This is a genomic window from Nesterenkonia sp. PF2B19 (assembly GCF_001758425.2).
Taxonomy (GTDB): Bacteria; Actinomycetota; Actinomycetes; order Actinomycetales; family Micrococcaceae; genus Nesterenkonia; species Nesterenkonia aethiopica.
In genome coordinates, this window is the sequence record NZ_MDSS02000001.1 from 57,672 (window position 1) to 140,499 (window position 82,828).

General features: G+C 69.1%; 67 protein-coding genes, 1 tRNA gene, 1 other RNA gene and 8 pseudogenes (1 of these 77 running past the window's edge). 35 read left to right on the forward strand and 42 right to left on the reverse strand.

What is annotated here, in order from left to right:
• A protein-coding gene (locus tag BCY76_RS00270) for a DNA gyrase/topoisomerase IV subunit B (RefSeq protein WP_070159909.1) crosses the window boundary here: on the reverse strand, positions 1 to 1,781 show its 5' portion. Its footprint begins 301 nt before the window's first position; 1,781 of the gene's 2,082 nt are visible here — the first part of the coding sequence; its start codon is at positions 1,779 to 1,781; its stop codon lies beyond the left edge, outside the window.
• Between the two features lie 249 nt (positions 1,782 to 2,030).
• On the opposite strand from BCY76_RS00270, the gene BCY76_RS00275 reads away from it, so the two are divergent.
• Positions 2,031 to 2,252, forward strand: a complete 222-nt coding sequence (locus BCY76_RS00275; RefSeq protein ID WP_070159911.1) for a DUF7455 domain-containing protein — start codon at positions 2,031 to 2,033, stop codon at positions 2,250 to 2,252.
• Between the two features lie 340 nt (positions 2,253 to 2,592).
• On the opposite strand, the gene BCY76_RS00280 is transcribed toward BCY76_RS00275, so the two are convergent.
• The 5 genes from BCY76_RS00280 to BCY76_RS00295 form a co-directional block, all read right to left on the reverse strand.
• A complete protein-coding gene (locus BCY76_RS00280; RefSeq protein WP_070159912.1) occupies positions 2,593 to 4,026 on the reverse strand; it encodes an RNA polymerase sigma factor in 1,434 nt (477 codons plus the stop codon).
• A 394-nt stretch (positions 4,027 to 4,420) separates the two neighbouring features.
• Positions 4,421 to 4,591 (reverse strand): hypothetical protein, encoded by a 171-nt coding sequence (locus tag BCY76_RS18770; RefSeq protein WP_237089874.1) that lies wholly within the window; start codon positions 4,589 to 4,591, stop codon positions 4,421 to 4,423.
• Positions 4,588 to 5,259: a hypothetical protein gene (locus tag BCY76_RS00285; protein WP_083277467.1), complete on the reverse strand. Its 672-nt coding sequence runs from the start codon at positions 5,257 to 5,259 to the stop codon at positions 4,588 to 4,590. The genes BCY76_RS18770 and BCY76_RS00285 overlap by 4 nt, the downstream gene beginning before the upstream one ends.
• Entirely contained in the window at positions 5,226 to 5,894 is a 669-nt protein-coding gene (locus BCY76_RS00290; RefSeq protein WP_083277468.1) for a DUF4192 family protein, read from the reverse strand. The genes BCY76_RS00285 and BCY76_RS00290 overlap by 34 nt, the downstream gene beginning before the upstream one ends.
• A gap of 158 nt (positions 5,895 to 6,052) precedes the next feature.
• Positions 6,053 to 7,219, reverse strand: a complete 1,167-nt coding sequence (locus BCY76_RS00295) for a PAC2 family protein (RefSeq protein ID WP_070159916.1) — start codon at positions 7,217 to 7,219, stop codon at positions 6,053 to 6,055.
• Positions 7,220 to 7,566: 347 nt separating this feature from the next.
• Between BCY76_RS00295 and BCY76_RS00300 the strand changes: the two genes are divergently transcribed.
• The 3 genes from BCY76_RS00300 to sucB all read left to right on the forward strand — a co-directional run bounded on the left by BCY76_RS00300 (position 7,567) and on the right by sucB (position 12,638).
• Complete coding sequence (locus BCY76_RS00300; RefSeq protein ID WP_070159918.1) at positions 7,567 to 9,156, forward strand: leucyl aminopeptidase; 1,590 nt, start codon at positions 7,567 to 7,569, stop codon at positions 9,154 to 9,156.
• A 238-nt stretch (positions 9,157 to 9,394) separates the two neighbouring features.
• Positions 9,395 to 10,774 (forward strand): dihydrolipoyl dehydrogenase, encoded by a 1,380-nt coding sequence (gene lpdA / locus BCY76_RS00305; protein ID WP_070159920.1) that lies wholly within the window; start codon positions 9,395 to 9,397, stop codon positions 10,772 to 10,774.
• Between the two features lie 94 nt (positions 10,775 to 10,868).
• Entirely contained in the window at positions 10,869 to 12,638 is a 1,770-nt protein-coding gene (sucB, locus tag BCY76_RS00310; protein ID WP_070159922.1) for a 2-oxoglutarate dehydrogenase, E2 component, dihydrolipoamide succinyltransferase, read from the forward strand.
• 85 nt (positions 12,639 to 12,723) lie between these two features.
• Here sucB and BCY76_RS00315 read toward each other — a convergent pair whose 3' ends face one another.
• Positions 12,724 to 14,508, reverse strand: a complete 1,785-nt coding sequence (locus tag BCY76_RS00315) for a serine/threonine protein kinase (protein ID WP_070159924.1) — start codon at positions 14,506 to 14,508, stop codon at positions 12,724 to 12,726.
• A gap of 92 nt (positions 14,509 to 14,600) precedes the next feature.
• On the opposite strand from BCY76_RS00315, the gene lipB reads away from it, so the two are divergent.
• The 7 genes and pseudogenes from lipB (at position 14,601) to BCY76_RS00350 (ending at position 22,600) form a co-directional block, all read left to right on the forward strand.
• Complete coding sequence (gene lipB / locus BCY76_RS00320; protein ID WP_085437028.1) at positions 14,601 to 15,284, forward strand: lipoyl(octanoyl) transferase LipB; 684 nt, start codon at positions 14,601 to 14,603, stop codon at positions 15,282 to 15,284.
• Entirely contained in the window at positions 15,281 to 16,288 is a 1,008-nt protein-coding gene (gene lipA, locus BCY76_RS00325) for a lipoyl synthase (RefSeq protein WP_070159927.1), read from the forward strand. The genes lipB and lipA overlap by 4 nt, the downstream gene beginning before the upstream one ends.
• Positions 16,289 to 16,444: 156 nt before the next feature.
• Positions 16,445 to 17,245: a DUF4191 domain-containing protein gene (locus tag BCY76_RS00330; RefSeq protein ID WP_083277471.1), complete on the forward strand. Its 801-nt coding sequence runs from the start codon at positions 16,445 to 16,447 to the stop codon at positions 17,243 to 17,245.
• A gap of 374 nt (positions 17,246 to 17,619) precedes the next feature.
• Entirely contained in the window at positions 17,620 to 18,249 is a 630-nt protein-coding gene (rpsD, locus tag BCY76_RS00335; RefSeq protein ID WP_070159929.1) for a 30S ribosomal protein S4, read from the forward strand.
• 200 nt (positions 18,250 to 18,449) lie between these two features.
• A pseudogene (gene alaS / locus BCY76_RS00340) lies at positions 18,450 to 21,159 on the forward strand (alanine--tRNA ligase).
• On the forward strand, positions 21,152 to 21,721 hold the full coding sequence (gene ruvX / locus BCY76_RS00345; RefSeq protein WP_237089875.1) for a Holliday junction resolvase RuvX: 570 nt from the start codon (positions 21,152 to 21,154) through the stop codon (positions 21,719 to 21,721). Before alaS ends, ruvX begins: the two are co-directional and overlap by 8 nt.
• Before the next feature lie 108 nt (positions 21,722 to 21,829).
• Positions 21,830 to 22,600: a hypothetical protein gene (locus BCY76_RS00350; RefSeq protein ID WP_070159932.1), complete on the forward strand. Its 771-nt coding sequence runs from the start codon at positions 21,830 to 21,832 to the stop codon at positions 22,598 to 22,600.
• Here the strand turns inward: BCY76_RS00350 and BCY76_RS00355 are convergent.
• The 8 genes and pseudogenes from BCY76_RS00355 to BCY76_RS00390 form a co-directional block, all read right to left on the reverse strand.
• Positions 22,564 to 24,930, reverse strand: coding sequence for a RelA/SpoT family protein (locus tag BCY76_RS00355; protein ID WP_070159934.1), 2,367 nt, complete (start codon positions 24,928 to 24,930; stop codon positions 22,564 to 22,566). The genes BCY76_RS00350 and BCY76_RS00355 overlap by 37 nt on opposite strands.
• 87 nt (positions 24,931 to 25,017) lie before the next feature.
• Entirely contained in the window at positions 25,018 to 26,178 is a 1,161-nt protein-coding gene (gene secF / locus BCY76_RS00360) for a protein translocase subunit SecF (protein WP_070159936.1), read from the reverse strand.
• 145 nt (positions 26,179 to 26,323) lie between these two features.
• Entirely contained in the window at positions 26,324 to 28,324 is a 2,001-nt protein-coding gene (gene secD, locus BCY76_RS00365) for a protein translocase subunit SecD (protein WP_085437029.1), read from the reverse strand.
• Positions 28,325 to 28,448: 124 nt separating this feature from the next.
• Complete coding sequence (locus BCY76_RS00370; protein ID WP_070159940.1) at positions 28,449 to 28,769, reverse strand: preprotein translocase subunit YajC; 321 nt, start codon at positions 28,767 to 28,769, stop codon at positions 28,449 to 28,451.
• A 159-nt stretch (positions 28,770 to 28,928) separates the two neighbouring features.
• The gene (gene ruvB, locus BCY76_RS00375) at positions 28,929 to 30,002 is read right to left on the reverse strand and encodes a Holliday junction branch migration DNA helicase RuvB (protein WP_070159942.1); all 1,074 of its coding nucleotides are present in this window, start codon (positions 30,000 to 30,002) and stop codon (positions 28,929 to 28,931) included.
• Positions 29,999 to 30,621 (reverse strand): annotated as a pseudogene (gene ruvA, locus BCY76_RS00380) (Holliday junction branch migration protein RuvA). Before ruvA ends, ruvB begins: the two are co-directional and overlap by 4 nt.
• Positions 30,622 to 30,783: 162 nt before the next feature.
• Positions 30,784 to 31,383 carry a crossover junction endodeoxyribonuclease RuvC gene (gene ruvC / locus BCY76_RS00385; protein ID WP_237089876.1) on the reverse strand — a complete coding sequence of 200 codons (600 nt, stop codon included), beginning with the start codon at positions 31,381 to 31,383 and terminating at the stop codon, positions 30,784 to 30,786.
• Between the two features lie 28 nt (positions 31,384 to 31,411).
• On the reverse strand, positions 31,412 to 32,170 hold the full coding sequence (locus BCY76_RS00390; RefSeq protein ID WP_070159944.1) for a YebC/PmpR family DNA-binding transcriptional regulator: 759 nt from the start codon (positions 32,168 to 32,170) through the stop codon (positions 31,412 to 31,414).
• A 411-nt stretch (positions 32,171 to 32,581) separates the two neighbouring features.
• On the opposite strand from BCY76_RS00390, the gene BCY76_RS00400 reads away from it, so the two are divergent.
• A complete protein-coding gene (locus BCY76_RS00400) occupies positions 32,582 to 33,397 on the forward strand; it encodes a M3 family metallopeptidase (protein WP_139827540.1) in 816 nt (271 codons plus the stop codon).
• Positions 33,315 to 34,418: a M3 family metallopeptidase gene (locus tag BCY76_RS00405; protein ID WP_272896798.1), complete on the forward strand. Its 1,104-nt coding sequence runs from the start codon at positions 33,315 to 33,317 to the stop codon at positions 34,416 to 34,418. The genes BCY76_RS00400 and BCY76_RS00405 overlap by 83 nt, the downstream gene beginning before the upstream one ends.
• A gap of 40 nt (positions 34,419 to 34,458) precedes the next feature.
• On the opposite strand, the gene pgsA is transcribed toward BCY76_RS00405, so the two are convergent.
• From pgsA to BCY76_RS00430, 5 genes are all read right to left on the reverse strand, one after another.
• Complete coding sequence (pgsA, locus tag BCY76_RS00410; protein ID WP_070159951.1) at positions 34,459 to 35,073, reverse strand: phosphatidylinositol phosphate synthase; 615 nt, start codon at positions 35,071 to 35,073, stop codon at positions 34,459 to 34,461.
• Positions 35,073 to 35,717 (reverse strand): HIT family protein, encoded by a 645-nt coding sequence (locus BCY76_RS00415; protein WP_237089881.1) that lies wholly within the window; start codon positions 35,715 to 35,717, stop codon positions 35,073 to 35,075. The genes pgsA and BCY76_RS00415 overlap by 1 nt, the downstream gene beginning before the upstream one ends.
• A 10-nt stretch (positions 35,718 to 35,727) precedes the next feature.
• Positions 35,728 to 37,743 carry a threonine--tRNA ligase gene (gene thrS / locus BCY76_RS00420; RefSeq protein WP_396954328.1) on the reverse strand — a complete coding sequence of 672 codons (2,016 nt, stop codon included), beginning with the start codon at positions 37,741 to 37,743 and terminating at the stop codon, positions 35,728 to 35,730.
• A gap of 174 nt (positions 37,744 to 37,917) precedes the next feature.
• Positions 37,918 to 38,838 (reverse strand): Fpg/Nei family DNA glycosylase, encoded by a 921-nt coding sequence (locus tag BCY76_RS00425; RefSeq protein WP_070159954.1) that lies wholly within the window; start codon positions 38,836 to 38,838, stop codon positions 37,918 to 37,920.
• A gap of 22 nt (positions 38,839 to 38,860) precedes the next feature.
• Entirely contained in the window at positions 38,861 to 39,334 is a 474-nt protein-coding gene (locus BCY76_RS00430) for a ribose-5-phosphate isomerase (protein WP_070159956.1), read from the reverse strand.
• A gap of 183 nt (positions 39,335 to 39,517) precedes the next feature.
• On the opposite strand from BCY76_RS00430, the pseudogene BCY76_RS18405 reads away from it, so the two are divergent.
• Positions 39,518 to 39,982: pseudogene (locus BCY76_RS18405) on the forward strand (OsmC family protein); the annotation flags it as partial.
• Between the two features lie 354 nt (positions 39,983 to 40,336).
• Complete coding sequence (locus BCY76_RS18410) at positions 40,337 to 40,732, forward strand: globin (RefSeq protein WP_070159986.1); 396 nt, start codon at positions 40,337 to 40,339, stop codon at positions 40,730 to 40,732.
• Between the two features lie 30 nt (positions 40,733 to 40,762).
• On the opposite strand, the gene BCY76_RS00440 is transcribed toward BCY76_RS18410, so the two are convergent.
• Both BCY76_RS00440 and BCY76_RS00445 read right to left on the reverse strand, forming a co-directional pair.
• Positions 40,763 to 41,206: a hypothetical protein gene (locus BCY76_RS00440; RefSeq protein WP_070159958.1), complete on the reverse strand. Its 444-nt coding sequence runs from the start codon at positions 41,204 to 41,206 to the stop codon at positions 40,763 to 40,765.
• Positions 41,203 to 41,589: a hypothetical protein gene (locus BCY76_RS00445; protein ID WP_139827541.1), complete on the reverse strand. Its 387-nt coding sequence runs from the start codon at positions 41,587 to 41,589 to the stop codon at positions 41,203 to 41,205. The genes BCY76_RS00440 and BCY76_RS00445 overlap by 4 nt, the downstream gene beginning before the upstream one ends.
• A gap of 238 nt (positions 41,590 to 41,827) precedes the next feature.
• Here BCY76_RS00445 and BCY76_RS00450 point away from each other — a divergent pair, with 238 nt between their 5' ends.
• Entirely contained in the window at positions 41,828 to 42,853 is a 1,026-nt protein-coding gene (locus tag BCY76_RS00450) for an acyl-CoA thioesterase (protein WP_070159962.1), read from the forward strand.
• Positions 42,854 to 42,901: 48 nt separating this feature from the next.
• Here BCY76_RS00450 and BCY76_RS00455 read toward each other — a convergent pair whose 3' ends face one another.
• From BCY76_RS00455 to BCY76_RS00465, 4 genes are all read right to left on the reverse strand, one after another.
• Positions 42,902 to 44,152, reverse strand: a complete 1,251-nt coding sequence (locus BCY76_RS00455) for a glycosyltransferase (RefSeq protein ID WP_170922532.1) — start codon at positions 44,150 to 44,152, stop codon at positions 42,902 to 42,904.
• 200 nt (positions 44,153 to 44,352) lie between these two features.
• Positions 44,353 to 45,024, reverse strand: coding sequence for a DUF2079 domain-containing protein (locus tag BCY76_RS19770; protein WP_272896799.1), 672 nt, complete (start codon positions 45,022 to 45,024; stop codon positions 44,353 to 44,355).
• A 2-nt stretch (positions 45,025 to 45,026) separates the two neighbouring features.
• The gene (locus BCY76_RS19775) at positions 45,027 to 45,809 is read right to left on the reverse strand and encodes a DUF2079 domain-containing protein (RefSeq protein WP_272896800.1); all 783 of its coding nucleotides are present in this window, start codon (positions 45,807 to 45,809) and stop codon (positions 45,027 to 45,029) included.
• Position 45,810: 1 nt separating this feature from the next.
• Positions 45,811 to 45,883 (reverse strand) — tRNA-Arg (locus BCY76_RS00465).
• A 299-nt stretch (positions 45,884 to 46,182) separates the two neighbouring features.
• Between BCY76_RS00465 and ssb the strand changes: the two genes are divergently transcribed.
• Together ssb and ettA are read left to right on the forward strand one after the other, a co-directional pair.
• A complete protein-coding gene (gene ssb, locus BCY76_RS00470) occupies positions 46,183 to 46,713 on the forward strand; it encodes a single-stranded DNA-binding protein (protein WP_070159964.1) in 531 nt (176 codons plus the stop codon).
• 55 nt (positions 46,714 to 46,768) lie between these two features.
• The gene (ettA, locus tag BCY76_RS00475) at positions 46,769 to 48,451 is read left to right on the forward strand and encodes an energy-dependent translational throttle protein EttA (protein ID WP_085437043.1); all 1,683 of its coding nucleotides are present in this window, start codon (positions 46,769 to 46,771) and stop codon (positions 48,449 to 48,451) included.
• Between the two features lie 175 nt (positions 48,452 to 48,626).
• Here the strand turns inward: ettA and BCY76_RS00480 are convergent, their stop codons facing one another.
• The 5 genes and pseudogenes from BCY76_RS00480 to BCY76_RS18775 form a co-directional block, all read right to left on the reverse strand.
• The gene (locus tag BCY76_RS00480; RefSeq protein WP_083277475.1) at positions 48,627 to 50,093 is read right to left on the reverse strand and encodes a glyceraldehyde-3-phosphate dehydrogenase; all 1,467 of its coding nucleotides are present in this window, start codon (positions 50,091 to 50,093) and stop codon (positions 48,627 to 48,629) included.
• Between the two features lie 200 nt (positions 50,094 to 50,293).
• An RNA gene (gene rnpB / locus BCY76_RS00485) (RNase P RNA component class A) lies at positions 50,294 to 50,706 on the reverse strand.
• A 464-nt stretch (positions 50,707 to 51,170) separates the two neighbouring features.
• The gene (locus BCY76_RS00495; RefSeq protein WP_070159968.1) at positions 51,171 to 51,377 is read right to left on the reverse strand and encodes a hypothetical protein; all 207 of its coding nucleotides are present in this window, start codon (positions 51,375 to 51,377) and stop codon (positions 51,171 to 51,173) included.
• Between the two features lie 16 nt (positions 51,378 to 51,393).
• Positions 51,394 to 51,867, reverse strand: coding sequence for a flotillin domain-containing protein (locus tag BCY76_RS18415; RefSeq protein ID WP_237089877.1), 474 nt, complete (start codon positions 51,865 to 51,867; stop codon positions 51,394 to 51,396).
• Positions 51,868 to 52,235: 368 nt separating this feature from the next.
• A pseudogene (locus tag BCY76_RS18775) lies at positions 52,236 to 52,880 on the reverse strand (flotillin family protein); the annotation flags it as partial.
• A gap of 248 nt (positions 52,881 to 53,128) precedes the next feature.
• Between BCY76_RS18775 and BCY76_RS00505 the strand changes: the two are divergent.
• The 5 genes from BCY76_RS00505 to BCY76_RS00520 all read left to right on the forward strand — a co-directional run bounded on the left by BCY76_RS00505 (position 53,129) and on the right by BCY76_RS00520 (position 56,845).
• Entirely contained in the window at positions 53,129 to 54,052 is a 924-nt protein-coding gene (locus BCY76_RS00505; protein ID WP_201791051.1) for an ATP-binding protein, read from the forward strand.
• Positions 54,049 to 55,455: a hypothetical protein gene (locus tag BCY76_RS17890; RefSeq protein WP_170922533.1), complete on the forward strand. Its 1,407-nt coding sequence runs from the start codon at positions 54,049 to 54,051 to the stop codon at positions 55,453 to 55,455. Before BCY76_RS00505 ends, BCY76_RS17890 begins: the two co-directional genes overlap by 4 nt.
• Positions 55,456 to 55,501: 46 nt before the next feature.
• Positions 55,502 to 55,990: a VWA domain-containing protein gene (locus BCY76_RS17895; RefSeq protein ID WP_170922534.1), complete on the forward strand. Its 489-nt coding sequence runs from the start codon at positions 55,502 to 55,504 to the stop codon at positions 55,988 to 55,990.
• 73 nt (positions 55,991 to 56,063) lie between these two features.
• The gene (locus BCY76_RS17900; protein ID WP_170922535.1) at positions 56,064 to 56,201 is read left to right on the forward strand and encodes a hypothetical protein; all 138 of its coding nucleotides are present in this window, start codon (positions 56,064 to 56,066) and stop codon (positions 56,199 to 56,201) included.
• Positions 56,198 to 56,845 carry a YaaA family protein gene (locus tag BCY76_RS00520; protein ID WP_170922536.1) on the forward strand — a complete coding sequence of 216 codons (648 nt, stop codon included), beginning with the start codon at positions 56,198 to 56,200 and terminating at the stop codon, positions 56,843 to 56,845. The genes BCY76_RS17900 and BCY76_RS00520 overlap by 4 nt, the downstream gene beginning before the upstream one ends.
• Positions 56,846 to 56,930: 85 nt before the next feature.
• Here the strand turns inward: BCY76_RS00520 and BCY76_RS00525 are convergent, their stop codons facing one another.
• Together BCY76_RS00525 and BCY76_RS00530 are read right to left on the reverse strand one after the other, a co-directional pair.
• A complete protein-coding gene (locus BCY76_RS00525) occupies positions 56,931 to 57,383 on the reverse strand; it encodes a reverse transcriptase-like protein (protein ID WP_170922537.1) in 453 nt (150 codons plus the stop codon).
• Positions 57,384 to 57,463: 80 nt separating this feature from the next.
• The gene (locus tag BCY76_RS00530) at positions 57,464 to 58,387 is read right to left on the reverse strand and encodes a Nif3-like dinuclear metal center hexameric protein (protein ID WP_083277806.1); all 924 of its coding nucleotides are present in this window, start codon (positions 58,385 to 58,387) and stop codon (positions 57,464 to 57,466) included.
• A gap of 111 nt (positions 58,388 to 58,498) precedes the next feature.
• Here BCY76_RS00530 and msrA point away from each other — a divergent pair, with 111 nt between their 5' ends.
• From msrA to epsC, 3 genes and pseudogenes are all read left to right on the forward strand, one after another.
• Positions 58,499 to 59,119, forward strand: coding sequence for a peptide-methionine (S)-S-oxide reductase MsrA (msrA, locus tag BCY76_RS00535; protein ID WP_083277805.1), 621 nt, complete (start codon positions 58,499 to 58,501; stop codon positions 59,117 to 59,119).
• 103 nt (positions 59,120 to 59,222) lie between these two features.
• Positions 59,223 to 60,158 (forward strand): cysteine synthase A, encoded by a 936-nt coding sequence (cysK, locus tag BCY76_RS00540; protein ID WP_070162601.1) that lies wholly within the window; start codon positions 59,223 to 59,225, stop codon positions 60,156 to 60,158.
• Between the two features lie 155 nt (positions 60,159 to 60,313).
• Positions 60,314 to 60,899: pseudogene (gene epsC, locus BCY76_RS00545) on the forward strand (serine O-acetyltransferase EpsC).
• A gap of 123 nt (positions 60,900 to 61,022) precedes the next feature.
• On the opposite strand, the gene BCY76_RS00550 reads toward epsC, so the two are convergent.
• The 4 genes from BCY76_RS00550 to zapE all read right to left on the reverse strand — a co-directional run bounded on the left by BCY76_RS00550 (position 61,023) and on the right by zapE (position 66,504).
• Positions 61,023 to 62,258, reverse strand: a complete 1,236-nt coding sequence (locus BCY76_RS00550; RefSeq protein ID WP_083277804.1) for a M14 family zinc carboxypeptidase — start codon at positions 62,256 to 62,258, stop codon at positions 61,023 to 61,025.
• A 229-nt stretch (positions 62,259 to 62,487) separates the two neighbouring features.
• Positions 62,488 to 63,930: an NADP-dependent phosphogluconate dehydrogenase gene (gene gndA / locus BCY76_RS00555; RefSeq protein WP_070162599.1), complete on the reverse strand. Its 1,443-nt coding sequence runs from the start codon at positions 63,928 to 63,930 to the stop codon at positions 62,488 to 62,490.
• A 272-nt stretch (positions 63,931 to 64,202) separates the two neighbouring features.
• Entirely contained in the window at positions 64,203 to 65,141 is a 939-nt protein-coding gene (ppk2, locus tag BCY76_RS00560; protein WP_085437035.1) for a polyphosphate kinase 2, read from the reverse strand.
• 277 nt (positions 65,142 to 65,418) lie between these two features.
• A complete protein-coding gene (gene zapE / locus BCY76_RS00565) occupies positions 65,419 to 66,504 on the reverse strand; it encodes a cell division protein ZapE (protein WP_070162597.1) in 1,086 nt (361 codons plus the stop codon).
• 129 nt (positions 66,505 to 66,633) lie between these two features.
• On the opposite strand from zapE, the gene BCY76_RS00570 reads away from it, so the two are divergent.
• Both BCY76_RS00570 and BCY76_RS00575 read left to right on the forward strand, forming a co-directional pair.
• Entirely contained in the window at positions 66,634 to 67,521 is an 888-nt protein-coding gene (locus BCY76_RS00570) for a sulfurtransferase (RefSeq protein WP_070162595.1), read from the forward strand.
• 60 nt (positions 67,522 to 67,581) lie between these two features.
• Complete coding sequence (locus BCY76_RS00575) at positions 67,582 to 68,040, forward strand: SufE family protein (protein WP_344682991.1); 459 nt, start codon at positions 67,582 to 67,584, stop codon at positions 68,038 to 68,040.
• Here the strand turns inward: BCY76_RS00575 and BCY76_RS00580 are convergent.
• Positions 68,012 to 69,403, reverse strand: coding sequence for an alpha/beta hydrolase family protein (locus tag BCY76_RS00580; RefSeq protein WP_085437036.1), 1,392 nt, complete (start codon positions 69,401 to 69,403; stop codon positions 68,012 to 68,014). The two genes, BCY76_RS00575 and BCY76_RS00580, sit on opposite strands and share 29 nt — an antisense overlap.
• A 287-nt stretch (positions 69,404 to 69,690) precedes the next feature.
• Between BCY76_RS00580 and msrB the strand changes: the two genes are divergently transcribed.
• From msrB to BCY76_RS20580, 7 genes and pseudogenes are all read left to right on the forward strand, one after another.
• On the forward strand, positions 69,691 to 70,143 hold the full coding sequence (msrB, locus tag BCY76_RS00585) for a peptide-methionine (R)-S-oxide reductase MsrB (protein WP_085437037.1): 453 nt from the start codon (positions 69,691 to 69,693) through the stop codon (positions 70,141 to 70,143).
• Positions 70,140 to 71,270, forward strand: a complete 1,131-nt coding sequence (locus BCY76_RS00590) for a threonine aldolase family protein (RefSeq protein ID WP_237089878.1) — start codon at positions 70,140 to 70,142, stop codon at positions 71,268 to 71,270. Before msrB ends, BCY76_RS00590 begins: the two co-directional genes overlap by 4 nt.
• A 21-nt stretch (positions 71,271 to 71,291) precedes the next feature.
• Positions 71,292 to 71,975, forward strand: a complete 684-nt coding sequence (locus tag BCY76_RS00595) for a DUF3000 domain-containing protein (RefSeq protein ID WP_083277812.1) — start codon at positions 71,292 to 71,294, stop codon at positions 71,973 to 71,975.
• 7 nt (positions 71,976 to 71,982) lie between these two features.
• The gene (locus BCY76_RS00600; RefSeq protein ID WP_139827543.1) at positions 71,983 to 73,212 is read left to right on the forward strand and encodes a ribonuclease D; all 1,230 of its coding nucleotides are present in this window, start codon (positions 71,983 to 71,985) and stop codon (positions 73,210 to 73,212) included.
• 173 nt (positions 73,213 to 73,385) lie between these two features.
• The gene (locus BCY76_RS00605) at positions 73,386 to 75,551 is read left to right on the forward strand and encodes a 3-hydroxyacyl-CoA dehydrogenase NAD-binding domain-containing protein (RefSeq protein ID WP_085437045.1); all 2,166 of its coding nucleotides are present in this window, start codon (positions 73,386 to 73,388) and stop codon (positions 75,549 to 75,551) included.
• A gap of 62 nt (positions 75,552 to 75,613) precedes the next feature.
• A pseudogene (locus tag BCY76_RS20575) lies at positions 75,614 to 75,850 on the forward strand (hypothetical protein); the annotation flags it as partial.
• Positions 75,851 to 75,951: 101 nt separating this feature from the next.
• Entirely contained in the window at positions 75,952 to 76,056 is a 105-nt protein-coding gene (locus BCY76_RS20580; protein WP_442935335.1) for a hypothetical protein, read from the forward strand.
• A 152-nt stretch (positions 76,057 to 76,208) separates the two neighbouring features.
• On the opposite strand, the gene BCY76_RS00615 is transcribed toward BCY76_RS20580, so the two are convergent.
• The 4 genes and pseudogenes from BCY76_RS00615 to BCY76_RS00630 form a co-directional block, all read right to left on the reverse strand.
• A complete protein-coding gene (locus BCY76_RS00615) occupies positions 76,209 to 76,601 on the reverse strand; it encodes a hypothetical protein (protein ID WP_085437040.1) in 393 nt (130 codons plus the stop codon).
• Between the two features lie 93 nt (positions 76,602 to 76,694).
• Positions 76,695 to 78,686 carry a 1-deoxy-D-xylulose-5-phosphate synthase gene (gene dxs, locus BCY76_RS00620; protein WP_237089883.1) on the reverse strand — a complete coding sequence of 664 codons (1,992 nt, stop codon included), beginning with the start codon at positions 78,684 to 78,686 and terminating at the stop codon, positions 76,695 to 76,697.
• Positions 78,687 to 78,878: 192 nt separating this feature from the next.
• Positions 78,879 to 81,699: pseudogene (locus BCY76_RS00625) on the reverse strand (aconitate hydratase).
• Between the two features lie 409 nt (positions 81,700 to 82,108).
• A pseudogene (locus BCY76_RS00630) lies at positions 82,109 to 82,828 on the reverse strand (class I SAM-dependent RNA methyltransferase); the annotation flags it as partial.

Below are 82,828 nucleotides of genomic sequence, written 5' to 3' on the forward strand. Positions count from 1 at the left end.
TTGGACCTGCGCCCCGCGTGGATGACCTCCACCCGGTGCAGCGGGGGCACGGCGGCGAACACCCGCCCTGCCTCGATCATGGGACGCATGTAGCGGAAGAACAGCGTCAGCAGCAGGGTGCGGATGTGCGCGCCGTCGACGTCGGCATCGGTCATCAGCACCACCTTGCCATAACGGGCGGCGTCCAGATCGAAGGTCCGGCCCGAGCCAGCACCGATGACCTGCAGCAGCGCCGCGCATTCGGTGTTGGAGAGCATGTCCGAGACCGAGGCCTTCTGGACGTTGAGGATCTTTCCTCGGATCGGCAGCAGCGCCTGATAGTCGGAGGAGCGCGCGAGCTTCGCGGTGCCGAGGGCGGAGTCTCCCTCCACGATGAACAGCTCGGTGTTCTCCACGCCCTTCGACCGGCATTCCACCAGCTTGGCCGGCATCGAGGAGTTCTCCAGGGCGTTCTTCCGGCGCTGGGTCTCCTTGTGCATCCGCGCGGAGATGCGCGACTTCATCTCCGAGACGACCTTCTCCAGCACGGCAGTGGACTGCTGCTTGTCACCCCGCTTCGTGGAGTTCAGCCGCTGTGCGAGCTGCTTCTCCACCACCTTGGAGACGATCTGGCGCGCCGCCGAGGTGCCGAGGATCTCCTTGGTCTGCCCCTCGAACTGCGGCTCGGCGATCCGCACGGTGACGACGGCGGTCAGTCCGGCCAGGACATCGTCCTTCTCGAGCTTGTCGTTCCCCGCCTTGAGGCGACGCGCGTTGGCCTCCACCGTCTTGCGGAAGGTCTTCAGCAGCGCCTGCTCGAAACCGGTCAGATGCGTCCCGCCCTTGGGGGTGGCGATGATGTTGACGAAGCTGCGCACCGTGGAGTCGTAGCCGATGCCCCAGCGCAGGGCGATGTCGACCTCGCAGTCCCGTTCCACGTCCTCCATGTGACTGCGGCCGTCCTCGCCGATCACCGGCACTCTCTCGGTGAAGCTGCCGTGGCCCTGGATCCGCCAGATGTCGGTCACTGCCGAGTCTGTGGAGAGGAAGTCCACGAACTCGCTGATGCCGCCGTCGTACTGGAAGACCTCTTCAGAAGGGGTCTCGCCGCGAAGGTCGCGCACCGTCAGCCGCAGACCGGGGATCAGGAAGGCGGTCTGTCGAGCGCGGTTGCTCAGCTCCTCATCGTCGAACCGCGCATCCGGGGTGAAGATGTGGCGATCGGCCCAATAGCGGATGGTCGTGCCGGTGGCTCCCCGCTTGGCCTTGCCGACGACCTCCACCGGGGACCCTTCTGCGGCAGGGCTGAACTCGGCATCCGGGTTCGCCGTCGATCCGGCGAATGTGCCGGGCTCGCCGCGCCGGAAGGACATCTGATGGACCTTGCCCCCGCGGGTGACTCGCGCATCGAGGCGCGCCGACAGCGCGTTGACCACCGAGGCCCCGACTCCGTGAAGGCCCCCGACGGCGTTGTAGGAGCCGCCTCCGAACTTTCCTCCGGCATGAAGCTTGGTGAAGACCACTTCGAGGCCCGAGAGGCCGGTGCGCGGCTCGACGTCGACAGGAATGCCTCGGCCGTCGTCGGTGACCTCCACGGAGTCGTCCGGATGGAGCGTGACGGTGATGGTGGAGGCGTACCCTGCCAGCGCCTCATCCACAGAGTTGTCGATGATCTCCCACAGACAGTGCATGAGGCCGCGCGAATCCGTGGAGCCGATGTACATGCCGGGGCGCTTGCGGACCGCCTCCAGGCCCTCGAGCACCGACAGGTGTCGAGCGTCGTACTCGGATCTCTTCGCCACGGATCTCCTCCTGGTGGACTCTGATGGGACGCCGTCAGGGCGTCCCGTTCGGGCACAGTCAAAGCCACCGTATCGGGCTTGAGCGTGCAACTTCGGCAGAACCGCCGCAGACCCTGGGATCCGCGGAAACACAGCGAATCACGCGTACGCGGTGAGCGAAAGATCGCCGAAACGGGCGCCGAGGGCGAATGAATCGGCCCTCGACGTGGTTGTATGGGTACCTACAATTCACGTGAGGAGGCGAAGAGCATGACCGGCACGACTGGGACACTCGAAGCACACACGAACACTCTGACTGCCCTCGACCGCTGTGACCGCTGTGGAGCACAGGCCTACGTGCGCGCGGTCCTGACCTCCGGCGCCGGTGATCTGCTCTTCTGCGTGCACCATGCTCGACAGGTTCAGGACAGCCTGCGGCCGAAGACCTCCGAGTGGGTCGACGAGTCGGAGCGACTCGCCCAGGCTCGATGAGACGCCGAGCGACGAGCTGACGGCAGGCGTCGCACGGCATCATCCGTGGACGCCATGAGTCGACTTCAGACGAAGGGCCCGGGGGATCTCCCTCCGGGCCCTTCGTCATGCTCGCGTCGGGCGGTGTCCGGTGTTGGGGTGGGCGACACATGCCCGCAACGTCACAGGGCTGGAAGACATGTGCTCGAACGACATATGGCCGGTGGGCGACGGAGCAGTCCGTCGTCCACCGGCCATATGCGTGACGTCGAGTCGAGCTCGACGCTGACGGGCCTGTCAAGCCGGAGGTCCGGGAGCCGTGGCTTCCCGGACCTCCACGGTCAGGCGGCGTCGCCGGTGCTCAGTCGAGGTAGTCGCGGAGCACCTGCGAACGACTCGGGTGGCGCAGCTTCGACATCGTCTTGGACTCGATCTGTCGGATGCGCTCCCGGGTGACGCCGTAGACCTTGCCGATCTCGTCTAAAGTCTTCGGCTGTCCGTCGGTGAGGCCGAACCGCATCGCGACGACCCCGGCCTCCCGCTCGGCGAGGGTGTCCAGCACCGAGTGGAGCTGCTCCTGCAGCAGGGTGAAGCTGACCGCGTCGGAGGGCACGACCGCTTCGGAGTCCTCGATGAGGTCGCCGAACTCCGAATCGCCGTCCTCACCCAGGGGCGTGTGCAGCGAGATGGGTTCGCGACCGTACTTCTGGACCTCGACGACCTTCTCCGGCGTCATGTCCAGCTCCTGGGCAAGCTCCTCGGGGGTCGGCTCCCGCCCGAGGTCCTGCAGCATCTGACGCTGCACCCGGGCGAGCTTGTTGATGACCTCCACCATGTGCACCGGAATCCGGATGGTGCGCGCCTGGTCCGCCATGGCGCGGGTGATGGCCTGACGGATCCACCACGTGGCGTAGGTGGAGAACTTGAAGCCCTTGGTGTAGTCGAACTTCTCCACAGCGCGGATGAGTCCGAGGTTCCCCTCCTGGATGAGGTCCAGGAACAGCATGCCGCGGCCCGTGTAACGCTTGGCCAGAGAGACGACGAGGCGCAGGTTGGCCTCGAGGAGGTGATTCTTGGCGCGCCGGCCGTCGGCGACGATGAGTTCCAGGTCTCGCCGCAGGCGGCGGTCGGAGATCTCCTCGGTGGCGAGCTTGTGCTCGGCGAAGAGGCCCGCCTCGATGCGCAGCGCGAGGTCGACCTCCTGCTCCGCGTTGAGCAGCGCGACCTTGCCGATCTGCTTGAGGTAGTCCTTGACCGGGTCCGCCGTGGCGCCGGCGGAGACCACCTGGACCGCGGGGGCGTCGTCGTCGTCCGCGTTGGAGATGACGAATCCGCGGCCCTTGGTCTCCTCCTCCTCGGCCTCTTCACCCTTGGCTGCCTTCTTGGCGTTCTCGACGATCGCCTCGGCGTTGTCGGAGTCGCCGGCCGCGGCCGCGACCTTCTTGGCAACCTCCTCCTCGTCTCCGTCCTCCAGGGCTTTGGCCACGGCCTGCTCGAGCACCGCTGTCGGAGCCTCCTGCTCCTGGGCGGCCTCGGCCAACACCTCGTCGACCGGGTCGGCCGCCTTCTTCCGGCCTCCGGTCTTCCTGCCGGAGCCCTTGGCGGTGGACTTCTTCGCGGCGGTGCTGGACGTTGAGGCGGCGGACCGCTTCGACGTGGAGCTGGACTTCTGGGCCGCGGCGCTTCCCCCTGGCGCTGAAGTGCGCGAGGACGAGCTACTGGTGGCAGCGGACGACTGTTCCGCCTCTGCCGCGGCTGCGTTCTCTTCTGTGGACTGGGACGCAGTAGTGGGCACGATGACCTTCCGACTAGGACGTGTGAAGGCGGTGGCCGACCCGTGGTCAACACACCTATGACCCTGTCAAGTCCGTCGTCCGTCTCACACCTGCTGTCCGGGCGGCCGCCGAGGCACACCTGACGGTGTGCATACGACGCCGGTCTCCCGGTGCGTGATGAGCGACCTGACGATGGTTGCAGGGTCTCAGCAGTTCACAACATACCCCTTGCCAGGATCATTCCCGCGTGGGGGAAAAAGTTTGCCAGGAGTTCGTCGGGCCGTCCTGAGCCCGGGTTCCGTGACCGGCCACGCGAGGTCGCAGCACTGACGGCATGATCCTGGCATCCGGAGAAGTCCTGGAACCCGGAGAAGTCCTGGGATCCGGCGGCGATCCCGCCTCAGCGCCGGTCCGTCATGACCAGGAATGGGCCTTGACCATCGCCCAGGGGCAGATGATCGGCTCCTTCTGGCCGACGGCGAGACGCCGGGCCAGCGGATGATCGGCGACCAGCCGCAAGGATCGGTCCAGGAAGGCGCCGCTGACCGTCCCCCTCCCCCGGGTCCACTCGATCCAGGCCATCATGGCCAGCGACGTCGACGTCGCCTGCACGCCCAAGAACGGCTGCAGCGATGAAGGACCGAGGCGAGAGCGTCGATGGACGCCCATCGCGGGCGAGTGCCGGTGGCGCCGGCCAGTACCTGCTGATATCGCCGGAGATGGAGTCGCAGCAGGTTCTCGACCTCCGCCTCGTCTCCTTCGAACGGCTGGTCGGGCACGCGATCGCTCGCGGGCGCAGGCGCCACGAGCGCTTCGGCGCAGGGCGGACCCCCGTGATCCATCAGGTGATCTGTCCACAGTCGAGCCAGGGACCTCCACATGCCGTGGGCGTCTTCGGGCTCCGGGCCGTTCCAGAGCCCCTCCCGCTCCGCGAGACCGAGTGCCTCGACAGCGACCGCCACAGACTCCGGTCCGTCAGCGGCAAGCGCCAGCACGGCCTCGGCGAGATCCGGCGACTCCAGAACGGCCACGAGCGGGACCAGACGGTCGCAGTACCGTTCGGTCCAGGATGTGCCCGACGGAACGGCCCCCTCGGCCGCGCCGTCGTCTGTGAGGTGGGCCATGTCCGTCACTGCACCCTCGAGCGCCTGCTCCTGGATCACCTCGTCCCAGGTGAGGAGCGCCTGTGCGACGGCCGGCACGTCGGCGAGGCTCAGGCTCATGTCCATCGCCTCGAGGTCGACCTCGGCCACGTGGTCTCCCTCGGGAGGCGCTCCAGGCTCCAGGAAGTCCTCGACGAGCTGCGAGGGCTGACGCGGCACCCTGCCGCGCACGGCCATGTGGGCTGCGACGACGCTGCTCTCCGCCCGCTCGAGACGGATTCCGGGGAAGGGACAGCACCGCGGGTCGAGGCAGTCATAGTCCCGGACCCAGCCGCCGCCGATCCACCACGTCTGGACGATCTGGAGACAGTGGTCCTGGCGCAGAGCCGAGCAGAGGGAGGCATGCAGCGCGGCCCAGGGGCGCAGAGCCGGATCCTCCAGGTGGGAGGCGCCGGCTCCTCATCCGTGAACAGGAAGATGACGGCGCCGTCGGGCGCCGGCGTCACCTCGGAGCCCAGCAGATGCCTGCCGACCCAGTGGGCGAGCCTGTCAGGGTGGTCCACACCGGCGCTGAGGTCGATCCGCAGATGGGCGCCGGTCCGTCCTGCGTGCAGTCCCATGACCACCAGGGAGTCCTCCGGCAGGAACCCTAAGGTGTGGTGGACCAGAGCGACGGCGTCCTCGGGACCCGAGACGGTGATGACCTGCTGCTCTGCCCCATCCGTCGGAAGGGGGTGCGTGTCGGACGGTGTGTGATCGTCCTGGGGGATGCGTGGAGTGCTCATGGCCCCAGTCTCGAAGGACGTGCGCGTGCCGGACAGGCCCCCGCCGGAGCTTGTGGACGGCCCCGCGTGTCGGGTTCGGACAGCGGGACCTGTGGAGGAGCGAACGCCATGAGGCCCGGCCCGGTGCACTCACTGCTGTGCACTCAGCCACGGGCGAATCAGAACAGCGTCGACGGAGGGTCGTCCTGCTGATCGTCCGACCGCTCGTCTGTCGCCTGAACATCTGGCTGGCCCTCTGACGGGCCCACTGACGGTTCGCCGGATTCAGCGGGTCGGACGGCGTCGACTCCTCGGTCAGCCGCCGGTGACTGCGTGCGCAGGAAGGCCTCCACCGCGGCTCCCAGCTCCTCCGCGTCCGGGACGACGTCGTCCTCCTTGACCAGCAACGACCGCTGCTCCGTGGTGGCGTGCTGGTCGAACGTGCTCTCCAGGCGCTCCACCAGCGTCTGGATGTCGCTGTTGGCACTCACCTGACGCGAGATGTCCTGATCCACCATGCGCGCGGACTCTCGGAGCTCGTCCGTGGGCAGCATCAGCTCCATGGCGGCTCCGACGTACTCCAGTGCGGAGACCGCGACCTGGGGATACCGTCCGCCGGCCAGATAATGGGGCACATGCAGCGTGTAGCCGACCGTGTCATGCTCGTCGGCCTCGAGTCGCATCTCGAGGAATTGGCTCAGACCGGCCTCGATCTGGGCCGTGGGGCTCCATGTCGAGATTCCGGCCACGAGGTCCTGGCGGCTGCCGTGCGCCGTGACGCCGAGGGGGCGGGTGTGCGGCACCGGAAGCCCCAGCGCGTCGACGAGGACCACGAGAGTGACGTCGAGGCGCTTCACCAGCGTCAGCACGGCGTCGGCCACCCCCTGCCACTGGAAGTCCGGCTCGTCTCCGGTCAGCAGGAGGAACGGTCGGCCGGAGGCATCGCGAACCTCATAGAGATCGAGCTCAGGACCTTCATAGTCGGCGAACCGGCTGTCCACGAAAGTCACCTTCGGGCGACGGGAACGGTAGTCGAAGAGCTCGTCGACGTCGAAGCTGGCCAGCAGCCGGTGCGGCAGCGCGCTGAGCAGCGCCTCCGCCAGTTGGCCGCTCAGGTCGCCGGCATCGGTATGACCGGCCAGAGAGACGAGCAGCCGAAGGCCGCCCGAGGGCCTGTCGCCCAGCGGGTCGCGCAGCACCAGGTCTCCGCCGACCGGACGGACCGTCGAGTCGGTCATGGGGACAGTGGGTCCGGTCCCGGCGAGACCGCTGTCCCCTTCTCCGTCAGGCTCGGCGGCGTCGGGGTCTGCTGGGTACACGTGGAGCAGGTCCAGGGGGTCCTTCATCGAGCTGAGACTCCTCTCCATGCCGTAGAACGTGCGTCACCGGGCTGGACGCGTCGGTCTGCGTGAGACGCGCGCCGTCAGGCGCTGCGGTGACCATAGAGGTAACGACCGCAACGGCTGGAGAAATTCCCGGCGCACCGCACAGAGCTTGACCGCACAGCGCCTGGCCGCCGGCGGCATGCGCGGAGGCTTCACATCGATGGCCCCGGGCACGCGGCGCGCTGGTCAGGATCTCGGATAGGATCGAGTCCTGAGGCCGCCGAGGGCTTCCACACGCGGCAGCGCGTCGGCGGATGCACACACATTCGATGCGACGATCCCCGGACCGGGGATCAGACGGGATTGACGTGATCAACGACTTCCAGCCCACCCTCTCCGCTGTCAGCACGGCCGTCGAGAAGACCCCCACCGACGCTCTCGTGCTGGGTGTCGCGAAGGGCCCCGAGGGGCCCATCCTCCTGCCGAACCCGCTGGCCGACGAAGCCGCTCGCGGCGTCGCCGACTCGCTCCAGGCCCTGGGAGCCACGGGGGCGGCTGACCAGCTCCTGCGCCTGCCCGGCGTGGACGGCTTCCGCAGCGAGACCCTCGTGCTGGTCGGCGTCGGCGAGCTCACCGGGGAGCCCACCGGCGGCGTCTCCCTCGAATCCCTCCGCCGCGCCGCGGGCTCGGCGGTCCGCCAGCTCAGCTCGCTCGACTCGGTCGCCCTCGCCCTGCCGGCCTCGAGCCCTGAAGAGGTCGCCGCCGTCGCCGAGGGTGCCGCGATCGGCGCCTACTCCTTCACCGCGTTCCGCAGCTCCCAGGAGGCGCGCGAGAAGCGTCCGGTCGAGGAGATCCTCATCCTGACCGACCTCAAGGACCGGCACACCCGACCGGTCCTGGACCGGGCCGCCGTCGTCGGCGCTGCGGTGCGTGCCACCCGCGACCTGGTGAACACTCCCCCGAGCCACCTGTACCCGGAGACGTTCGCGGAGATCGCCGCGGACCTCGCGGGCCGCACCAAGGCACCGGCTCAGGGAGGTTCGACCTCGAAGGCTCCCAAGCTCTCGGTGAAGGTCTGGGACGTCAAGGACCTGGAGAAGGAGGGCTTCGGCGGTCTCCTCGGCGTCGGCGGAGGCTCCTCCCGCGGCCCCCGCATGGTCAGGATCGAGCACGCTCCTTCGAAGCCCGCAGCGCATATCGCGCTGGTCGGCAAGGGCATCACCTTCGACTCCGGCGGCCTCTCACTGAAGCCTGCCGCCTCGATGACCACGATGAAGCTGGACATGGGCGGCGCTGCGACGGTCCTCGCCGTGGTGCGCGCCGCGGCCGACCTCAACCTGCCGATCAAGGTGACCGGCTGGCTGTGTCTGGCCGAGAACATGCCCTCGGCCACGGCCCAGCGTCCTGAGGACGTCATCACGATCCGCGGCGGCAAGACGGTGGAGGTCCTCAACACCGACGCTGAGGGACGCCTCGTCATGGCCGACGGGCTCGTCGCCGCCTCGGAGGAGAACCCCGACGCACTGATCGACGTGGCCACGCTGACCGGTGCGCAGATGATCGCGCTGGGCCTGCGGACCACGGGCGTCATGGGAGAGGAGCAGCTCCGCTCTGCCCTCGTGGACGCCGCTGAAGACTCAGGGGAGAAGCTCTGGCCGATGCCGATCCCGGAGGAGGCACGCTCCGGCTTCGACTCGGAGGTCGCCGACCTGACGAACCTGGGTGACCGCAACGGCGGCATGCTGGGAGCCGCGGCGTTCCTGCGCGAGTTCGTGGGCGAGCGGGAGGGGGCCGACAGCGGCGCTCTCGACCCGGAGGCACGCAGGATCCCGTGGGCGCATCTCGACATCGCCGGCCCGGCGTTCAACGAGAAGTCGCCCTACGGCTACACCCCGAAGGCGGGGACCGGAGTGATGGTCCGCACGCTGGTCACCTACCTCGAAGGACTCTCACGCTGACCTGCGGACACCCCGTCGGCCCCGGAGCGCACGGATGGCGCTCCGGGGCCGACGCCGTCACAGTCCGGGTCCTCGGATGCGGCAGTGGAAGCCGTGCGCGCTCAAGCGATAGGCTGACACCCGTGCACACGGGCGGCGTCCCGGACACTGGCACAGAGCTGTGCCCCGTCAGTCTTCTGACCGCCCGCCGACACCTTCACACCTTCACAGACTCACGCGACCCAAGGGAGCAACGACCGTGGCCGACCAGCCCCAGGCACAGGAATTCGACGTACTCGTCCTCGGCGGAGGCAGCGCCGGCTACGCCGCGGCGCTGCGCTCGGTGCAGCACGGACTCACGGTCGGCCTGATCGAGAGGTCGAAGCTCGGCGGCACCTGCCTGCACACCGGATGCATCCCCACCAAGGCTTACCTGCACGCCGCGGAGCTGGCCGATGAGGCCCGCTCGAGCGAGAAGTACGGCGTGAAGACGACCTTCGAAGGCATCGACATGGCCAAGGTCCGCGAGTACAAGGACGGCATCGTCGCCGGCAAGCACAAGGGCCTCTCCGGGCTGCTGAAGATGCGCAAGGTCACTGTCATCGAGGGCGAAGGACGACTGGTCTCGCAGAACGAGATCGAGGTCGACGGCACTCGGTACAGCGGCCGCAACATCGTGCTGGCCACCGGATCCACATCCAAGACTATGGGCCTGCCGATCGGTGAGCGCATCATCACCTCGACTGAGGCGCTGGAGCTCGACCACACCCCCGCGTCGGCCATCGTGCTCGGCGGCGGCGTCATCGGCTGCGAGTTCGCCTCCGCCTGGACCTCCTACGGCACGGACGTGACGATCATCGAGGGCCTGCCGTCGCTCGTCCCCAACGAGGACCCGTCGATCATCAAGAACCTTGAGCGTTCCTTCAAGAAGCGCGGCATCACGTTCAACACCGGGACGTTCTTCAAGGACGTCGAGGACACCGGTGACGGCGTCAAGGTGACCCTCGAGGACGGCAAGACGTTCGAAGCCGAGATCTGCCTGGTCGCGGTCGGACGTGGGCCCGTCACCGAGGGCTTCGGCTTCGAGGATCAGGGCATCACCCTGGACCGCGGGTTCGTGATCACCGACGAGCGGCTCCACACCGGTGTGGGGAACATCTACGCCGTCGGCGACATCGTCCCGGGCCTGCAGCTGGCGCACCGGGGCTACCAGCAGGGCATCTTCGTGGCCGAGGAGATCGTCGGCAACAACCCTGTCGTGGTCGAGGACATCAACATCCCCAAGGTCACCTTCTGCGAGCCCGAGATCATGTCGGTCGGCTACACCCAGCCCAAGGCTGAGGAGGAGTTCGGCAAGGAGAACGTCGAGATCACCGAGTACAATCTCGCCGGCAACGGCAAGTCCTCGATCCTCGGCACCGGCGGCATCATCAAGATGGTCGGCGTCAAGGGCGGTCCGATCGTGGGAGTCCACGGCATCGGCACCCGCATCGGCGAACAGATCGGCGAGGCGCAGCTGATCGTGAACTGGGAGGCCTACCCGGAGGACGTGGCCACGCTGGTGCACGCCCACCCCACACAGAACGAGGCGCTCGGAGAGGCCGCGATGGCGCTCTTCGGCCACCCGCTCCACGGCTGAGAGCCGCATCCAGACCACCCAGAGAATTCAACACACCTGTGAACTCGCACCGCACTGCCCGGTGCGACGCATTCAAGAGTAGGAGCCGGACATCATGTCTGAGACCGTGAACCTTCCAGCCCTCGGTGAATCAGTCACCGAAGGCACTGTCACCCGATGGCTCGTGGAAGTCGGGGAGGAGGTCGAGGTCGACCAGCCGATCGTGGAGGTCTCCACCGACAAGGTCGACACCGAGGTCCCCTCCCCCGCCGCCGGCGTGATCGAGGAGCTCCTCGTGGACGAGGACGAGACCGTCGAGGTCGGCGCTCCTCTGGTGAAGATCGGAGACGGCTCCGGGGCCGGCACGGACTCCGGCGATGACTCGAGCACCGAGGAGCAGGCCGAGGCGGAGGACTCCGCCGACGACCAGGCTCCCCAGGAGACGCAGCCCGCGGCCGAGGCCGAGGGCGCCGAGGAGACCCCGGAAGAGGCCCCTGCCGAGGACTCCGGCGCCGCCGGCGCCGAGTCCCAGGAGGTGACGCTCCCCGCTCTGGGCGAGTCCGTGACCGAGGGCACGGTGACCCGCTGGCTCGTCGAGGTCGGGGACGACGTCGAGGTCGACCAGCCGCTGCTGGAGGTCTCCACCGACAAGGTCGACACTGAGGTCCCCTCCCCTGTGGCCGGAACCGTCCAGGAGATCAAGGTCTCCGAAGATGAGACTGTCGAGGTTGGGGCCGTGTTGGCCCTGGTGGGTTCGGGCTCCTCGTCGCCGTCGGGGGCTGCTGAGGAGGCCGCATCGTCTGAGGACTCCGCTGCACAGGAGCCCGAGGAGGCCACCGCGGAGCCGACCGACGAGACTCCGAAGCCGGCAGAGAAGGCTCCTGAGGAGCCCGCCCCCGCGGCTGCGGAGTCGACTCAGGAGGCAGCTGGAGGTGCCGAGGGCTATGTGACGCCTCTTGTGCGTCGGCTGGCCAAGAAGGAAGGCATAGATCTCTCGACCGTCAAGGGCACCGGCGTCGGTGGGCGCATCCGCAAGCAGGACGTCCTCGACGCCGTGGAGTCCAAGAAGGCCGCGACCGAGAAATCTGCGCCGGCACAGGCGGGGGCCCAGGCGCCCACCGCGGCTCCGGCGTCCGCGCCCGCCGTGGAAGTGGACACCACGCTCCGAGGGACCACCGAGAAGGCCCCGCGCATCCGCCAGGTGATCGCTCAGCGGATGAACGAGTCTCTCGAGATCGGGGCTCAGCTGACCCAGGTCCACGAAGTCGACATGACGCGGATCGTCAACCTCCGCGCGAAGACCAAGGCTTCCTTCAAGCAGACCAACGGGGTCAACCTCACGTACCTGGCGTTCATCGCCGCCGCCGTCACCGAGGCCCTCAAGCAGCACCCCAAGCTCAACGCCGAGTACGACGAGAAGCAGCGGCAGATCACGTACCACGATGCCGAGCACCTCTCCTTCGCCGTCGACACCGAGAAGGGCCTGATGGTCCCGGTGATCTCGGATGCGGGCGACCTGAGCCTCGCCGGCATGGCCAAGAAGATCGCCGACGTGGCGGCCCGGACCCGCAGCAACAAGATCGCTCCGGACGAGCTCTCGGGCGGCACCTTCACCATCACCAACCTGGGCTCCTTCGGGGCGCTGTTCGACACGCCGATCATCAACCAGCCCCAGGTGGCGATCCTGGGCCCCGGTGCGATCGTCAAGCGGCCCATGGTGGTCACCGATGCCGACGGCAACGAGAGCATCGCGATCCGTCACATGATGTACCTGTCGCTCACCTACGACCACCGTCTGGTCGACGGCGCCGACGCCGGCCGTTTCCTGCAGACGCTCAAGGCCCGCCTCGAGGAAGGCGCCTTCGAGTCGCAGCTGGGACTCTGACCCTCATCGGCGTCGGTCGGCCGCTCTGACGGTCGCTCGATGCCCGCGAGGCCTCGACGCTCCCCGGGCGGGGTGATCCCCGTGATCATCCCGCCCGGGGAGCGTCGTCGTCTGGGCGGATGTCCTCCCCTCCGCCGGCATCGTCGTGCCGGCCGGACGTGTTCGGGGTGCCGACGTCCTGGACCGTATGCAGCCGCCATCCCACCTCGGTGCGGTGCAGCACGAGCCGTACGGTCTGCTCCCGACCTGCTCCGTCGTCGAGGCCGTCGATCCGGATCTCAGCCGTGATGTGGGCAGTCTCCCCCTGCGCCGCCGATGCGCCCGGATCCGGCGCGTACTCCGCCTCGCCGACCGGGAGGATCTCCATCCTCGCGCTGTCATGGGCCTGCCCCCGGGAGTGCATCTGCTCCATGAGATGCTTCTCGGAGGCTTCAGCCGGTGAACCGGCGACCACGTAGCGCTGGACGTCAGGCTCCCCGGGGTTCTGCAGGGCAGACGTCCGCAGCATGGCCAGGCCGTCCAAGGCCATCAGCGGATCATCCTGCCGCAGCAGCCGCTCGGCCTCCGCGCCGGAGGGCTGCCCGCTCTCGGCCGCAGGGTCCGTTCTGCCGTCACCCGTTCTGCCGTCACTGGGCTCGCTGTCACCCGGTTCGCCGTCACCCGGCTCGCTGGTGTCATCCGGCACACGCTCGCCGAGGCCCGCTCCGAAGACATCCTCGTCATCGGGTGACAGACCGTCCTGGCGCGGTTCGCTCAGCGTTGCGGCGCCCAGTCCCAGCAGCAGGACCGCGGCGCTGATCCCTGCCACCAGACGTTGCCGACGTCGGCGCGTCACACCCCGTTCTCGGGCGCCCGGCCGGACCGTGGGAAGCTCGGGCAGCACATCGTCGTCGACATACGCCGCCAGGTCGAGCGGTTCCGGCGCGGCGCACCGATGCAGCTCCGCGGCGAAGGCCCGGGCATCGGGCCGTTCGTCCGCAGCTTCGGACAGAGCCTCTTCCAGCAGCCGGATGAGACGGCTCGGCGCCTCGGGACACAGCGTCCCCAAGGGAGGCCTCCTCCGTCCCACGGCCGGTGCCGAGCCGGTCAGCGAGCACCAGGCGACGGCCGCCAGCCCGTACACGTCAGCCTCCGGCGCGAGGCTTGCGTCCCATGCCCTCTGACGGCGCCCGTGCTCAGCAGACCGCAGGGCGGACGTGCGTTCCGGGGCCGCGAAACCCTGTGTCGCGGCCGGGATCGGCGATGCGCCCAGCAGCTGCGCATCGCCGAGGTCTCCCAACGCAGGGCGTCCGTCCGGCGCGAGCAGCACGTTGCCCGGCGAGACGTCCCCGTGGGCGACCCCCGCGGCGTGGAGATGCGCCAGGGCTTGGGCCACGGGCGACAGGACCGTCACCGTCTCCCCGACGGAGAGCGTGCCGCGGGCGGCGAGGAGACGCCCCAGCGAACCCGCGGTGTATGGCTCAAGGATCAGGCCCGGCCCCGCCGAGGTGTCGGTCCAGCCGTACACGGTGACGAGATGCTCATGGTGCAGTCGACGCACGGCGTTCAGCTCGGCGGATCGCCAGGCGCCTGCTCCGCTCTCCAGGCTCTGCCCCATCCCGTGCGCCTCGCTGCGGATCTTCACGGCCACTGTGCGGTCCGCAGGCGCCGCGTCGGCCCAGTGCGGACCATCACCGGTCACCTCGGCCAGCCACACGGTGGAGGACCCTCCGAGGCCCAGCAGGCGCCGCAGACTCAGCCCCTCGGCCTCAGGGGGAGCTCCTCGCCGTGGGGCCGCCCGGGTGGGTGTCCGGGTGGGTGCCCTCCGGTGCCCCGCCGCAGCGTCGTCGTCACCGGCCATGTCCGGTCCGGATGTCGTGTTGCTGATCATGACGACCAGCCTGCCGCAGTCGAGGACAGCCTGCAGGCGTTTTCCACAGGCTCCCGTCCCACGGTGCGCTCCGTTCGGACTAGGGTGGAGCCATGGACCTCGCATTCCGGAGGCTCGGCTTCCGCCCTGACGTGGTGGACTACGCCGAGGCCCTCGACATCCAGAGGCGGCTGCACGCGGAGGTGCTCGCCGACGAGTCACCCTCGACCGTGCTGCTGCTCGAGCACGAAGACGTCTACACGGCCGGCCGTCGCACCGAGCCGGAGGATCGCCCCCGAGACGGCACACCCGTGGTCGACGTCGACCGCGGAGGGAAGATCACCTGGCACGGCAGAGGACAGCTGGTCGGCTATCCGATCCTCAAGCTTGCCGAACGGGCGATGGTCAAGGGCTATGTGGCCGCCCTGGAGCAGATCATCATCCGGGTGCTGGACCAGGAGTTCGGTCTCCGATCGACCACGGTGGAGGGCCGATCCGGGGTCTGGATGACCGACGGTCCGCTGGATCGGAAGATCGCGGCGATCGGGCTGCGCGTGCACAGATCGGTGACGATGCACGGCTTCGCGCTTAACTGCTCGAACAGTCTCGCTCCGTTCGAGAACATCATCCCCTGCGGCATCGCCGACGCCGACACCACCACCATCAGCGCCGAGGTGGGCACCGAGGTCACACCGGCTGACATCGTCGATCCCATCGCCGCCCAGCTCGCCGCCGAGCTGCCGCGGTTCCTCAGTGTGACTGAGAACATCCCTGCTGCAGAAGGAGTCCTGTCGTGACCATCGCCCCCGAAGGCCGTCGCATGCTTCGTGTGGAGGCGCGAAACTCCGAGGTGCCGGTCGAGCGGAAACCCGCCTGGATGCGGACCAAGGTCAAGATGGGTCCGGAGTTCGCGGAGATGAAGAAGCGGGTCGGCTCGAAGGGCCTCCACACGGTCTGCGAGGAGGCCGGCTGCCCGAACATCTTCGAATGCTGGGAGGACCGAGAGGCCACGTTCCTCATCGGTGGATCGGCCTGCACCCGCCGGTGCGACTTCTGCGAGATCGACACCGGGCGTCCGCAGCCTGTGGACGACGGAGAGCCGCTCCAGGTGGCCGAGTCGGTCCGAGAGATGAATCTGCGCTACGCCACGGTGACTGGTGTGGCCCGTGACGACCTCCCGGACGAGGGCGTCTGGCTCTACGCGGAGACCATCCGCAAGATCCATGAGCTGAACCCGGGCACGGGAGTCGAGATCCTCATCCCCGACTTCTCCGGCAAGGAGGAGAACATCGCGGCGATCTGCGAGGCCGCACCAGAGGTGTTCGCGCACAACGTGGAGACCGTGCCGCGCATCTTCCGGCGCATCCGCCCCGCGTTCCGTTACGAACGCTCCCTGGACGTCCTCACCCAGGGGCGTGGCCACGGCATGATCACTAAGTCCAACCTCATCCTGGGCATGGGAGAGACCCGGGAGGAGATCACCGAAGCCCTCCAGGACCTCCACGACGCCGGCTGTGACCTGATCACCATCACCCAGTACCTGCGGCCCACACCCCGTCACCTGCCGGTGGACCGGTGGCTCAAGCCGCAGGAGTTCCTCGAGATCTCCGAGGAGGCCGAGGAGATCGGCTTCCTGGGCGTGATGTCCGGCCCACTGGTCCGCTCCTCCTACCGCGCCGGTTCCCTCTGGGCCAAGGCCATGCACAAGAAGGGTCGGGAGATCCCGCCCGAGTTGGCCCACATCCAGCCCTCGGGCACCACCCGACAGGAGGCCGCGACGTTGGTGGCCGCCGGGCACTGACCTGGCGGGTCCTGGGCTCAGTTCTGGGCTCAGTCCGGGTTCGGATGCTCGTGCCCCACGTGGGTGGGCCCCTCGCCGGACGGACGTTCGCTCTCGATGGGGTACGGGCGCACCCCGGCCTGCCCACCTCCCGCAACACGGTAGACTGGACTCACTATGGCACCAGCTGACTCCCCCACTCCCCAGGTCTCGTCGAAGGCAGAGGCGAAGGCCGAGCTGAAGAAGCTCAAGGCCCAGCAGAAGGCCGAGAAGCAGGAACGCAAGGCGCGGAAGAAGTCGAACAAGAAGGAAGGCTTCTTCGCCCGGATCAAGTCGGTCTTCGACATGACCCGGGCCCACGACCCCAACATCGGGTGGTGGATGGCGCTGGCATTCCTGGTCGCCTTCGCCGTCTCCGCCGTGGTGGTGGGACTGCTCCTCAACTGGGTGACCGGTGTGCTCTTCGGCCTGCCGATGGGTCTTCTGGCCGCCATGATCGTCATGAACCGCCGTGCGGAGAAGGCGGCGTTCGCGCGGATCGAAGGGCGCCCAGGAGCGGCGGCGGCCGCGCTCGGCACGCTGCGCCGCGGCTGGATCGTCGTCGAAGAGCCTGTCGCCATGGACCCCAAGACACAGGCGGCGATCTTCCGGGTCGTCGGACGTCCCGGTCTGGTGCTCGTCACGGACGGCCCGGCCGGCCCCGTGCGCAAGATGGTGCCCAAGACACGCAAGCGGTTCAGCCCCATCCTTCGTGACACCGGCGTGCCGATCCACGTGATCGAGACCGGCAACGGCGAAGGCCAGGTCCCCCTTCCCAAGCTGACCAAACACATCAAGAAGCTGGACAAGGCGTTGACCAAGCACGAGGTCAGCGCCCTGGAGCAGCGCCTGGCGGCCCTGCCGATCTCGCGCCCCCCGATTCCCAAGGGTGTGGACCCCTACCGACTCCGCCCCGACCGCAAGGCGATGCGCGGCTGATCCGCATCTGTCGACCATGAACGACCATGAGCTGGGGTCGGCCCGATCGTCATGTTCGGGCCGGCCCCAGCTCATGCTAGACTGGTCTGCTGTCTGGCAGGCGCCGTCAGCGCCCCGCTCCACGCGGGACGCACCTTGGAGATCCTCCACGTCGACTCCCTGAGCCCCGCGCCGCGTGCGCGAACCGCCGCAGGGAGTCTTCACGTGTGGACGGCGCCGCAGTGAGCGAGCACTCGGCGACTCGCGCTCTCCGGTCTGGGATCCCGGAGGCCAGGTCATCGTCCGTTCTTCGGGCCGTCGCATGCGACGGCCCGGGGTGCCCCGGACGGTGGATCAACAGAACCTGCCGACTGATACGAGAGAGAGGCACCTCCATGCCCACCACCCCCCTGCGCGGTCGTCGCACCGTGAAGGCGTCGCGCGCCCTCGGAATCGCGCTGACCCCCAAGGCCCAGAAGTACCTGGACCGTCGCCCCTACGGCCCCGGCCAGCACGGCCGCACCCGCCGCAAGACCGACTCCGACTACGCGGTGCGTCTGCGCGAGAAGCAGCGTCTGCGCGCCCAGTACGGCATCCGTGAGGCCCAGATGGTGCGGTACTTCGAAGAGGCCAAGCGCCGCGACGGCCTGACCGGTGAGAACCTCATCGAGCTGCTCGAGTCCCGGCTCGACGCCCTGGTGCTGCGTGCCGGCTTCGCCCGCACGATCGCCCAGGCGCGGCAGTTCGTGGTGCACCGCCACATCACCGTCAACGGCAAGCGCGTGGACCGTCCGTCCTTCCGCGTGAAGCCCGGCCAGGTCATCCAGGTGCACGAGCGCTCGGAGAAGTTCGAGCCGTTCCAGGTGGCCGCCTCCGGTGCTCACCAGGACGTGCTGCCCGCGGTCCCCGGCTACCTGACCGTGGAGATCGACAAGCTCCAGGCGACCCTGTCCCGCGCACCCAAGCGTGAGGAAGTCCCGGTCACCTGCGAAGAGCAGCTCGTCGTCGAGTACTACGCCCGCTGATCATCGGCGGACCCCTCAGGATGCCAGCATCCTGAACCGCAGAGCCCGTCGCGATTCCTCCTCTGGTGCGGAGTCGCGACGGGCTCTTCGTCTCTGGGTCGGCACGGCCGACCTGATTGCGCCCCCATACCCTCTAGACTTGTTCCGGCGTCCTGGACGCCGCGCCGACCGCAACGCCCGCAGGAGGACCGCAGATTCTCATGAAGACCGAGGACATCACCCGCACGTGGTACGACTACTTCGCCGCGAAGGGCCATGAGCGTGTCCCCTCGGCGTCGCTGATCTCACCGGACCCCTCCGTCCTGTTCACCATCGCCGGCATGGTGCCCTTCATCCCCTACTTCCTCGGCACCGAGAAGCCCCCCTATGACCGCGCTGTCTCCGTGCAGAAGTGCATCCGCACCGCCGACATCGAGGAGGTCGGCAAGACGGCCCGCCATGGGACCTTCTTCCAGATGTGCGGCAACTTCTCCTTCGGCGACTACTTCAAGGAGAAGGCCATCCCGATGGCCTGGGAGCTGCTGACCAGCCCTGTGGACGGCGACCCGGAGACGGGCGTGCGCGGGTTCGGCCTGGACCCGGATCGCCTGTGGATCACTGTCTACGAGAACGGCGACGAGCGCGACGACGAGGCCCGCCGCATCTGGGAGGAAGAGGTCGGAGTTCCGCACGAGCGAGTGATCGGCACGGGACCGGCCGACAACTACTGGAACACCGGTCAGCCCGGTCCGGGCGGCCCCTGCTCCGAGATCTACTACGACAGGGGCCCCGCCTATGGTGCCGACGGAGGCCCGGCCGTGGACGAGACCCGCTTCGTGGAGCTGTGGAACCTCGTCTTCATGCAGGATCGACTCTCCCAGGTCCACTCCAAGACCGAGTTCGAGATCGCCGGTCCGCTGCAGAACAGGAACATCGACACCGGTCTGGGCCTCGAGCGCCTCGCCATGGTGCTCCAGGGCGTGGAGAACATGTATGAGACCGACCAGGTGCGCCCTGTCCTCGACCGCGCGGCCGAGCTCGCTGGGGTGACCTACACCTCCACTGAGGATCCGGAGGACCCGAACCACGCCACTGACGTACGACTGCGCATGATCGCTGACCACGTGCGCAGCTCTCTGATGCTCATCTCTGACGGAGTGCTGCCGTCCAACGAAGGCGGCGGCTTCGTTCTGCGCCGTCTCATCCGCCGCGTCATCCTGGCCATGCGTCTGCTCGGTGTCGAGAGGCCGATCTTCGGAGAGCTCATCACCGTGTCCCGGGATGCGATGAAGGGCGTCTACCCCGATGTCGCGGAGAGGTTCGAGACGATCCATCAGGTCTCTGTGAAGGAGGAGCAGGCCTTCCTGCGCACCATCTCGGCCGGCACCGCCAAGCTGGACAGCGCCGTCAGCGCGGCCCGGTCGACGGGTGCGCCGCTGTCCGGCGCCGACGCCTTCGCCCTGCACGACACCTACGGCTTCCCGATCGACCTCACCCTGGAGATGGCTGCCGAAGCCGGTGTCGACGTCGATGAGGACCGCTTCCGGGACCTGATGACGGAGCAGCGGGAACGTGCTCGCGCCGACGCCAAGGGGAAGAAGTCCGGCCACGCTGACACCGAGGTCTACTCCCAGCTGCGCGGTGACAGCCCCACTCACTTCACCGGTTACACCGAGCACACCACAGAATCCACGATTCGAGGACTCGTCGTGGACGGAGAAGCCACCGACCGAGCCTCCGCGGGACTGGAGGTGGAGATCGTCCTCGATGCCACCCCGTTCTACGCGGAGGCCGGAGGTCAGGCGGCTGACACCGGCCGGATCACCGGCGACGGCTTCGAGCTGGAGGTCACCGACGTCCAGTCCCCCATCAGCGGACTGTCGGTGCACCGGGCCCGTGTGGTGCATGGAGAGGTGCCGGCCGGCGTGGAGGTCCTGGGCACCATCGACCTGCGACGCCGGCTGGACGCTCAGAAGGCGCACTCAGCCACGCACATCATCCATGCGGCCCTGCACGACGTGCTCGGCCCGCAGGCGGTCCAGGCCGGCTCCTTCAACAAGGAGGGATACCTCCGCTTCGACTTCACCGCAGAGGACGCCATGAGCTCCTCCGCCCGCCAGGAGCTCGAGGAGATCGCCAACCTCGCCATCAGGGACAACCACCACGTGAGCACCCAGGTGATGTCCCTGGAGGACGCCCAGGCGATGGGTGCCATGATGCTCTTCGGCGAGAAGTACGGCGAGAAGGTGCGCGTGGTGGAGATGAACGGCGCCTGGTCCCGCGAGCTCTGCGGAGGGACCCACGTGGGCTCCACCGCGGAGATCGGGACGCTGGCACTCATGAGCGAAGCCTCAGTCGGATCCGGCAACCGTCGAGTGGAAGCCCTGGTGGGCATGGACGCCTTCCAGCACTTCGCCGCCGAGCGGACGCTGGTCAACCAGCTCACCGACATGCTGAAGGTCCCAGCCGATCAGGTGCCGGACCGCATCTCCAGCACGCTGCAGAAGCTCAAGGAGACCGAACGTGAGCTCGAGCGGCTGCGGGCCGAGCAGCTGCGGGCTCAGTCCGCGGACCTCGTCACCCGGGCAGTCGACGCGGCCGGGGTCGACGTCCTCGCCCATGACGCCGGCCCGGTCGCCAGCAGTGACGATCTGCGCGGTCTCGCTCTCGACCTGCGGCAGCGCTTCGGCTCGCGCGCTGCGTCGTGGCCCTGGCGGGGCAGGCGAAGGGTCGCCCGCTGATCGTGGTCGCCACCACCGAGGCCGCCCGGTCGGAGGGCGTCCAGGCCGGCGCGCTGGTGAAGGAGGCTACGCGGTGCTCGGCGGCGGTGGCGGCGGCAAGCCCGACGTCGCTCAGGGCGGCGGTCAGAATGCCGAGAAGATCGGCGAGGCCCTCGACGGCGTCGTCCGGTCCGTCCGCACCCGTGGCTGAGGCCTTCCCGGGGTCCGACTCCGCGCAGCGGGGCAGCGGGGAGACCGGACCCGGCGCCCGACCCCTACGGCCCGGTGTACGTCTGGCAGTCGACGTCGGTGACGCCCGCGTCGGTCTGGCCGCCTCGGACCCTGACGCCCTCGTGGCCACCCCGGTCATGACGTTGCGTCGGGACCACCGACGCCGCTCGGACATCCGCATGCTGGTCAAGATCGCCCGTGACCGCGACGCCCGGGTGATCTATGTCGGTCTGCCCCTCTCGCTCTCCGGCGGGGAGACGGCCTCGACCCAGAAGGCCCGCGACTATGCCGCGGCGTTGGTGCGCCGCCTGGATCAGGCGGAGCTGCCGATCCCCGTGCACCTGATCGACGAGCGGCTCTCCACCGTCTCGGCGGCGGAGAAGATGCGGGCCTCCGGTGTGGAGGCCCGGCACCAGCGGGATCGGATCGACCAGGCGGCGGCCGTGGAGATCCTCACGCAGGCGCTGGATATCCGCCGAGCCCAAGGACGCGAACCGGGCGAAGCGGTGATCGCGGCGCCGCCGGCCGACCCCGTCTCCTGAGACGACGCGGCGGTCCTCCAGACCAGCCGATCCTCCACAGGGGCCCCGTTGTCCACAGGCATGCGGATCAGAGTCCCACCGTCTCGGGAGATGAGGCAGGCTGGTGGCATGGTCTTCCACGATGCCGGTCTCGCCGCACACTCAGCTGTTCCGGCAGCGCGCGCCCCGATCGCCACCTCGGCCTCACCGCGCCCCCTTCAGGAGCTCTACCGGGCGGGTGCACCGTTCAGCGGCGCCGAGCTGCAGGCCCTGTCTGCGGAAGGGGCGGTGCAGCACCTCATCGCCGATGTCTACGCGGTGGCCTGGTTGCGCCAGTCGTCGGCCGTGCGGGCACGGGCGGCGATGATGCTGCTCCCCTGCCGGGCACAGGGCCGCGCCGTGCTCTGCGGGGAAACCGCCGCCTGGGTGCATCTCGGGGGCGCAGCGGGATCTCGCCTCACTCTGATCTCTCAGAGCCTGCGCCGACGAGGCGGGGACGCGGAGATGTGGCAGGTCCATCAGGTGGCGCTCTCCGACGAGGACGTGTCCGTGGTCTCTGGGGTCGGAGTGACCACACCGTTGCGCACGGCCGCAGACCTCTTCCTCGGGCTGGGCGCAGCAGACGGGCGGAGAGCGTTGGACGTGCTGGCCGCCGAATCGATCTACACCCGGCGGCCGGAGGTGGCCGCCGCGGCCGGGGTCCACGAGCCGGCCTGGCTGAGACGCTGGTGGCTGGTGGCAGATCTGCTGCACGCCCGGCGACGAGACGTCGATGCTGAGGCGCTCACGGAACGACTGCTGGCGCGGATGCGCGGTGGGCGGACCCACGAGCACCGTCTGGAGTTGATTCCCGACCTGGTGGCTCAGTGCGCGTCGCGACGCCGACCGACCGTGCGATAGACGTCGTAGACTCCGTCGATGCGTCGCACGGAGTTGAGCACATGGTTCAGGTACCGGGGGTCCCCCATCTCGAACGAGAAGCGAGAGATCGCCACCCGGTCTCGGGAGGTCTGGACACTGGCGGAGAGGATGTTGACCTGCGACTCGGCCAGCACCCGCGTGACGTCAGAGAGCAGGGACTTTCTGTCCAGCGCCTCCACCTGGATCTCCACCAGAAACACGGACGTCTTGGTGGGGGCCCATTCCACCTCCACCAGCCGCCCGGGCTGCTCCCGGAGCTGCTGGACGTTCCGGCAGTCGGCCCGGTGCACGGAGACACCCTGCCCCCGGGTCACGAAGCCCTCGATCTCATCGGGCGGCACTGGCGTGCAGCAGCGCGCGAGCTTCGCCAGCACATTGCCTGCGCCCTTGACGATGACACCGGCGTCCGAGTACTGGCTTGCCGGGGTCACCGGGGAGGTGATGGGCGTGGTGTCGTGCTCCTCGGAGTCCTCCTCCTCCGGCTCGACGAGGGCGGTGAGGTGCTCGATGACGTTCTGCGTGGAGACATGGTTGTCCCCCACACCCGCATACAGGCCGGAGATGTCCGGATAGTGCAGCTGCTCGGCGACCTCGGCGAGGACGTCCGGATTCATGACCTTCTGCAGCTGGAGATTGGACTTTCGGATGGCCTTGGTGAGATCGTCCTTGCCGCGTTCGATGGACTCCTCGCGGCGCTCCTTGGAGAACCACTGGCGGATCTTGTTGCGCGCCCGCGCACTCTTGACGAACTGCTGCCAGTCGCTGCTGGGACCTGCGCCTTCGGCCTTCGAGGTGAAGATCTCCACCCAGTCGCCGTGCTGCAGCTCCGAGTTCAGCGGGACCAGCTTCCCGTTGACCCGGGCGCCGATGGTCTTGTGACCGACGTCCGTGTGGATGGCGTAGGCGAAGTCCACCGGAGTGGCGCCCGCGGGCAGGGCCATGACCTCGCCCTTCGGGGTGTAGACGAAGACCTCTTTGGCGTTGATCTCATAGCGCAGCGACTCGAGGAACTCGTCGGGGTCCTTGGTCTCCGACTGCCAGTCGACCAGGGAGCGCAGCCACCCGATGTCGGCCGTGGTCTGGCTCTGTTGGGTCGCCACGTCCGGAGTGCGGCCTCCGGCATCGCCGCCCTGTCCGGCCTCGGCCGCGGCGGATCTACCGGACTTCTGCTTGTACTTCCAGTGGGCCGCCACACCGTACTCGGCCCGTCGATGCATGTCATAGGTGCGGATCTGGATCTCCACCGGTTTGCCCTGTGGCCCGATCACCGTGGTGTGCAGCGACTGGTACATGTTGAACTTCGGCATCGCGATGTAGTCCTTGAACCGCCCCGGCAGGGGGTTCCAGCGCGCATGCAGCGCACCCAGGGCGCCGTAGCAGTCCCGGACGGAGTCCACCAGGACCCGTACGCCCATCAGGTCGTGGATGTCGTCGAAGTCCTTCCCGCGGACGATCATCTTCTGATAGATGGAGTAGTAGTGCTTCGGGCGGCCCGTGATGGTGGCGGCGATGCTGGCCTCGTTGAGGTCGTCGGCGATCGTCTCGCGCACCTCCGAGAGGAATTTCTCACGTTGCGGGGTCCGGTCCCCGACCAAACGCACGATCTCCTCATAGACCTTGGGGTAGAGCGCCGCGAAGGAGAGGTCCTCCAACTCCCACTTGATGGTGTTCATGCCGAGCCGGTGCGCCAGCGGCGAGAAGATCTCCAGGGTCTCCTTGGCCTTGCGGGCGCTGGACTCGGCCGGCACATAGCGCCACGTGCGGGCGTTGTGCAGGCGGTCGGCGAGCTTGATCATGAGCACCCGGATGTCCTTGGCCATCGCCAGGACCATCTTCCGGACCGTCTCTGCCTGGGCCGCGTCGCCGAACTTGAGCTTGTCCAGCTTGGTGACGCCGTCCACCAGCAGGGCGATCTCCTCGCCGAAGTCGGCGGTGAGCTGGTCGAGGCTGTAGTCGGTGTCCTCGACGGTGTCGTGGAGCAGCGCGGCCGCCAACGTGGAGCCGGTCAGCCCGAGCTCTGCCAGGATGGTCGCGACGGCGACGGGGTGCGTGATGTAGGGGTCGCCGCTCTTGCGCTTCTGGTCACGATGGTGGTGGTTCGCCACTTCGAAGGCGCGCTGGATCAGCGGGAGGTCCTGCTGCCCGCCATTGGCACGCATGGCGCGCAGCAGGGGCTCCAGAAGCGGCGAGGACCCGGAGTCGACGACGCCGACGGCGCGGGCGCGCCGGACGGCCGGTGCGGGCGGACTGGCCGCTGTCACCGACGTCGTGGCGTCGGTCTGGCCCCGGCGGGCGCCGTCGTCGTTCACCAACTTACGAACCTGCTCTCGGAGACGACATGATCAGGAGGTGTGTCGGCAATTGTACCCCTGGACGCCCCCTGCCATCGCAGCCCGTCATCGCCGTACGTCATCACCTGCTGAGGCGTCACCGTCGGGCTCCATGCCGGTGATGACGATCTCGAAGGCCTCCTCGTCGACCTCGACCTCCTCCGGCTCGGGCTCAGGCAGCGGCGGGAACGGCGTGGGGCGACCATGCTCGTCCAGTGCCGTGCCGGAGAGGGTCACCGACAACACGCCACGTTCCTCGCGGAGCCGGAGGACTTCCTCGGTGTGCGCGACGATGTCGGCGTCGTTCCGGCGCATCCGGGCATAGAGGGGTGCCTGGACGAAGATCGTGGCGAACGTGCCGACGATGACGCCCACGAAGAGCGCCAGTGAGATGTCTCGCAGCGTGCCCGCACCCAGCAGCCATGCACCGATGAAGAGGATCGAGCCGACGGGAAGGATGCCCACCACAGAGGTGTTGATGGAACGGACCAGGGTCTGGTTGACGGCCAGATTGACCCGCTCCGTGAAGGTCTGATCCTTCTGCTGCCGCAGGGGTTGGACGTTCTCCCGGATCTTGTCGAAGACCACCATGGTGTCGTAGAGCGCGTAGGACAGAATGGTGAGGAATCCGATGATCGCGCTGGGGGTCACTTCGAAGTTGGTCGCCGAGTAGATTCCGGCCGTGGTGATCACCACGAAGCCGAGGCCGAGGATGGCGGCCAACGACATCTTCCAGGTGCGGAAGTACAGGGCCATGTAGAGCGCGACGAGGATGATGAAGATCACCAGCCCCAGCATCATCTGCTCGGAGACCTGTTCGCCCCACGTGGGGCCGATGAACGTGGAGGTCACCTGGTCGGCACTGACGCCGTAGCCTTCCTGCAGGGCTTCGGCGACCTCGAGGGTCTCGTCATCGGTGAGCTCCTCGGTCTGCACCCTCACGGTGTTCGCCGCGATGTTCGTGACGGTGGCGTCCTGGCCGGAGACCTCGGCGACCGCGTCCTCGCCGACGGCGATGTCGGTCTCCTCGGTCTGGGAGATCGTGAACTGAGAGCCTCCCGTGAACTCGATGCCCAGGTTGAACCCGCCTCTGACGAACGGGATGGCGACCGAGACCAGCACCACGAGGGCGGCCAGGAGGAACCACAGGTTCGACTTCTGGATGAACGGGTAGGCCCGCTCACCCGTGTAGAGCTGGTTGCCGGCCTTGGCGAAACCTGCAGCCATCAGCGGTCCTCCTCGTCGGTCTCGGTGCGGGTGACGGTCTCAGGGTCCGTGACATCCCCCGGCTCGCCGTCCTGCGGGGGATCCTCGGCCGCCCGGGAGGTACGGCGCGCGTGGAGCGCGCGGGCCCGCCGTCGCTCGGCGATGGTCAGCCCCGGGGCTTCGGGGTCGGCCCCCGCTGGTGGCTGGGAGGCGCCTGCTCCGGATGGTCGACGATGGCGTCGTCCTGCTCCGGATGGTCGACGATGGCGGCGTCCTGCCCCGGATCGACCCCGGTCCCCGGGCCCCCTTCGGTGTCGAGGGTCAGCGTGCTGGTCGCTGTGGCCTGGGAGACGCTGACCGCAGAGGTGCCTCCGGCGGATTCGTCCCCCGCGGCGTCCTGACCACGCGGCGTCGCCGCGGCACGGTCCGGTGAGACGGCACCGGTCGGTTCGGCCACTGCCGGAAGCACCGACCGGCGGGCGAAACGCCCGGCGCCCCGATAGAGCATGTCCACCCCCAGCTCCTTCTCGGAGAGCCCGGAGAACCGGCGCCCGGAGGCGAAGAACCTCCGGCGGGCGATGATCTGCATCACCGGGTGGGTGAACAGGAAGACCAGGATGACGTCCAGGATCGCGGTGAGGCCCAGGGTGAAGGCGAAGCCGCGGACGTTGCCCACCGCCACCATGTAGAGGACGACGGCGGCGATGACGTTGACAGCCTTGGAGGCCAGGATCGTCCGGCGGGCACGGGCCCAGCCGTTCTCCACCGCCCCGGCCAGGGATCTGCCTTCGCGCAGCTCGTCCTTGATGCGTTCGAAGTAGACGATGAACGAGTCGGCAGTCAGACCGATCGAGACGATCAGACCCGCGATGCCGGCCAGCGAGAGGCGATACCCGTCGGACCAGCCGAGCAGCGCGATCGTCCACCAGGTGAGCACTCCGACGACTCCCAGGGAGGCGATCGTGACCAGACCCAGCGCCCGGTACTGGAACAATGCGTACCCGGCGACCAGGATCAGACCGATGATGCCGGCGAGCAGGCCGTTGCGCAGCTGATCGGCGCCGAGCGTCGCCGAGATCTGTTCCTCGGACTGGATCTCGAAGCTGACCGGCAGAGAGCCGTACCGCAGCTGCTCGGACAGGTTGCGCGCCTCATCCTCGGTGAAGTTTCCGGTGATCTGGGCTCGGCCGTCAGTGATCGGCGAGTTCATCCTCGGAGCGGAGATGACGCGGCTGTCCAGCACGATCGCGAACTGGTTGCGGACGCCCTCGAGCCCGTAGAGACGGGTGGAGGAGTCGCGGAACTCGGCGGTGCCGTCGCTGTCGAGCACGATGTCGACGGCCCAGCGTCCGGTCTGGCCTCCCGTAGGCGTCTGCTCCATCCCGAAGCCGGCGTCGTGGATATGGGTGCCCGGGACCTCCACGGGGCCGAGCAGGTACTTCATCCCGGTCTCGGGGTCACAGGTCACCAGTGGCTGATCGGAGTCGGCGGCCTCCCGCTCCTCGATGCTGACCTCACGGCTGCAGGTGAAGTTCGCGAAGTCGGCGGCGACATCCTGGGTGATCCAGTTCAGGTCGGAGGGGTCCTGCGGCTCTGCGGTGGGCTCTGGGAAGTCCTCCGGCTGGGCCTCGGCCCCCTCGCCTCCGGCGTCCTCCTCACCGGCGACGTCCTCGTCCTCCGTGGCCTCCTCCTGGGCTTCGGCCGCCTCTTCGAGCTCCTCGGCCTCCTCCTCAGGCATGCCTTCTTCGATCAGCTGGTCGATGTAGTCAGGATCCATCTCGGCCTGCAGCACCGGGCGGAACTCCATGTCGGCGGAGGCCTGGATGAGCTCGCGGGTCTCGGCATCCGGGGTGCCCGGCATGCCGACGACCACGTTCTCCGCTCCCTGAGTGGCGATCTCAGCCTCAGCCACACCGGTGCCGTCCACGCGCTGGCGGATGATCTCCACGGCCTGCTCGAGCTGCTCGCTGTCGAGCTGGTCGTCACCGTCCACATGCGGGGACAGGACCATCTGAGTGCCGCCCGAGAGGTCGAGCGCCAGCAGCGGCGCCCACTGGGCCCGGTCCTGGGAGACCCCGTAGGTCAGCAGTCCGCCCATCCCGAGGATGAGCACCAACAGTCCGATCAGGGCCGCGCGGGCGCGGGCCACCGGTGTGCTTGTCGCCATCAGGCTCTGGTCAACCTTCCGCTCGTCGGGTGCGTCGAGGGGCGCTGCGCGGTCACGCCGTCCCGCCCCGTCAACACCACAGCCCGCTCACCGGTGCGGTGGCGGGCTGTGAAAAGGGAACTGGTCAGCGTTCCTCTGACTCCGGAGACTCAGGGGACTCCGGAGCGGGGTCCTCCGGCGACGCCGCCGGAGTCACCACATGCTGGACGGCGGGGAGCTGGAAGTCCACGCGGTCTCCGCCGGAGAACTCCAGGGTCACCCGCTGCTTCTCCTCGTCGCGGGCGACGACGGTGCCGACGACTCCGCCGGCCGTCACGACCTCCGCGCCCGGCACAGCACCGCTGATCGCGGCGGACTGTGCATCACGCATCTTCTTCCCGCGGCGGAAGGTCATCAGCATGAAGAGCGCGAGGATCGCGATCATGATCAGAAGGAAGGGATCCATCAGAGATCACCTCCTGCCGCGGCGTGAGCCTGCTGCACTGCCATGACGTGTGGTTCGTTCACCTGTGGGCCAATCTGTTCGATCGATGGGCAGCTCCGCGAAGGCGCCGAGCCTGGTCAGCTCGACCGCCGCCGTGGAGTCGTTCAACGCGACAGACTATCAGCTGTCGCCGAGGTCCCAGCGCGGATCCCCCGAGGACACGGCCTCCCGTCCGCTGTCAGCGGACTCGGGCGGCTTCAGGCCCAGGTGGCGCCAGGCTCCCTCCGTGGCGATGCGGCCCCGCGGCGTACGGGCGAGCAGCCCCTCCCGCACCAGGTACGGTTCGGCGACGGTCTCGACCGTCTCCGTCTCCTCCCCGACGAGGATCGCCAGCGTGGACAGACCCACCGGACCGCCGCGGAACGTGGTGCACAGGGCATGGAGCACCGCGCGGTCCAGACGGTCCAGACCGCGCCGATCCACCTCGTAGGTGTCCAGGGCCTGACCGGCGGCCTCACGGTCCACCAGGGGCACCCCGTGCACCAGAGCCCAGTCGCGCACCCGTCGCAGCAGTCGGTTCGCGATGCGCGGGGTCCCGCGTGATCGTGTGGCGATCTCCGCGAACCCGGCGTCGTCGACCTGCATGTCCAGCATCCCGGCCGAGCGCCGGAGAACCCGCTCCAACTCGTCGGCCGAGTAGTACTCGAGATGCCCCGTGAATCCGAAGCGATCCCGCAACGGGCCCGGCAGCAGCCCCGCGCGCGTGGTGGCGCCCACCAGGGTGAACGGCGGCAGCTCCAGCGGTATCGACGTGGCGCCGGCTCCCTTGCCGACGATGATGTCGACCCGGAAGTCCTCCATGGCCATGTAGAGCATCTCTTCGGCTGGTCGCGACATCCTGTGGATCTCGTCGATGAAGAGCACCTCCCCGTCGGTGAGCGAGGACAGGATGGCCGCGAGGTCGCCGGCATGCTGGATCGCCGGGCCGGAGGTGATGCGCAGTGCGGCATTCATCTCGCCGGCGATGATCATCGCCAGCGTGGTCTTCCCGAGCCCCGGTGGGCCGGACAGCAGCACATGGTCGGCCGCCGCTCCCCGCAGCCGCGAAGACTCCAGCACGAGTGAGAGCTGCCCGCGCACCGTGGACTGACCGACGAAGTCCTGCAGGGTCTTCGGCCGCAGCGCGGCCTCGAGCGCCTTCTCCTCGGCCGCAGGCGCCGTCCCGACCAGCTCGCGGGGATCCTCCGTGCTCATCGGCCGCTCCCCCCGGCAGAACCGAGCATCCGCAGGGTGTGCCGCAGGACCACCGGCACCTCGGCCTGCGCCAGCTCCGGCTCATCACGCAGCACCTGCTCGACGGCGCTTCGGGCGTCCTTCTCGGTCCAGCCGAGCGAGCTCAGCGCCTCCTGGACCTGCCCCGTGACCTCATCGGCTCCGGACGGTGCGGGGGTCGCAGGGTCGTCCGCCGGTTCGACGACGAGCTTGCCGGCGAGCTCGAGCAGGATCCGCTGAGCGGTCTTCTTCCCGATGCGGGAACCTTCGTGAAGGCGGCGGTGTCGGAGTCGGCGATCGCCTGACGCACCGCGGCCGGACTGTGCACGCTCAGCACGGCCAGGGCCAGCCGAGGGCCGACCCCGGAGATCCCCAGCAGAGTGGTGAAGATCTCCCGCTCGCCGCCGTCGGCGAAGCCGAAGAGCAGCGGGGCGTCGTCCTGGCGCGGCACGAACGAGGTCTGCAGCCGGGTCTCCTGGCCCAGCCGCAGCTCTCCCAACGTCTGCGCGGTGGCCGTGACCTCGAGGCCGAACCCGGCCACCTCAACGATCGCATGATCGAGCCCCACGTGGAGCACCTCGCCCCGGATCGAAGAGATCATCGCTCACCCGTCCTGTCCGCTGTTCTGTCCGCCGCCGCATCGACGTTCGTACACATCTTCGAACAGACTACCGCCCCCGTCGCGCGCTGCCCGGGCCGACTCGCCCGGACGCTCCGCCGCCGGCGCGCCTCTCGGCCTCCTGCCAGTCACGCTGGGCCGGTGTCATCCCCGAGGTGCCAGCGTCTGCAGCCCGCTGCAGAGCCGTCCGCGCCCCCTGGTGGGTCCGGTCCCGGCCGCCATGTCATGGCGCGTGCCGATGCCGGACCGCCAGGCATGGCAGATGGCCACCGCATAGGCGTCGGTCGCGTCGACGGGCTTCGGCAGGGCGGGGAGCCGCAGGATCCGCTGCACCATGCGAGCCACGGCGGCTTTGTCGGCGGAACCGTCGTCGGTCACCGCCGCTTTGACCTCCGAGGGTGTATGCCAGGCCACCGGGATGCCCCGTGCGGCGGCGGCGGCGATGACCACCCCCGAGGCCTGCGCCGTGCCGACCACGGTGGGAGCGTTGTTCTGGGCGAACACCCGCTCGATGGCCAGCACGTCCGGAGCATAGGTGTCCAGCAGGGCCTCGGCGGCACGCTGGATCGCCAAGATGCGCTCCGCCAGATCCTGGTCCGAGCGGGTTCCGGTGACCTCCACGTGCACGGACTCGCCGGTGCGGTCCCGGTGCATCTCCACCACGGCGAAGCCGCAGCGGGTCAGCCCGGGATCGACGCCGAGGATCCGCTGGGCCACCCGTGAGGTCCCGGCCGTGCCCCTCACCGGCACCGTTGACGCCATAGCCCGGCGATCAGCTCTCGGCGTCGAGCGCGGCGAGCGTGTCCGCGCTGAGGTCCGCGTTGGTGTGGACGTTCTGGACGTCGTCGAGATCCTCGAGCGCATCATGCAGCCTGAGGAACTTCTTGGCGGCGTCGAGGTCGAGGTCCACCTTCACGTCAGAGACGAACTCGACCTCGTCCGACTCCACGGCGAGTCCTGCGTCTTCGAGCGCCTTGACGACCTCCTGCAGATCCTGCGGCTCAGACTGCACCTCGAACGTCTCCGCGTGCTCGATGACCTCCTCGACGCCTGCCTCCAGGACCGCGGCGAGCACGTCATCCTCGGTGAGCCCCTCCTTCGGCACGCTGACCACGCCCTTGCGCTGGAACATGTACGCCACCGACCCGGGATCCGCCACGGTGCCGCCCGAGCGTGTCACCGCCACACGCACTTCCGAGGCAGCACGGTTGCGGTTGTCCGTGAGGCACTCCACGAGCAGCGCCGAGCCCTGCGGGCCACGCACCTCGTACATGATCTCCTCATACTCCACCGCATCGCCCGTCAGACCTGCCCCGCGCTTGATCGCCCGGTCGATGTTGTCGTTGGGGACCGAGTTCTTCTTGGCCTTGGAGACGGCGAGATCCAGCGCCGGGTTGCCCGCCGGATCCGGCCCGCCGTTGCGCGCCGCGACCTCGATCTGCTTGATGTAGCGGGCGTTGATCTTGGCGCGCTTGGCGTCCACAGCAGCCTTGCGGTGCTTGGTGTTGGCCCATTTGGAGTGGCCGGCCATAGTTCTCCGATCTCGTCAGTCAGGGTTCCGGAATGCACGCCACCATGACGTGCGGCACGTAGTGTGGACACCAGCCTACCGTCGCCACGAGAGGAAGGCCGAAGCCTTGACGCACGCCTCCCAGGTCACCCATCCGGACACCGGCCAGGTCCGAGTCCGCTCCCGGCCCGACGGCGCCGGCTCCCCCCACGATCCCTTCGGCGACGGCTTCCTGCTGGACCACCAGCACCCGGATCTGCGTCGTGTCTCCCCCGGCGACTGGCTGCCGGCGCTGCGGGCGGGGGTGGCCGAGGAGAAGGCTGAGCTCGAGGAGATCGCCGCGCGGGGCGCTCCGGCCGACGTCGACGATCCCTGCGAGCCGTCGGGCGGGCCGGTGGGAGACTGCGGCGCGTTCAGCGCGCGTTCTCCTGCGTGTTCTCCGCGGACGCCGGCCCGGACCTGCAGGACGTCCAGGCACACTGGGCCCCCGAGATGGCCGCCCACCGAGACTGGGTGCAGCTGCACCCCGGACTGCACCACCGACTGCGTGAGCTTGCCCAACGCATCGACGCCGGGGCGGTCTCCCCCACCGCGGAGCAGCGTCGGATGCTGCACCGTCTGCTCGCGGAGGCTGAGGCCGCCGGTGCGGGACTCTCCGGCACCGACCAGGAACGCCTGCGGGAGCTGAACCGGAAGATCGCCGCCGAGGAGACCGCCTATCAACGCCTGCAACGGGCTGAGGCCGCCGAGTCCGCCGTCTACGTCGCCTCCGCCGATGAGCTGGTGGGGCTCGACGACGCTGTGCTCTCCTCGGCACGAGAGGCCGCGCGCGCCGCCGGCCATGACGCCGGGCACCTGCTCCGGCTCGGGATGCCGGTGCAGCAGCCGGCGCTGGCGGTGCTGCGTGATCGTCAGACCCGGCGTCGTCTTCACCTCGCCTCCTTCGAACGCGGCGGCATGCCAGGCGACGACGGGCGCACCACACGGCAGATCGGCGCGGATATCGCTGTGCTGCGGGCGCGGCGGGCACGGCTGCTGGGTCATGACCATCACCTGGACGCGGTGCTGACGCTGCGCACCGCGTCGGACGTCTCCGCCGTCCAGGACATGCTGCGGCCGCTCATCGCCGGGGCTACGGCGTCGGCTGGCCGAGGAGCTCGCGGTCGTGGAGGAGCATCTGCGCGCCGCCGGGGACGTCCTCGACGAGCCTGCGGCCCTGGGACCTCACCTATGGGATCGCCGCCGTAGAGCGGGCGGCCCGCGGTGCAGCCGAGGGACGCGACGACGCCCCGGGCCCGCCCGCGGACGCTCCCTGCCTCTGGAGGAGGCGCTCGGACGGGTGTTCGCCGCCGCCCGCCGGGTCTACGGCCTGCAGGTCCACGAGCGGACGGACCTTCCGGGGTTCGTCGACGGGGCCCGCAGCTTCGAGGTCCGCGACGTCGACGGCGCCGTCCTGGGCCTGTTTTTGCTGGATCCGTTCGCTCGTCCCACCAAGGCCGGCGGCGCCTGGATGAACTCGTTCTCCGTGGCGTCCTCCTTGACCGGATCCCGTCCGGTGGTCATCAACTGCCTGAACCTGGCACGCCCAGCCGACGGCGAGGCGGCGCAGGTCACTCGTGCCGAGCAGAAGACCCTGTTCCACGAGTTCGGCCACGCGCTGCACGGGCTGCTCGCCGAGGCCGAGTTCGAGGCCCTCTCCGGCACTGCCGTGCCGCGCGATGCCGTGGAGTTCCCCTCTCAGGTCAACGAGGTCTTCGCCGACCTGTGGCGCCCGTCCCCGGCGTCAGGATCGCATCTCCACCCCGGGGCCGACCCCCACTGGGGCCGTGGAGCCTCGATGGTGGAGCATCTGGCCGCCGTCGTCCTGGACCTCGTCTGGCACACTCTCAGTCCCGAGCAGGCCGAGGAGGCGGCCAGGGATCCGGAGGGGTTCGAAGACCAGGCGCTGGCCGCGTGGGGGCTGGACCATCCCCTGGTGCCGCCGCGCTACGGCACGGGCTGCTTCAAGCACATCTTCGCCGGATCCGGGTACGCGGCCGGCTACTACTCCTATCTCTGGGCGCAGGTCCTCGCCGCCGACGCCGCCGAGTGGTTCCGCACGGTCATGGACGACGAGAGTGCGCTGCGGAAGGCCGGAGATCGATTCCGCGCCGAGCTGCTGCGCCGCGGCGATACCCGAGAGCTGGAGGAGTCATTCCGGCACGCGATCGGGCGGGAGCCCACGCTCGCCCCCTTGCTGCGCAGCCTCGGGATGACACCGCCCGCCTGACGTTCCCGACCCGGAGCCGGACCGACGGTGAGTCGAAGAGTCAGCGATTCTGCTGATCGGCCTGCCGTCGGACGGAGAGGATGCGCTGGACCACCGTGACGGCCGAGGCCGCCGCCAGCAGGGTCAGCACGACGAGCAGGACCGAGGAGTGCAGCCCCAGACCCGTGAAACCGGTGAACACCAGGGCCAGGACCATCCTCTCGGGACGTTCGGCGATGCCGACATCAGCGGTGTAGCCCATCGCCTCGGCTTTGGCGCGCACATATGGCACCAGGCCCCCCAGCAGCAGGCAGGCCGCGGCGGCGACACCGATCCAGGGCTGGTCGCCTCCGGTGAAGAACCAGATGAGCAGACCCAGGAAGACAGCTCCGTCCTGCACCCGGTCCAGGGTGGAGTCCAGGAACCCGCCCAGGGGCGAGGACCGGCTGGACATGCGAGCCATGAGTCCGTCGATCAGGTCCGAGAAGATGAACAGCGTGATGAACACGGTGCCCCAGAACAGCTCCCCCAGGGGGTAGAGGACCAGGGCGCCGAGGGCCACCCCGACGGTGCCGATCACGGTGACCATGTTGGGCGTGAGCCCCACACGCATGAGCAGCTTCGCGACCGGGGTGAACAGGGCGCCGAAAAGGCCTCTCGCATACCTGTTGAGCATCAGGCGTCCTGCTCCTGTCCGGCCTCACCGGACGTCCCTTCCGTCTGTGCCTGATCTGCGGCGAAGGCCCGGGCGGCCTCGTCCCAGACGTCGTGGAGCATGCGGTGGGTCTCCCCCAGCGTCTGGGCCATGTTCTTGGTCTGGGCGATGATCGGCAGGAAGTTGCCGTCGCCGCCCCACCGGGGCACCACATGCTGATGCAGGTGCGCGGCGATCCCGGCTCCACCGTCCTTGCCCTGGTTGAGCCCCAGGTTGAACCCGCCGGGTGCCGCGACGGTCCGCAGCGCGACCATCGCCACCTGGGACAGTCGGGTGAACTCCTCGGACTCGGCGGCGCTGAGGTCCGTCAGGTCCGGCACATGCCGGTAGGGGCAGACCAGGAGGTGGCCGGGGTTGTAGGGGTACAGGTTGAGCAGCACGTAGCAGGTCGTGCCGCGGTGCACGATCAGGGAATCCTCGTCGGCGCGCCCCGGCGCGGTGCAGAAGGGGCAGTCGGAGGTCCCCGAGACCTGGTCCTGCCCGCGGCGCATGTACGCGATGCGGTGCGGGTTCCAGAGGCGCTGGAACGCGTCCGGCACCCCGGCCAGGGAGAAGTCGTCCTCCGCCGGGTCGGGCGTGGTGTCGGCGTCGTGCTCCTGGTCCACCACGGGCCGCTCAGGCCTCACGGTCCTCGATGGCCTTCAGGATGCGCGCCACGGCCTCGTCGACCGGCACCTGGTTGTCCTGGCTGCCGTCACGGAAGCGGAAGGACACCGCGCCCGCGTCGGCGTCCTCACCACCGGCGATGAGCACGAACGGGATCTTGTCCTTGGAGGCGGTGCGGATCTTCTTCGGGAACCGATCGGTGCCGTCCTCCAGCTCGGCGCGCACGCCGGCGGCCCTGAGCCTGTCGATGACCTCGCCGAGGTAGTCGTTGAACGGCTCGGCCACGGGGATGCCTCGGACCTGGACCGGCGCCAGCCACGCGGGGAAGGCTCCGGCGTAGTGCTCCAGCAGAATGGCGAAGAACCGCTCGATCGATCCGAACAGGGCCCGGTGGATCATGATGGGGCGCTGTCGGGTGCCGTCCTCCGCGGCGTACTCCAGCCCGAAGCGTTCCGGAAGGTTCGGGTCCACCTGCACCGTGGACAGCTGCCACTTCCGCCCGATCGCGTCGGTGACCTTCAGGTCGATCTTCGGGCCGTAGAAGGCCGCCTCCCCCGGAATTTCGGTCAGCTTCAGACCCGAGGTCACCGCCACATTGCGCAGCGCCTGGGTGGCGTCCTCCCAGAACTGGTCGGAGCCGACCCACTTGTCCTTCTCGTCGTCCCGCATGGACAGCTCCAGCTCGAAGTCGTCCAGGCCGAAGTCACGCAGCAGCGAGACGACGAACTCGACCACCTTGGTGACCTCGTCCTCCAGCTGATCCTGCCGGACGAAGAGATGCGCGTCGTCCTGGGTGAACCCCCGCACGCGGGTCAGGCCATGCAGGGCCCCCGAACGCTCATTGCGATAGACGGTGCCGTTCTCCGCGAACCGCAGCGGCAGGTCCCGATAGCTGCGCCCCCGCTCCTTGTAGATGAGGATGTGCATGGGGCAGTTCATGGGCTTCAGGTAGTAGTCCTGGCCCTGCTTGGTGATGGTGCCCTCGTCGTCACGCTCCTCGTCCATGTGGATGGCGGGCCACATGTCGTCCTGGTAGTTGGCGAGGTGACCTGAGGTTGCGAAGAGATCGGCCTTGGAGATGTGAGGGGTGTAGACGTAGGTGTACCCGGACTCCAGGTGCCGCGCACGGGCGTGCTGCTCCATGATCCCGCGCACCAGCCCTCCCTTGGGATGCCAGACGGAGAGGCCGGAGCCGATCTCCTCGGGGAAGCTGAACAGGTCCAGCTCACGACCGAGCCGACGGTGGTCCCGACGTTCGGCCTCGGCGAGGCGCTCCTGATAGGCCTTGAGGTCGTCCTTCGTCGGCCAGGCGGTGCCGTAGAGGCGCTGCAGCTGAGGGTTGGTCTCTTTGCCCCGCCAGTACGCGCCCGCGGCACGCATGACGGCGTACCCGTTGGCGATGAGCTTCGTGCTGGGCAGGTGAGGCCCCCGGCACAGATCCGCCCAGACCTTCTCCCCCTTGCGGTTCACGTTGTGATAGATCGTGATGACGTCGCCCCCGACCTCGACGTCGGCCCCGTCCGCGGACCCGCCTCCGTCGCCGCCGAGCAGCTCCAGCTTGTAGGGCTCCTCAGCCATCTGCCGCTTCGCCTCGGCGAGGTCGACCACTTCGCGTTCGAAGGTCTGCCCCGACTTCACGATCTTCTGCATCGCCTTCTCGATCTTCTTCAGATCCTCCGGCGTGAACGGCTCCTCGACGTCGAAGTCGAAGTAGAAGCCGTCCGTGATGTAGGGACCGATGCCCAGCTTGGCCCCGGGGAAGAGCTGCTGGACGGCCTGGGCCATGACGTGGGCGGTCGAGTGCCGCAGGACGTCGAGCCCTTCCGGCTCGCTGATGTCCACCGGCTCGACCACGGCGCCGGCCGGGATCTCCCGCGACAGGTCCCAGACCTCTCCGTCGACACGCATCACCACAGTCGTCGCCTGGTCCGCGAAGAGGGTGATCCCGGTGGTGCCCGGCGCGATGCCGGTGGCCTCGCCGTCGATCGTGATGGTGATCTTCTCGGACACTGCGTTCTCGGACACGGGGAACGGTTCTCCTCACGGATCGGCCGACGTCGCCGGCCAGGGGCAGGACACAACAGACCCTTCGAGAGGGTCACCAGTGATTCTACGGGAATCGGCGACCGCCCACGCATTCGGCCCGGGCCTGCCGGAGCGCGCCGCCGCGCCTCGACTCCGCCCGCGCCCGCAGGCCGGTCACCGTTGGCAGCCAGGGCACCAATAGAGGGTGCGACCCTGGAGCTCTCGGGCGGCGATGGCCTCTCCGCACCGCAGGCAGGGGGTCCCGTGATGCCGGTAGACCCAGTGGCGACGTTCTGCCTCCGGATGCGAGGAGACCCGATAGTCATGCGTGGCCTCGGACGGCGGCGGATCCGGGGTCCGCACCGTGCGGATCACGCCCTCCCGGACTCCGTCCCGCAGCTGGTCGGTGAGTCGGCGCCACAGCGCGGCGGCCTGCTCCGCCGGGAGCTGTCGTGCGGGCATGTCCGGGTCGAGGCGCTCCAGGAAAAGCGACTCCGCCCGATAGATGTTCCCGACCCCGGCGATCACACTCTGGTCCATCAGCGCGGCGGCCAGCGGGGTCCGACGTCGAGCCAGGCGTCCGGCGAAGCTCTCGATCATGTCATCGAGGGTCGCCCCCTCCGGCTGACGCAGCGGATCGGGACCGAGCCGGGCGATCACCTCGCGGTGCTCCTCGGCGGTGAGGACCGCACACCTCGACGGTCCGCGGAGATCTGCCCATCCGTGAGGAGAGCGGATCCGGGCTCGGACCGCGCCCTCCGGAGCGGTGGGGACGATCCAGCCGTCGTCGTCGCGCCGAATGTCCCAGGCTTGCGCGGCGGCACGGGGTGCGCCCAGTGTGGCGGCGCCGTCGAAGGACTCGTCCCCCCGGAAGCTGAACGCCCCGTACAGGCCCAGGTGGACTTGCCAGACGTGGTGGCCGACGCGCACGAAGAGGTGCTTGCCCCAGGCCTCTGCCTGCTCCGGGGCACGTCCGTCCAGAAGGGCCGCGCCCGCGGCGAACCGGCCCTGCGGCGAGGTGACCTTCCACATCCTGCCCACGAACAGGTCGCCGATCTGCCGGGCGAGCCGGTGCAGCGTGTGTCCTTCAGGCATAGCTCGTCTCAGTCGTCGGTGCTCAGTCGACGATCTCGCCGGACTCCTCGTAGCGGGTGATCTTGCCGATCCGGCGCGCGTGACGCTCCTCGTCGGTCCACTGGGCGGTCAGGAACGCCTCGACGATCTCGGTGGCTTCCGCGACGCTGTGCTGGCGGCCGCCGAGCCCCACGACGTTGGCATCGTTGTGCTCGCGGGCCAGCCGGGCCGTGTCCAGGTTCCAGGCCAGCGCGGCCCGGATGCCACGGACCTTGTTGGCGGCGATCTGCTCCCCATTGCCGGAGCCGCCCAAGACGATGCCCAGAGAGTCCATGCCCTGGCGACGGTCCTCGGCCACAGCCTCGGCGGCGCGCAGGCAGAACGCCGGGTAGTCGTCGAGCGCGTCATACTCCTGCGGACCGTGGTCGATCATCTCGTAGCCCTGGGCGCTGAGGTGCTTCACGAGGTGGGCGGAGAGCTCCATGCCGGCGTGGTCGGTGGCGATGTGGACGCGCATGTCAGGCGGTGTTCCTCTCGAGGGACGTCAGGTGGCGGGCGACTCATCGACGCCACCTGGTGCTGTGGCGCCGATGACATCCTATGAGGAAATCGCGCTCGTCCTGGAACGCGTTGCGCCGCGAGGGGAGCCTGCCCGACGGACGGTATCGTGAGAGGCACAGGCACCACAGATGGGGAGAGCATGCAGATCGACCAGCACACCTTCCGGGTGGAGGTGGCCTGGAGTGACGACGGCGGAACGACCGGGCCCCGAGACTACCGACGCGAGCACACCGTCACAGCGGTGCTGAGCGAGCGGGAGTCCTCGCGCGGGCTGGAGTCCCCGCCTCCGCTGACGGGGTCCGCGGCCCGGGCCTTCCATGGCGACGCTGAACGGTGGAACCCGGAGCAGCTTCTGCTCGCCGCCCTGGCACAGTGCCATACCCTCTCCTATCTGCACGCGGCCGCCGCGGCGGGTGTGGTGGTGACCGCGATGACCGTGCACGGCACGGCCGAGCTTCGGGTCCACGGCGACGGTTCCGGGGAGATCACCGCGGCAGTCCTCCGCGCCGAGGTGACGCTGGCCGATGAGAGCCGGCGCGCACGGGCCGATCAGCTGCATGCCGAGGCCGCCGAGCGGTGCTTCATCGCCCGGAGCGTGAACTTCCCGGTCACCCATGAACCGGTGTCCCCGTTCCGGTCCACCGGCGCCTTCGACCGCGGCACCTCCCCCAGCAGATCCACTCCACCCGAGGCTTCCGCACCTCAGGGGTCCGCACGCGAGGGCTCGGAGGATCGGGCCCCTCGTCCCCAGTTCTCGCGCCGCCTCGGTGCTCCGATCGCCACAGTCCGTCCGGTGGGACGCCCCCCGTCGCAGGTGAGCGGCCTCCCGTCGACGGAACGGCCCACCACGGAGCCGCCCTCCGCCGAAGGAGAATCGTCCTCCGACCATGCGGCGACGGCGTCCTCCCGTCCCGCCAGTGCCGACATGGGATACCTGCCCGCACCCGGAGGACTGCCGATGGGTGACCCTGCACCGTCCCCGGATCAGAAGTCCTTCTTCGAGGAGGTGGGCGGCCACGAGACCTTCCAGCGGATCGTCGACGTCTTCTACGACCAGGTGGCCGAGGACCCCGATTTCCGCGCGATGTATCCCGAGGAGGACCTCGAGCCCGCCAAGCGCCGGCTGCTGATGTTCCTCGAGCAGTACTGGGGCGGGCCCCGGACCTACCAGGCCGAACGCGGCCATCCGCGACTGAGGATGCGCCACATGCCTTTCCGCGTCGATGCCCAGGCGCGAGACACCTGGCTGCGGTACATGCGACGAGCGGTGGAGGCCGCAGACCTGTCCCCGATGCATGAACAGATCCTCTGGGACTACCTGGAGCGGGCGGCCCACTCCATGGTCAACAGCTGAATCATGCCGCGGCGTGAACCGCGCCGCCGCTCAGATCCCGGTCCGGCGGCACAAGATATGACCACCGGCTGAGCTCAGGCGCAGCCAGCGACCCAGACCGTGCACGGCGGTGCGCCCGCCGGAGGCCTCCGGGCTCAGGAAGTTCAGCGCGTGAGAACCGAACGCCGCACCGGCCGGAACCGCCTGCGCCGCTGCCGAGGCCGCCGTCCCCTCGGACGCAGCGGGGCCGTCAGCGGGATCCGCAGGTGCCGACTCGGCCTGCACATCGTCCGTGGAGGCGCCCGCGGTGGACTCAGCCGCAGTCTCAGCGAGGCTGCGGCCCCAGACCCGCTCACGGACCTGCTCCACGACCGCCGCGCCGGCCGTCTCCGGCACGGTCCGGGCGATCTCCGCGATGCCGTGCTCGGCTGCGGCACGCACGACGTCGTCCTCCAGCTCCCCCAGGGGCTGCCATCCCGTGCGCGGGGGCGTCACGGCGGCCCACGCACGCTCAGCCGGCTCGGCGGCAGCGGCAGCACGGTCTCCGCCGGGTTCATCCGGGCGAGACGCTCGGTGATCGCGCTCAGCTCCACGGTGACGTCGGCTCGGGACGACCGGGTCAGAGCCATGGTGCGCAGCCCCAGCACCGCAGGCAGTCGACCCACCAAGGAGCTGGGCGTCATCACCGGCACCCAGGCGGCCAGCACCGTGCCCACGGCCTGCAGCCGGACGCCCTGCTCCTGGATCCGGCGGGCACGCCGGATATAGGTGTGCAGGTCCTGCAGGGCCACGGCCTCCGCGAAGTGCAGCTCCCGCGGCTCCTCAGAGGCGCGCGCGGAGGAGGGGTCGGGCGAACGGGGTCCGGGGGTGCTCGTCATGGCGGCCATTCTTCCATCTGCCGCTTCGGGGACCGGTCCCCGTGGAGGTCTGTGACGGGGCATGTCCGCACGGGGCGCTCACCGTCACCGACACACCGCAGCGGCTCACGGGGCCGCCCCGCAGAGCCTGCCGCTGACCACGCGCTGCGCTCGGTAGAGTGGTGTTCAGTCCCGCCCCGTACCAGCCGGTACCATCCTGTGCCGCCCTCCCCACCAGCCCGCCCCCTCCGGAGGTCCCATGTCTGAGCGTCCGTACCGCGTCCCCACCCCCGCAGAAGCCGTGGACCGTCTGGTGGGCATGCTGGACCTCGAGGATCTCGTCCCGGCCGACGGCGAGCCCGGCGCAGAGGATCTCTTCCTGGGACCGGTCTTCGACCAGGCCTTCTGGCGAGTCTTCGGGGGTCAGGTGCTCGCCCAGTCGGCGATCGCCGCGATGAGGACCGTGGATCCGGAGCGAGTCATCCACTCCGTCCACGGATACTTCCTCCGCCCCGGTGATGCCACCAAACCGATCGAGATCGGCGTCGAGCGGCTCCGCGACGGGGGCTCGTTCTCCGCCCGACGCAGCCACGCATATCAGGACGGGCGGCCGATCCTGTCGATGATCGCGTCCTTCCAGCGGCCGTCCCCGGGGCCGACGCATCAGCAGGACATGCCGCTGGACATCCCCGGACCGGAGGAGCTCGCCGCCCCGCATGAGCTCGTCGGGCACGTGAAGCACCCTGTCATGCAGGAGTGGGCCCACGGCAGGCCCTTCGAGATCCGTCATGTGGACCGCCCCATCTACTTGGAGGAGGACACGCTGCCCCGGGCCGCCAACGCGGTGTGGATGCGCACCCGCGGCCCGCTGCCGGACGATCCGAACGTCCACCGGGCGGCGATCCTCTATGCCTCCGACTACACGTTGTTGGAGCCGGTCCTGCGACGCCACGGGCTGTACTGGGCCAAGCCGGGGATGAAGGTGGCCTCCTTGGACCACGCGATGTGGTGGCACCGGGAGGCGCGCGCTGACGAGTGGCTCCTCTACATCCAGCGCAGCCCGAGCGCCCAGAGCTCGCGCGGACTGGGTGCGGGCGCCATCTACACCCGTGACGGAGCCCTGGTGGCCACCGTGGCTCAGGAGGGCATGGTGCGTCGTCCCCACGGACTGAAGCCGCGCATCCAGGAGCGCGTCCAGCAGTCGATGGTGCGCAGTTCACGCACCCAACGTCGTCTTGAGCGGCAGTATGGCAGCACATGGGCCTCCCGCTATTTCACCCGATGAGCTGTCTCGCCCGCTTCTCCGGCGCGTCGCCTGGCATGATGCGCCGCCTCATCCGGTGAAGGCCGAGGCTGGGCTCAGACTGCGGTAGAGGCGCAGGCTCGCCGTCGCCGTCGCCGCCCAGGAGTATTCTTCGGCTCGCACGGCCGCCGTCGTGCTGTACCGCTCCCAGGCGCGCCGGTGGAGGACCAGCCAGCGCATCTGTTCCGCCCATGCCGCGGGGTCCAGCGACCTGATGAGCCGGCCGCTCCGGCGGTGGGTGACCAGTTCGGAGAGCCCACCGACGTCATGAGCCAACACCGGGGTCCCACAGGCCATCGCCTCCAAGGCCACCAGCCCGAAGGACTCGCTGTAGGAGGGCATCAGCACAGCGTCGGAGTCGCGGAACAGGGATGCGAGCTCGGGGTGCGGCAGCGGGTCTGTGGTGCGCACCAGATCCGCCACTCCGTGGTCGGCGGCCAGTCGCCCGATGTCCAGGGCATCGTCGCCGCTCTGGCGACCCGCCACTGTGAGCTCCACCGGAGTGTCAGGCATCACCCTGCGGAACAGTCCCAGCGCCTCCACGGCGACCTGCGGGCCCTTATGGGGCTGCAGGCGTCCGGCGAAGGTCAGCCGCAGAGGTCGGCCCTCCAGGCTGAGGCGGGGGTCCTCGCCTTCGGGCGGGTGGAAGACGCTGAGGTCGACGCCGGGGCGCACCGAGGTCACGTCTTCCGCCTCCACGCCGAAGAGCCGCACCAGGTCGTCACGTTCGCGGGCGGTGTTCGCCGTCAGGGCGTCCGCTGAGCGTGCGATGGCCGCCTCGGCCGCGTCGCGACGGTGGTCCTCCGTCGCCGCCGGATCGCACTCCTGCTTCACCGCGCCGATCGTGTGCATGGTATGGACCAGCGGCACCTGCAGTCTGCGCGCCATCAGGGTGCCGGCCAGGCCGGAGATCCAGTAATGGGAGTGCACCGTGGTCACCTCGGTGCCGTCGACGGCGGCCAGGCTTCGCAGCGCGCGCCTGGCGAGGGACTCGACATCGTCGACGAGGCGATTCTTGCCGCCCGGTCCTCCCGCGCGCAGCTGGTGGACCCGCCTCCCGTCGTCGAGCAGGCGCACGTGGTCGTCGTCGTCACCGGTGGTGACCAGGTCGACGCAGACCCCGGCGGCCCTCAAGGCCCGGGACAGCGAGTTCACGTAGACGTTGAGTCCGCCGGCATCGCCCGCGCCGGCCTGGGCCAGCGGAGAGGTGTGCAGACTCACCATCACGATGCGGAGCGGCGAGGGCCCTCCGCAGGGGAGCGTGGTGGTGGCGGTGGCCAAGATGCTGGTCCTCCGTGGGCGGCTGATGCGGTGCAGGTGACCGGAGCTCCGGTCAGCCGTCCGACTCTGGTCACGACGGCTCTCTCCATTGTGCCTGAGCCGCGGCCTTCCGCGCGCCCTGCGTCGCGCCAGTATCGGGAGACGGACCGCTCTCGGCCATCCGGACGGCAGGCTCGGAGCGCCGTGGCCCATCCTCCAGTTCAGCGCCGGAGATAGTCCGCACATCCGGCCGCAGCGTCCTCCCCCACCTCGCGGGTGAAGACCCACAGGCCCTCATCGTCCTCGATCACCGGCTCGAAGCCGAGTCGGTCCGCCCGGGCGAAGGCCTCCTGAGGAGTCAGCGGGTCACTGCCGCCCAGCTCGTCGACACGGTCATCGATGATGAGCCACATCAGGCGATCCTCATCCGTGGTGCCGTTGAGCCCGACCCTCGTCCGGTCCACCAGATGGGGCACGGCGGTGTCCGCTGCCTCGACACAGACACCGTCGGGGATCCGATCCACCGCACGGAGGTGGGCCTCGGCCCGGTCCGTCATGGTCCAGTTGTCCCCGGTGAGCGTCCGCTGGAAGGGGAACACCTGGGGGAAGAGCAACGTGCCCACCAGGGTCACCGCCAGCACCGTCGACGGCAGGGCGACCGCGATCCGCCGTCCGGCGCGCGGACCGGTGCGGCCTGCGATCCGCCGGACGACGTCCAGGGCGGCGAGCAGGAACACCGGGGCGAGGATCGCGTCGTACTGGTAGACAGGGGCCCAGACGTTGAGCCTGTCGTTGAACAGGCGTGACAGGAGGATGGGGGCCCCGATGATCACATACGGGGAGACGAAGGGCAGGAGCCAGAGCGGGAGGAAGTGGAGCAGCCACAGGCCCACCTTCAGGGGGTGGTCGAACAGGACTGCGACGGCGTGCCAGGCTGGGTGAGCATGAACACCACCGCGGCCCCCGCCGAGGCGCCCAGAGCGGTGTACTCCCAATATCCGAACTCCCCCGCCGGAGAGAAGTGCGGGATGACGACCTCCGTGGCGAACCAGAATCCCAGTACGCCCAGGGCGGCGGTGACGGCCGCCGGGAGCCACAGACGACGGATCGCCAGCACGAGTGCGACCGCCAGCAGGGTCACGCCCAGATCCTCGCGGACCAGCAGCAGCGCGGCCGAGAGCCCGACCGCCAGCCATGGGCGGTGGCGTTCCATGGCCCAGATCACCCACGCGATGAGCGGCACACCGAACGCGATCTCGTGGAAGTCCCAGTTGACCATCGCCTGGAACGGCCAGAAGAGCAGCACCGCGGCCGCGCTGAGGATGGCCGGACCGTGACTGAACCAGGATCTGACCACCAGGTACACCGGGACCGCGGTGGAGACCAACAGCGCCGTCATGGCGACGTTCAGCATGCGGGGGTCGCCCCAGATCCAGTACAGCGGGGCCAGGGAGGCGATGATCGGGTGGAAATGATCCCCGAGCAGGTGGAAGTCTTCGCCCTTGATCGGCACGATCGGCGCCTCGAACAGCGCATACTGACGCACCGCCTGGTCGAAGATGCCCAGGTCATAGCCCTTGGCCTCGAAGTTGCGGAACCGCAGCAGCGAATGTGCCAGGTACAGCAAAGAGGCCGCCGTCATCACGGCGGCCAGCTGCCATCTCTGTGAACGCGTCAAGCGCCCCGGGAGGGATTCGAACCCCCGACCGGCGGATTAGAAGGCCGCTGCTCTATCCCCTGAGCTACCGAGGCTGGCACTGGTCGGTCACCACGGCACGTCCACGCGCGGTCGGTGCGGCGGTTCCCCTCCAGTCCGATGGACCAGTCTACCGACTTCTCTCCTCCACAGGCGACCTGCCCCTGCGCTCGACACGCCGGGGTCTCCACAGGGCTCTTCGGTTCCCTCGCGGAGGCCGCTGCTCTCCGCGCAGACTGGCGTGACCGGGCACGACGACCCGGACACGGGTCCGTCACCGCGGACAGCCCGCCCCGCCAGCGGGGACCCCAGACGATCGGCCCGCAGGGTCAGCACACCATTCCAGGAGGACACCATGACCGAGACCATCACCGTCCGAGGCTTCATCGGCAACGACATCCGACACATCACCACGGACAAGGGCCTGCCGATCTCCACTTTCCGACTGGCCTCCACTCCTCGACGCTACGACCGGGAGCGCGGCGAATGGGTGGACGGCGAGACCAACTGGTACACCGTCACCAGCTTCCGAGCCCTGGCCCAGAACGTCCACTCCACCCTGGCCAAGGGCGACCCGGTGCTCGTCACGGGGAGGTTGAAGGTGCGGCAGTGGTCCAACGACACCGGTCAGCGAGGCACCTCGGTGGAGATCGACGCCGACGGCGTGGGACACGACCTGACCTTCGGGACCAGCTCCTTCACCCGACTGGGAGGACAACAGGCGGACTCCTCCGCCGGCTGGGGCGCTGCCAGCGGCCCGACCTCTCCGGCCGACCCGGAGCAGGACCTCCGAGCCCTGTCGGCCGCGGCGGAGGAGGTGGAGGGCAGTCCCTCCGCATGGGACGGCCACGACTCCGAGGAGGAGCCTGTCGCCGCCCCGTTCTGAGCCGACTCCCCGAAGCATTGGGCGAACAGGCCCCCGGCCGACTAGCCTGGAGGGCATGGCAGAGTTCATTTACACCATGGTCAAGGCCCGCAAGAAAGTGGGCGACAAGGTCATCCTCGACGACGTCACGATGTCGTTCTACCCCGGCGCGAAGATCGGCGTCGTGGGCCCCAACGGGGCGGGGAAGTCGACGATCCTGAAGATCATGGCGGGCCTCGACCAGCCCTCCAACGGTGAGGCCCGACTCTCTCCGGGCTACTCGGTGGGGATCCTGATGCAGGAGCCCCCGCTGAACGAGGAGAAGACCGTGCTCGGCAACGTCCAGGAGGGCGTGGGCGAGATCTACGGGAAGCTCCAGCGGTACAACGAGATCTCCGACGAGATGGCGAATCCGGACGCCGACTTCGACTCGCTCATGGAGGAGATGGGCAAGCTCCAGGAGCAGATCGATGCGGCCAACGCCTGGGACCTGGACTCCCAGCTGGAGCAGGCCATGGACGCCCTGCGCTGCCCGCCCGGTGACGAACCGGTCACCCACCTCTCCGGTGGTGAGCGTCGTCGTGTGGCGCTGTGCAAGCTCCTGCTGTCCAAGCCGGACCTTCTGCTGCTGGACGAGCCCACCAACCACCTCGACGCCGAGTCCGTCCTGTGGCTGGAGCAGCACCTCGCCGACTACGAGGGCGCGGTGCTCGCCGTGACGCACGACCGGTACTTCCTGGACCACGTCGCCGAATGGATCTGCGAGGTCGACCGCGGTCGGCTCTACCCCTATGAGGGCAACTACTCCACGTACTTGGAGAAGAAGCGCGCCCGCATGGAGATCCAGGGCAAGAAGGACGCCAAGCTGGCCAAGCGACTCTCCGAGGAGCTCGACTGGGTCCGCTCCAACGCGAAGGGCCGTCAGACGAAGTCGAAGGCTCGTCTGGCGCGCTATGAGGAGATGGCCGCCGAGGCGGAGCGCACGAAGAAGCTCGACCTGGAGGAGATCCAGATCCCGCCCGGGCCGCGCCTGGGCACCCAGGTCATCGAAGCGGAGGGTCTGCAGAAGGCCTTCGGGGACCGCCAGCTCATCGACGGGCTGTCCTTCTCGCTGCCGCGCAACGGGATCGTCGGGGTCATCGGCCCGAACGGTGTGGGCAAGACGACGCTGTTCAAGTCTGTCGTGGGCCTCGAGGACCTCGACGGCGGTGAGCTGACCGTCGGCGAGTCCGTGAAGATCTCTTACGTGGATCAGTCTCGCGCCGGCATCGACCCGGACAAGTCGCTCTGGGAGGTCGTCTCGGACGGCCTGGACTACATCAAGGTGGGCAACGTCGAGATGCCGTCGCGCGCCTATGTCTCGGCGTTCGGATTCAAGGGGCCGGACCAGCAGAAGAAGGCCGGCGTGCTCTCGGGTGGTGAGCGCAACCGACTGAACCTGGCGCTGACCCTCAAGCAGGGCGGCAACCTGCTGCTGCTGGACGAGCCCACCAACGATCTCGACGTGGAGACGCTGGGCTCGCTGGAGAACGCCCTGCTGAACTTCCCGGGATGCGCCGTGGTGATCTCCCACGACCGCTGGTTCTTGGACCGGGTGGCGACTCACATCCTGGCATGGGAGGGCACCGAGGAGAATCCCGCCCAGTGGTACTGGTTCGAAGGGAACTTCGAGTCCTACGAGCAGAACAAGGTGGACCGTCTCGGTCCGGACGCGGCCCGCCCGCACCGGGTGACCCACCGGAAGCTGACCCGCGGCTGAGCGCCGACTCAGCTGCGGCAGAGCACGGCCCGCGGCAGAGGCCCCGGCGGCAGGATCCAGGTCCGGATCCCGCCGCCGGGGCCTCTGTCATACGGATGCCCTCCGACGTTCGGCGCCGCGTGCAGGGGCGCTGCAGGGGCGGTGCGGAACGGCGCGCGTCGCCGCGGAGCCGCGTTCAGGCCGGCGTGGCGGCCAGCTCTTCGACGCGGGGGTACTTCACCGGGGCGGCATCGGTCATCTGCTCGAGGGTGCGGATGACCTGAGCGGAGTAGCCGAACTCGTTGTCGTACCAGACGTAGAGGATCGCCTGGCGACCGTTGACGATGGTGGCCAGGCCGTCCACGATGCCGGCCGCACGGGTTCCGACGAAGTCGGTCGACACGACTTCGGCGGAGTCGATGTAGTCCACCTGCTTGTGCAGCGGCCCTTCCAGGGATTCCCGGCGCAGGAACCGGTTGAGCTCCTCCTTGGTGGTCTCCCGCTCCAGCTCCAGGTTGAGGATGGCCATGGACACGTCCGGGGTGGGCACGCGGATCGCGTTGCCGGAGAGTCTTCCGGAGAGCTCAGGAAGCGCCTTGGCGACCGCTTTGGCCGCGCCGGTCTCGGTCAGGACCATGTTGAGCGCTGCGGACCGACCGCGCCGTTCTCCCTTGTGGAAGTTGTCGATGAGGTTCTGGTCGTTGGTGTAGGAGTGGACCGTCTCGACGTGTCCATGGTCGATGCCATAGGCCTCGTGCATGAGCTTCGCCACCGGGGTGATGGCGTTGGTCGTGCAGGACGCGGCGGAGAGGATGCGGTCCTCTTCGGCGATGTCACCGTGGTTGACGCCGAAGACGATGTTCTTGATGTCCCCCTTGCCAGGAGCGGTCAGCAGGACGCGGGAGACCCCTTCGGCCTGCAGGTGCTGGCTGAGCCCCTCCTCGTCACGCCAGCGGCCGGTGTTGTCCACCACCACGGCGTCCTGGATGCCATGGGCTGTGTAGTCCACGGCAGCCGGGTCGTTTGCGTAGATCACCTGGATGTAGGTGCCGTTGGCGATGATCGCCTGGTTCTCCTCGTCGAGACGGATGGAGCCGGCGAAGGGTCCGTGCACGGAATCCCGGCGCAGCAGGGAGGCACGCTTCGCGAGGTCGTTCTCCGAGCCGCGGCGGACCACGATCGCCCGAAGCCGCAGCCCGGAGGCGGAGGACGCGCGGCTGACGAGGATGCGGGCCAGCAGGCGCCCGATGCGACCGAAGCCGTAGAGCACGACGTCTCGCGGCTCGGAGCCGCCCTCGCCGCCGCGCCCCACCACCTCGGCCAGCTCCCGGCGCAGGAACTCGGTGAGGTCGGCGGAGCCCGAGGCCTTGAAGCGGGCGTTGAGCCGGGCGATGTCCACGCTGGCGGCCCCGAGGTCCAGGGCCGTCAGGGCCTCCACCAGCGGGAGAGTCTCGGAGATCGGGAGCTCAGTCTCGTCCACCTGGCGGGCGAAACGGTGGGCTTTGAGGATGTCGATGGCGGACTGGTTGACGAGCTTCCGTCCGTGGATTCCGGTCACCACGTTGTTCTCGCGGTAGAGCCGTCCGATCAGCGGGATCATGGCCTCGGCCATCGATTCCCGGTCGATCCACTGCTGGAGATGTTCGTCAGCGGGGTTCGGCACAGTCTGGTTCCTTCCGTGAAGACGTCATTGTCCTGGGCGGAGGCCTCGCGTCGGCGGTGTCGTCGCCGGGCGGGTGGTCGAAGCGTTCCTGGTTCCAGTCTAGAGCGTCGTCACGGCGACGAATGCCGCAGGGTCCGCCGCAGCGGCCGGATGTGATGCAGCACACTCCCGCCAGCCGGGATCGGCGGGCGGGACGTGGTGGGACGGGCCGGCCTGTACGCCGGATTCTGTGCCGCACCATGGTGCGGCGGCCATCATCCATCTGGGCACCGTGTCGCCACGGGCCTCGAGCGATCAACCCGGATGCTCGGGCGGGCCGCCCTGATGACGCATCCTGTTCGACCTTGCACCGGATGGGGTTTGCCGAGCCGCGGCAGTCACCTGCCGCGCTGGTGGTCTCTTACACCGCCGTTTCACCCTTGCCCGCATCGCACGCCTCAGGCGGCTCAGCGGGCGGTCTGTTCTCTGTGGCACTGGCCTGCGGGTCTCCCCGAGTGGGCGTTACCCACCATCCTGCCCTGTGGTGTCCGGACGTTCCTCGACGTCGCAGTTATCCGCCGCACACCCTGGTGCTGGCGGGGCCTTGCGGCGCCGCGATGGCCCGGCCGACCCGTCCCGGAGGTCCATCGTACGCCAGTCTGGCGGCCCGCTCGCACCGCGGCCCCGCGGAGGTGACCCACCTCTCTTCCCGGAGATCGTCCCTCCGGTCCTGGCATCGGCGGCCTTCTCGACGTCGCACTCCGCCCCGGGGCGGCCGCCCGGTGCCGGCCAGCCGGAATCCTTCAGGGCCGAGCGCTCTGCCCCGTGACCCGGAGCCGAGTCGGCGACACGACCTCGGTGACCACCAGCTGGTCACCGTGGGAGACGTCATGCTCCGCCACCGCGGAGATCTTCAGGGGCTGCCCGCGGTGCGAGACCAGGAACTCGAAGGGGGCCCCGGCCGGGGCGCCGTCAGGGCGCGGCCCGTGCGGCCCACCACATCCTCGAGACGCTCCTGCGGGACTTCGCCACTCCTGACCACCTTCATCGTGGCGCCCGTGATGCCGAGGACGACGACGGCGCTGAGTCCGGCCACGATCAGCGCTCCCGCCGAACCGAGGTCGAGAGCTCCCCGTCCGATCCATCCGCCGTAGCCGCGCCGGCGACTGCGGCGCAGACCGAGGTGGAGGAGATCAGCCCGTCGGCGCCGAGATCAAGTATGACGGAGTCGAGCAGCCCGTCCAGGATGAAGGTCAGCGCCGTGAGCACGGTGAAGACCAGCGCCAGGACGACGAACCCGATCATCGTCGTGGACCCTCCGTCAGTCGCGGTCGTCGACGGAGAGGCCGTCGACGGAGGAGACGTCGCCGTCGGCGGTCTGAGGGTCTGACGCCGACCCCTGAGGGCCGACGACGCCGGCATCGAACGTTTCTGAGGAGCTCGAGCCCGAGGTGAAGTCACGCAGCAGCGCCCGCACATCGATGCCGAATGCGGAACTCGCCAGCTCCACGGCCTGATTGACGTTGTCCACGCCGTTCTTGACGACCTTGTTCGCGCCGGCCGAGTCGATCACGGTCAGGGAGTCGATGTTATTCATGGGGGCTGCGGCCTCCCGGGCGATCTCCGGCAGCGCCTCGATGATCCGATCCATGATGGCCGCCTGCCCGAAGCTGCGGTAGGCCTCGGCCTTCTCACGCAGCGCAGAGGCCTCCGCCTCGCCCTTCTCGCGGATGGCCGCAGCCTCTGCCTCACCTTCGAGCCGGATGGCGCGGGCTTCCTTCTCGCGGCGCTCCAAGTCGGCCTGGGCGGCGAGGCGGACCCGCTCGGCCTGAGCCTGCCGCCTCGGCGAACTTCGGCGACGCGCCGGGCCTCGGCCTCCTGCTCGGCCCGGTAGCGGTCGGCGTCGGCCTGCTTGTGGACCTCGGCCACGAGCTCCTGCTCACGAAGCTCGGCCCGGCGCTCCGCCGTCTCACGCTGCTGGTCCACCACCGCGCGCTGAGCCTCCGCCTCGGCGCGCGGGCCGGCCGCAGCCGCCTTGGCCTTGGCCTGGTCGGTCTCCTCGCGAATGGTGGCGTCCCGCAGATCGAGCTCACGCTGTGATTCGAGGATCTCCTGCTCGGCGGCGATGCGGGCACGTTCCGACTCCCGCCGCGCGTTCTCCTCGGCGATGTCCGCGTCGCGCTTGACCTTGGCGGCCTCCGGACGGCCGAGGTCGACCAGGTAGTCGTTGTCGTCCCGGATTCCTTGGATCTGGAAGGCATCCAGCAGCAGGCCCTGATTGGTCAACGTGGACTCGGACTCGTCCAAGGCGCGGGAGGCGAAGGCCTCACGCTCCCGATTGACCTGCTCCACCGTCATCGTGCCGAGGATGGAGCGCAGCGACGCCTCCAGGACGTCCTTGGTGAAACGCTCGATCTCCTGCTGCTGCCCCAGGAACCGCTGGGCGGCGGCGCGGATCGAGTCCTCCTTGCCGTCGACCTTCACCAGTGCCACGGCCTCCACATGGAGGTTGATGCCGTTCTGGGTGATCGCCGACGTCTCCAGGAGCACCTTCCGGGACTCCAGGGAGATGGAATCGGCCTTCTGGACGAAGGGCAGGACGAAGACCCCACCGCCCTGGACGATCTTCTGACTGGCGGGAAGTTCGGAGTCCGGGCTCCGCTTGGACCCTGAACCGGAGACGATGATCGCCTCATTGGGCTTCGCGACGCGATAGCGGGCCACGACCGCCGCCGCCGCGATCACGACGACGAGAATCAGGCCGATGATGGGGACGAGCAGACTCGCCCCGAGGAATGTCTCGAGCATCAGGTCAGTACCTCTCCAGCTGGAAGTCCGTCAGACGTGCCTCGGTGCAGGTCGGGAGGACGGGAGGCCGCGCGCACCGTCCGCCACCGCGGCGACCAGCCGTCTCCGCAGGTCAGAATCACCCAGATCCCTCACGCCTGTGTCCAGCGAGCGTATCAGTGAGCTCCAGCACACTGAAGCGCTGTGACGGCGCCGTCAGACGCACCTTTTATTGCGAATATTTCGCATTTACCGTAGGGTCGTCGCCTGTGTTTCCCTTCACCGCTGTGCTCGGCCAGGACGAGCTGAAGAACTGTCTGATGCTGTGCGCCGTCGACCCGGAGATCTCCGGCGTGCTGGCTCTCGGCGACCGCGGCACCGCCAAGACCACCACCATCCGAGCGCTGGGTCACCTGCTCTCGGCCCATGGAGTCGAGATGCCCGTGGCGGAACTCCCCCTGGGGGCCGCTGAGGATCGGGTCGTGGGCAGTCTGGACGTGGACAGGGCCCTTCGCGGAGAGATGGTCTTCGCCCCCGGGATCCTGGCCGAGGCGCACGGCGGCATCCTCTACATCGACGAGGTCAATCTGCTCGATGACTTCCTGGTGGACCTGCTCCTCGACGTCTCCGCGTCAGGGGTGAACCGCGTGGAGCGGGACGGTCTCAGCCACGTCCATCCCGCGCGATTCGTGCTGGTGGGCAGCGGAAACCCTGAAGAGGGCGAGCTGCGCCCCCAGCTGCAGGACAGATTCGGCCTCGCCACCGAGGTCCGCACCATCCGCGACCTGCGTCTGCGTCGAGAGATCGTCCAGCGTCGGCTGGAGCACGACGCCGACCCGGCGAGGTTCGCCGCGCTGCACCAGGACCGCGAGGCCCGGCTCGCCGAACGCATCCTCCGTGCGCGGGAGAGGCTCAGGCACGTCGAGGTCCCGGAGCGCGTGCTCGACCGTGTCGTCGACGTCTGCGTGGAGTCCGGCGCCGTGGGCCATCGCGCCGACCTCGTCCTGGCCAGGACCGCACGGGCGCTGGCAGCGATGGCCGGCCGTGACGCGGCGACGGAGACGGACGTCGCGCAGGCCGCCGCCCCAGCCGCTGCCGCACCGTACGCGGCCCGACCGGGTGAGAGCGCCACCGTCCAGGCGGCCCGGGTCAAGCTCACCGCGGCCCGCGTGCTGGGACTGCGCGCGGCATGAGCTCCCGCCGCCGCCGGCTCGCCGAGGACCTGGCCGACACCAGGTCGAACGCGCCTGACGGTCCTTGGGAGCCGGTGATGGAGGCCTGGACGGCTGGGGCTGAATGTGGCCTCCTGTGCACCGGCGACCCGGTGCTGGCCCAGACCGCCTTTCGGCGGCTGCAGGACCACGCCGACGTCGTAGTGGGCCACCCGGACCGGAGGGAGTCCGACCAGCTGGCCATGATCGACCGCTCCAGGGTCCTGGCGCTGGCGGAGACGATGGGCGAGGTCCCGGCTCCGCTGCTGCGACGGTGCACGGCGATCCTGCGGTTCGACCCGCCGGGGACGCGCTCTGCCCGGACGTCCCCGGACCAGTCCGAGCTGACGGGGACCGCGCTCGAGGGCGAGGACCTCCTCACCGCCGTCGTGATGATGCTCGACCGAGCCGGGTGCCAGGACCATGGCCTCGACGTGGCCGCCTCCCGGTTGGCCATCTCGCTGAGCGCCAGGATCGGCAGCGGACGTGCGGCGGACCTCGTGGCGCGCACCGTCGCGGTTCCTCGCGCAGCCTGCACCTCCGCGACGGAGGATCCGGGGATTCCGCCCCTCCAGGAACCGACCGGAGCTGACGATCCCTCTGACACAGAGCCACCATCTGGCCCGGACTCCCCCTCAGTCTCCGCAGTGTCCGGTCCCGCCCCGGACGATCCGAGCGATGGGCCAGATGCCGACGACGGGCCCGCTCAGGACGGACCGACCCCAGAGGACCGGACGGACACCGGCTCTCCCCCCGATGCGCCGACGCCCGAGACGACAGCCGGGGAGTCCTCGGATGCGCGGGAGGTCGGCTCGGAGGACGAACCTCAGGCTGGGGACCACGCCCCGGCCTGTGACGACGGCCCCCTCGAGGGGATCGACGGCGCACAGCACGACGCCAGGGCGGAGAGCACCACAGCAGAGGGGCCCACCGCCCGGGAGACCACCGCCCAGGAGACCACCGCCCAGGAAGGCGGCCCGCCCGGAGGTGCTGCGAGCCTGGACGACCCCGGCGCGCTCGAGCTCGCCCTGCCTGACGCGCCCGAGGGGCAGCTCGACGGCCCCACCGGGATCCACGCCACGCTGCCGAGCACGCTCAGCCAGCGCAGAGCCCTGGCCCGTCGGCACCTGGACGGCCGCGGCGGTTCCCGGAGCCGGTCCCAGCACCGGGGGGCCGCCTTCCGGGAGGTGGCCGTCGAGCGTGCGGCGGCATCATCGCGCTGCTCCCACTCTCCGCCGGGCGGCCCGCCGTCGGGGTCTCGGCCGCCGGAGCGAAGGGGACATGCCAGGCCGCCGGCCGCTGGAGTCGAGCTCCAGGCAGGATCCTGCCGAATCCCAGGCTCAGTCGCCCACCGCTTCCGCCGCCGACGTCGTGGTCCGACGTGAGGATCTGCGCGGAGTGCTGCGTCGACGCCTCGGAGGGACACACAGCGTGATCGTCATCGACGGCTCTTCCTCCCTGCGCAGCTCTGGCCTCTCGCAGGCCTCACGCACGCTGTCCGATCTGGTGAGCAGCACCGCGTCACGGCGCGGGACGGTTTCGGTGGTCCTGGCGGCCGGATCCGTGCCACGGCTGCTCGTGGGACGCACCACCAGTGCCGCCCGAGCCCGACTGTCCCTGGACCGGGTCCCCGCCGGAGGCGGCACTCCCCTGGTGCCGGCGCTGGACCTCGCCGCCGAGCTCCTCGAGGCCGAGGAGCCCCAGCATCGGCGGGTGCTGTTGGTGACCGACGGTCTGCCGACCGTCGGCCGCGGCGGGAGGCACCTGCCTCCCCGGACAGCCCAGGAAGAGCTGCGGCTCCGCATCGGTGAGCTGGTCGTCGACGGCACGGACGTGGCCGTCATCCCGGTGGGGGCGAGGTCGACCAGCACACGTCAGGCGATGGACTCCCTGCGACGCGCCGGTGCGCGGGTGCTCTGAGGTCAGGCCAGAGCCCAGCACGGCGCCATGGGCCGGTCCGCGGCACCGAGCAGACCGCTGGTAGCCTGCTCCGGTGCTGATCTTTCTCCCTCCCTCCGAAGGCAAGACCGCTCCGGACCCTGACGGTACGGCGCGGCTGGACCTGGACTCGCTGATCCTGCCGGAGCTCGCCGAGCAGCGGCGCACCGCCGTGGACGCCTCATCCGGGTGAGCCGACAGTCCGACGCGCAGGAGATCCTCAAGGTCGGCGCGAAGGTCATGGGCGAGGTGGAGCGCAACCAGCAGCTCTGGGAGGCACCCGCCGCACCGGCCCATGACGTCTACACGGGGGTGCTCTTCGAGGCGCTCGGAGCGCCTGATCTGTCGGCCACTGCGCTGGGGCGCGCGGCGGAGAAGGTGCTGGTCTTCTCGGGCCTCTTCGGAGCCACGTCGTTCACGGACCGGATCCCGGCCTACCGGCTGTCCATGGGTGTGGACCTCTCCCCCGCCGCCGGAGACGGACCGGGCCGACTCGGCGGGTACTGGCGAGGTGCCCTGGCGGAACCGCTGCGTGAACGGGTCGGCGACCAGCTGGTGCTGGACTGTCGCTCCTCCGGCTATGCGGCGGCCTACCGTCCGCACCCGGAGCAGACTCTGGTGGTCAACAGCTTCACCGAGCGTGAGGGCACGCGGAAGGTCGTGACCCATTTCGCCAAGCACGCCCGAGGCGAGCTCACCGGCATGGTGCTGCGCGCCGAGCAGATGCCCGAGACCGTGGATCAGGTGGCCGAGCTGGCGGCCGAACGCTGGGACGTCGAGGTCCGCCCGGCGGCTGGTCGCACGCCCCACCAGCTGGACCTCATCGCCGCAGGCTGAGCCTGCGCGCGGCCCGAGCCTCCGGCGCTCGGGTCCGGCCCTCGGAAGCGGGGCAGAGGATACGCCCCTGAGGATCCCGCCCTGCTCAGGCGCCGGGCCGCACGCGGCTCCTCGCCGGATCCCAGTCCTGGCCGGCGGCGGCGGCGTCCATGGCCTCATTGCTCAGCGCGTCGGCGTCGCCGTTCTGGGCACGCGGGATCCAGGTGAAGGTCACGTTCATCAGCGGCAGGATCTGGGAGGCCTCCTGGGCCAGCCGCTTCATGTCGGCGTGCTTGATCTTCCATCGACCGCTCATCTGCTCGACCACGAGCTTGGAGTCCATACGCACCTCGACGGCGGCCTCGGGGTCGATCTCCCGCACCAGCTTCAGGCCGTCGATCAGTCCGGTGTACTCAGCCACGTTGTTGGACGCCTTCCCGATGGGCGTGGCCTTGGTGGCGAGGATGCGGCCGGCCTCGTCGCGGACGAGGGCCCCTGCACCGGCGATGCCCGGGTTGCCGCGGCTGCCGCCGTCGGCCTCGATGATCAGAGTGGTCACGTCTCTCCTGTCAGGTCCTGCAGCGGGTCGATGGCGTCGCCGGGCGCATCCTCACCGAGAGGAGGACGCTCTCCGCCGGTTCACCGGCCAGGAGTGATGACGAAGTCCCAGGGGTCGGTGTTGATGCCGCTGACGGCGACCTCCACATCGTAGCCGCGATCCGCCAGGGCACGGTCCAAGGCCTGGGCCGCGGCGGGCAGCCACAGCCATTCGCTGGCGAAGTGGGAGACGTCGATCAGGTAAGGGCGTCCGTCGCGCACCGCCTCCCGCGCCTCGGATGCCGGATGGTGTCGAAGGTCACCGGTGATGTACACATCGGCGTCTGCCTCACGGGCGGCACGCAGCAGACCGTCGCCGGCGCCGCCGCACAGTGCCACACGCCGGATGAAGGCATCCCGATCCCCGGCCACCCGCACCCCTCCGGCGACGGCAGGCAGGATCGAGAAGACCGTGGCGGCGAAGTCGCCCAGCGTAGTGCCCTGGGGAAGGGAGCCGATCCTGCCCAGCCCTTCCTCCGCGAGCCCGTCTTCGGCAGCCTGCAAGGGCTCCGCATCCTCGAGGCCGAGGATCTCCGCCAGCACGTCGTTGACCCCTCCGACCGCCGAGTCGCCGTTGGTGTGGGCGGTCAGCAGGGCACATCCGGACTCGATGAGCCGGTGCACGATCTCGCCTTTGAACGACCCCGCCTCGACGCTCTGCACCGGCCGCAGCAGCAGCGGATGATGGGTGATCAGCAGGTCCGCCTCGGCCGAGCACGCCTCCTCCACCACCGTGCGCACGGGATCGACGGCGAAATGGATCAGCTCCACGGGCCGATCCCGCCGGCCCGTCACGAGCCCGACGGCGTCCCAACTCTCCGCCAGCGAGGACGGCCACAGCTCCTCGATGATCTCGAGCACGTCCTGCAGCAGCGGCACACGGCGGCCTGCGGCCACAGGAGGCGCGGGGGCGACACCGGACGGAGCCGGTGAGGAGTGGGTTCCAGGGCCGGAATGGTCTGCCATGCCACCAGTTCTACCCTCTCCGCGGGGATATCACCAGGGACGCACCGGGCGATGAAAGCGGTCGGCGCCGCGCCCCGGAATGACCGAAAGGCTCGGGGAGTTGTCTCAGGCATGAGCCCAGCCAGCAGGACGAACACCCCGGGGGCCGGCGAGCGGCCCCCAGGCCAGCACGATGCCAGCCCGCACGGTCCACGCAGGTCCCGCACGGTGGTGCTGGCGGCCGGCTGCTTCTGGTGCTTGGACTCCCTGGCCCGTCGCCTCGCCGGCGTCACCGCCGTGCGCAGCGTCTACACCGGGGGCACCGGACCGGCCGAGTACATCGCCGTCTGCAACGGGACGACCGGTCATGCCGAGGCCGTCGAGATCACCTATGAGCCCGACACCCTGCCCACGGAGGTCCTCCTGGACGTCTTCTTCAGCTGCCACGACCCGACCTCCCTCAACCGCCAGGGGTACGACGTCGGCACGCAGTACCGGTCGGCGATGTTCTACGCCGACCGCACCGAGCGCGAAGAGTTCGCAGAGGCCGTGGCCCGCGTCCAGGCAGCCTACGACCGTCCGATCGTCACCACGCTGGAGCCCCTGGGGAGGGTCTTCGAGGCCGAGCCGGAGCACCAGGGCTTCCATCTGCGCCGCCCCGACGTGGGCTACTGCCGCGTGATCATCGACCCCAAGGTCTCGGCGCTGCGCCAGCGTTACGCCCCGTGGCTCCGTGACGGAGCCCTCGTCTGATCAGCAGATAGAGTCAGGATCGGGGCTGTCGTCGTCCCGCCGACGGCGTGCCGCCCTCCTGCGCGTCCGATCCCACCACCCTCACGGAAGAGGTTTCACCACCATGGCCAAGATCCTGGACAACATCACCCAGGCCGTCGGCGGCACTCCGCTGGTGCGGCTCAATCGGCTCGACGCCGACCTGCCCGGCAATGTGGCGGTCAAGCTGGAGTTCTACTCGCCGGCGCATTCCGTCAAGGATCGCATCGGCACGGCCATCGTCGACGCCGCGGAGGCCGCCGGCGTCCTGAAGCCGGGTGGGACGATCGTGGAGGGCACCTCCGGCAATACCGGGATCGCCCTGGCCATGGTCGGCGCGGCGCGGGGCTACCGGGTGGTGCTCACGATGCCGGAGACCATGTCGACTGAGCGCCGGGTCATGCTGCGGGCCTTCGGCGCCGAGATCGTGCTGACCCCCGGCGCCGACGGGATGCGCGGCGCCGTGGAGAAGGCGAAAGCCATCGTCGAGCAGACCGAGAACTCCATCTGGGCCCGTCAGTTCGCCAATGAGGCCAACCCGCAGGTCCACTACAGCACCACCGGTCAGGAGATCTGGGAGGACACCGACGGCGCCGTCGACGTCCTCGTCTCCGGCATCGGCACCGGCGGGACCATCACCGGCGCGGGACGCCGGCTCCGCGAGCACAAGCCGGGCCTCCACATCGTCGCCGTCGAGCCTGAGGACTCCCCGATCCTCTCCGGCGGGACCCCAGGGCCGCATAAGATCCAGGGCATCGGTCCGAACTTCGTCCCTGACATCCTCGACCGCGAGATCTACGACGAGGTCATCACCGCCAACCTCGACAAGGCCCTGGAGACTGCGCGCCAGCTGGGCACGCAGGAGGGGATCCTCGGGGGCATCTCCACCGGGGCCAACGTGGCCGCCGCCCTGGACGTGGCGGCTCGCGAGGAGTTCCGGGACAAGCTCATCGTCACCGTCGCCTGTGACTTCGGCGAACGTTACATCTCCACGCTCCTCTACGAGGACATCCGCGGCTGACCCATCGGCCGACGTCTGACCTGAGCCTGTCCCGCCTGAGCCCGCCCTGACCTGGGACTGCTCCACGTTCCGCGGCCAGGCCGACTGGCCGCGGACGGCACCGCGCCGATACCCTGCTGTGACCCGCCGTCGACGTCGAAAGGCACCGAACCACCTTGGGAATCATCAAGCGTCTGCGTGAGGACATCCGTTCCGCGCGCGAGCACGATCCGGCCGCCCGCAGCGACGTGGAGGTGGCCTTGGTCTACTCCGGTCTGCATGCCATCTGGTCCCACCGGGTAGCCCACCGGATGTGGCAGCACCGGCCCCTGAAGACCCCCGCCCGGGCTCTCTCTCAGGTGACCCGCAGCCTGACCGGAATCGAGATCCACCCCGGGGCCCAGATCGGTCGTCGGTTCTTCATCGACCACGGCATGGGCGTGGTGATCGGCGAGACGACCGAGATCGGCGATGACTGCATGCTCTATCAGGCGTCACCCTCGGCGGCCGCTCGCTCGAGGCGGTGAAACGGCACCCGACCCTGCAGGACGGCGTGGTCGTCGGCGCCGGCGCAAGGTGCTCGGGCCCGTGGAGATCGGCAGCGGCTCCGCCATAGGAGCCAACGCCGTGGTCGTGAAGTCGGCGCCGAAGAACTCCATCCTCACCGGCATCCCGGCGAAGGACCGGAAGCGCCGTGACGAGGAGCGGCAGCCCGCCGTCGACCCCGCGGAGTATGCGCTCGACCCGGCACTGTTCATCTGAGTCGCGGCGCTGCTCTTCTGAGGCGCTGACCACCTCCTGACCACCTCAGGAGCCGACACGACGGAGGCGGCGGCCCCGGTCCTCACCAGGTTCCGCCGCCTCCGTGCCGTCTGCAGGGTGGCCTCACACGTCGTCGATCGGGATCACACCGCCCCAGTCCGTGAAGTAGTACTCGACCGGCGCGTGGGGGATCTCGTCCCAGGTCTGCGGGTCCAGGTCGACGGTGTCGCCGGTGGCCAGGCCTGCGAGCCAGGACTCCACACCCAGGATGTTCTGCTGGATGAAACGGCCCCGTCCCCGTTGTCCGAGGTCGCCGTCGCGAGTGTTGCCGGAGGTCTCGAAGAAGATCGCCGCGTTCGCGTGTCCGGCAGAGTTCAGCCCCTGCCAGTCCAGTCCCAGCATCATGGCGGAGACCACGCCCCCGCGGATGTCGATCACCTGACCGCCGCCGACGTCGTACCGATCGGTGGAGATGTGGCCGCGGTGGCGCGTGTCCAGCCAGACCTGGGAGGCCATCTGACGGGTGAGCACATCGAACTCGCCGTCACGGATGTCCGGCAGCGTGGGGCCGCCCGGTGCCAAAGAGATGCCCAGCGAGAAGGTGATCGGTTCTCCCGTCTCCGGATCGCGCTTGCGCCCCTGATGGTGGATGTCCAGCGCGTAGCTGGGCCGGACCATGGTCCAGTACTCGTACCAGGCCCGGGATTCGCGCGCCAGGAAGCCCTCCAGCGTCCAGTCGCGGTTCAGATCCACCGTGAGCTCTCTGCCGTCGTCGTCGGTGCGCGGAGCGTCCGCCTCCGTGTCCCACAGCGTGGTGGTCCGGGTGTTCATCTCCGAACCGTCAGGGTTGTACATCGGGATGATGTGCAGCGTGAACTCGTCCCGCAGCAGCTCAGCAGTCTGCTGGCCGCTGCTGCCCAGCTCCTTGAGCACGGCCAGGGTGGCCTCGACGCCGTAGGGCTCGTCCCCGTGGATCCGGCCCTGGATCCAGACGTGCCGGTCCCCCTGCCCCACCTGGGCGACGTAGAGGTCACGACCCTGCTCCGAGTGGGTCTCTGCGGTCCCCACCTCGGCGAGCGTGGTGACGGTGACCCGCCCCCGGGAGGTGTGTTCGATCTTCCGCAGCTCGCGGATCATGTCGTCGTAGCTGCGGATCGCCTGTGTCGGTGTCTCCGCCTGTGAGGAGTCCCCGGGATATGCTGCGGCGGCCTGCAGGCCGATCGGCAGCAGAGCGAGGGCACCGAGGCTTGCCAAGGCCGCCCGGCGCGAGACCCGGGAGTCGCCGAGACGGGCGGACGGGGTGGATCCTGGCGTCTGACCTGGGTCAGTTGGATGCGCGAACGATGAAGTGTGAGTCATATCACGTCATCCTAGAGCATCGTTCCGCCTGCCCGGGGCCCTGCACTCCGGCTCCGGCGTCGCCGAAAAGTGCATCCCACGCCGAAGGCCCGGTCTGCGACGCCCGCCATCATGGGCGCGCCGCAGACCGGGCCTCCGTCACGTCTGACTCTGTGGGACCAGCCTCGGGCAGAAGACCTGCGACGTCGTCGGCAGGGACTGCACCGTCGGGGTCGCCGCCTGGGCCGACTCAGGCCTCGATCTCGCTCCGATCGCCGGACCAGAGGGTGTGGAAGGTCCCGTCCTTGTCCACACGCTCATAGGTGTGCGCGCCGAAGTAGTCGCGCAGCCCCTGCGTCAGAGCGGCCGGGAGACGATCGCGGCGCAGGCTGTCGTAGTAGGCCAGCGAGGAAGCGAAGACCGGAGCGGGCACGCCGTGCTGCGCGGCGGCGGCGACCACACGACGCCAGGCCGGAAGGCACTCGTTGATGGCCTCGGTGAACTCCTCGGCCAGCAGGAGGTTCTTGGGGCGATCCTCGGCGTCGGCGTCGTAGGCCTTCATGATGGTGTCCAGCAGGTCGGCCCGGATGATGCAGCCGGCGCGCCAGAGGGAGGCGATGGACTTCAGGTCAAGGTCCCATCCGTACTCCTGACCGGCGGCGACCAGCATGTCCAGACCCTGGGCATAGGCCACCAGCTTGGAGGCGTAGAGGGCCTTGCGCACGTCCTCGACGAAGTCGGAGCCGAACTCTGCCGCCGGGGCATTCTCATCGATGCCCGAGCTGAAGGCCGCGTTGGTCTCGGCCCGCAGATCACGCTGCGAGGAGATGGAGCGGGCGAACACCGACTCCGCGATCGCGGTCACCGGGGACCCGACCTCCAGCCCGGAGATGGCCGTCCAGCGGCCGGTGCCCTTCTGGCCCGCAGAGTCCACGACGACGTCGACCAGCGGACGGCCGGTCAGTTCGTCCTCCTGCTCCAGGACCTCCGAGGTGATCTCGATCAGATACGACGCCAGGTCCGTCGTGTTCCATTCCCGGAACACCTTGGCCTGTGCGGCGGGCTCGAGGCCTGCGAGGCTGCGCATCAGGTCGTAGGCCTCGCCGATGACCTGCATGTCGGCGTACTCGATGCCGTTGTGCACCATCTTCACGTAGTGGCCCGCGCCGTCGGTGCCGACCCAGGCGCAGCAGGGCTCATCGTGGTACTGGGCGGCGATCTTCTCCAGCATCGGGCCCAGCGTCTCATAGGACTCCTGGGATCCGCCGGGCATGATCGAGGGGCCGTTGAGCGCACCCTCCTCACCGCCGGAGACACCGACGCCGACGAAGTGCAGTCCCTTGGCCCGCAGCGCCTCCTCACGGCGACGCGTGTCCGGGTAGTGGGAGTTGCCGGCGTCGATGATGATGTCGCCCTCGTCCAGAAGAGGCACCAGATCCTCGATGACCGCGTCGACCGGAGCTCCGGCCTTGACCATGATGAGCACCCGCCGCGGGCGCTCCAGCGACTCGACGAGCTCGGCGAGGGTCTCGGTGCGGACGAAGCTGCCCTCGTCCCCGTGAGCCTCAAGCAGGGCATCGGTGCGGGCCACCGACCGGTTGTGCAGGGACACGGTGTAGCCGTTGCGGGCCAGGTTCCGTGCCAGGTTGGCCCCCATCACGGCCAGTCCGGTCACGCCGATATCGGCACTCATGCAGTCTCCTTATCGAGGTCTGGTGATCGATCGAGTGCATCCTAATCCCGTGACGTTTCCGGGATGGCGCAGTCTCCTCATGCCGCCTCCACCCTGTGGTGAGGCCGCGGAAGGTGCTCAGATGACACGATGCTCGCCGTCGACGGTCGACGACGACCGAGGAGGCGAGCGTGTCCACTCTATCGCCTCAAGCCCCCGAATGTGATGACCATTGCGTCCGGCGGCTGCGCAGGAGGTCTCGGAGAGACCGCCCGTGGGGTCCTGACGGGCCCTCAGTCGCCCACGGCGTCGCGGCCGCGGCGGACGATCAACGGATCGGGCTCCCCGACCACCTCGTGGTCCTTGCCCTCGTACTCGAACTGGCTGAGGAAGTAGCGCATGGCGTTGAGGCGTGCCCGCTTCTTGTCGTTGGACTTGATGGTGATCCAGGGCGCGTGGTCCGTGTCCGTCCGGCGGAACATCTCCTCCTTGGCGTCGGTGTAGGCCTCCCACCGGTCCAGCGACTCCAGGTCCATCGGGGAGAGCTTCCACTGCCGCACGGGGTCGATCTGACGGATCGCGAACCGGGTGCGCTGCTCCTTCTGGGTCACGGAGAACCAGAACTTCGTCAGGTGGATCCCTGCGTCGACGAGCATCTGCTCGAACTGCGGCGCCTGCCGCATGAAGACCTCGTACTCGTCGTCGGAGCAGAATCCCATGACCCGTTCGACTCCGGCTCGGTTGTACCAGGAGCGGTCGAACAGGACCATCTCGCCGGCAGTGGGCAGATGGTCGACGTAGCGCTGGAAGTACCACTGTCCGCGCTCCCGGTCGGACGGCTTGTTCAGGGCCACCACCCGAGCGGTCCGGGGGTTGAGGTGCTCGGTGAAGCGCTTGATGGTGCCGCCCTTGCCGGCGGCGTCCCGTCCTTCGAAGACCAGCACGTGCTTGAGCCCGTAGTCCTCGGCCCAGTACTGGAACTTCAGCAGCTCCACCTGCAGGTGGTACTTCTCCAGCTCATAGATGTCGCGCTCGAGCCGCTGCTCGTAGGGGTAGTTCTCCTGCCAGGTCTCGACCGCGTTGCCCTGCGGGTCGATGAGGTCGGGATCCGGAGTGTGACCGTCCTGGACGGTGTAGCCGCCTTCACGGAGCCGGTCGATGAACTCGCGCAGGTTCTCCCGGGGGGCCTGGTTCAGATCTCCCACGATGTCCTGCACCTGGTCTCTGATCATGCTGACGCTCCCCTTCTCTGATCCGACGGCATCCAGCCAACCAGACGCCGGTGAACGCCCCGTTAACTGCCCGCGGGTGTGGCCGGATGCGGCGACGGATCCTGGGACCGGGGCTCGGCGGACGGCCGATGGTGAGGATCGAGTCTACGCCTCTCGACTGCGCAACACATCCGGTGCCGCGCCGACGGCACGGCTCACGGACCGGCTTCGGGTGGTGCTGCCGCTGGTGCCGCCAGTGGTGCTGCCGAATGGGCAGGCGCTCTGAGCGGCACACCCCTCAGAGCGCCTGCTCCCCCATCTGCCCCGAGCGGGCCAGCGCCGTGAGACGCGAAACGGCGCGGTGGTACTTCTTCATGTATCCCCCGGACATCATCTCCTCGGTGAAGAGCTGGTCGAAGGGCACGCCCGAGGCGATGATCTTCACATCCTGGTCGTAGAGGCGGTCCGCCAGCACCACGAAGCGCAGAGCCAGTGACTGAGCGTCGATGGTGGTGACGTCCTTGAGCACCAGGACCTCCACTCCGCTGATGAGCTGGCGGTAGCGGCTCGGATGGACCTGGGTGAGATGCGCGGTCAGCGCGTCGAAGTCGTCGACGACGATCTCCGCCTCGCGGTGATGTCCGTGGGCGAACTCCTCGAGCTGCTCGGTCGCGAGCGGGGGCGGGGCCTCCGGCAGGCCTCGATGCCGGAAGTCCTCCCCGTCGACGCGCACCACGGAGAACTGATCGGCCAGGACCTGGATCTCCCGTTGGAAGTCGGACGCGGCGAAGCGCCCCTCCCCGAGCGAGCCCGGCAGCGTGTTCGAGGTCGCGGCGAGCTTGACGCCGGCATCGGTCAGCTCGCGCATCAGTCGGGACATCAGCACCGTGTCTCCGGGGTCGTCGAGCTCGAACTCGTCGATGCAGACCAAGCTGTAGTCGGAGAGCACGTCCACCGTGCGGCGGAAGGACAGGGCACCGACGAGATTGGTGTATTCCACGAAGGTTCCGAAGGCGCGCTGTCCCGGTGAGGCGTGGTAGAGAGATGCGAGCAGATGCGTCTTGCCGACCCCGAAGCCGCCGTCGAGATAGATCCCCCCGGCGCGCTTCGTGGCGGCCGCCCGCGATGATCTGCCGCTGAAGAGCCGAGACAGCAGTCCCCCGGAGCCCCGCGAGGACCCGACCGTTCCGGCGAATTCCCGCAGCGCCTCCACCGCCTCGGCCTGGGAGGGGTGTCCGGGGTCCGGGATGTAGGAGTCGAAGGAGACTTCGGAGAATCGGAAGGAGGGCTGCAGCCCCTCCAGGAGCTCCCCGACGCCGACCTGAGGGCTCCGGCGGCTCAGCGATGTGGCATCAGGTGTGGCATCAGTCGGCATGAGAGCCATGCTACCCACTGGCGTGCTCCCCCGGCGCATGACGGTTCATGACGTGCGATGGGAACAGAACCGGTGCCTCGATACGCTGAACACAGGTGAAGCGACGATCGTCAGCGACCCGAGAGAGAGGCTCTGCAGATGAGCGAGAAGGACTTCAGCCAGTACGCCCACCCCGAGAAGCTCGTGTCCACGGACTGGGTGGCCGAGCACAAGGACGACGACGGCATCGTCCTCGTCGAGTCGAACGAGGACGTCCTGCTCTACGAGACGGGGCACATCCCCGGTGCCGTCAAGATCGACTGGCACACCGAGCTCAACGACCCGATCACCCGGGACTTCCTCGACGGCGAGCATTTCGCGGAGTTCGCGGCGTCGAAGGGCATCAGCCGGGACACCACCGTGGTGTTCTACGGCGACAAGTCGAACTGGTGGGCCGCCTACGCCCTCTGGGTGTTCACCCTGTTCGGGCACGAGGACGTCCGACTGATGGACGGGGGCCGACAGAAGTGGATCGCTGAAGGTCGTGACGTCACCACCGAGCGGACCGAACCGACCCGTGCCGACTATCCGGTGATCAGCCGTGACGACTCCACGTTCCGCGCGTTCCGTGAGGATGTCTTCGAGCACTTCGGCAAGCCCCTGGTCGACGTGCGCTCCCCGCTCGAGTACTCGGGTGAGCGCACCCACATGGAGGGCTACGAGGAGGAGGGCTCCCTGCGCGGTGGCCACATCCCCTCGGCCGCCTCCGTCCCGTGGGCCCGAGCCGCCGAGGAGGACGGCACCTTCAAGCCCCGCGAGGAGCTGGAGCGCATCTACCGTGAGGAGGCCGGCATCGGGGAGGCGGACGAGGTCATCGCCTACTGCCGGATCGGCGAGCGGTCCTCGCACACCTGGTTCGTCCTCCAGCACCTGCTCGGGCACCGCCACGTCCGCAACTACGACGGCTCCTGGACGGAGTGGGGCAACTCGGTCCGTCTGCCCATCGCCGTCGGCGAGGAGCCGGGCGAGGCGCCCACAGGCCGCTGAGCCGTTGAGCGGGCGGGGCGCCGGACGACGCATCCCGCCCCGCTCTCCTATCCTGGAGACATGATGACCACCACCACCGCCGGCCTTCCCGAACCGCTGGCTGAGATCGTCGAGGAGTTCCAGGCGGTCCCGGACCAGCAGAAGCTGGAGCTGCTCCTGGAGCTCTCCCGCGAGCTGCCGGACGTGCCGGAGCAGTATCAGGACCGTGCCGACACCATGGAGCAGGTGGTGGAGTGCCAGACCCCGCTGTTCCTGGCCTTCGAGTTCGACGACGAGGCCCGCACCGCGGAGATCATCTTCGCCGCCCCGCCCGAGGCCCCGACGACCCGCGGCTTCGCCTCGATCCTGCATCAGGGACTCAGCGGGCTCAGCTACGACGAGATCCTGGCCACCCCGGACGACGTCCCGACCCGGCTGGGCCTGGCGAAGGCCATCACACCGCTGCGCCTGCGTGGCATGTCAGCCATGCTCGGCCGCATCAAGCGCAATGTCACCGAGCACGTCGCGTCGTTGAGCTGAGGTGGGCCGGGGCGTCACCGGTGAACAGCTCGGCGACCCACTGCTCCACGCTGCTCTCCCAGCGCTGGGGGTCGTGGTTCCACTCCTTGACATGCCGCGCCTGGGTGAAGGGCACGAAGCTGACCTTCTCATTCCGCTCGGCAAGGTTCCGCGACGGAGCGTAGGGGACGACGTCGTCGTCGCTGCTGTGCAGGATCAGAGTCCGCACATGCAGCTGCTCGGCGCGGTCGATCCAGTTCATCGCCTTGAGATCCACCGGTGCGGCCAGTCCGGTGACCCGTCGGCCCGCGGGATGGGAGATGAACCAGCGGCCGAGCCGCCCCACCGCCTCCGGGATCCTGTTGGCCCGTGCCTGGTAGGCGAGCACGTCGATCCAGTCGACCACCGGACCGGTGAGCACCAGGCCACGGATGGCCGGGGCCAGCCGGGAGCGGTCCGCAGTCTGCAGCGCCACCGCGCCGCCCATGGACCACCCGAAGAGCAGGACGTCCTCGGCGCCCTGGTCCAGGGCGTGCTGCACGGCGGCGTCGACGTCCTCCCACTCGGTGATGCCCAGGCCATACCGCCCGTCAGGAGCGTCAGGCGCCTCGCCGTCGTTCCGGTAGGAGATGAGCAGCGAATCGATGCCGAGGCGGTCGGCGACCCCCAGGGCGCGGATGCCTTCGGTGCGGCGTCCGCCCCGTCCATGGACCATGATCGCCCACACGTTGCGGTCTCCCATCGGACCGGTGCGCGTCCGCGGGGGCACGTGCCAGGCCGGTGCGGGCCCGCCGGGCAGGTCGATCAGCACGTCCTCGAAAGGATGACCGGCATCCGCCGGGGTCGGGTCGGGCACCGAGGTCCACCAGCCGCGCGAGACCTTGCGGAGGTCTCCGTGATAGACCTTCTCCACCCGCCGGGCGATCGTGCCGTCCCGCGGACTGAAGGAGGTGATCTCTCCGATGCGTGCGCTGGCACGGCCGCCATGGAAGTTCAGGCCGTAGGTCCCCGGCACCACGGTCTCGGGCGTGGCAGGCAGGATGACTTCGTCGCCGTCGGCTCCGCGCACCACCGCCAGGACCTCCAGGTCCTCCACGTGCTCCTTGACGGGAGTGACCACCATGCGGGCGAAATAGCCGGCCAGCCCGGAGGCGGCCCCCGCCAGGGCCATGCCTGCGGCCAGCCCCGTGCCGGCCCCGAGCGCCGAGGCCCGCACCCAGGGCGTCTTGGGCTCGGGGTTCGCGGGAGCAGCGGCCAGCGACTCACGGAGCCGCCGCAGCGGCGCCGTCAGACGCGCACTCGGGCTCCGTCGGGCAGGTGAGGCACCATCTGGCTGGTGGCCTCCGAGACCACTCGGACGACGGTCGGCGATGCGGGGTGACATGTCTGGGAGGCCTCCACAAGGTCGGTTCCGGATGGCTGGAGGGCCACGATGCCCAGGTCACAGCTTACGCGCGACGTCCTGCGGCGGCATCCAGGGAAGCGGCGGAGCCCGGTGCGCGTTGCACCGTCTGAGGAGCGCGACGCTCTTTGCCGCCGTGCCCTGCTCGTCCGGGTGGGCGATGCGGGCCACTGTGGGCCTCAGACCGCGTGCCGCCGTCGACGCGATGATCGTGATGCGGCGGACGTGGCGCGACGAACGTGATGCGACGAACGTGATGGGATGGAGCCATGAGCACTGACCAGACTGACCCCGATGCCCGCCCGCCAGGAACCGCGCCTGACTTCGCCTCTCTGTCCGACGCCCAATGGCGCGACCGTCTGACCCCCGAGGAGTACTACGTGCTCCGCCAGGGCGGCACCGAGCGGCCCTTCACCGGGGACCATGGGGCTACCACCCAGGCCGGGGTGTATCTCTGCCGCGCCTGCGGCGCGGAGCTGTTCACCTCCCAGACCAAGTTCGACTCCCGCTGCGGCTGGCCCAGCTTCTACGAGCCCGCGACGGGAGCGAACGTCCGGCACCTGCGCGACACGTCGCTGGGGATGGAACGTGTGGAGGTCCGGTGCGGCTCTTGCGACTCCCACCTGGGACACGTGTTCTCCGGCGAGGGCTTCGACACTCCCACCGACCAGCGATACTGCATCAACTCCGTCTCGATGCGCTTCGAGGAGGCCGACGAGTGACCAGCACTGATGAGATCATGCCCGGTCTCCAGACCCTCGACGGACCCGTCGGCCCCGATGCCCCGGCGACTCCCGACCCGACCTTCGCCTCCGACAACACCGCGGGAGTCTCGCCGGAGGTGCTGGAGGCCATCGCCCGGGCCAACGGCGGCGCCGCGGTGCCCTACGGCGACGACCCCGTCACCACCCGCCTGGAGCAGGTCGTCAGGGACCAGTTCGGTCCGTCCGCAGAGATCTTCCCGGTGTTCAACGGCACCGGTGCCAACGTCGTCTCGCTGCAGGCCCTCCTCCCGCGCTGGGGCGCGGCGATCTGCGCGCGCCAGGCTCACGTGAACACTGACGAAGGTGCCGCACCGGAGCGGCTCGGCGCACTGAAGCTGCTGGCCCGTCCCACACCGGAGGGGAAGCTGACGCCCGCCGACGTCGAGGCTGAGCTCGGAGCCCAGGGCTTCGTCCACGCCGCGCAGCCCCTGGCGGTCACCCTGACCCAGTCCACCGAGCTGGGGAGCCTCTATTCGCCCGCCGAGATCGCGGCGGTGGCGGACCGCGCCCACGCGGCGGGACTCGGGGTCCATATGGACGGCGCCCGCCTCGCCAACGCCGCCGCCGCCCTCGGCGTCTCCCTGCGCGAGGTGACCACCGACGTCGGCGTCGACGTGCTGAGCCTGGGCGGGACCAAGAACGGTGCGCTGGCCGCGGAGGCCGTCGTCGTGCTGGACCCGACCAGAGTCCGCGGCACCGACTACATCCGCAAGTACTCGATGCAGCTGGCCAGCAAGCAGCGCTTCGTCTCCGCCCAGCTGCTGGAGCTCTTCGGCACCGACCTGTGGCGCAGCAACGCCGAGCACGCCAATGCGCAGGCCCGTCTGCTCGGCGAACGCCTCGCGACGCTCGAGGGCATCGACCTCCCCGCGCCGGCGCAGGTGAACGCCGTCTTTCCCAAGATGCCGGCGACGGTGGTGGAGGAGCTGCAGTCCCGGTATCTCTTCCATGTGTGGAACACCGCGCCGGACGGCGACCCCGTCGTCCGTCTGATGTGCTCCTTCCAGACCACCGAGGCGCAGATCGATGAGTTCGTGGACCATGCGCGGGCCGCGCTCACGGCGCGCCTGCCCGATGCTCGCTGATCCTGTTCATAGGGTGGACGCGTGACAGCACTCGGCCCAGCCGGATCTGCCGCAGGACGTGGTCCCGGCCCGCAGATCTCCACCCCCGGCATCGACGACCTCCCGGAGTCGTTCCGTTCCGCCCTGGGAGAGCTGCGGCGTGCCCGTCCCCGCACCGAGGCGCAGGTGGACGAGATCCCTGCCCCGGTCAAGCTGGCCCCGTACGCGGTGGCGCTGCGCGCCGAGGTCCTGGACCCCGGCGCGCGGACCCCGCTCCACGGACCGGCTCGGCTCCGCCCAGCACCCGAGGATGCTGAGCTGCTCGCCACCGGCCGCTTCATCCTGCTCCACGACCCGCAGGGCCAGGAGACCTGGGGCGGGACGTTCCGTGTGGTCATCTACATCCGCGCCGAGCTGGACGCGGACATGGGCAACGACCCCCTGCTCGCCGAAGTCGCCTGGACCTGGCTGAGCGACTCGCTGGATCAGTGCGGTGTCGAGCACAGCCACGCCGGCGGCACCGCCACACGCATCCTGTCCGAATCCTTCGGCAGCCTCGAAGATCGTCAGGCGAGCAACACCGTCGAACTCCGGGCCTCCTGGACGCCCAGCGGGCCTCGGCTGGGCCGACACCTGGAGGCCTGGGCGGATATGGTCTGCAGCTTCGCCGGTCTGCCTCCCCTGCCCGACGGCGTGGTGGCCCTGCCGCATGTCAGGAGGATCTGACCACTCTATGGAGGACCAGGACGAGCACCTTCCCCCTCTGCTCACCGAGCCCGCCGACGGCGTACCGTTCGTCATCGACACCGCACGTGGACTGCAGCGGTGCGCCGAGGCGCTGGCTGCCGGCCACGGCCCCGTGGCGGTCGACGCAGAGCGTGCCTCGGGTTTCCGCTACGGCCAGAGAGCGTTCCTCGTGCAGCTCAAGCGCGAGGGATCCGGGCTCTGGCTCATCGACCCGGAGCCCTTCGACACACTCGTCCCGCTGCAGCGGGCATTGGGCGGTGCCGAGTGGATCCTGCACGCCGCCTCCCAGGACCTGCCCTGCCTGGCCGAGCTGGGCATGCACCCCCATGCGCTCTTCGACACCGAGCTGGCCGCCCGGTTGGCCGGCCTGCCGCGTGTGGGGCTCGGCGCCGTGGTGGAATCCCTGCTGGGGGTCCGGCTGGCGAAGGAGCACTCGGCGGCCGACTGGTCTCGCCGCCCGCTGCCGCAGGACTGGCTCCGCTACGCCGCACTGGACGTCGAGCTGCTGATCGAACTGCGGGAGAAACTCAGCTCCCTGCTGGAGGAGCAGGGCAAGTCCGACTGGGCTGCCCAGGAGTTCGAGCATGCCCGCACCCATCGGCCCCCGACGGTGCCGCGCCATGATCGCTGGCGCCGCACCTCGGGGATCAACCGGCTCAAGAGTCGACGCGGGCTCGCGGTGCTGCGCGAGCTCTGGCGCGCTCGAGAGCACCTGGCGGAGCAGAAGGACGTCTCTCCGGGGCACATCCTGCCCGACTCGGCCCTGGTGGCCGCAGCCCTGGAATCTCCCACCACCGTTCCCCAGCTGCTCGCGGTACCGGGTTTCCACGGGCGGGCGGCCAAGCGGGAGGCTCCGCGGTGGCTGCGCGCCGTGAGGGCCGGCGCCACGTCCCAAGACCTTCCGGATCTGCAGCGCCGCACCGGTGGCCCGCCCCCTCCACGCTCGTGGAAGGAGCGCCACCCGTTGGCATTCCGCCGATACCGCACCGCCAGGGAACGTCTGACGTTCCTCGCCGAACGCCTGGAGATCATGCCGGAGACTCTGCTGACCCCGGCTGTCCTGAAGCAGCTGTGCTGGGATCCCCCGGCCCAGATCGACCTGGACTCGATCGCGGCGGCCCTCACCGCGCTGGGCGCCCGGCCCTGGCAGGTCGACCAGACGGCCGCGGTGGTCACCGTGGCGCTGCTGGACCCCGATCCTCTCAGCGACCTCTGATCACCCTCGGCAGCCTCCACCTGTTGCCCGCGCCTTACTCCACAGCAGGCGAGCCGTGCCTGCACACGCTGCGGCGTCGTCGGCACGGGGCCGCGCTGGCCTCTGGAGCTACTCGCCGGTAGCATGTGATGCGGAACGCATTCTTCCCTGACGACGACGCTGTGGAGGCACCCATGAACGCGCAGTCCGCACACTCCCTCTCCCCCGCCGGCACCATCACCGCCGCGCAGACCGACTTCTCCGGCTATGCCGAGCTCGCCGAGGCCTTCGCGGACGAGGTCCGCACGCACAGCCGGGTCGAGGACGTCACCCTGCCCGGCGGCGGCACGCTGGCGCTGATCCGACTGGACAACGACGACGCCCGGCGGCCGACCACGCTCGGACCCAACTCCCTGATCGAGTTCGGCGAGGCCGTGGCCTCGCAGCTGCCACGTGCAGAATCCGCAGAGATCGCCGGGCTGGCGCTGATCGGCAAGCCCGGCTACCTGGTGGCCGGGGCGGACCTGGGCGCGGTCAATACGATCGAGTCCACCGAGCTGGCACGCCAGATGGCGGAGCTGGGCCACCAGGCCTACAACCTGCTCGAAGACTTCCCCGTACCGACCTTCGCCTTCATCAACGGCACCGCCCTCGGCGGCGGGCTGGAGATCGCGCTGGCCGCTCAGTGGCGCACCGTCTCCACCGACGCCAAGGCCCTGTCCCTGCCCGAGGCATTCCTGGGGCTCATCCCCGGCTGGGGCGGGGTGTATCGACTGCCGCGCCTGATCGGTCCGGAGGCCGCCGCCCAGGTCATCTTCTCGAACGCCCTGGCGAACAATCGCACGCTCAAGGGTGCGGCGGCCTATGAGCTGGGCATCGCCGACGCCCTCTTCGCCGCCGACGCATTCGAGCAGGCGTCCGTGGAGTTCGCCGCGCGGATCATCGCCAGAGATGACGACACCCTCGCCGGCGTCCGGTCCCATCGGGATCGGGACACCAGCGACGCCGCCTGGCAGCGGGGCATCGAGGCCGCCCGCCGTGCCGTGGCGGCCAAGACCGGCGACTCTGCTCCTGCGCCGCAGAAGGCTCTGGAGGTGTTCATCGCCGGCAAGGACCGCGATCGCGACCAAGACCGTGTCGCCGAGTGCGATGCCCTGGCCGAGCTGATGGTCACCGATGAGTTCGCCAACACCGTCTACGCGTTCCTGGAGCTGATCCAGAAGCGGGCCAAGCGCCCCGCCGGCGTGCCGGAGGTCCCGCCGCGTCAGATCGGCAAGGTGGGGATCGTGGGCGCCGGCCTGATGGCCTCCCAGCTGGCGATGGTCTTCGCCCAGCACCTGCAGGTCCCGGTGGTCATGACCGACATCGACGAGACCCGGGTGGCCAAGGGCTTGGACTTCATCTCCTCCCAGGTGGAGAAGCTGCAGGGCAAGGGGAAGATCAGCGCCGAGCAGGCCGCCGGCCTGAAGGGCCTGGTGACCGGATCCACCGACAAGTCGGTCTACGCGGACGCGGACTTCGTCATCGAGGCGGTCTTCGAGGAGATCGGTGTCAAGAAGCAGGTCTTCGCCGAGCTCGAGGAGATCGTGCCGGCCGGGACGATCCTGGCCACCAACACGTCCTCGCTGTCGGTCACGGAGATGGCCGCCGACCTGAGGCACCCCGAGAGGGTCATCGGGTTCCACTTCTTCAACCCGGTGGCGGTGATGCCGCTGATCGAGATCGCCCGCACCCCGGAGACCACGGACGAACCGATCGCGACCGCCTTCGCGCTGGCCGCGGCACTGCGCAAGACGCCGGTCCTCACCTCCGACTCGGCGGCCTTCGTGGTCAACCGTGTCCTGCTGCGCCTGATGGCCGAGGTGCAGAAGGCCTTCGACGAGGGCACCGATGCTGCTACCGCGGACCAGGCCCTGCGGCCCATCGGACTGCCGATGACGCCTTTCACCCTGCTGGCGATGGTCGGCATCCCGGTGGCTCAGCACGTCACCGAGTCCCTCCACGCGGCGTTCGGCGAGAGGTTCCACGTCTCGGCCAACCTGCAGCGCCTCATCGAGGCCGGCGTCACGGAGATCTGGAGCACCGACGAGGACGGCCGCGCCTTCATCAAGGAGCAGACCCTGGCGCTGATGGAGTTCGGCGAGACGCCGCGCAGCGGTGAGCAGCTGCTCACCGACGTCCAAGACGCCTTGGCCGAAGAGATCGGTCTGATGCTCTCCGAGGGCGTGGTGAGCTCCCCGAAGGACATCGACCTGTGCATGATCCTCGGCGCCGGCTGGCCCATGCACCGCGGCGGAATCACCCCCTACCTGGACCAGGTGGGGGCCAGCGAGCGGGTCAACGGGCGCACGTTCCACTGACGGGATCCCCGACGGCCCGGCGGATGCAGGACGGACCTTCGGCGCCCGATAGACTCGGGCGCATGAATGAGCTGTGCTGCGCCCGCCGGGCCTTCCTCCGCACCACCGCCGCCGGTGCTGCGGGAGTCGCGGGGCTCTCGTTGGCCGCCTGCGGCAACACCTCCGACGACGGTGCCGAACCCGGAGCGGAGGCCACACATGCCGGCGAGTCCTGGGAGGCCGTGCTGGCCGCCGAGGAGCTCCCGGTGGGCACCTCGGTCGCGGCCAGTGCAGGCGAGCATGAGCTGCTTCTGCACCGTGCCGGTGAGGACGAGGTCCACGCCTTCACGTCAGTGTGCACCCACCAGGCTGCACCGTGGAGCCCGAAGACGAGCAGTTCAGCTGCCCCTGCCACGGATCGGTGTTCGCCGTGGACTCCGGGGAGCCCACCTCCGGACCGGCGGACCGTCCTCTGACCCGCTTCGAGGCGGAGATCAGCGACGGAGAGGTCCGCGTGCTCGTGTGAGCGGTCGCCCCGCCCGCCCCGCGACGGGTGAGGCCCGCTCTGCCTGTGGGCTCAGCCCACGCGGATGCGGACCTTCGAGGCAGGGACGTCGGTGGCGCGCAGGGCGCCGCGCACGGCCTCCCCGGCCTTCCGGCGGTGCACCGTGCGGGCCCTCATGACCAGCGCCGCGCCGTCGCGTGCTCTTCGATCTCCGGGTCGCTCAGGGCGCCGAGCCCCCGCCAGGCGAGCCCCGTGAGCACTGCCGTGTGAACGGTCTCGGCGTTCCGCCGCTCCGACGCCGAGGGCTCCGAGGCCTTCAGCGGCACAGCGACGACCAGTTCGACGGTCTGCAGCTGCCCGATCTCCCGGTAACCGTCCGCCTCGCATTGGGCTGCGAAACCCTCCAGCAGAGCCTCCGCCTCGTCTGCCTGCGCCTTCTCCGCCGTGAGCTTCCCATTGGCGCCCACCGCGCCGTAGTGCACCACAAACTCTCCGGCCGCCTCGTCGTACCAAGCCTCCCGGTACTCCCAGGCGGCTTCCGAGTTCTGACGGAACAGACTGATCATGAGGTCTCCAGACGGTCGGGCCGCAGGGCAGGGCCCCCGGCGGTCATGAGGTCGCCGGTCCGGTGAGGACCGACAGGGTGAACGGGTCGACGCTCAGGCGTCGCGGCTCTGCGGGAAGCTCGGGATCTCGCCGGTGGGCAGATCCTCCCCGGGCAGCGGACGTGCGAAGGGCACCTTCGTGCCCAACACCTGGGCCACGGTGTCCTGAGCCACCTGGGTGGAGGTCACGCCCACGCGGTCCAGAACCCCTGCCCGCGAGCCGTGGGAGAGGAACTCCACGGGAAGTCCCACCTCGTTGAGTGCCGTGTCCACACCGGCCTCACGCATGGTCTGCCGGATCCGGGACCCGACTCCCCCGGCTTTCACACCGTCCTCCACGCAGACGACGATCCGGTGCCGCGCCGCCAGAGAGACGACGGATTCCGGGACCGGGAGCACCCAGCGGGGGTCCACGACGGTGGAGGTGATGCCCTGATCGGCCAGCCGACGCGCCACGTCGAGGGACAGCTCCCCCATCGTGCCGACGGAGACGATGAGCACGTCATTGCTGTAGGCTCCGTCTTCGTTGCGCTGACCATGGAGGACCTCCACTCCGTCCTCGAGCCTCTCCAGCGCATCGATCTCACCGTTGACGGACCCTTTGGAGAAGCGGACCACCGTGGGGGCGTCGTCCACGGCCACCGCCTCGCGCAGCTCCTCCCGCAGCCGGGTGGAGTCCCGCGGCGCGGCGATCCGCATGCCGGGCACGATCTGCAGCAGGGACAGATCCCACACGCCGTGATGGCTGGGTCCGTCCGGACCGGTCACGCCGGCCCGATCCAGCACCAGCGTCACCCCGGCGCGGTGCAGCGCGACATCCATGAGCAGCTGGTCGAATGCCCGATTGAGGAACGTCGCATAGAGCGCCACCACTGGGTGCAGCCCGCCATAGGCCAGCCCGGCGGCAGAGGCGACGGCATGCTGCTCGGCGATGCCGACGTCGAAGACGCGATCCGGGTGCTTCTCCGCGAAGCTGCGCAGGCCTACGGGGATCATCATCGCCCCGGTCAGCGCCACCACGTCCGGTCGCTCATCAGCGATGGCCGTGATCTCCTCTTCGAACACGGAGGTCCAGGAGCGCGCCGAACCCCGGGACACCGGCTCGCCGGTCTCAGGGTCGATCACGCCGACCGCGTGGAACTGGTCGTTCTCATCCGCGCGGGCCGGGGCGTAGCCGCGACCCTTCTCCGTGAGCGCGTGGACGATCACCGGACCGCCGTAGTTCTTGGCGTCCTGCAGCGCCTCCTCCATGGAGCGCTGATCATGCCCGTCCACCGGTCCGATGTACTTCATGCCCAGGTCCTCGAAGAGCCCCTGCGGCGCCCAGAAGTCCTTCGCGCCCTTCTTCGCGGCATGCAGGCTTCGGTAGACCATCTTGCTGACCGGCCCGCCGTGCTGAAGGCGCTGCTTGGTGCCGTCCATCGCCTTCTCATACACACGGTGCGTGCGCAGCTTGTCCAGGAATCCCCTCCGCAGGCGATCCAGCTGATCGGCCAGCCCTCCCACCGTGGGGGCATACGAGCGGCCGTTGTCGTTGACGACGATCACCACACGACGGTCCTTGTCCGCGGCGATGTTGTTCAGCGCTTCCCAGGCCATCCCACCGGTGAGGGCGCCGTCGCCGATGACTGCGACCACGAAACGGTCGTCCTCGCCGCTGAGCACGCGTGCCTTGGAGATGCCGTCGGCCCATGACAATGAGGAGGAGGCGTGGGAGGACTCGACGATGTCATGGATGGACTCGGCGCGCTCCGGGTAGCCGGCCAGGCCGCCCTGCTTGCGCAGGGTGGAGAAGTCCTGACGGCCCGTGACCAGCTTGTGGATGTAGGACTGGTGCCCGGTGTCGAAGATCACTGAGTCGCGCGGCGAGTCGAAGACCCGGTGGATCGCCAGGGTGAGTTCCACCACGCCGAGGTTGGGGCCCAGGTGTCCCCCGGTGCGGGACACGTTGTCGATGAGGAACTGGCGGATCTCCGCGGCCAGCCGCTCCAGCTGCTCGTCCGTCAGCCGGGACAGGTCCTGGGGAGACCGGATGGTCTCCAGAATGGTCTTCACTGGCGCGATCCCTCCCATGCGATCAGGCTCTCTGCGATTCTACCGCCCGGTCGGCATCAGGATGCACCGGAGCACGACGACGGCGGGCGGTCCGGAGTCTCCTCCGTCCCGCCCGCCGTCGACTCAGCGGGTGGCCCGTCGTCTGTGCTCCCGAAGGACGGTGCGCCGACGACGGTCAGCCGCTCACTTCACCAGCTGGCGCAGCACGTACTGCAGAATGCCGCCGTTGCGGTAGTAGTCCGCCTCGCCGGGGGTGTCGATGCGCACGACCGCGTCGAAGGTGGTCTCCGAGCCGTCCTCTGCCGCGGCGGTGACCTGCACCGTCTTCGGGATGGTGCCCTCGTTCAGCGCAGTGATTCCGGAGATCGAGAAGGTCTCGAAACCGGTCAGACCCAGCGTGTCGGCCGTCTCGCCCTCCGGGAACTGCAGCGGGAGCACACCCATGCCTATGAGGTTCGAGCGGTGGATCCGCTCGAAGGACTCGGTGATGACCGCGCGGACGCCCAGCAGCTTGGTGCCCTTGGCGGCCCAGTCCCGGGACGAGCCCGACCCGTACTCCTTGCCGCCCAGGACCACCAGCGGTGTGCCGGCCTCCTTGTAGTTCTCTGCGGCGTCGTACACGTAGGCCTGCGGGGCGCCCTCCTGGGTGAAGTCCCGGGTGAAGCCGCCCTCGACTCCATCGAGCAGCTGGTTCTTGATCCGGATATTGGCGAAGGTGCCGCGGATCATGACTTCGTGGTTGCCTCGGCGGGAGCCGTAGGAGTTGAAGTCCTTACGCTCCACGCCGTTCTCCAGCAGGTAGCGGCCCGCCGGGGTGTCGGACTTGAAGGAGCCGGCCGGCGAGATGTGGTCGGTGGTGACCGAGTCGCCCAGCTTCAGCAGCACCCGTGCCCCGGAGATGTCCTCCACCGGGGAGGCCTCCAGCGACATGCCGTCGAAGTACGGCGCCTTGCGCACGTAGGTCGACGACTCGTCCCAGGCAAAGGTGGAGCCCTCCGGAGTGTTCAGCTCCTGCCACCGGTGGTCCCCGTCGAAGACCGTGTCGTACTTCGAGGTGAACATCTCGGTGTCGATCGACTCGTCGATGATCTTCTGGACCTCGATCGGGTCCGGCCAGATGTCGCGCAGGTAGACGTCGTCGCCCGACGCATCCTGGCCCAGCGGCTCGTTCTCGAAGTCGAAGTCCATGGTCCCGGCCAGGGCGTAGGCCACCACCAGCGGCGGGGAGGCCAGGTAGTTCATCTTCACGTCCGGGTTGATGCGGCCCTCGAAGTTGCGGTTGCCCGACAGCACTGAGGTGACCGCGAGGTCCTCCTCCTGGACCGTCTTGGAGATCTCCTCCTCGAGCGGACCGGAGTTTCCGATGCAGGTGGTGCAGCCGTAGCCGACCACGTAGAAACCGACCTTCTCCAGGTGCTCGATCAGCCCTGACTTCTCGTAGTAGTCGGTCACGACCTTCGAGCCCGGTGCGATGGAGGTCTTGACCCAGGGCTTCTGCGACAGGCCCTTCTCCACCGCGTTGCGCGCCAGCACACCGGCGGCGAGCATCACGTTCGGGTTGGAGGTGTTGGTGCAGGAAGTGATGGAGGCGATCGAGACCGCACCGTGGTCCAGCGTGAACTCACGGCCGTCGGGCATCGAGACCGACACCGGCTTCGAGGGCCGGCCCACGACCTCCTCGCCGCCGACGTGCCGCGGACGGTCCTTGACGTCCTGCTCCTCGTCGGCGGAGTGCGCCGGAGCGTCCGAGGCCGGGAACGAGGCCGCCGAGGCGGCGTCGGCGTGGCCGTTGGTGGCCGGGTCGGTCACGTGCTCCACGTAGTTGTGGATGTCCTTGCGGAACTGCTCCTTGGCGTCGGTGAGCTCGATACGGTCCTGCGGACGCTTCGGACCCGAGATCGAGGGCACCACGGTGGACAGGTCCAGCTCGAGGTACTCGGAGAAGCGCAGCTCGCGGGACGGGTCGTGCCACATCCCCTGCTCCTTCGCGTAGGCCTCCACCAGAGCGACCTGCTCCTCGGTGCGGCCGGTCAGGCGCAGGTACTCCAGGGTGACCTCGTCGATGGGGAACATCGCGGCCGTGGAGCCGAACTCCGGGGACATGTTGCCGATCGTCGCTCGGTTGGCCAGCGGAACCGCCGCCACGCCCTCGCCGTAGAACTCGACGAACTTGCCGACCACGCCGTGCTCGCGGAGCATCTGGGTGATGGTCAGCACCACGTCGGTGGCTGTCGCCCCGGCGGGGATCTCCCCGGAGAGCTTGAAGCCGACCACGCGCGGGATGAGCATGGAGATCGGCTGGCCCAGCATCGCGGCCTCAGCTCGATGCGCCCACGCCCCAGCCCAGCACACCCAGGCCGTTCTCCATGGTGGTGTGCGAGTCGGTGCCCACACAGGTGTCCGGGTAGGCGCGCAGCGCACCGTCGACCTCACGGGTCATCACCACGCGGGCCAGGTTCTCGATGTTGACCTGGTGGACGATGCCCATACCGGGAGGCACGACCTTGAAGTCGTCGAAGGCCGTCTGGCCCCAGCGCAGGAACTGGTACCGCTCGCCGTTGCGCTGGTACTCGATGTCCATGTTGCGCTCGATGGCGTCCGAGTTCCCGAAGGAGTCGATCTGCACCGAGTGGTCGATGACCATCTCGGCCGGCGCCAGCGGGTTGATCCGCTTGGGATCGCCACCCAGGTCTGCCACGGCTTCACGCATGGTGGCCAGGTCCACGACGCAGGGCACACCGGTGAAGTCCTGCATCAGGACCCGACCCGGAGTGAACTGGATCTCGGTGTTCGGCTGTGCCGTCTCGTCCCACTGGCCGAGAGCCTTGATGTGCTCGGCCGTCACATTCGCCCCGTCCTCGGTGCGCAGAAGGTTCTCCAGGAGGACCTTCAGGCTGTACGGAAGGGACTCGTGGCCCTCCACAGTGTTGAGGCGGAAGATTTCGTAATCGGCGCCGTTGACGTTGAGAACGCCTTGTGCTCCGAAGCTGTCCACAGTGCTCACGCGGGACTCCTCTGTAGTTGCCAGACTGACACGGTCCGACGGCACGCGGCCGTCGGACAACGGGCGCTGAAGAGTTCGCCGGAGGACCTTCCGGTGCAGGCCTCGGTCGCGCTGCGGACGCGGCGCTCGACGACGAGCACGACGGCGACCTCAGGTCAGTGGCGCGACCGGGCCCGAGCACGCGGAGTCTCCTCCAGCGCTCAGAGCCGTATCGCTGTCCATCCTACTCGGTCGACATGACGTGATGCGGCTCATGTCGCTGTCGCCCCCGCGGAGGCCCGCGGGTGGCCTTCCACAGGCCAGGATCGCCGAACCACAGAGCTGACCAGGCCTTCCGCGGGCGTCCAAGGACGCGGTGCACGCGCATCGGCGTCGAGCTCGGCGCCGATGCGGCCCGGAGGGGCGGGGCTCAGCGTTCGAACAGGGCGACTGACTCCATGTGGTGCGTGTTCGGGTAGAGGTCCAGCACCTGCAGGTCCGCCAACCGCCAACCCCGGGCGAGCAGGTCCTTGGCGTCACGGGCGAAGGACGCCGGTTCGCAGGACACGTAGACGAGCCGGCGCGCATCCGCCGCATCGACGCCCCCGATGACCTTCTTTCCGGCGCCGGCGCGCGGCGGGTCCACCAGGATCAGGTCGTGGCCCCCCAGTGCGTCCAGCACCCGTTCCACCGGGGCCGTCTCCACCCGGACGTGCTGCGTCCGGTCGAACAGCTCACGCGCCGAGGCGCTGGACCCGGCCGCGGCCTCCACGCTGAGCACCTGTCCCGTCTCGCCGGTGCGCGCCGCGGCCCAGGCGGTGAACAGCCCGGCGCCGGCGTACAGGTCAGCGACGGCGTCGCCGGCCCCGACGCTGGCCATCTCGTCGATCGTGCGGACCAGCGCCTCGGGCGCATGACGGTGGATCTGCCAGAAGCCCTCCGGGCGCAGCGGCACGACGGCACGCTCCTCGCCGTCCCCCGTGGCGACCGGGACCGGCAGCGGCTCGGCCACGGTGCGACCGCCGAGCACGATCTCATGCTCCACGACCGCCGGCACCCGAGGCACCTCGGGACGGCCACACGCGCGACCACGGGCAGAGCCGCGGCGCCCGTTGCGGCGCCGGAGCGAGCACCGTTGCGGGCGACGGCG

What these genes read in the sequence shown, in the direction of transcription:
- ettA (WP_085437043.1), top strand. Translation starts at nt 46,769, where the DNA reads ATGGCAGAGTTCATTTACACCATGGTCAAGGCCCGCAAGAAAGTGGGC.
- BCY76_RS00290 (WP_083277468.1), bottom strand. Translation starts at nt 5,894, where the DNA reads ATGAGCACTCCACGCATCCCCCAGGACGATCACACACCGTCCGACACG.
- BCY76_RS00330 (WP_083277471.1), top strand. Translation starts at nt 16,445, where the DNA reads ATGGCACCAGCTGACTCCCCCACTCCCCAGGTCTCGTCGAAGGCAGAG.
- BCY76_RS00530 (WP_083277806.1), bottom strand. Translation starts at nt 58,387, where the DNA reads ATGGCAGACCATTCCGGCCCTGGAACCCACTCCTCACCGGCTCCGTCC.
- zapE (WP_070162597.1), bottom strand. Translation starts at nt 66,504, where the DNA reads ATGGCTCTCATGCCGACTGATGCCACACCTGATGCCACATCGCTGAGC.
- BCY76_RS00430 (WP_070159956.1), bottom strand. Translation starts at nt 39,334, where the DNA reads ATGCGCGTCCACATCGCCACCGACCACGCCGGCATGGAGCTCTCCGCC.
- BCY76_RS18410 (WP_070159986.1), top strand. Translation starts at nt 40,337, where the DNA reads ATGGGTGACCCTGCACCGTCCCCGGATCAGAAGTCCTTCTTCGAGGAG.
- gndA (WP_070162599.1), bottom strand. Translation starts at nt 63,930, where the DNA reads ATGAGTGCCGATATCGGCGTGACCGGACTGGCCGTGATGGGGGCCAAC.
- sucB (WP_070159922.1), top strand. Translation starts at nt 10,869, where the DNA reads ATGTCTGAGACCGTGAACCTTCCAGCCCTCGGTGAATCAGTCACCGAA.
- BCY76_RS00570 (WP_070162595.1), top strand. Translation starts at nt 66,634, where the DNA reads ATGAGCGAGAAGGACTTCAGCCAGTACGCCCACCCCGAGAAGCTCGTG.
- ruvB (WP_070159942.1), bottom strand. Translation starts at nt 30,002, where the DNA reads ATGAGCACGGAGGATCCCCGCGAGCTGGTCGGGACGGCGCCTGCGGCC.
- lipB (WP_085437028.1), top strand. Translation starts at nt 14,601, where the DNA reads ATGGACCTCGCATTCCGGAGGCTCGGCTTCCGCCCTGACGTGGTGGAC.
- BCY76_RS00580 (WP_085437036.1), bottom strand. Translation starts at nt 69,403, where the DNA reads ATGTCACCCCGCATCGCCGACCGTCGTCCGAGTGGTCTCGGAGGCCAC.
- BCY76_RS00390 (WP_070159944.1), bottom strand. Translation starts at nt 32,170, where the DNA reads ATGGCCGGCCACTCCAAATGGGCCAACACCAAGCACCGCAAGGCTGCT.
- BCY76_RS00575 (WP_344682991.1), top strand. Translation starts at nt 67,582, where the DNA reads ATGATGACCACCACCACCGCCGGCCTTCCCGAACCGCTGGCTGAGATC.
- BCY76_RS00295 (WP_070159916.1), bottom strand. Translation starts at nt 7,219, where the DNA reads ATGAAGGACCCCCTGGACCTGCTCCACGTGTACCCAGCAGACCCCGAC.
- secF (WP_070159936.1), bottom strand. Translation starts at nt 26,178, where the DNA reads ATGGCTGCAGGTTTCGCCAAGGCCGGCAACCAGCTCTACACGGGTGAG.
- pgsA (WP_070159951.1), bottom strand. Translation starts at nt 35,073, where the DNA reads ATGCTCAACAGGTATGCGAGAGGCCTTTTCGGCGCCCTGTTCACCCCG.
- BCY76_RS00445 (WP_139827541.1), bottom strand. Translation starts at nt 41,589, where the DNA reads ATGACGAGCACCCCCGGACCCCGTTCGCCCGACCCCTCCTCCGCGCGC.
- BCY76_RS00315 (WP_070159924.1), bottom strand. Translation starts at nt 14,508, where the DNA reads ATGATCAGCAACACGACATCCGGACCGGACATGGCCGGTGACGACGAC.
- BCY76_RS00350 (WP_070159932.1), top strand. Translation starts at nt 21,830, where the DNA reads ATGGTCTTCCACGATGCCGGTCTCGCCGCACACTCAGCTGTTCCGGCA.
- BCY76_RS00425 (WP_070159954.1), bottom strand. Translation starts at nt 38,838, where the DNA reads ATGCCTGAAGGACACACGCTGCACCGGCTCGCCCGGCAGATCGGCGAC.
- BCY76_RS00495 (WP_070159968.1), bottom strand. Translation starts at nt 51,377, where the DNA reads ATGATCGGGTTCGTCGTCCTGGCGCTGGTCTTCACCGTGCTCACGGCG.
- rpsD (WP_070159929.1), top strand. Translation starts at nt 17,620, where the DNA reads ATGCCCACCACCCCCCTGCGCGGTCGTCGCACCGTGAAGGCGTCGCGC.
- BCY76_RS00450 (WP_070159962.1), top strand. Translation starts at nt 41,828, where the DNA reads ATGTCTGAGCGTCCGTACCGCGTCCCCACCCCCGCAGAAGCCGTGGAC.
- msrB (WP_085437037.1), top strand. Translation starts at nt 69,691, where the DNA reads ATGAGCACTGACCAGACTGACCCCGATGCCCGCCCGCCAGGAACCGCG.
- BCY76_RS18770 (WP_237089874.1), bottom strand. Translation starts at nt 4,591, where the DNA reads ATGATGGCCTGGATCGAGTGGACCCGGGGGAGGGGGACGGTCAGCGGC.
- BCY76_RS00550 (WP_083277804.1), bottom strand. Translation starts at nt 62,258, where the DNA reads ATGACTCACACTTCATCGTTCGCGCATCCAACTGACCCAGGTCAGACG.
- cysK (WP_070162601.1), top strand. Translation starts at nt 59,223, where the DNA reads ATGGCCAAGATCCTGGACAACATCACCCAGGCCGTCGGCGGCACTCCG.
- BCY76_RS00615 (WP_085437040.1), bottom strand. Translation starts at nt 76,601, where the DNA reads ATGATCAGTCTGTTCCGTCAGAACTCGGAAGCCGCCTGGGAGTACCGG.
- secD (WP_085437029.1), bottom strand. Translation starts at nt 28,324, where the DNA reads ATGGCGACAAGCACACCGGTGGCCCGCGCCCGCGCGGCCCTGATCGGA.
- BCY76_RS17890 (WP_170922533.1), top strand. Translation starts at nt 54,049, where the DNA reads ATGAGCTCCCGCCGCCGCCGGCTCGCCGAGGACCTGGCCGACACCAGG.
- ssb (WP_070159964.1), top strand. Translation starts at nt 46,183, where the DNA reads ATGACCGAGACCATCACCGTCCGAGGCTTCATCGGCAACGACATCCGA.
- BCY76_RS00275 (WP_070159911.1), top strand. Translation starts at nt 2,031, where the DNA reads ATGACCGGCACGACTGGGACACTCGAAGCACACACGAACACTCTGACT.
- msrA (WP_083277805.1), top strand. Translation starts at nt 58,499, where the DNA reads ATGAGCCCAGCCAGCAGGACGAACACCCCGGGGGCCGGCGAGCGGCCC.
- BCY76_RS00370 (WP_070159940.1), bottom strand. Translation starts at nt 28,769, where the DNA reads ATGGATCCCTTCCTTCTGATCATGATCGCGATCCTCGCGCTCTTCATG.
- ppk2 (WP_085437035.1), bottom strand. Translation starts at nt 65,141, where the DNA reads ATGATCAGAGACCAGGTGCAGGACATCGTGGGAGATCTGAACCAGGCC.
- BCY76_RS00605 (WP_085437045.1), top strand. Translation starts at nt 73,386, where the DNA reads ATGAACGCGCAGTCCGCACACTCCCTCTCCCCCGCCGGCACCATCACC.
- BCY76_RS00600 (WP_139827543.1), top strand. Translation starts at nt 71,983, where the DNA reads ATGGAGGACCAGGACGAGCACCTTCCCCCTCTGCTCACCGAGCCCGCC.